This window comes from Paenibacillus tundrae, from assembly GCF_030812775.1.
GTDB lineage: Bacteria > Bacillota > Bacilli > Paenibacillales > Paenibacillaceae > Paenibacillus > Paenibacillus tundrae_A.
The window spans coordinates 576,716-658,974 of sequence record NZ_JAUSTI010000001.1 but is presented as its reverse complement, the minus strand read 5'-3'; the positions used below and the strand labels follow the sequence as shown (position 1 = coordinate 658,974).

Here is an 82,259-nt window from a genome sequence, read left to right as displayed (position 1 = left end):
TCCCTAACCTGCTACAACGCCATTTCAAGCAAGGTATTCCTGCCAAGGTTCTTCTTACAGATATCACCTACTTGACCTATGGAAAAGGAAAGCGTGCATATCTATCTACGATTAAGGACAGCTCCACCAATGAAATTTTGGCTTATCATGTATCGGACCGAATCACCATGGATTTGGCGACGAATACGCTAATTCATTTGCAGAAAAATCGTAGATTCAAGAAAGCGAAAGGCGCGTTTATTCATTCGGATCAAGGTACCCATTATACTCATCTCGATTTTCAAAAGAAAGTGAAACGTATGGGCCTTGGACAATCCATGTCTAGACGAGGAAACTGCTGGGATAATGCTCCGCAGGAGTCGTTCTTTGGTCATTTTAAGGATGAAGTTTCGCTGAAGAACTGCACGACGTTAGATGAGGTTAAGCGAGAAATTAAAGCCTATATGACCTACTACAACCACTACAGATACCAGTGGAACTTAAAAAGGATGACCCCTGTAGAATACAGAGATCACCTTCTTCAAGCCATGTAGGTCTTTTTTAGAAATGTCCTTTACATAGGGTACAGTTTACTTAAGACGGAAGTCTTTTTTAGTTAAATCCTTATTCGTTCTAAAGGTTACTTCGCTGACAATAGGCTGTCAGAGATAAACTTCAGTTGACCCTCCAGCGTTACCGGATCATTGTATGTATCGGAGGTAGGATCAAGTTGGAACACATGATTCGCTTTAACTGCAGGAAGGCTCTTCCATAGGCTGTGCTCATAGACTTTCGAAGCATCATTTGTATCACCAGACCATGAGCTAGTGAAGATAATATCTCCCGCATAATCAGGTAAAACCTCCATGGAAATGGAAGCCCATCCTGTTCCACTGTCGATTGCCTCTGCCTGAGCCTTGGTTGGTGCCTTGAGTCCAAACTCACCATAGATGATTTCACCACCACGGCCGTAATTATGTCCGAAGACATACAAGCCTTTTTCATAAGGATTCAGGATGGAAACCGTACGATCGCCTACAGCATTTTCCACTTTAGGCTTCAAATCGTTAATCTGCTTTTCCCAATTGGTTAACCAAGCTTGCGCTTCGTCTTCTCTATTAGTCAGCTTGCCTAGTTCAAGCAATAGCTCTCTGAAAGGCCGTTTACCATATTCAATCTGTACTACAGGTGCAATGAGTGATAATTGATCGATTCCCTCTGTCCCCGTGTATGCAATGAATAAATCAGGTTTCAGACTAACCAGTTGCTCTGGTGTAGGCACTTCACCCAAATCCGTAACTCCTGCTGCTGTCAGTTGATCCTTGATATACTTATTATTCATGGCGCCGGTTAAAGCCCCAACAATTGGAGCATCCAGGGCAACAAAATAACCAGTTGTAAATGCGGTTAAATCAACAATTCGTTTCGGATCTTTAGGCACCTGAACTTCTCCTGCATCGGATTGAAATGTGACTAATTCTGCTTCTGTAGATGGAGAGCCAGCTGACGCTGTATCCTGAACTGTCTTCGTTTCTGACTCTGCTGTTACGTTAGTACCCTCATCTGTTGAAGCATTAGTGGCTACAGATTGTCCGCAGGCACTTAGTATGAGCAGGATCGCAAGTGCCATCATGAGCCATATAGAAGTTTTCCCTTTACGCAAAATAAACCCACCTCTTATTTGATATTGATAATCATTATCAAATAATATCACGCTATGAAACAACTTACAAGCATATTTCATATGTCTTACAGTAACGAGGAATCCCCATGACTTCAACAGCGAAAGCATATTGAGCGAGGTCATGGTTCGGGCGTAAACAGCCCATTACAACCCATTACGTATATGTATGAATAATTTTATTTTCAACTTCTTACGAAATTGAAACTTGCAAGTCAGTAAGCTAAACAACTATCATCAATAGAGTAGTATATCCTTATAAGAGAAAAAGAGATGATCATTGGCAGCCCCAATGATACGTATTCAAGGAGGACAAGATGGAAGACATTATATTGTGGTTAAAGTATTTGATATTAGGGATCGTACAAGGTGCGACAGAGCCGATTCCGGTTTCCTCTAGTGGACATCTGATCATTGCCCAACGACTTATGGGGTTGAAGCAGAACGGATTGTCCTTTGAGATTCTGACCAACACGGCTTCTCTACTCGCGATTGTTTTTATTTTCCGAGAAGATATTAAAAAACTAATTATCGGTGCATTAGGATATCTGCGAACGCGAAAACAAGAATATAAAGCAGACTTTATGTTTTGCTTGTACATAGTCATCGGTACAGTTCCTGCTGCTGTCGTTGCAGTTCTGTTCAAAGACCAGATCGAAGAAATTTTCTCGTCCGTATACACCGTTGCCATCGCGCTATTAATTACTGGGGTTGCCCTCTGGCTGATTCGAAATCTTCGTGGACGTAAGCAGGACGGCGATCTCTCTACTAAGGATGCGCTGTTGGTCGGTCTTGCTCAGGCTGTTGCACTCATTCCCGGCATTAGCCGTTCGGGTGCTACGGTCATTGCCTCCATTGCAGTTGGTATGAAACAGGAAACTGCTCTGAAATTCTCCTTTATGCTCTATATTCCTATAAGCATCGGCGGACTCATCCTGGGTGTATCAGACATCGCCAACGATCCAAACCGGGGTCAACTCGCCATTCCTTATCTGATTGCATTCATCACTACACTATTCGTCACTTACTTCTCAATGAGATGGTTTATGGGAATTATGGCGAAAGGTAACCTCAAATATTTCTCGTATTACTGTTTTGCAGCCGGGACATTATTGCTTATCTTTTTATAAAAATAAAGACAAAAAAGGAACAACTGGCACATCGCCAAATTGTTCCTTTTTTCGTTTCATACACGAGATACGTTGAAATTCTTAATCTTATTCCCAATCTTCTAATTCATTCATTATTTTCAGTTGCAACTTCCCATTGTCGGGTTATATTCTCCGTCTGATTCCAGTCTTTGTATTAGGTTCCGAGTAACCGTGGCATATATTCATCATAAGCATCTGAGATTAATTGCTCATGCAGAGGGCTGCTTGTTATAATCGCTTTTCTTTTGGCTTTCAGAATAATTTGTTCTACATCGGCGAAGCTGCAGCCTTCTAAACGCTGACACATATAATGCTTCACATCAGCCTGGTGTTCGAACTGTCCCACCAGCTTGTTAATATAGAGTTGCCTGCTCTGAACGTCTGGCATAGCGTAATTCATTTTGGTATCAAACCTGCGCCAGATCGCATGATCCAATTGTGTTTCGAGGTTCGTTGCAGCAATACATATACTGTCTCCTTCGAACTCATCTAAGCATTGCAACAACGTATTCACAACTCTAGCCATTTCTTTTACCTCATCGTTACTTTCTCTTGTGCGCGCAATCGCATCGAACTCATCCAAGAAGAGCACGCAAGGATTCACTCTCGCATATTCGAACAATTTACGCACATTGGTACTCGTTTCCCCGAGATGACTATGAATGATCGCATCCAGACGTACAAGCACTAACGGCAAGTTCAGACGATCTGCTACATACGATGCGGTTAACGTTTTACCTGTGCCTGGCGGCCCAAACATGACTAATTTATTCGGAATGGGAACCTCGTGTTCTGCAAAACGATCCTTCATCCCAAGAATCGTTAGAAACTCTTCAATGATGCGTTCGTTCTCCGCCGAAAATACAATATGTTTGGCTTTACGTGCACATTCCTTGGGTGAATAGAATGCAGCCATATCAATCCCTTTTGCTCGTGGGATACGATTGATGTGATTGGTTTTACTCATTACGCTAACTCTCCTTCAACGCTAATCAAGCGGTATCTATTAAAATTGTTGATGATCTATAAATAAGTATAATCCGTTGCTTGTTTTTTATTCGTAATAATTACTATTAAAAGATATCACACAAACTCCTTTTTGCCAATACTGAAGAGATTTTGGGATAAAAAGCACTCAAGTAGTCTTGTCCTGTTGCAAGCCGAGACATTATTTGCTATTCTAATTGTGCATCGTTGTGTGTAACGCAAAAAAGCCCTCTTAAGTTAGAGAGCAATAAATCAGATTAGCAAGCGGCAACTTGCAGAATCTGGATATGTCTTATACCAACGAATGTAATCCCACTACAAAGCGAGGTTATTAATCATGGCAAAAGACGTATTGTGCGAAGTAAATTCTTGTGTTCACTGGGCTCAAGAGAACAAATGTAATGCAAGCTCTATTTATATCGTAAGCCACAGCTCCAAAAAAGCAGTTGAGTCTGCGGAAACAGACTGCAAAACTTTTGAAGTAAAATAAGTTACTTCATTGTTGAAGTTAAAGGAGCCCTAGCCGGTTCCTTTTTCTTTTTGTATTGTAACAAGAATGATAATTATTATCAAGCCCTTCTTACAAAAAAACGTTATTCCCTTATCGCTCTCGAATGCACACTGGACATTCCTCACACGTAAACTACCAGAGCAGTGCGTATGCCCATGAACGATTAGATCCAAGAGGTGAATAACGATGCCCGCTAAAAATGGCAAACAGTATGTTGAACGTATCAATGCCCAAACAGTACCTGTATGGTACAAAGGAAACCTAGTGATCGGAAACCGTTCAGACCATCTTGCTTTTGCTGGTTTAATGGATACTCAGGCCAAAATGTATGATATGCAGCACGACCCGTTGCTTGCGGCTAAGATGACCTATGCCTCCCCAGTAGATGGCAAGCCAGTAGGCCTTTCCTTTCTTCCACCCAAAAGCGTGGATGATCTAGAGAAACGCCGTATCTCCATGAATCTATGGTCTAACATGCATCATGGCTTCTTAGGTCGCTCTCCTGATTACATGAATACTGCAATTATGTCCTTTTATACCGCTGCAGACCTACTGAATGACTTATCACCACAATATGCTGAGAATTTAAAAAACTACTACGCTTATTGCCGCGACAATGATATTACACTCTCTCATGCATTCATTCAGCCCCATGCCAGCAAAATATCCGGACAAATGGACGCAACCGAAGATGCCATTGCGGCTAAGATCGTAGATCGAACACCTGATGGCTTGATCATTAATGGTGCATTCATGATGGCGACCCAGGGTGCCACTTGTGATGAGATTTTCGTATATCCTTCCCCTTCTCCTGCACCATTCGATGATGAGAATCCCTTTGCCTTCGCCTTTGCCGTCCCTAATGATCTGCCAGGCATCAGTATGATCTGCCGAGATACGTATGCTGCAGATTCACGTTACAATTATCCGCTTAGCTCCAGATATGAAGAGATGGATAACATCGTTATTTTTGACCATGTATTGGTGCCTCATGAACGAGTCTTCTTCGCCGGAGATGAAGAAATGTCCTCACGTTTATTCAGCGGAAGTCATTTCCACATCTACGCAGGACATCAGGTATTGTGTCGCTATATTGCCAAGACCGAATTTATTTTGGGAACGATACAGTTACTTACGGAGACACTGGATCAGGTCTCTGAAACACATGTCATTGAAAAAACCGCTCGTATATTAGCAGGACTTGAAACGTTAAAAGCATTAGCGATTGCGGCAGAAACCAATGCCATACCCTACGGCAGAGGATTCTTACTACCTGCTCCTAAACCTCTGATGGCAGCGAACATCTTGTATCCGAAACTCTATCCTGACATGATAGATACAATGCAGTTGTTAGCCTCCAGCGGCATGATTATGATCCCGCAACAAGAGGAGTTCCAATCCGATGTAGCTGCTCATCTTAATACGTATCTTAGAGGCACCGACTCATCATCTATAGAACGCACCGCACTGTTTCGTCTGATCTGGGAGCTGGGCTCAGGATCTTTCGGTGGAAGACAGACTCAGTTTGAACGGTTCTTCTTTGGCAACTCAATAACTGTATCCAATAGACTGTACAACACCTATTCGAAGGATCAAACTTACCGTGAACTCGTTCGCAACTTCCTCGCAGGCACAGAATGACGACATCTGTAAAGTGAACATCGTTTAAACGAGATGATCGTACACCGTCATAAGCTCAGAAGCGGGTCTGCCATAGTCAACATGCCTGAACGCTGGCTGGTCTCCATACCCGATATGAAACACACCCAGCACTTTCTCTTCAGGGGTTAGACCCATCAGATTCATAAACACTGGATGATGTTGATAATCGTTCATCTTCCACACAGCATGCAAACCTTTTTCTGCTGCCAGTAATGAGAATCGTCTACTCCATGCCTTCGCTGGTAACGATTGATCCTCTCTGGCAGCAGATGGGGCTACGACGACTAGATGTGCTGGGATCGCCTCAGTGTACTGATACGTAGCCCAATCCCCATAACGATCAGCCAAGTGAGGAGGATAGCTCTGTCTAACTGCCTCCAAGTATAACTGGCGTCCTTCCCCGGCGAACAACATAAAGCGCCACGGCTCTGAACTCATTACATATAATGACGGGTCTGCTTCATCCAACAATTGTCCAATGACCGCTTGGGGTACAGGGATTGGACTAAATTCACAGCTTCCAGCTTGACTTCTCACATTACCCATCTCATGTTTCGTATGGCTAGACATGGTATCAATCCTCCTTCATCTCACTTTAGCTTCTCTTTCTCTACATTAACCAAGTTTTCTTCGTCTCTATTTCACTTCTACGTCGATCGGTTTCTTCCTGGATGCGAGCTTTGTCACGTGCACTGAATTGATCTGATTCTACGTTTTCAGTTTGCGGTACACTGTCTCGAATCAAATGAATATAATCCATAGAGCGAGCAAGGGACTGGCGCCCAGGCATAAAACGGACTTTACGCCCTTCCAACAAACAATACACTTCAATCATGCCAGGCAGTTTGCCAAAGGCCTCATAACAAAACACACTTGCCATGTGCTGAAAAGCTTCAACAACATTGGGGTCATATATCACCATATATTTCTGGATTAACAGCGAGTCCCAGCCCTCAGGCTGCCATGCGGCGTGAAAGATCATCGACAATTCCATAGATAAAGAAGGTATCTCTGTTTTCCACTGTTCGAACAAAATTGAAGGATGCTGCAGGTCTTCATTGGTACGAATGATACGAGATAACTCATCAATGACTTTATTTTTCACTTCCCAGTAATGGAGCACTGAGTCAAATCCCGTTGTTTTCTTAGGCCACCACTTCTCCAGCATGTACTGTACAGGCACTTCCTTACGCACATTCGGTTCCATACTGTAAAAGGCATTCACTGCGTGACTGACCGCATACTGGACTCGATGTCTCCATAGGAGTTGGGATGCCTGCGTGATCTCAGGTTCTGGGCGAATGAACCGGTGTGGGCTACGCAGCATCTCCTCTAATTTGTAATCTTCAAGCAGTTGCGTTGAGGTTCCTGACAACCCCAATGGAACGCCTGCTTGAACATGTTGTTTTAACATCTTCTCTAGGACACCTGTAATCCGGCAGCAATGAATTTTTTGCCAAAGTCACGGCAAGTATCCTTCTCCTGCTCCAGCGGACTATATTCAATTTTAAGCATTTCTGGATATACTTCCGCCCCACGCTCCTGCAACTTCTCTGCTGCTAAATCAACCGCTCCGCAGTACTGCTCATAGGAAGTATCACCACTGCCAAATACTGCGGCTCTTTTGCCGGTCAGATCTAATTCATCCAGCTCTTCATAGAAATCAAGAAACTCATCGGGTAGCTCTCCGTCTCCCCAGGTATATACTCCAATTAGAAATCCATCATAATCCAGCACATCCGCTGCATTACAATCCGTTACAGACTTGAGGTCAGCCTCATGACCACTCTGCTTGATTCCTTCCACAATCAATTCAGCAATCTCTTCTGTATTCCCTGTCATACTTGCATAAGCCACTAACAATTTAGCCATCTATTATTCCCTCACTTTATTTAATCATGGATATTAATTCTCGAATGAAGTAACGTTTGAATTATCAAAATCATATGTGATAATGATTATCATTGTCAAATTAATTTTTCCAATGTAATCAATTTTAGTATACGGAGCTAACTCAAAAACAACACTAAAAGGCATATCGGTATGAAACTATACATCGTAGTGTGGAGCAACCTTCCTCACAAGCTTGTTTTCTTATAGGTCTTGCGCCCCCCTAACTGGCGTATATGTCTATTTTTGTTGTACAATAGTATCCAAATGACTTTTGAAGGATGGATAAATGAATATGTACGTAGCTAATCAATGGAAGGATTATGAAGTAATTGATACAGGAGGCGGCGAGAAGCTGGAACGTTGGGGCGATGTCATTTTACGCAGACCCGATCCACAGATTATCTGGCCACTTAAACAAGAAACGAATGAATGGCGTCAGGTGCATGGTCATTACCATCGTAGTTCTTCTGGTGGCGGCAGCTGGGATATGAAAAAGCCGATTCCAGAACGCTGGACAATCGGTTATGAGAATCTTAAGTTTCATATTAAACCAACTAGCTTTAAGCATACCGGTCTGTTTCCTGAACAAGCCGCTAATTGGAGCTGGATGATGGATAAAATTAAGAACGCAGGTCGCCCGATCTCTGTATTAAACCTGTTTGCTTACACAGGCGGTGCAACAGTTGCTGCTGCTTATGCTGGCGCTTCTGTTGTGCACGTAGATGCAGCTAAAGGTATGGTACAATGGGCGAAGGAAAATGTACAGTTATCTGGGCTAGCAGACCGTCCTGTTCGCTTCATTACAGATGATGTATTCAAATTCGTACAACGGGAAGAACGTCGTGGTAACCGTTACGATGCGATTATTATGGATCCTCCTTCCTATGGTCGAGGACCCAATGGAGAGACTTGGAAGCTGGAACAGAACTTGTACCCGTTCCTTAAGTCCTGCATGAACATTTTGTCGGATAATCCGTTATTCTTGCTTATTAACTCATACACAACTGGTATCTCTCCAACGGTGTTGCGTAACATGCTTACGATGACGATGTCCGCACAATATGGAGGCAATATCACCGCAGGTGAAATTGGCTTGCCGATTACACGTAGTGGTCTTGACCTGCCTTGCGGCATCTTGGGCCGCTGGGAGTCCTAGTCATGTCTGATCATTCACACCGTACAGTAGATATACCTATTTTGTTTGAGGACAATCACTTGCTTGGCATTGTTAAACCCGTGAACGTCCCAACACAGGAGGATTCCTCTGGAGATCCGGATCTGCTCACACTGCTTAAACAGGATCTAAAGGAACGCTACAATAAACCGGGTAATGTGTATCTCGGTCTCGTTCATCGACTTGATCGGCCTGTCGGTGGAGCGATGATCTTTGCCAAAACATCCAAAGCGGCTTCTCGTTTGTCTGAGACTGTCCGGGGACGAGATTTCCGTAAAATATATACCGCTGTTGTGTATGGCAAGCCACCAGCTCAGCGTGGTACGCTCAAGCATACTTTGCTGAAGGATGCCCGCACAAATACGGTTACCGTTGTGCCCCCAGGTACACCTGGCGGTAAAGATGCCGTATTAGACTACCAAGTGCTCGGTCAGAATGACCGGTACAGTCTTGTGCGTGTTGAACTGCATACCGGCAGATCCCATCAGATTCGGGTACAGATGCAAGCCATCCATTGCCCTCTGTTCGGAGATCAGAAGTACGGCGCAGGAGTGAATAAACCAGGACAGCAGATCGCCCTCTGGTCTACTATTGCAGGATTTCCCCATCCAGTGACCAAAGAAGAGATTACGCTAAAATCACTTCCTCCGCGTGAATTTCCTTGGGCTGAATGGCCAGTTCAAGTGTATGAGCAGGCTTTTCAGAATTAGTACAATAACCGTGTATCCCGCTTAGACATGGGTACACGGTTTTATTCTTATGTGAAAGGAAACTTCATTCTTATGACACCATTCACACAAAATGTCGTCTCCATCATATCTTCTATTCCCGAAGGCAAAGTCATGACCTATGGACAAATTGCGGCTCATGCAGGAAGCCCACGAGCTGCAAGACAGGTTGTACGTATTCTACATTCCATGAGCCGGAAGGAACGTCTCCCTTGGCACCGAGTCGTGAACGCCAAAGGTGAAATTGCCATTCAAGATGAACATTCACGGCTGATTCAAGAAACCGAGCTGATCGATGAAGGTGTTGAATTCAAGCTCGATGGAACCATTGATCTTGAGCTATTTGGTTACCAGCCTGAGCCTGAATAACAAAACAGAGCCTGGACAGATTAATCTGTCCAGGCTCTGTTTTTTGTACAATTTAATTTTACGTGAACCATGGTGCATTACGCTGTTGCGTTAACTTCGGACGATTCTTGAGGCGTCGGTTCGACAGCCGGTTTCGTTTTGCGAATAAAGAACGCCATCAGCATAGCCACAATCGTCATACCAGTCGCTACCGTGAAGGCATAGTTAACACCATAGATCGTAGCGTCTGCGGTCGCACGCAGCATGGCTGCTTGGTCATCTGGGTTAATCTGCCCTTGAGCAAGTGTATCTGCCAAGTGAGATTTCAGCTTACTACTCATAATAGTGACAAGGATTGCCGTACCGATTGCACCTGCCACAGTACGCAATGTGTTAGACATCGCCGTACCATGTGCGTTGAGACGCTGAGGGAGCTGGTTGAGACCAGCAGTCTGAATTGGCATCATCAGCATGGACATCCCGAACATACGAGCTGTGTAGATAAACATCATATAGCCATATGTTGTATCAATCGCTAAACGGCTAAGTCCCCAGGTTGTAACAGCAGTAATCGCGAGACCCGCGACGGACAACCAACGCGCTCCTACTTTATCGAAGATACGACCAGTAATCGGGGACATAATACCCATCAGGATTGCACCTGGCATCATCAGGAGCCCTGATTCAATTGGTGAGAATCCACGAATATTTTGCAAGAAAATAGGTAAAAGGATCATACCTGCAAACATAGCCATCGTTACAAGCATATTAATAATCGTTGTTAGAGTGTACATGTTGTATTTGAAAATACGGAACTCTAGAAGCGGATGGTCTGTTGTCAATTGACGAATAACGAACAGAACCAGGGAAAGTGCACCTACAATCAGGCAACTAATAACAATCGCACTGCCCCATCCATCTGTACCTGCGTCACTGAAACCATACAACAAGCTACCAAATCCAAGTGTGGATAGGATGACGCCTGGGTAATCCAATTTCGGTTTAGATTGACGTGTTACATTTTTGACAAATGCAATACCGATCCCTGTTGCAATAATAGAAAATGGCAGAATGATGTAAAACAACAATCTCCAGGAATAGTGCTCTACCACGTAACCTGACAATGTAGGCCCGATCGCTGGAGCCAAAATCATCGCAATCCCCATTGTACCCATGGCTTGACCACGTTTCTCAATCGGGAAGATTGTCAGGAAAACAACAGTCATCAGCGGCATTAGGATACCTGCACCTGCTGCTTGAATAACACGACCGACCATGAGAATGGCGAAGGTAGGACTAATCCCACAGACCAGTGTTCCTAATGTAAAAAGCATCATAGCGGTGATAAAAATCTGACGTGTAGAAAATTTGGCAATGAGATATGCCGTAACGGGAATCAGTACACCATTGACGAGCATATATCCAGTTGTAAGCCATTGGGCCTTATTCGCGTTAATCGCGAGGTCTTCCATAATCTTAGGAAGAGCTACGTTCATCAGGGTTTGATTCAAGAAGGCTACAAAAGCACCGATTAACAGAGCGGCAACGATTGGCCCTTTCTTGATGTTGTCCATCGAGGTAGATGGCGCTGTAGCGGTTGTACTCATTGGTTGTTCATCTCTCTTCCTTCTAACTTTTCAATCATTTGAGTATGAATTCTTAGCAGATGGTCAAGATCTTCTTTCGGAATATTGAGAATTGGCGACACTCTTTCCATCCATAGACGATGTGTCTCCTGCTGCGCCTTCTCCCCTTTATCCGTAATCTGCAACATCACGGATCGGCGGTCAGCATGCGAACGAGTACGGATGATGTATTCACCTTTCACGAGACGCTCTATAACCGCACTCATAGAGCTGCTTCCCATGTGGCAAAGTTCTGCCACTTCGTTGACTCCGATTGAAGGTCGCTCTCTCAGAATGGACAGCACCATAAACTGAATAGAGGTCAATTCGATCTGCTTGTTTTCATTCCAGAATGCTCGGAAGAGCATTTGATTAACCTGTCGGAACGAATTAATAATATAGAATACTTCATACGTATCAGTCATTGTTTCACCCGTTTACTTTTGGAATATAATATTTCGCACACGAAATATCAGGGGAACAATTACTTATTATAACAAAAATATTTACATAGTCAACTCTTTACATATGATTTTTAAAATAATATTAGAACATATTATATTTGATATATAAAATATATAAGCAAGCCCGGAAAGAGCTAATCAGTTTGATTGTAGCTTTTCCCTGAACGATGAGATTATGCAGCTATAGTCTTGAAGTGTAAGCTTGTTCTTGTCATCATAATCGCCAAAAACCTCCATTCCACGTGAGGTGGAATAGAGGTTTGATAATTTTGAGGAATAAGATTGTGTTTAAGTTACGATTATACACTTTTAGATAAACAGATTATGGTTCGCCTGATCTGCTTGCCCGAGATAATAACCAACGCCACCAATGACAGCCTGATCCATTAATTCCTCATGCTGAATGCCCATCAGATCCATCGACATCTGACAAGCAACGATCTCTACCCCTTGTGCGATAGCAGACTCCATAAGTTGCTCCAGCGAAGCGACATTATTTTTTTTCATCAGCCCCCGTATCATCTTTGAACCTGCACCAAACATATTCATCTTGGAGAGTCCCAGCTTGAGGCTGTTGCTTGGCAGCATCTTATCAAACATACGGGCCATACCTGTTTTAGCAGGTGCTTGCAACATCTCGTGCTTGCGAATGATATTTAAGCCCCAGAAGGTGAAAAACATCGTTACTTTCCGTCCACTTGCTGCTGCCCCATTGGCAATAATGAATGAGGCAATAGCCTTATCGAGTTCACCGCTGAATACCACCATCGTACTGGCTTTATCAAATTGCTGTGAGTGGCTTGTAACAGGTGAATTATTCTTGGCTAAAACTGCCTCAATCACCCCGCCCTTGTCCCGCTCCAGCTTAAGGACATCAGACCCGGACATTGTAGCCCATGCCTTCACATCCTCATAAAATCCTGGATCGGAAGCTTTCACTCGGAGTGTTTGCCCGTCTGCTAGCTGATCCATTTTTTGTTTCACCTCGATTAACGGCCCAGGGCAACTCAAACCACATACATTCAGTTCATTATCGATGCGAAGTTCATCTAATGAATTTACAGATGATCCTTGCTTTGTTTCGTCATCCATCGGAATTCTCTCTTGCGTTTCCTGTGCTTTATTCATTTCATTACCATTAGTTCCATTATTGTTGTTACTTCCGTGATCCCCGTCGACGCCCCCACTTAAGACGGTTGCAGGTTTGAATTGTACCTGACGATAGGTTTTGTACCCTCCGCTCAAGTTTTTCACCCGATAGCCATGCTGGCGTAGAATTTGTGTGGCGGTATAACCACGAAGGCCTACCTGACAATAAACCCAAATTTCTTTGGAAGTATCCAGCTCATCCAGCCGTTGACGTAGCTCATCCACCGGAATAGATAAGGAACCTGGAATGTTCCCGTTACGGTATTCGAGATCACTACGGACGTCTAGTAATACAGACTTAGTAGGATTACGCTCTGCTAGCTGATCATACGTGAATGAGTCTACTCGACCTTCAATTATATTCTCAGCAGCATATCCGACCATGTTCACGGGGTCTTTCGCAGATGAATATGGCGGTGCATAGCTCAATTCAAGCTCCGTCAGATCTCGCACATTACCTCCGAAGTGAATCGCCACCGCAATATCATCTATTCGTTTGTCCACCCCCTCATAACCTACAGCTTGTGCACCTAGAATTTTACCATCTGGAGTAAAGAGCAATTTTAATGTGACAGCACTGGAGCCTGGATAATAGGACGCATGGGACGCGGGATGTACAATCACACTGCGATAATCCTTCTGCATTCGTTTGAGCGTTTTCTCATTACTTCCGGTAGATGCACCCGTTATCCCAAAAACTTTGATGATCGATGTTCCTTGAGTGCCTTTATACGTTGTTGGGAGACCAGCAATCTGATCTGCAACAATGCGTCCCTGTTTGTTCGCAGGACCCGCAAGGGGGATTGTTGCCTGCGTACCATGAATGTAATCCTTCACTTCAATGGCATCACCCACCGCATAGATATGCGGAGTGCTGCTCTCCATCTTTTCATTCACTAGGATGTGCCCACGCGAACCGAGAGCCACGCCACTATCCTGTAAAAATGAAGTGTCTGGTGTAACGCCGATCGCCAGAACAACCAGATCAGCAGATAATATAGTGCCATCGGACAATTCCACGCCGATACCTTGATCCAGCGTACGGAAGCCTTGAACTCGTTGCGAAAATATGAGATTTACTCCATGCTGCTCCATCTCTTGCGCCATCGTAGCAGCAAGTTCTGGATCAAACGGTGTTAACAGTTGATCATTGCCTTCAATCAAAGTTACATTGAGTCCAGCTTCCTTCAAATTCTCAGCCATCTCTACACCTATAAATCCTCCACCAATAACAATTGAACTTTGGTTGTTATGAGAAGTTAATTGTTCTTTGATTCGATCAATATCCGGAATGTTCCGCACAGTATAGATCAACGGGTTCTCTTTACCCGGCAGATCAGGCACAAGCGGACGGGCACCAGGAGACAAAATTAATTCATCATAACTTTCCTCGTATAGACCACGTTCAGCACTGTCTACTTGCACAGTGCGTTTACTTGAATCAACAGCTATAACCTCACTTTTTGTACGAACATCGATGTTGAATCGTTCCTCCATACCTTTCGGAGTCTGTACGAGTAGTCGTGCGCGTTCTTCAATTGCACCTCCAATGTAATAAGGCAAGCCGCAGTTAGCAAATGAAATATAAGACCCTTTTTCAAACATAATGATCTCGGCATGTTCGTCCAGACGACGGAGGCGTGCGGCAGCAGATGCACCCCCTGCGACACCTCCCACAATTAACACTTTTTTACGTTTATTCATCTTCGCATTCATCCTTTTCAAATAAAATCCTAATTAACTGCTCCACACGTGAATCAGCAAGTACGTAATTCACTTCAAGACCATTTCGCTCGGTAGCAACGATTCCTGCACTGCGAAGCTTTTGCAAATGCTGTGACACCGTCGATTGCGGAAGATCCAAACACTCCTGCATATATGAAACGTTGCATTTCTTTTTGCGCATCAAACCACGAACAATACATAAACGCACCGGGTGAGAAAGTGCCTTAAGAAACTCAGCTGGTTCGTCAAACTGTTTTAATTCATTCCGATCAAAAGCAGGCAACTCCAAAATAACCCCTCCTAAAACGTTATATTGTAATATTACGATATAACGTTTTAGTTGTCAATTTATTTTCTATAGAACCATATCAAATGAATTCATAGTCCTTCTGTTCTAACATTTCATAATCAATTCAATACAAAAAAGCATATTCCCGGCTTATAAAAACCAGGAGTATGCTCATGGATACATTAATTCTGCTGGCAAGTTATCGAATATATACATACCTTAGTATCACTATTTAGTTACATTGCCTTAGTTTAACCTGAACTCGTTAAGGCCGGCTCTTGCACATTGGTTTTGGGTGTTGTCATTTTCCCGAGCAAGTATATCAATAATTGTTGATTGTGCATTGAAATGTTACTAAGCACCGAATTCATGAAGTCATTGCGAATAGCAATGCCTCGCTCTGTTTCCTTCCGTCCTTTATCCGATAGAGAGACCCAGACGATCCGTCTGTCCTGATTATCTCGATCTCTACGTATTAGCCCATTCTTCTCCATGCGATCCAGTAGCATCGTCACTGCCGCAGGCGTTGTTGCCAAAAAAGGAATCAAATCCGATGGCTTCATTCTCTGGTGATCCTCAAGAACCTCCAGTACAGCCAACTGAGCTTCAGTTAGGGAGGGGGCTAATTCTTGATCCATATGCAGTTTATAGTCTTTCGTTAACCTTGACCAGCACTTCGCAAAATCGGAATTATACATGTTACATCGCTCCTCTCTGCATCCGGTTATCACTTCACCTGCTTAAGTTTTCGCCCTTAAAAGCCGCATTCCTGCTGGGTTTTTTCAATTTCCTAGCGATCGACCGTAATCGACGAAGGTTGTTAAACTTCGCATGAAAGCTCTCTTGTAATCCGCCTCATAGCAACAAAAAAAGACTCCTCACATGACAGGATTATCTGCACTGTGAAGAGTCCATTTTAAAATAGAATTAGAAAATTATGATGTTGCCCCAGATGTGTCTTCAGAAAAGTCCGCGAGCAAATCCATAATTTCATCTTGCTTATCTACATGTACAAGTAGCTTACCGATGTGTTTACGCTCTGTGATCGGTACACCTTCCGAAGAAATCGCATGAGTATGTCCTTCCTTCGTCATGACATTGAAACTTCGTTTTTCACGACAGTAGAAGGCTGCTGCAATCCGGCTACCGTTCGGCTTAACCCGCTTGCCTTCCTTAAACTCAAATGTTGCAAGACCTTTGCCTCCGCGGCTCTGTAATGCATAATCGAGCAATAATGAACGTTTGCCATAGCCTAGATCAGACAACACAGCAATTTCCCCTTCATCACCCTCTACCCATAAAGCAGCAACCACTTCGTCTGTATCTTTTAGCTGAATGCCGCGTACACCACCGGATACCCGTCCCATTGGATTCACTTCATCCTCACGGAAACGAATCGCCATCGCTTCTTTGGTAATCAGCATAATTTCTTTGTCACCCGTGCTTAAATGAACCGATAAGACCTCATCATCCTTACCTACTTTGCACGCAGCCACAGCCCCCGAACGTTTCGTTACATACTCTTTCAATTCGGTACGTTTCACTTGGCCTTTACGACTTACAAACACCAGGCTATGATTAGGTTCCTCAAAGGACTTCACTACAAGTACCGTGGATATCCGATCATCTTTGGCAAGTGGAATGACGTTGACAATAGCTGTCCCTGGATCTTTCCATTTGAACTCTGGCACCTGATGAACAGGCAGAAGGAAGTATTGCCCTTTCTTTGTGAATACCAGTAGGTTTTCAAGTGTATTTACTTCAAGGACTTGTGATATATAGTCCCCTTCTTTTACACCGCTACCGTTACGTTCCCCACCCGATCTTGAAAAGGACTGCATGCCTGTGCGTTTAATGTATCCTTCTTTGGATAAAGTCACAAATACATCTTCCGCATTAACCAGCACTTCCAAATTAACTTTAAGCTCTTCGACTTCGCCTTGGATTGCAGAGCGACGATCAATACCGTATTTCTCTCGAATCTCCAACAATTCCTTACGAATTACTCCGATTAGCTTGCGGTCACTTTCCAGAATAGCGCGTAGCTGTGCAATCTTCTTCATCAGATCGCCAAGTTCTTTCTCGAGCGAAGTGATTTCCAGATTAGTCAGACGGTATAATTGCAAGGTGAGTATTGAATCCGCTTGGCGCTCGGAAAATCCAAACATCCACATTAGATTATTCTGAGCATCCTGACGATTTTTCGATGCTTTAATCGCTGCGATCACTTCATCCAAAATATTCAGTGCTTTAACAAGCCCCTCTAGCACATGTGCACGGTCTTCCGCTTTCTCCAGCTCATACTGGGTACGAAACGTCACAACTTCACGCTGGTGGGCAATATAAGCCTCCAGAATCGCTTTTAAGCCCAACTGTTGCGGCGCTTTATTAACAATCGCCACCATATTGAAATTATAGGTGACCTGTAAATCGGTTTTTTTGAGCAAATATGCCAGAATACCCTGTGCATCCGCTTCTTTTTTCAACTCGATTACAATCCGTAGGCCTTCACGCCCACTCTCGTCACGTACCTCAGCAATGCCTTCGACCTTTTTCTCCAGACGGATGTTCTCCATCGCTGTGACTAAGCGAGACTTCACGACTTGATAAGGAATCTCCGTAATGACAATTTGCTGTCTGCCACCACGCATGTTCTCGATATCCGTTTTGGAGCGAATATAGATACGTCCTTTACCCGTGCGGTACGCATCCAAAATGCCGTCACCGCCCATGATCAATCCACCTGTTGGAAAGTCCGGGCCCTTCATGAACATCATAATTTCTTCTAGCTCAATCGAAGGTTTCTCCATCACAGCAATACTTGCGTCAATGACCTCCCGCAGATTATGCGTTGGGATCTCGGTTGCAAAGCCAGAAGAAATCCCGCTTACACCATTAACCAACAAGTTCGGATAACGTGAGGGCAATACAACGGGTTCTTTAGCTGTGTTATCAAAGTTATCCTTGAACAAGACGGTACGTTTCTCAATATCACGTAACATCTCCATCGCAATCGGTGACAAACGTGCTTCTGTATAACGCATCGCTGCAGCCGGATCATCATCCTGCGAGCCCCAGTTACCATGACCGTCCACCAGCATATGGCCCATTTTCCATGGCTGTGCCATCCGCACCATACCATCATAGATGGAGGAGTCACCATGAGGGTGGTAATTACCCATAACGTCCCCAACGGTTTTGGCAGACTTACGATACGGCTTCTCAGGCGTATTGCCCGAGTCATACATGGCATACAAAATACGCCGCTGCACGGGTTTTAACCCATCACGCACATCGGGAATTGCCCGATCCTGAATAATGTATTTGGAGTAGCGACCGAAACGGTCACCTACGACCTCTTCGAGAAAGGCCGGCATAAATTGTTCTGATAGACTCATTCCAAGCACCTTCTATTCTTCGTACTCTGTAAAGTCAACGTTCTCTACAATCCAGCGTTTACGTGGGTCTACTTTGTCACCCATAAGTGTGGATACCCGTCGCTCTGCTTTTGCCGCATCCACAATCTCGACTTTGAGCAATGCACGCGACTCCGGATTCATTGTTGTTTCCCACAATTGATCAGGGTTCATCTCGCCCAATCCTTTGTAACGCTGAAGTTCGACGTTTTTACCTAATTCTTTCATGTAATTAGCCAACTGTTCATCCGTCCAAGCATAACGAACGGTTGACATTTTGCCTGATTTGCTAGTGATTTTGTATAGCGGCGGCTGAGCAATGTACACTTTGCCCTCATCGATCAAAGGTTTCATGTAGCGATAAAAGAACGTAAGCAACAATACCTGAATATGCGCACCGTCTGTATCGGCATCTGTCATAATAATGATTTTGGAATAATTGCTGTCTTCAACCGCGAATTCGGTACCAATACCTGCTCCAATGGCAGCAGTAATTGCACGATACTCTTCATTTTTCAGTATGTCAGCAAGCTTGGCCTTCTCCGGGTTTAGCGGCTTCCCTTTGAGTGGAAGAATGGCTTGAATTTTGGAATCCCGCCCTTGTTTCGCTGAACCGCCCGCCGAATCTCCCTCAACAATGAACAGCTCATTCCGAGAAAAGTCCTTCGACTGTGCAGGAGTTAACTTCCCGTTCAGATTGGAGCTTTCGCTACGTTTTTTGCCTGAACGCATCTCGTCACGTGCTTTACGCGCTGCCTCTCTTGCACGAGAAGCCTGAACTGCTTTGCGAATCAGTGTCTGTGCAACCTGTGGGTTCTCTTCTAAGAACCGTTGCATGTTCTCTGCCACGACAGAATCCACTACACTTCGAGCAGATGCACTTCCGAGTTGGTCTTTCGTTTGACCGACGAACTCAACCTCAGACATTTTGACACTTATAACAGACATCATACCTTCACGAAGGTCGTTACCTTCTAGGTTTTTGTCCTTTTCCTTAATCATGTTCGTCCGTCTTGCATATTCATTCATCACACGGGTGTAGGCCGTCTTGAATCCGGTCTCATGTGTTCCCCCACCTCTGGTAGGTATGGAGTTAACAAATGACGCCAGCGTTTCGGTATACCCTGCGTTGTACTGAATCGCCACTTCAACTTCGATATCATCCTTCTCCGCAACAAAATGAATGACATCATGTAGCACATCTTTATTTTCGTTCAGATATGCGACAAATTGACTTGCTCCACCTTCATACATGTACTCATCTTGATTTCCTGAGCGCTCGTCTTTGAGCACAATCCGCAGACCGGAGTTCAAGAAAGCAATCTCTTGCAAACGCTCCGCGAGTGTATCGTAATTTAACTGAATACCATTTTGAAAGACACGAATATCCGGCTTGAACGTAACCTTCGTTCCGGTACGATTAGTGTTGCCCAGCACTTCAAGACCTGTAATAGGCTCTCCGACATGCTCCACACCTTTTTTATCTTGCCAATATTCGAATCGTTGACGATGAATCTTACCATCGCGGAAAATTTCAACTTCTAGCCACTCAGACAAAGCGTTCGTTACCGAAGCACCAACGCCGTGAAGTCCGCCAGATTTCTTGTATCCTGATCCACCGAATTTTCCGCCTGCGTGCAAAATCGTAAACACGACCTGGGGAGTAGGAATCCCTGTTTTATGTATACCTGTCGGAATTCCCCTTCCGTTATCCTGAACCGTAATGGAACCGTCCTTATGCAGGGTGATATCGATTTTGGAGCAGAATTTGGCGAGATGCTCGTCGACAGCATTGTCAACAATCTCCCATACCAAATGATGCAGACCCGAAGAACTGGTGCTGCCGATGTACATCCCGGGCCGTTTCCGAACCGCTACCAGTCCTTCAAGTACTTGAATGTCGTCCGCGTCGTAGCCTGAAGACCCTTGTCCTCCGCCTGTCGAACCTGCCGACATATCGATTTGCTCGACCATTCATGCTCCCCCTTCTTCACTACCAACTAAAAAAATTGCTAAAATGCAAACAGATGTTTTCTTATCCTTGTCCATTTTAATTCAAGATATCCCGTTTCGTAAAGACAAGGAATGACACAATCAGTGAAGCAACACCCCAAACACTAAGCACAATAAGGGAAAATGACAAATTCATTCCTTCAATTGGTGGTAATCCGCCTGACAAATAATTAGGAAGTTCAAGGTTTACCATGAAGAGGTATTTGGCTGTTTCCCATGAAGCCGCCATGTTCGTAAGGATCGTTCCTGCAATCAGAGCAGCCATCATAATGACAATACTTGCAGCCGTGCTTCGCACAAGAACCGATACCATAAAGGCCAGCATGGCTACGATCACACTAACAAACCAGATTAACCCTGCCTGCATAAGCATATACTGCCATTGATCTACAGCATGCACAGTCGACATATCCACTTCTGTCCCCACAATCTTGAAGCCTGTGAAGACCGGCATCGTAAATCCTTTATATCCAAAAACAGCGCCAGATATGGTATAGCAGATCACATAAGCCGATACGACGATAATTGAGACAAACATGATCAGCGTGATCAGTTTGCTCAGAAGCACTTTCCATCGCCTAACCGGACGAGTTAAGAGCATTTTAATGGTTCCCGTTGTACGTTCTCCTGACACAAGATCCGAAGCAATCGCCATGATTAAGAGAGGAATAAATAAACCAACTGCATTATTCATGAACTCTCTCGTAAAGGTAACCCCACCCGGTTCTTTCGGATTGATGTCATTTTCCAGATAATATTGCATCTGCTGGATATATACTGTTCTATACTTCTTAAATTCCTCAGGAACCCGATCACTGCCAAGCGAGTTCTGATTATCGGTAATCGCCTGTTGCAACTCAAGTCGCCAATCGCCGTTAAACTTGTCTTGATTATTTTGCGAAGATTTCATCTGTGCATACGTAAACATCGGCACCAAAACGGCCAGAACGATAAAAATAATATAAAGGCGTTTTTTCTTCACCATTTTAATCGTTTCGTTGCGAATTAACGGCATAATATTACTCAATGGATTCACCTTCTGTCATTTTTAAGAATAGTTGTTCCAGTGTTGGCTGGATACGCTGCACACCTTCCACTTGAATCCCAGCTTGAACCATTTGCTGCACAAGATCAGGGATCTGCTCTTCAGGCATTTCGGCAACAACAGCGTTAGAACCAAGCCCTGCAACAAGAGTATCATCCATCACATCGCCAGGCCGATCGACCAACGTAATCCCTGCACTTAGCAGCATTTGTTTGCCTTGTTCCAGGGGTGTAAGATGCCATATCGCTAACTTCGAATGGTCTTCAATCAATTCATGAACGCCCCCGACCGTAAGTACACGTCCAGCACTAATTATGGCTACTCGGTCACAGAGAAGCTGTATTTCACTTAACAAGTGACTGCTGACAAAGACAGCCATCCCTTCACTAGCAAGCTGCTTGATAAAAATACGTAATTCCTTGATCCCCTTAGGGTCAAGTCCATTTGTCGGTTCATCCAAAATGAGCAGTCGCGGACGTCCAAGCAGTGCTTGAGCAATTCCGAGGCGCTGACGCATCCCTAGAGAATACGTTCTAACTTTGTCGTGAATACGTTGATCGAGACGAACAATATCAACAACTTCCTGAATACGCTCATAATCCACACCAGGTTGCATACGAGCAAAATGCTCCAGGTTCTCCCACCCGGTCAAATATGTATATACCTCCGGATTCTCAACGATGGAGCCAACGTACTTCAGTGCTCTCTCTGGATCTCGGTTCACATCATAACCACAGACTTTAATTTTGCCTTCGGTTGGTTTGATCAGATCCACAAGCATACGAATTGTCGTTGTTTTGCCGGCTCCATTGGGTCCCAGAAATCCAAAAATCTCACCTGGTTTAACGTCAAACGTAACATCCTTAATAATCCACTTACGTCCAATCTTTTTCTTCAGATGTTGTACGGATAATACGGAATCGTATTGCTGCTCTGCCATTTATTTCGCGCTCCCCTCTGCCGGTGTCTCTGCTTGATATTCCTGTGCAATCCGAACTGCAATTTGTTCATAGCCTTGTCCATTGGGGTGGAAATGATCGGATGATAAATAATCGCCCAGATGATTCTCAAATAGATCAAATGTAGGAACGAGCGTCATGTTGTCTTCATTATCCAGAATAGCGGAAGCAGCATCGTTCCATGCCGAAACAACGGCATTACCAGGCTCCTCCAGTTCCTTCACATCACCAAACGGATTATAGAGACCAAGGTATGCAATCTGAGCTGTAGGATTAATTTCTTTTACTTTCTTCAATATTTCTTGAAGACGTTTAGACGTTTCCGGTAAAGCAGCTGATAACGACTCTGCTGTTGGTGGATTTTCCCCTTGCAGAACTTGTCCTCCCTGAAATAGGTCATTCGCCCCAATTGAAATGAGAATAAAATTGGACTGCTTCAGCACATAACGTACGCCTTGCTCATCGAGTTTCGTCAATAACGCATCTGTTCTCAGTCCATTAACACCAAGGTTATTCAGAACCTGTACATCGTAGCCCTTATCTTTCAGGATGTTTCCTGCCCGTCGTACAAAGCCTAGACCCTGATCATCCCCCGTACCTCTAGCTAGAGAATCACCAATAACAGCCATACGAATCTTGCCATCCTCTACGACAGCGGGTTTATCCTGTTTATCACTTAATGCAGGCGTTTTATCACCTGAATTCAGCGATGTGTCTCCTTCCGGATAAATAACGTCTTTTATCGCGTACCCAAATCCAAATATCAGCAACAAGGTGGCTAATATTGATAATGTACCTACAATTCTCCAGATCCATGGTGCTGAATCCAGAACTTTTTTCTGTTTTTTCATCCCTCACATCTCCACTCATCACACCGCTACGGTGTTTATAATTTATAAATGACTTTACACTAAAGATGATGTTTTCATAATTAACATAAATGTTCTGTGGTTAATTTGCAAACTTTGTCATGGTAACTGTAAAATGCATTTTCATTATGTCATTTTACGGCAAAAAGGTTATACCATCCACAGATGTTTATCTGTGCTGGCATAACCTTTTTGGAAACTTTATTTTAGCATATCTCGATCTTCAATACACTTATAGTGATATCTTATTTACCAACGAACTCTTGTGCCCAGTATCCGTTGTAATAGCCAACACCGATCTGAGTGAAGTTTTTGTTCAGAATGTTTGCGCGGTGACCCTCACTGTTCATCCATGCTGTAACAACTTCCTGCGGTGTTTTTTGACCTTGAGCAATATTCTCACCAGCGTAGCTGTAAGTTACGCCAAACTGTTTCATCATGTCAAATGGAGAACCGTACGTTGGTGATTGGTGAGCAAAGTAGTTATTGTCACTCATATCTTTCGCTTTTGCCACAGCGACTTTGTCCAGAAGTGCATCAGAAGTCAGTGCGTTTAGACCTGCTTTGGCACGTTCAGCATTCACCAATTTGACAACTTGAGAAGCAAAGTCAGACTTAGTGCTGTCGGTGTTCGTGTTGTTTGTATTACCTGTATTGCCTGTGTTTCCTGTATTCGAAGGATCTTTAGCTGGCGTAGTCGCAGGCTTGTCTTCTTTAACTGGTTGTGCTGGTTGTGCTGGTTTAGCAGGGGTAGTAGGTGTAGTTGGCTCAGCTACAGGCTGTTTAACCACTTGACCATTCGTTACAGTGAATCCATTGTCTTTCAACCATTTCTCCAAGAAAGACTGCAGGCTACCTGCATCTGTAATTTTGTATGTTTGCTTATATGTGGATGGGTTAACAGCAGATGCGGAGGCAGGGAGCATAACCCCTACAGCCAATACAGCTGTCAAACTTCCAACGACAACAGTTTTGATCAAATTCTTCTTCAAATCATTCATCTCCTCAAAAATTAAATTATGACAACTTTGTAATCAATACTCTAGCAGTATATCAATTAAGAGGAATGTTGTGAACCTTTAAAATATGGAAAAGTAACTTTTTTGTCATTTTTATTACTGTTTCAAAGATGAATCTACGGTTTAAATTGCTATGCTGACGGCAAAAAACGATATGATCACTATGTATATAAAATAAATCATTACTGATTTGAATAAGTTGAACTAGTATATAATTGTATTATTCGCGCACATAAGCATCTAAAAAAAAGAAATGGCATCCAGACCGAATAAACTTGTCCGAATGCCATGATTTTGTCTTGTTTCGCAACAGACGAATTCCAGTAGGATTCCTCTGAAGGACAAGACCATTCTTTCTATAGAAGGACTTTACTGAAACGATATCCTTTTTTATGGAAGCCAATGTGCTCGTAGAATGAATACGTTGGTGAAGTTGCTTCGCGATTACCTCCGGTAACAAACAGCTGTTTGCCGCCTTGCTGTTTGCCCCAAGCCTCTGCACGAGCCATCAAGCGACGACCAATTCCGCCTCCACGATGTTCTTCTCCCACAATCAAAGAAGTAATCTGTGCTGCTGGTTCTGGATAGGCATGACTTTGCACACATTGCAAGCCGATCACACCAATAATTTGTTCATCCACTTCGGCAACAAGCATGCAAGCATTCGCATTGTTCTCCAACCCTTCGATACGCTCTTTCATAACATTCGTTGTTGTCGGATAGCTGACCTCTCGCATCAGTCCCGTTACCGCTTCTGCATCTCGCAGTTCACACTCTCGGATCATCAGTACAGGGGCCTGGGCATTATTGGACATGATTTACCTCCACTTTCAGCATATTTGCGGCTTGAACCGCTGTTTTTCGAGCTTCTTCCACATTTAAGTCTGCACTTAACGCTACAGCCATTCGGCGTCCAACCTTGGTCTCGGGCTTACCAAAAATACGAACCTGAGTACGCGGAAGTGCCAATGCTTCTTCGATACCGCCTATAGTAAAGTCAGATGTTTCATCAGTCGCTTTCAGCGTAGCTGAAGCACCCGGTGTGAGCAAATGTACACCCGTTACCGGAAAACCAAGGATAGCACGGACATGTAATGCAAACTCAGAACAATCCTGAGTAATCATTGTAACCATGCCTGTATCATGTGGACGAGGAGATACCTCACTAAACACAACACCATCCGTCGTCAGAAACAATTCAACCCCGAACAGTCCATATCCACCAAGCTCATCGGTAACAGACTTCGCAATATGACAAGCTTGCTCCCATTGCTCTGGCGTCATCGCATGAGGTTGCCAAGATTCGACATAATCCCCATCCTTCTGAATATGACCGATCGGAGGACAAAATACAGTCCCTGATACAGATCTTACAGTTAACAGCGTAATTTCACTCTCAAATTTCACAAAGCTCTCCACGATGACACGTACGGATTTGCCTCTAGCTCCCGAAAGAGCGATGTTCCAGCAATCCTCCACGTCATTCGGCGTACGGCATACACTCTGCCCCTTGCCCGAAGAACTCATCAGTGGTTTGATTACACAAGGTGTACCCAATTCACGAACAGCTTCTTGAAGTTGTTCCAGATTGTCCGCAAATAGATAAGCTGCCGTTGGAAGTTTCAATTGTTCGGCTGCCAGACGACGAATACCTTCGCGATCCATCGTTAAACGAGCAGCACGAGCCGTAGGTACGACACAAAATCCCTCTTCCTCCAGCTCAAGAAGAGCTCCTGTAGCAATAGCTTCGATCTCCGGTACAATAAAATGCGGTTGTTCCTTACGAATCAATTGTTTCAGAGCCTCGGCATCTAACATGTCGATGCAGTAAGACCGGTGAGCAACCTGCATTGCAGGTGCATTATCGTAACGATCAACAGCGATCGTTTCGACTCCCAGTCGCGTGGCCTCAATAACGACCTCTTTTCCCAATTCTCCGCTGCCTAATAGCAGCATTTTTTTGGCTTGAGCCGAAAAAGGAGCACCCCACATGTTCTTTCCAATCCTCCCAAAGAGAAATCTTCTATATCTGTCTCTCTATTTTCGGGGTTTTGGTTAAAGATTGCAAGAGTACTCCCTATTTTTCTTGTGAATTTTACAAGATTTTTTCTGTTTTTTCGATCAAATTTTACATTTATTGCTTAGCGTTTTGGCACTCTTTCCAATCTTCCCAGAAATAAGGATATAAATTATAACGTTAAAGTTTGTTATCTATGAGTTATAACATCTCAGAGATATCGGTCGCCTTTCATAGGAGAGGAGAAACCAAATGATGAACTTATGAACGGGATAAATTCCGATTCCTATCACGGAAGAGCTCATTATGGGAAGAAACATAAGCCATCTTAGCCGCCTCTGGATTCAAGTATTGTTTGGCACGATTCACGGCAACAATTGCATCGTTAAAAGCTCCAGCAATGAGCCGCACTTTACTATCGTTTGTGGCACAGTCCCCTGCTGCAAATATACCCGGTAGGTTGGTTTCAGCGTGTTGATTCATCATAACCATTCCGTCACTCATCGTTAGTCCACAACTGGCAAGATCACTAAGATTACTTGTATAGCCATGGCTAATCACTACTTCATCCACATCCAATACGATATGATCTCGATTCACCGTATGCGTAATCCCAACCTGATTAATGCGGTCACCATTGGTTTGAAGCTGTGTAATCTGATACGGAGTTCTCACATCCGCTATCTCATGCATCTCGCTGACATTCCGTTCCATTGCTCGAAATTCAGATTGACGATGGACGACAACGACACGTTGAGCAACTCTAGCAAGTTCAATAGCCCAGTCTACAGCACTGTTGCCACCACCTGAAACAAGCACATGTTTCCCTGCAAAGTATTCTGGTTTTTGAACCGTATAGTGAAGGTTTATATGCTCATTATCATTCGATTCATGTAGCTCCAGCCTCTGAATTTCAGCGACGCCACGACCTACTGCGATGATCATTGTTCGAGAATAATGGACCTCACCCTCAGTGGTATAGATCGCCAATACTCCGTTTTTCATACGAGAGAAGCGTTCCATCTGACGATTAAATACCACCGTTGGGTTAAATGTGTTCGCCTGCTCTACAAGCCACTCAATCAACTTCGAGCATTTCATAGGTGGCAACCCGCCTACATCCCAGATCGTCTTCTCGGCATAGGTGTGCAGAAAACCGCCAAGTTGATCTTTACCTTCAATAATTTTGACCTTCATCTCTCGCATGCCCGCATAAAAGGCCGCGTACATCCCGGCAGGGCCGCCTCCAATGATGGTTACATCATAAATATCTTCTTCACCCATTGTGAACACATCCTGATTAATTAGTTATGAAATGCGAGACTCAAATAACAGAGTTCTTTATCTAAATTCATTTTTTTCCTCAAATGCAGCAACGATATCGTCAATAACATAGCTATCTGCAAGCGGAGCCATACCCAGATTGAACCATTCCTTGCCACCTACCATGTACACATGATCTTCCTTGACGGCTTTTAGATTTTTCCACAATGATGTCGATAACATCTGTTCGAATTTCTTTTTAATTTCCGGATTAGTCTCGTCATCAAGCTGAACGATCAGATGATCTGCATCGTACTCAGGCAGCACTTCTAGGGATACGGACATTGCCTTTTCGGACTGTGGGAAATTAGGAACTGGCTTCATTCCGAGTCGTTTGTGAACAAAGTTGCCCCGGTCGATGTTCTCTCCATGCATTACAATTTCCTTTTCCATTACCCGAATGTACAGTACCGTTTCATCACCAATCAGTTTGTTCAATGTGTCAGCAGCGATCTTCTCCTTCTCCACTAAATCTTGTATGACCTGCTCGGCTTGCTCTTCCTTGTTTACAATTTTGGCAATGTCCCGCAGCTCATCACGCCAATCATCACGACCTTGCAACAACACAGTTGGTGCAATTAGCGTCAGCTGGTCGTAGTCCTTTTGCGACCACCAGGCTGGAGCAATAATCAAGTCTGGGCTCGCTTCCATAATGGCTTCAAAATTTGGTGTCTTGCCGATGCCCATCTTCATCGTATTCGAGAAAGGCTCTGACAGATAAGAAGGAAAATCGTCATGATAATTTTGTACAGCAACAGGCACAATACCAAGGGCATACAAAAATTCTGGATATACTACGGATAGACCAACCACCCTTTGTGGTGTTTCTGGAATTTCAATTTCGCCCATCTCACTATTCACTGTTTTTACGTTACTTTCTTGTGACGTTGCTCCACTCTCCACACGATCCTGTCCGGAGCCTGTGCTTACTTCCTGCCCCTTCGCACCACACGCGGTAATTACGAGCAGAATCAATATCATGCTTATTAATGCTAGCCATTTAAATCTCATTTCTGTATGTACCCCCTATATGTCAATAAGTAATGACAACGTCTAATTAATAATAATTATCATTATCATTGTGATATAGGAGTAGTATAATCAAATTCAGTCTAGCATGATATTGACGATTCAGACTTTTTACTATGGACGATCATGCCACAGCTTTAATAGTTCATACAGCATAAGTTCATGGGTGAACGCCGTATAATCCAGCAGAACGCTAGACATTAATACGTCCATCTTACCATTTCGTACCGCAGCAATATTATTCCACTCGTCCGAAGCTCGCAGGCATGTCCAAGTCTGTTTAGAAGTCTCATCTTCTCCTATGATCAACAATAATCTTGCAAAATGGAGCGTGGATACTTCCTGTAGGGTGACAGAATCCTTGTTCCATAGATTCTCTGCGCCTGCAGGAGCATTCATTTCCATATCTTCATAGAAGACAGAAGCAATGCTAGCAGAACCAAGCACCTGCAAATACTCGCCGTACACTTTGAGCACAAGCAATTCGTCCTCACGAATGCTCACTGCAAGCTCTTCCCTCACTTGAGCTGCATGCTCTTCATACCTCTTAAGCCATACCTCGGCAATATCCGATCTATCCAAAAAACGAGCAACAACTCTCAAATGCTCTTTCCAGTCATTGTTTTCCCAAAGGACGGTGCAAACGGGAGCAACGGACTGAAGCTTACTTTGTAAAGACTCGGACAGATCTGTGGATACTGTCACAATATAATCTGGCTGAAGTGATTGAAGCTGTTCTACCCAAGTGTTCTCCCCTAATGCGAGTGGAATCACCTTGTCCGTCTGATATTTCCGCCGATAATAATACGTCCATGGATGATTTGCTGGAGCCGCACATGGGATGATCTGCAGTGCAAGCAGGATCCCGATACTGAACGGATGAACGGCAGCAATTTTTTGTTTGCTATTTCGTAGGAACGCCGCTGGTGGAATACCCGATATTTGTTTGAATTTGCGGCGGAAATACGATTCATCCTGATAACCTACATATGATGCAACATCCTTGAGTCGATAATTGTGATCGTTCCTCATCAACATCTGAGCTTGCTTGATTCGGTAAGAGGTCAAATAGTCCATTGCACTACAACCATATCTTTTCTTAAAAACACGCATAAAGTGCCTTGAACTCATTCGCGCAACAGCTGCCAACTCTTGAATGCTTATTTTATTCGTATAATTTTGCTCCAAGTAGACCTTCACCTGTTCAATAGGTAATGCCTGTTCATTCTCTGTTGCAAGAACACCATCAGAAAATATCGTGTACATTAGCTCCTGAAAACGAATCTGACCGTAATACCGTTGCAAGCCGTCTTTGTCCAAGATGAACTGATAGATCATCTGACAGAGTTCACCAACAACAACGGGTGAAAGGGATGTGAGCTCACCGTTTACCTCATAACGGAGAAGCTGCTTCATTCGATCCAAAGCGACCACTCTTTCTTGCTCTCGTGTAAACATTACATCAAAGCTCATATGATACACACCATACTCGTCTAACGAATGTACATTCGCCTCTACTAATTGCCCAGGAAAGCCGATATACAGTCCACCTGAATGCAGCTCCACAAAATTCCCATCTATCCTTAGCCAGCCCTGTCCACTAACCACAAATATAAGCATATACGTTTCAATAAAATGCTTTTTCAAGAACCATTCGCTCGTATTCTCATTCGTATGATCTATATAAGTGAGTTTAAAATGCATATGATCCAGCGGATCAAACCGAGCTGATGGTATGCTCACGTAGGTATCGTGCAAAAGTGTTCCCCCCAGCCCTAAATGTAGATTTCCCTAAGCTGCTTCAATATAACATATGAAAGCTTGCATGATCTAAGATAATACACGTCTTAAGATGACCATCGTGTATGGATTTATTGAATTGACAATACGGGAAGTACGAGATAAAAAACACTCCAGTAACCTTTATACCTGCCTCCAGCGAATAGGTTGCTCTTATCCGAGAAGATCAAGTTTAAAAGAATACCAGAGTGTTATAGGTTAAAGTAATATAACGCTTAGAAAATGTTTAAGTTTGCTCTACAAAAATTTGTACTGAGCCTCAATAAGCCCATTATACACACCTTGCTGTTTAATTAACTGCTCATGGTTTCCTTCTTCTTTAATTTCACCATGATCCAGTACAATAATATTATCCGCATTCCGAATCGTCGAGAGACGGTGAGCGACCATAAAGGATGTTCTACCTTGCAACAGAACCTTCAACGCCTCCTGGATTTTCAGTTCAGTTTCCGTGTCAATACTTGCTGTTGCTTCATCCAGAATCAAGATACGTGGATTTGCCAGCAATGCACGAGCGAAGGATAATAGTTGGCGTTGACCCATGGATAAGACATTTCCGCGCTCTTCAACCTCAGTATCATAACCACCTGGAAGCTTCATAATGAATTCATGAGCGTTTACTGCTTTTGCAGCTTCCTCCACTTCTTCATTTGTTGCATCCAGCCGCCCGAATCGAATATTATCACGGATCGTACCTGAGAAGATAAATGTATCCTGCAACACGATACTGATCTGACTGCGCAAGCTCTCTACAGTTACATCCCGAACATCCCGACCATCAATCGTTAAACGCCCGTCAGTTATATCATAGAAGCGGCTGATTAGGTTAATGATTGTACTCTTACCAGAGCCTGTGTGACCCACCAGTGCAATCGATTGACCTGCATCTGCCTTAAAGCTGATTCCCTTCAGCGCCTGTCTGCCTTTCTCATACTCGAATACAACATTGTCAAATACGATATCTCCTTTGATTGAAGGAAGTGGCTTCGCACCTGGTTTGTCTGCAATACTTGGCTTTTCATCCATGAATTCGAAGATCCGTTCAGAAGAAGCCATCGCAACCAGCAATTGATTGTACATTTGACCTAGACGATTGATTGGATCCCAGAAGTTACCGACGTAGTTGGCAAAGGCAACAAGCAAGCCGACAGTCAACTGATTATCTTGAATCAGGTATGCACCAAACCAGAACAGAATTAATGTACCGAAACCACCCGTAATTTCAATGAGTGGTCCGAAGCCCTGGTTCATCGCCGATGCTCTATCCCAAGACTTCTTGCTAGACAGGTTCATGTTGTCAAAGTATTTCATGTTCTCTTTTTCCTGCGTATACGCTTGAGTCACTCGAATCCCTTGAATGGATTCATTCAAGTGGGAGTTAATACGGGAGTTCTTCATACGCACGTCTTGCCATGCACGGCGAATCAACACACGAAGTTTGGTCGAGATAATAAACATAATCGGAACCGTGATAATGACAGCAAGCCCCAACTTCCAGTTGATTAGCAACAAAATGACGATGATACCAAGCAACTGTACACAGTCAATCATGACGTTAACTGCACCATTTGTGAACAAGTCCTGCAAGGAGTTAATGTCATTCGTAACACGTACAAGCACTGAGCCTGCTGGTCTTTTGTCAAAAAAGTTAAAGGACAATTTCTGGATATGCTTGAACAGGTCTGATCGAAGATCGTAAATGACTCGCTGTCCAATAATATTGGTCAACTTGATCCGATACGTATTCGCACCCCACTGAATTAAATACAGCGCAAGTACCGAGCCAGCGATCAAATAAAGTAATGTCATACTAGGCAATCCCGTCTGAGGTGCTATTGCACGGTCAATCGCCAAACTGATTAGGAACGGTACAGACAATTTCGTAATTGTTCCCAATATCATCATGAAGATGACAAGTGGCAAGAGCTGCCTTGCATAAGGTTTCATATATGCAAACAATCGACCAAACTCTTTCCAGTTAAACGGTTTTTCTATAATTTCATCATCTTGATATACGAATCGTTCATTTAATTTCTGATTCGAGGTTCCCTTAACCTCGCGCCTATCTGCTACCGTATCAGCACTCATGAATTCACCTGCTCCCCAGCCTCCCGCTTACCGCGGGCAATGTAATCTGCATATTGAATTTTATAAACATCCTGATATGGTCCAGGTACTTCAATAAGGTCTTGGTGTTTACCGCGCTGCACGACACGTCCTTCATCGAGCACCAGAATCTCATCCGCATGTCGGAGTGAAGATATCCGGTGGGCAATAATAAATGTCGTTCTACCACGCATGACCTCTTGGAAGCCCGATTGAATCTCATGCTCGGTTTCCATATCTACTGCACTGGTTGCATCATCAAGCACTAGAATTTTCGGGTTTTTCAACAAAGCTCTTGCGATGGCAATCCGCTGTTTCTGACCACCTGAAAGACCCATTCCGCGCTCTCCGACAACCGTGTCATAACCCTCAGGGAATTCCATAATGAAATCATGTGCTTTGGCTAACTTCGCTGCCCGGATGATTTCATCCATCGTTACATTTTTCAAACCATAGGAAATATTGTTACGAATGCTTGAGGAGAACAGGAACGTTTCCTGAAACACTGAAGCAATCTGACTACGTAAACTACGAATACCGATGTCTTTAATATTTTTGCCATCAAGCTTAATCGTTCCTGAGTTCACGTTGTATGCACGCATCAGGAGCTGAATAATCGTTGATTTTCCTGACCCTGTTCCGCCAAGGAAACCGATGACCGTTCCAGGAGGTGCATCAAAATTAATATCTGTCACGGCTGGCATTTTGTTGCCATATGCGAAGGTTACTGACTCGAAGGTTACATGTCCCTTAACATGATCTGCCTCCATAATAAGTGGATCTTCTGTTTCTTGAACATCTACTGGCGTATTCAATAGCTCTAGTACGCGTTCACCCGAAGCTTTGGATTGAGTATAGTTGTTGATATGGAAACCGAGGTTCCACATTGGTCCAATTATGTACCAGATCAAACTGAAAAAGGCAACGAGTTCACCAAGTGTTAGCGTTTGCTGAATAACCATTCTGCCACCGATGACCAAGAGCAAGACCACACTTACAGAAGCAAGTATTTCCATGATCGGAAAATAACGACTCCATAAGGTTGCTGCATGAATCTGATTCGTTTTGTAACGTTCATTGCGTGTAGAGAACTTCTCCACTTCATAAGGCTCACGAGCAAAAGATTTAACCGTACGCACGCCTGTGATATTCTCCTGTACGGCTGTCGTGAGTGAACTCAGCGCGAGTCGCATTTCTTGGAACGCAGGGTGAATTCGGGATTCGAATCTTAGCGCAACGAAGGCAAGTAGAGGAATACAAATGAGTGTATACAACGTAAGCTGCCAACTCATTGTCATCATCATAATTGCGCCGAATACGACCATTAATACCATGTTGAGAATCTGTGCGAAGCCAAACCCGATAAAGTTCCGGATCGCTTCCAAATCTCCCGTGAGGCGGGACATCAGATCTCCCGTTTTGGCCGTGTCGTAATAACGGAAGGATAAAAATTGAAGCTTTTCGTAACAAGCATTGCGAAGCCGGTATGCCAAAAAGTTACCCAGTCGACCTCCAAAGAAACCGTGTAAAAATTGCATGCCTGCTTTTAAAATAACAACACCTAACACCGTCAAAGCAAGTATGGGAACGTCTTCAAAATTTCGCGGTATAATTACGTTATCAATCAAAATCCTGAGCAGGTTCGGATATACTAGTCCGAGTGCAGTCGCTAAGGCGAGGAACAAGATTGATACAAATAAATACGATCGCTTTTCCCAAAAAAAGGTTTGCAGTTGCCTGAGAACATCCATGTTTCTCCTCCTCTTGTCTAGTTCAAAATAGTATGAACATTTATGAAGTTTATCACCGTACCCCCTTCGCGGCAAAGCGAATAACAGACCATATTCAGGCTACTTTCTCCTTAATGCGGCATTAACAGGGGTAAACAACCAACTATCAATCAAATGTTTGAATATTCTCTTCATTTCAGGTTGTTCGTACAAAAAAAAGGCTCCCTTGTTGACCTCTCGATCGGGAGCCTTTTTGAACATGAATTCATAGGTACACACTTCGTGTAGACTTATTCGTGTACGAATTGCTGTACTTTTAGAGAAAGAGCATTCCATTCGTCCGCGAGTATGCCGCTTGTCAGCGTTTCGTTCAGCGCACTTACTGCTTCTTGAAGTCTCTCCTCCAACTGTCTGGCCTGGTGCTGTAATGACTGCTGTAGCTGCATATCATAGAATGCAATAAGCTTTTGCTGCGCAGGAGGTAACGCATCAGCGACCATTTGTTTAATAACAGGCTCTAGCACTTCCTGCAGCCGTTGACGTCCGCCTCCTTCGAAAAATTGCTTCGGATTGCGTAGATAACTCTGATAGCTTTTCCAGCCGGATGGCTCCTCTAATCGAATCTCATCAAGAACCGGTGTTGTCCATTCCTCATCAAAGGATAGGGAGAGATCCATCCCTCCAGATAGACGTTTCAACTCTTCTATACAATCCGTGATCTGCTTCTGCAGCCATGTCTGACCCGTTTGTTCTAATCGTAGTGTGGTTGCCAGCAGTTCTTGTTCAAGCTCAACTGCAATCATGCGCAACAGTTCACGTCCACATGCAGCAAAGGCACTTTTCAATTGACCGCGATCTTCTCGTATTACTGAAGGATGGAATGCCTCGGCCATAAATGTACCCAGTCGATATCCGAGTCGCTGTCTAACATGGAAGAGCAATTCACCTGTTTCTTGTGTTAGCTCCTCCTTCATGGAACGCTCAGCGAGGGTACGAATACGGCCTACGGATTGATCCATGATCGCATTCAGCTCCAAACGACGCTGCTCTAACACCTCTTCACCTTGCACCGCATCCTCTGCTCTCTGCTTCAATCGCTGCACCACACGGGTCAATTCTTCCGCTGCTCCGTGAACGGCGAGATCGGCAAGCTCTCTACCAGCGAAGCGATTGAATTCTTCTTCAAACCGCGTGAAGCCTGATTGCTGAAGCAACTCAGCATTACCGGTGCTCTTACCATCCATCGCAAGCAAGCTGGACACCGGGAATAATCGAGGCGAACGAATTCCATTCGTACGAAGCTGGGTGCTCACATGATCCAGAACTTGTTCCAATTCTTCTTCTGATGAAGAAAGATCACTCGCATTGACAACAAAGAACATCTGATCCATAGCTGAGCTGTCCTTCACCCGGCCTAATTGAGTCAGGAATTGTCGATCTCCTTGTGAGAAAGCATGATTATAATACGTTACAAAAATAAGCGCATCCGCATTCTTCATATAATTAAACGTTACTCCAGTATGTCGGGCATTCACCGAGTCTGCTCCTGGTGTATCTACCAGAACAATGCCTTGCTCCGTAACTGCACAACTATAGTAGAGGTCTATGCTATCAACAAAACAGGACTTCCGTTCATTCGCTACAAAGTTACGATAACCGGCCAGATCAACTAACACATCTTGACCCAATTGATCCGCAGTATCCTCCCAACCAGCCGCAGCCGCCTGCAAAAAGCTATAATGCGGTCTTCCTGCTGGATGTATATCTTGAGGCGATAGCGATTTGACGCGTTTCTGCCAATCGGCTTCAGGCTCGCCTAAGCCAAGCAAACGGAATGAATATGCGAGATCCTCTTGGAAAGCATTCCGAGTCTTCATCCGGACTCGAGCAGTGCCATGCTCCGCTCCACCGGACGGAGCCATGATGCGGTTAATCGCCGCTGTTGTTGGGTGCGGCGAGACCGGTAAGATAGCTTCGCCGAGCAAAGCGTTGGCGAAGGAGGACTTACCCGCGCTGAACGCACCAAACAGCGCGAGTGTAAACTTGCCGCCGGCAAGCGAAGCCGCGCGTGCACGCAGATCCCGTACCGCCGACCCCATGGCGGGGTACGGCTCCACCACCGCAGCGGCGGCCTCCAGCCGTGCCGCCGCTGCATCCAGGCGCCGGCGACGCTCAGCGCCAGCCGCCGGGTGCCCTTGCGCCGCTGCTGCTGTGCGCGGCGGCGTTGCCTGTGGCTGCGCAGCCACAGGCGTGGTGCCCGTGTGCGAGCCGGGAGCTTCGCTCGGCTCATGCACGGGCACTTGCGGGCTCCGCACCTCCGGCAATAGTCCGGAGGGGAGGGAGCCCGCAGGAGGCAGCAGGCTGCGCAGCCCTGCTGCCTCCGCTGCGGCGGCGCGCTGGAGCGCTGTGTAGCGCGTCGCCGCAGCGGATTGCGCCAGCAACGCTGTGCGGCTGGCGTCCAGCGCTTGAAGCGCGGCTTCGCCTTGCGCGCTCAGCGCTTCAAGCATGCGGTCGACCAGCATCATGGCCGACTTGCGGTAGCGAGCCTCAATCTCGCCTCGCAACTCTTTGCTATATTGAAGTATATACTCAGGCGACAACTCTGCACTTGCACTTCGTTTCATCTCAAGCAAAGCTTCATCCACGACAGGAAGCTCTGCATTCAGCGCTTGTTCCCACTCAGCTCCCCAGAGCTGATGAGATTCACCAAGCTGTCTAAGCATCGTCCGGATATGAACCTCCACTTGTCCCTGAACTTGGTCATTCAACAAGTTAACGAGCTCTGCCACTCGACGTTGTTTCTCCTGCTCCGTTTTGCCTCCCGAAAATAGGAGTCCCACCCGGAATCCAGGTTTGCGACTTTCCAGAAATGCACCTGCTGACGTACGGATATCTGCTGGTGTGAGATTGGCATTGGCTAGAAGAGGTTCAAGTTCTGCCCGAAACTTCTCTCGTTCCCGTGAGGGCTTGGAACGAAGCTCAGCTTCTTGTTGCTGAATTGCAGCTAGCTCATGCTCCAATCTCTCCAAGCCTTCCGGTCCACCAATTTCCTCAAGCAAACTTGCTTCTTCCTCTTCTCGTTCTTCCGCTCGCCGCTCTAAATGTTGTTCTGTTACATGACTGGCGGAACTCACCAAACTATGCTGGATCAGACCCTCTTTATGTTCCAACATATGTTCAATAAGCTCAGGAATCTGCTTCCACTGGTTGTAGCGGTGATCCTTGTCTCGAAGTGATGTGAACAATAGCCCATCATATCGAACTTCCCAAGCATTAAAGATCGTTTCAACACCTTCAATATACGTATCAAACGAAAGCTCATGTTCTCGATGTTTATCAATCTGATTCACGATCAAGAACAACGGTTTGCCCCAATCCGACAAACTTTTAGCAAAAGACAAGTTGCTCTCTGATTGCACATGATTATAATCCATCACATAGAACACGACGTCAGCTAAATGAAGTGCTGAATGAGTCGCCAATCCATGACCTCGATCTGTCGAATCCACACCAGGTGTATCTAACAGTACTGCATCATTCTTCAGCAAAGGAATATCATCCCACACTTCAATCGAACGATATGCGCCGCCATTTTTGCAATACGCTTCTAACTGCTCAGGGGAAACCTCCAGTGTACTACCCACGCCTGATGCATTGTCAGCGCTTTCGTGATCCGTCGTATGAATAATCGCTCGCGGCGCACCATTGCGGATTGATACCACGTTAGCACTTGTAGGCACTGGACTTGAAGGCAGTACCCGTTTACCACACAAACTATTAATCAGACTAGACTTACCGGCTGAGAAGTGCCCGCAGAATGCGATTGTCAATTGCTTCATTTCCGCCTTGCGGATCAGATCTGTTATAGCCTGTACCGCCGTATGGTCTGTCGTCTGCTCCATTGCTTCTCGCAGTGGAAGCAGAGGTTTAGCCATTGCTAATGGATAATCTGTTTTCGTCATGACTGGCCTTTCCCCCTGGCTCCTCAATTTGGCATCATTCGTGATAATGCCTTTCTCTTATAGAAGTTGTTCAAAAAGTCCGCTTGGATTATAAAAGAAAAAATCACATACTTACTCAGCATTTTCAGCATTAAAGTTGGATTCTTTTTGAACTCGCATTTATAATAGTCCTATTTTAACATTACCTTGTGCGAATTTGAACGATTTCTATGTATTAACGCACAGACAAAGCATCTAGCTTGCTCTATAGATCCTGCCAACCCAACCTATAAACAAATTCCTTATATATAAAAAAATAAAACCGAATATATCGGTTTTATCGACGGTACTTACGAACATGCTGCACCTTTAGTATGCGGTATTGCTTCGTAATGAGCGTGCCAACACAGGTGCAACATATCCATGGGTATAGGTGTAAATTAAGAAACCGCGTTCTCCATCGTAGGCAACAAGATTTCAAATACTTGTCCATGCTGAAGAATTGTAATATTTCTTCCTTTGTCTCTCATAACTACAACTTCTGGTTTTGTGGACATGCGCTCCAAATAATGCTCAGGCACGTCGCCGGAATGACTTACAGTGATACCTTCTACTTCTTTTTCTTCATTTTCAGCCATTTCCTGCTCCACAACTTGTTCAAAAATATCGGAGAAGGCTTCAAAATTGTCAGTGTAAACGGAAATGCATTTCATCGTTACTCATCCTCTTCTAATCATTAATTTATTTTTCGTTTAGGGGTACTACTACGTTCCTTATCTTTCCTGATTTGGGACGTTTTCATACGCTTTTTCCCTTCCCTGCATATATCCAGCAGAGGGCAGATAGGGCACGCTGGGTTCTGGGCCTTACAATGGTAGCGTCCAAAAAAGATGATCCGGTGATGGGTCAACGTCCACTCATCCCGGGGTACGCGCTTCATCAATTTCTTCTCGACTTCAAGAACAGAATCATCCCATCCAGCCAGTCCTAGCCGTTTGGACACACGTTCTACATGCGTGTCCACCGCAATGGCAGGAACGCCAAACGCATTAGAAACAACAACGTTCGCGGTTTTCCGTCCGACCCCTGGTAGCGTCACAAGCTGATCATGTTCCTGCGGTACATCACCGCCATACTGCTCTATTAAAATACGGCACATGTTCTGAATATGCTTGGCCTTGTTCCGATACAGGCCGATTCGCCGAATATCCTGTTCCAATTCCTCTAAAGGAACCGCCAGATAATCAGCAGGGCTTGTATACTTTCGAAACAAGTCTGCGGTTACCTTGTTTACTGTTTCGTCGGTGCATTGGGCCGACAATAGGACAGCTACCGTCAATTCAAACGCATTGCTGTGATTTAATTCGCAATGTGCATCAGGAAACATCGATTCCATCGTATCGAGTATGTGCCTAACTGTCGCTGCATTCATGAAGAGCTACCTCCCACAGAATCACCACACATGGTGGAGCCTTACTTCCAGACTTATTTCGAGTACTTTACGAGGACACAAAAGCTTGCAAAAAAAACGTCCTGATGCGGGAAAGATCCCGCATCAAGACGGTCATTCTTTGATCCTCGAAAAGAAACGATTACTGTTTTTGGATCTCCATCACGATGTTGTTCAGGAGATACAATACAATATTATCATTATCTCTGAGAGATTGCACGCTTAAAGTGTTGTCGCCCTGGTGAACATATACTCCTGTACCCAGTGCAAAACGATAGTTAGTATCCGTAGTTGTCTCACGCTTCACCAGAATTTGGTTCCCTACGCCATCGTAAGACCAGAACTGTTTGCTCAGGATTGTCATCACTCTGAAACGAGTGGAGTTATCCGTATCCTTCGTCATTTCGACCCGATCACCCACAGTAAGACTTCCCAGTGTCGTTAGAGTAGAACCCGATTTAATTACTTTGACGGGACCGCTAACCGGAACTGTCTCGGATTGACCGTTGAATAGTTTCAGTGTAACTGAAGTTGCATCAACTGAAGTGACCTCAGCGAGTGTACGCTTAACAACCTGGACAGCTTTCGGCGTAATTCCTTCAAACGTAACGTTGATCAAGTTTCCTACTGTCAATTGCGAAGCAGTTAACGTCTGACCGCTTTCTCCAGTCAGCGTCGCTTGATCAAAGTAAAATTGACTTGTCAGCAAATCCGATTTTACACGAATACGACCATTCGTTTCAATACCCGTAATTTCGAATTGAGCAACGGATTTCAACGCTATCTTTTGGATATAATCCTGATTTGCGCCCAATGTGACCGTAACGTTGTCGCCAATTTTTAAATCGGTGAGACTTGCACCAGATTTATTATACATTTCCACTGTAGGAGCGATTGTATAAGGAACGGTAACTGTCTGATTACCAGACAACAAGCTGATTTTTCGGTTGGAAGTATCAATATTGCTAATGGTACCTTCATACTTGTAAACAACCTTAACGGAAAGCGCACGAGTGCCCACATACGTAAGATCCAGCTTGCGTCCTTCGCTTAGTAGAGACTCTAGACCTGCCATGGTTGGCTTCGTCGAATTATAATCCAGCTTTGTTTTTTCATCCAATGTAAATACAAACGGTTTCTTGTTACTATCCAGCACAGTAAGTACTTTGGTTTTAGCGTTATAAGATACTACAGATGCACCATTCATCGGTTCCATTTGGCGGCCAATGACCTGGATACGTGTCACACGATCTTCAGCGTTTAATGTTAACTCTACTTGATCTCCATTTGTTGCATCTGTGATCAGATCATTTAATGAAGCATCCTGAATTCCGTTAATGATAACTTCCGGTTTCTCAACCAGCAGCTTGGCTTCAAGGGAGCCACCTTCACGCTTGAATGTCAACGTAGACTGATTACCACCAATTTCCACCAGTGTACCTCGAACAGACTGCTCCACACCCTGTGACAATTCAATCGTTTGTAAAACGCTATCTCTCACCGTATATTTCACAGCACTTCCCGGCTTAAGCTCAGCTAGCGTCAGAATCCGATCCTGATAACGAATCATAAGATTGTCACTATACGTATACTGCTCTGTTGTTCCTGCAGTAGTAACCAGCTTGATCGTTTTACCAGATGTCACGACTTCAGCGATCACTCCAGTATCACTTTTGTTAACAATGCCCGATTTGACACGGATAACCACTGTCTTCTTGTCAGCGGAGAAAGTCTCACGTTGCACTTCAATAGTACTGTCCGCTGTAATATCCGATAATTTAATTGCTGTTCCGTTCTGATCAATGAATGCTGTTGATTCATCGTATCCAAACGTCTCGTAGTTTTCACCAACGAAGACACCAATTTTATTACCTGACAACGAACGTGCAAACGTTCCTTCTACTGTCTCAACCTGAGGTGTTGCATCGATTACTTCCACATAGGAAGCATTACCTGCTGAACCGACCACCTGTACTTTCGTATACAATTGAACATTCGCTTGTGGTGAACGAGTTTCACTGTCCTTTGTGAAATAAGGCGTATTGCTGTTCACGGCAAAATTCGTCAGCTTACCATCAACGATCATTGTAATTCGACCTTCTTCAAGTCCAGTTACATATCCTGTGTATGTGTTAGGATAAGCTGTATCTGTCAACGATTCACCTCTACTAAAGAACGTAGCAAGTTGTGCACGTGTAACAGAGCCTGTTGGATTAAACTTGTTTCCATCTACACCTTTAGCAAGATCTAGACTAACTGCTAGGTTTATATAACCTTTGCTACCATCAGAGATGCTTGCATTATCGGCAAAACTTGTCGATTGATTATTTTGAGCTTTTGCTTCTGCATCCTTGTTCAACGAACGAATAAGTAACTTCGTGATCCACTCACGAGTAGCAGGCTTCTGTCCCCAAGATGTTTTGGACACATCCACTGCTTCTTCTTCCGTTTTATCAATCAATCCCAGTTCCAACGCCAATGCGACGTAAGGCTTGAAGTAGTTGCCTACTTCCATAGTTGTCGGTAATGCCGCAGCCGAAGTGTCATTCAACTGGTCTTGTTTATTCATAAACCGAATGGCCATGGTTACCGCTTCTTGTTGTGTTACCGCGTCTCCTGGACGAAATAAGCCTTTTTCACCGAGGAGAATTCCTTGGTATGCCAGTTTGTATACATGTTTCTCAGCCCAGTATCCTGCTTTGATATCACTGAACAAACCGGTTGGTGCAGCCGTATTACTTACTGCAGTTGTCTGACTCTGCCCAGCATCTGTTGCTTCAGCTGCCAGGGCAGCTCCGCCAGCACTAAGAGCCATCATGCCTGCAAGTACGGCTGAAACTACTTTTTTAGAGTGTGATGGATTATTATATTTAAAAGTCACCTATGATTCCCCTCTCTCATGTAAAGCGGCTGAAATTCCGCAGAGTACACGGTAAAACAACATTTGAAGATCTCTATTAAGATCTCGTCATTGGATGTTCCAAATCCACATGGCCCATCAAACTCTCGGACTGTTGTCCGTCCACCAATAGATCAAGTGTTTTCACTTCATCAAACTGGAAGAATGTTTTTTTCAATGCGTCGATGGCGAACACTTCTCCACCAGCACCAAGTCTAGCCGTATCCGGCATGTGGATATCGAGCGTAAGAGCACCATCCTTGAATTGAACAGACTTCAGCTCGATCTCCTTGGACCACAGTGGAACGAGTGTGTCATCTGTACTTTGTTGTAAAGCTTCAAAAGCAGACTTATATTTGTCTTCTTCCGCCGCATAGGTCACAGTTGCCGTAGATTCATGCAGTTCTAACTCCTCTGGATCTGTGAAGAATACGTTAATCGTTTTCTTCTCAGTCGCTTGCGAAGTATCCGTTTTTCCTGTGTTCTCCGAGCTTGAGCTTGTACCCCCTGTTGAACTCGAACCTTCTGATTCAGACGTAGTCGTGTCTGGTGTTGGTGTCGAAGACGTTTCATTGGGCTCTACAGTAGTAGGTTCAGTAATTTCCGTCTCACCTTGCACTTCTGTCACAGTATCCTCGGAACCTGCACCTTGCGTCTGAGGTGGAGCGGCTGTCGGTTTATTTCCACATCCCGCAGCGACCGCCATAACTGTTACTAGTAGTGCTGCAATCCATAATTTTTTGTTCATTCTAACTCCGCCTCCTGTACATAAGGAATTCACCCTTATTTGATTCCCAGATACTCCTTGATCCCCGCAACGATACCTTTGGCTACACTATTTTGGAAACTTTCCGTAAACAGTGCTGCTTCGTCACTCTTGTTGCTCAGGAATCCACCTTCTAGCAGAACAGCGGGCATCGTTGTTTCGCGAGTTACGTGGAGACTAGCCATTTTAACACCGCGATCCTTCAACCCTGATGATTGCAATAAATGCTTATGCATTACTTTTGCTAGTGCCTGGCTGGTAGTACGAGAATAAAATGTCTCTACACCATTTGCCGCTGCAGGTCCACTGTTAGCATGGATAGAGATAAAAATATCTGCTTTCAGACTTTCAGCGATTCTCACACGTTCTTTCAACGCTAAAAATGTATCATCGCTGCGCGTCAGCACAACGTCAATGTTCGGTTCTTTCTTTAACAAGGCTTCTACTTTCAATGCCATTGCTAAATTAAAGTCTTTTTCTCGTTTGCCTGTTACGCCGATTGCACCCGGATCTTGGTCACCGTGCCCTGCGTCAACAACAACGACCTTTTTACCATTGTTGCCTACTGGTGGCTGTGGTGTTGCGCCTTCTTTGTTCAAGTCAACGATAACTAAGCCAGTGTCGTTCTGTACTTCATAACCTTTGCTACCTGACAAATCAATAACAAATCTTACGGTTGATGGCGTATTGCTGTATAACGAATAACGAATCTTGGATACGTCTGGGTATCCGTTCACAACAAGTTGTCCATTCTGATTGCTATCAAGAGCTTGTCCTTGACTGAAAGAATCAGCAAATGCCGTATTAGGCAAATCGATAACAATTCGATCCGGTCCTGTCATCGTGAAGACGTTCGGCTTCGTATCTCCGCTCGTTGCAATTAAGAAGCGGTTATCACTGAAGCTGATGCCGTTCACCAGTACAAGACCTTCCTGCGTATCTCCGCTGTTATTGCCGGAGTTCGGGGGAGTAGTCGTTCCGTTTCCGGAACCTGAATTCTGGGTAACTAATGTTACCGTCTTCGTGGTATTGTTCCAACCCACCTTTAGACCCATTTGTTCACCAACAAATCGGAGCGGAACAAGTGTCGTACCATTTTTCACGAGTGGCGGGACATCCAGGTTCACGTTACTGCCGTTCACCGTTGCCGTCTTCTGTCCAACAATCATCTGCATGGCAGTGTTGTCTTTACTTATAGTCACGGTGCTTGTCTTCTGTTGCCAGTCCACACCATATCCCAGGCTTTCGGAAATGACCCGAATTGGAACCATCACACTGCTGTTGATGTTTTCCGCTTTGGCATCCGAAGGCTGCACTATCTCTTTCCCATCTAGGATAATTTTCGTATCTGTTGCTGCATGACTATAGCCCGGGAAAACGAGCCCAAAGACAAATAACAGTACCAAAAAACCGAACTTCTTCATCCTTCACCCCTACCATTCTCATATTTTTTTGCCACACGTTGCGGAATTTCAACTCTGACTGACTACTTGGGCATTACCAGACACCTATTAGACGCCTCCAACACGCAAAAGTTGCGAATATATTCCATCATCACTGAAAAAAAACGTTGTTAAATCAAGCTTTTTCTACATTTTTATGGTTTTAATTTCCCTTTATTCACAATCATGCATCTTAAAACAACGAACTGCCCTAATCATTGGATTTACGATAAATTCAACTTACTTGTTCAAAAATTCCAAGATTCCATCAACGATGGCCTGTGCACATTTGTTCTGATAATCTTCGGTAAACATTATCGCTTCATCCGATTCATTACTTAAAAATCCAAGCTCTAGAAGAACGGCCGGCATTGTTGTTTCCCTCGTCACGTGCAAACTTGCCGTCTTAATGCCACGATCCTTAAGTCCCGTAATAGGTAGTACATATTTATGAAGGATATCCGCCAACTCCTTGCTCTCTGAGCGAGTGTACAGTGTTTCTACCCCATTAGGCACAGGTGTCGTAAATTTATTACCGTGAATGGACACAAAAACATCAGCATGATTCATTTCAGCTATATCAACACGCTGCTGCAAGGACAGTTCCGTATCATCCTTCCGTGTAATGACAGTCTGAATGTCCGTATAGGGCTGGAGTAATGCTTGTACTTTGAGTCCTACAGCCAAATTAAAGTCCTTTTCATATTTGCCTGTCACACTAACTGCTCCAGACTGTCTTCCTCCATGCCCTGGATCAATGATAACAACCTTTGTCCCGTTAGGAACTTGCACAGCAGGAGGCGGAGTGATTGTTGTTTCACCACCACTCGGGGTAAGATCGATCAGTATCTTTTGATTGTCTCCCAGTGACCACTTTGCAGTAGCAACATGACTTAAGTCAAAGACAACTCTTACAGTAGCGGGAGAATTGCTAAAGTTAGCATACCGAACCTGGGTAACTAATGCCGAGTCTGTGACTAGAAAACTGCCACTTCCATCTGGCTTGGAGGCTTGTCCTTGAATGAACTGTTGTGAAAATGTCGTTCCCGGCAAATCTACAATGATGCGATCCGGATTCGTAAGCGTGGACAGCTTCGGAGTGATATTTCCCTTAATTCCCAAGGTAAGCTGATTTTCGCTAAAATTCATGCTATTTAACTCTGAAAGATTGACCGATACAGGTGTTTCTATCGAATCTTCTTCGTTATCTACTTCTACTACAGGAGGAAGGCTTGATAGGCTTACAGTCTTGGTTCCATTGTCCCAACCTACATTTAGACCCATCCCCTCACCAACAAAGCGCAACGGAACTAGAGTCGTTCCTTGTTTGATTAAAGGAGGCGCATCCAAGCTTACTTTGGTTCCATTAACAGTAGCTTCCTCTTGCCCAGCAACCATCTGAATACTTCTTGCTCCTTTTAGCACACTAACCGTCTGCGTTGCTTTCTCCCACTTCACTTCATAGCCCAAATTTTCGGACACCACTCGGATGGGAACCATTACTGTCTTACCCGTATTTTCAGCAGGAGCTCCTGTTTGCTGTTCAATTGTTACACCATCTAGTACGATGGAAGGAGGCGTGTCAGCATGCACCATTGCAGGAAATACGCACAGAAATAAAATAAATACAAATACTGCTGACCATTTTCTCATACATCATCCACCATTCTGTTGGTCTGTTGTGACTCTATTTAACTCTTAGTTATAAACACATGTCTAACGCTATGTAGCTTTCCATAATCTACTAACCAGTTTATCAGATATCCTGTCACATTCCGGTTACAACGTTGTCATAATTGGTCGGAAATATGGCGAAAAAGAATAAACATCGGTAGATGTTATCTATCTGTGAATGTAGAATCTATTCATCGTGTTTATATTGACGTTAGCTCTTTCAATAAGGTAACTTTGATTATACATATTATGGAACTTTAAATAGGACACGAGGACTATGTTATTACAATCTATCCAAATGGAGGTATGGCGTGTTTACTTTATATAAGAAGAACCCCGATGGTAAACTACTGTATGCAGAATACTGGATCGAAGATGATCAGCTGGTTGAACATGTTGGAACTGTTGGTGCATTAGGTACGGCAAGTCGAATTGATTTTCCTGGCGAATATCAAAATGAAGACGAATTCAAACGTAATTTTCTATCACGTTACACTAGTCAATGCTATGAAGAAGCTTCCAAACAAGAGGTTGTCATCTTACTCATCCAATATCCGATGAAGAGCATATCAGGAAGCAAACGTGATCTATGGCTTAAGGAGAAAGCAACGGAGGCATTATCAAGTGAGCTGGGCTGGAGAGGTCTAGGATTCGTAGACGGCTTCGATATGGGCAAGACCAGCAAGCCGGTAACACAATACGCCTTGAACATATACTGCCATGTTGTAGATGAGAAGCTCGGCATTCAAGCCGTCAAGCGTGTACTTAGGGAAACAAGATTGGATCATACTCAGATTAAAATCGCATCGAGAGCAATGAACTGTGGTGCAGCATTTGTGTTACAATATTCGGCCAAGAAAGACTCCGCATTTTACGTATAAGAGCTCAATGAATGATCGTAGCAATCGTTCAACATATGGTGAAATGAAAAAAGCTTCTGAATCACAGAAAGGAACTAGGTTCATACTGTGATTCAGAAGCTTATTACTCTTATTATTTTAGCAATTAACCAAACAATTTTGCCGCATGGCGTTGCTCATATGCTGTGATTTCATCGTCATGTTGAAGTGTCAAACCGATATCATCCAGTCCTTGCAATAGGAACTGACGACGGTGCTCATCCAGGTCAAACTCAATACGTAACCCGTGTGCATCTGTAATCGTTTTGTTCTCCAGATTCACATTCAATTCGTAGCCATCATGAGTTGCAGTTCGTTGGAACAGGTCTTCTACCTGTTCTTCTGACAACTTGATTGGCAAAATTCCGTTCTTGAAGCAGTTATTATAGAAGATATCCGCAAAAGATGGTGCAATCACACAACGGAATCCGTAGTCCATGATTGCCCATGGTGCGTGCTCACGAGAAGATCCACAACCAAAGTTAGCACGAGAGATCAGAACTGATGCCCCTTCATAACGTGATTTGTTCATTTCGAAAGAAGGATTATTGTTACCCTCTTCGTCAAAACGCCATTCGTAGAACAAAAATTGTCCAAAGCCAGTGCGTTCAATCCGTTTCAAAAATTGTTTAGGAATAATTGCGTCTGTATCTACATTGACCCGGTCAACCGGTGCAACGATGCCTTGCAGTGTTTTGAAAGCTTCCATGTGATCCGTTCTCCCTTCTGTTCGTTACAATTAGATAACTGCTTCTGTTTTGAAATTCCAGTCACGTACATCAACAAAGTGACCTTTAACTGCCGCTGCGGCTGCCATTGCCGGAGATACCAGATGCGTACGTCCTCCGCGCCCTTGACGTCCTTCAAAGTTACGGTTAGATGTTGAAGCACAACGTTGACCTGGTTTCAATACGTCTGGATTCATCGCAAGACACATACTGCATCCTGCATCACGCCATTCGAAGCCAGCTTCTGTAAAGATTTTATCAAGTCCTTCTTTTTCAGCCTGGATTTTGACACGTCCTGATCCCGGAACGACAATTGCCGTAACATTACTGGAAACCGTGTGGCCTTTGGCTACTTGTGCAGCCGCGCGCAAATCCTCAATCCGTCCATTAGTACAAGAACCGATGAACACATAATCCACTGGAATTTCGGAAATTGGTGTTCCAGGTGTAAGACCCATATATTCAAGCGCTTTTTCTGCCGCTTTACGTTCATTTTCAGTAGGCAGCTCCGCAGGAACAGGTACTTTGGAAGAAATATCCGTTCCCATACCTGGGCTTGTGCCCCAAGTTACTTGTGGAATCAATGTCTCTACATCGATTTCAACTACGCGATCAAATTCAGCACCTTCATCAGTCACAAGCTCTTTCCAAGCTGCAACAGCTTCGTCGAATTTTGCATCTGCAGGCACATATTCACGTCCACGCAGATATTCAAATGTAGTTTCGTCTGGAGCGATCATACCTGCTCTTGCGCCACCTTCGATGGACATGTTGCAGACCGTCATACGCTCTTCCATGCTCAGTTCACGAATAGATTCGCCTGTGTACTCGATAACGTATCCTGTTGCAAAGTCAGTGCCATATTTAGCGATTACTGCAAGGATCATATCCTTCGCCGTTACACCTGGGTTGCGTTTACCAACAAAACGGACTTCCATCGTTTTGGCTTTGGCTTGTTGTAAACATTGCGTTGCCATAACGTGCTCTACTTCACTTGTTCCAATCCCGAAGGCAAGTGCACCAAACGCACCGTGGGTTGAGGTATGGCTATCACCACAGACAATCGTTTTACCTGGATGAGTCAGACCCAATTCAGGACCCATAACGTGTACAACACCTTGATCAATCGTGTCCAAGTCATATAGCTTAACGCCGAAATCACGGCAGTTCTGCGACAACGTATCAATTTGTTGTTTGGAGATTGGATCAGTAATGTTAAAACGATCTTTCGTTGGAACGTTGTGATCCATTGTTGCAAATGTCAGTTCAGGGCGACGAACTTTACGACCGCTCAAACGCAGACCTTCAAATGCTTGTGGAGAAGTTACTTCGTGTACAAGGTGTAGATCGATATAAAGAATGCTTGGCTTGCCTTCTTCCTGATGAATTACGTGGTTTTCCCAAATTTTCTCAAACATCGTTTTTTTACTCATCATTTTCACCTCATTATAAGTTCGTTCCTTGGAAGAGCCTCTTGTTTCGTTCACATCAGTGAAGCTCTTGAATGACATAAATATATCACTCGTCCCTTCATTGTTCCAAGATATAATATCTATAGATGTAATAGCTTTATCCTATAGGGTGGTTTGGGGCAAATACGTACAAATATTGGTCTATAGATGTTTATCACTTTGGGGAATGAGGTGGTATAAGGGAAAAAATTGTCCTTTAATGTACATTTAGTCCCCAATCCGTCCCCAAATAGGTTCGCTTAGTGGCGACAGAAATAAATAAGAGACACCCCACATCTAAGATATAGGGGTGTCTACATTAAATCATTACTCAGTTAAATATCATCATTTTGTTTCTGTTCTTCATCTATATATTTTTGTAAAACTTCTAAGCATCTGTTTTTCAATTTATTGATTAATTCTTTTTCTCTTTCTTCTGTTGTCATCCACAAATCGCCATATTGTTCAATGAATGCTTTAAAAAGCAAATTAATATCTTGTGTTTCTTCAACTTCTAAAATCTCAGAGATAATTTTTTTATCTTTTATTATACTAAAGAATCTATGATACAGTTTATTCATTCTTTTCGCATAGAAATCATTGATTAGACTAGTTGTATAAGGCCTGCTAGGCATGATTGAGCGACATATCCAAAGTTTCTTCTTACCGTTCTTGTTAGTGTTGTTCTTTGGCTCATTTTCTAATATCACTATCTTAATGTTATCTGTGAATTCTAACTCTTCACCTTGAATCGTGGACATATGGAATTTAATATCATTAATAACCAAAATATCCTCAAGTTCTTTTAATTGATAACTCAATACATCATATTTTTTTTCCTTCTCGTAGTCACTATTCTTTCTGGTGATTTTCTTTTCTAGAGGAGGTAGTTCGAATTTCATAAAGCTAGTTAAATGGTCATTCGAATTCACATGGAAACTTACAGTGAGATTGTAATATTTATCATCCTCAAACAGCTCTAGATCATCTTTAAACAAATCATAAAATTTATCAGCAAGTTTTGGATCAAAAATATCAGTTTCACGAAGGATGTACTCCATTCAAAATCCTCCTGCCATAAAGTTTTTTTCGTTTATTTGAACTTAACAGGTTCTTAAAAAGCTTTATAGTGTCGTTTCTGTTTTCAATTTTTCAATCCATTTTAGCAAATCAATTTTATCTACCCTCCTTGTTGCTCCAATGGAGAAGTTAGGGATACCGCCATTAGAGTTATTTCTCTGAAACAATTCATATACTTTCTTACGTGAAATACTCAGATAATCCGCTATATGTTGAGCGCTCAGTATTTCAGGTAATTCTTGTAGAGCTGTACTTGTATTCACTCCTGAATCATTTCTCTCTGGCGGATTAACTGCTAAGGAAATCATCTCTTTTTTAAAACGTACCTCTGCTTGCTCATCTATGTATTTCTCTATTAATTGCATCAATTGATCAACGAATTGATCTTTATCTTTCATTTTATGTACCTCCCCTTTTCTCTATCACTGTAACTATCTTCTCCTTATTCAATTAATTTATGCAAAAAAAAAGGGCACTACCAGCAAAATGCTAGCAACGCCCTTTTCACCGATTCTTTCGGATTTATAGTTTCATAGTAACCCAAATCGACATTTTTGTAAATTGTTTCAAATAAATCTAGAAACATCTTCCTAGGTCTGATAGACTATTTCTATCTAATACATAGGAGGAATTACCTTGAGAAAAGCAATGCTATTACTATCCGCTCTAATGCTTGCAGCAGCCTTGTCAGCTTGTGGAACGGAAACAGCAAGTACATCATCTACTACAGAAACTAAAGCTGAAGCTCCAGCAACAGAAACAGTAGCAGCATCGACAGAAGAAACACAGAAAGAAGAAGTTAAAGCTGAAGAAGTAGTCGAGAAGGAAGAAGATAACGTTCCACGGGAATATAAAGCCGCATTGAGATCCGCAGAATCATACTCTGAAACTATGCACATGTCCAAGGCAGGCATATATGATCAGTTAACATCTGAGTATGGAGAAGGGTTCCCCGATGAAGCTGCTCAATATGCAATTGATAACATTGTGGCTGACTGGAATGAGAATGCTTTGAAAGCCGCACAAAACTATGCAGAGACTATGAACATGTCAGATTCGGGAATCTATGATCAATTAACATCTGAGTATGGAGAGAAGTTCACCGCAGAAGAAGCGCAATACGCAGTAGACAATCTTAAGTAATATCGGAGGTAGCCTCTAATGAAAATCGGATTACGGAAGTCTAGTCTAAAAAAGCGCCTGTCAGCTCGCACAAGCATTAAGCGTCAAATCGTACACCGATCAGGGCTGAAAATGCCGAGAGGTTATGGATGGCTCCGTAATCCGAAACGAGCTTTATACAACAAGGTGTACAATAAAACAACGTTCAGTCTCACTAGTTTAATTAAAAAGATGTTTAAATAAAAAGATGTTTAAATAAAAATAAAGCCCTATCAGCATCGTAGCTGGTAGGGCTTTTGTATTACCAAGCGATTGGGATTATTTTGGTGTGTCTAGTCTTGCTGTCAACGTTTCTTTATCCCACTTGACCTCAGCTCCTGGGATGTTATTCCCCGCAGCTCTCAAGGGTATCAAGACTGTGCCTCCGATAAGTATAGCCCCCTCAATCTCCTTGCCGTTTACTAAAGCAGTTACTTCGTTCTCCGGTCTAGGCGTTTCCTTAACAGGAGAGTTGAACAAAGTAACCTCGGCCTTCCTGCGCCTCACCAGTCCGTTTGACACTTTACCCCCTGCCTTATTATATTCTGGCATCTTTGCGGCAATTTGAGCCAGTGTACGCGGCGCAACGCAAAGCTTTTTCAGGTTAGATTGACCAGTGTTGTAACAGAAGCTTACCAGCGCATCGAACTGGTTCTGATTCAACTTATTAGTAAGAGGTACATAGACCGGGTTGTTTACGTATGCTTCATACCTAGCCAGATCTGAAATTAACATAGCGTCCGCCTGTGCTTGAGTAATTGTTTGTCCTGGTTTTACATCAGACCCATAATGCCCCCAGCCGATTGTCCAATATTCCTCATGTGCGTATGGCTTGTACGCAGTCAACTTGCAGCCTTCAAAAGATTTAATCAGATCAATGCCCACCTTAGATATTTTAAACATTTGTACCAGCTCCTTTATCGTTATTGCCGCCTTTGCCCTTTAGCACCTCAACCGCCTGTTTGATTACTGGTGGAATTGGCGCGCCCAGTTTGCCGCCGTTTTCGATCAACGACAATAGCTCGTTTGCAATGTAAAAATATGCGACCGTATCCCTGAATAAGTGACCATCTCCCAGGATGCCATCCACCAAATGACCCACGGCGACCATGGCAAAGATGAACACCTTCCGGGCAATCCCGATCATACCAATTTTGCTTTTTAATTCTCCGCTTGCTCCGGCTGCTGCAACGCCTGTCACATAATCAAAAATGATTAATACCAGCAACACACCAAGCAATCCAGACCAACCACCAAAAAAATATGTTGCTGCACTACCCACTACGGCCACCATCCATTTACCTAATGTCTCCAACTCATTTCCCCCTGAACTCAATATGAAAAGCCCCCTGACCACTCCAGAGGGCTTGATACATCTAATAATTAAAATATTGATACGCCGCTACTATGAATAATTACTTCCGTCAGACCATAATTCATTTTGATCGACTCGATAACCATTTTTTGACTGATTTCCTGAAAGGATAATCCAGCTTCAATTCCAGCCATGATAATATCACCAAACAAATCCTTGAAACCTTCAAAACTAGTTTGGATATACTCGTTCCAAACGATTACTTTCCCAAACACCGGACTGATATCCTGTACGTCATAATGATCATATATATACTGTTCCAACTCATTCATAATTAAAACCCCGCTCTTCTCGATGTAGTAAACGATCTCGAATTAGTTCCTCGATTAGTTGCTGTAAAAATAAAATCAGTTGCGTCCCCCTGTCCCGCTACAGTCCAATCATTTTCCACATCAACAGCAACAGAAGAATACGTTACTATACGACTATAATTAGATATTAAAATTTCAGTGGACACTTTTGTTCCAGGAACCCTGGGTATAGCTACAGTAGATGATACGGGAACGCTTATGCTTTCAAATCCGGATGAAACCTTCATCGAAGGCACAGGAGCCGCTTGAACAGCAAACGCAGGATAAATCCCAGCAGGAAAATTCTGAACTGCATTACTCGGCGTTATGCTTGTGGTTGCCCTCTCAGCTAGTGTGCCTGTAACTAATCCTGCATCTGTGCCAATTGACTTACCCGCCCTGACATCACCAGCAACCGCAGTACCATACTCACCCCCTTCACCCTGTAAGATAAAAGCCGTTCCATTGTATACCAGCGAATATACCGAGTTAGCCCGCAATGAATTTGCAGTCATAGCAGTACCGTTTGACTTAAGAACACTCTTCGCCCCGAGTCCATTAATATTGATTGTCACAGCCCCAGTATTCGTGGCGTTAATTTTAATAGTGATTCTTAACCCATCCACATATGCCCCAGGCGCAGGCGATAGAGTGACAGCATAGGCATTTCCGCTATTGGTGGTTGTTCCGTATCCATCTCTATTGTTGATGATGGTCTGGGCTGTTTGAGCTGCCGTCACTCCTTCACTGCCACGATCATATGCCGCTTTAACAGCTTTTGGAGTAGACGCTCTATCTTCCAACTCGCTATCCGTTGCACTTGACAACTGTGTCTTACCTTTTTCGGTTAGTGAAGCATCCGGGATGTCAGCATTTTGGACATCTTCTTGGAGTTGAGTAATATCGTTTTTAATCGTTTCAAATTCTGTATCAACATAGCTTTTCTCTGCCGCTTTTTCTTGCAGCTCCTTCAGCGCTAGGTAACTCCAGTTTAAGTGCCAGTTGAACCATTGAGCCGGTGGTTTCATACCTGGTTGAAATCCCGTCTGTTTCTGAACGGATGAAGGCTCTACGCCTGTTGCATTCCACTCAGGCAGTTTTTGTGTAAATGCCACATAAACAACTCCTTCCTATATCGGTAAATCTGTATTGGTACTCGCTTGATACACTGCGCCCAGATCCCCGCCGATTGTTGCATCATTAACGTCACCAAATCCCGTTGCTGAGTCGTATGATTCTGGCAATCCGCCAAACTCAAACGTGCCCTGAAGCTCAACGCTCTGAACACTCACGCCAGCCGCTACCGTTTTAGCTATGATCTGTACAAACTGGTTCAGCTCAATGCCGGAAGAAGCCAGCCTTTCAAGCGGTAAACGCATGAGCGATATTGCAGCCGGTTCAGGGTCTAGTGGGTCATGGAACTTTTGAGTGATTTTGATATCTGAGTAACTAGCACCCACGGCCAGAGCGATTACCCGGATAATCGTGTTCACGTCCCCTTTGCTCAAATTACGAGCAATTTTGGACTTGATCATGATGCGATACACATCATCGGATGCCGCCCCGCGTTTCTGACCAACGTTGCCGCCGATCAGATCCAAGGTTGTACCCTTCGCCTCGTCAATGTCTCGCCAGTGTTCAATCTGTTCCAGGTCTGACTTCAATTCATTGATTGACTCACTCACGATACGTAGTAATTTGCCAATGTTACTGTCTGGATTTTTCGTGAAGACATCGGTTAATTTACGGATTAAATCAGTTGCTGAAATCATCTGTAATCACCTCAATCCAATCGGATGCAGTCTGCGCAACCTGGAACACTTCAATCGGGATATTGGCCGCCGTGAATGTCGTCCCATCCTGTGAAAGTTCCAAGGTTACATCCTCAACCCCTGCAATCTTATAGATGGTGGATACCAGACGCATCAGGATAACATCATCGTTCATAGATAATCCTGCATATACCGTCCCATCTGAGTCTGTACCACCGATAAACTGCGCCAGTGCAGAAACCACCTGTGCGTCACCATCTGCCGGATATGATGAAGTTTTATAGATGTGAGCCTTGATATGGATCGGTACCACCTCAGCACGAGAAAATGATACAGGTTGATTGTTGCCGCTTAGATCCTTTAAAACTAAAGTTGTATCCCCATAGGACTCTATCCCGGCTGAGCCTACACCAAGAATGGCCGCTGCAATCTCCGAATCCTGCCCACCAAGCACGTAGACCTGATAGGACTTTGGAGGCCGCCCAGCCGAATCCACTTCTTTAGAGCTATTAATAATGACAGCCGCAGCACGAACGCCAGGAACACGCAATACAGCTCCCCTTATGCTGTCTCCTGTTGCCGATCCACCGCCTGCAACTGAAAGACCAAACAGCTCACGAAATTCTGGGTCTGTCTGTTTAGCACGTCCACCTGTTGTAGCTGTTGTATTGGTTACTGCTGTTACATCAGGATTGGGATTGACAACCACGCTAATTAGTCCAGCAGACACGTTGCTGCCTGTACCCGACTCCATAGCCTCAATAGGTACTATCGCTTTACCTTCTGCGTTAAAGACGGCTGGATCAAGCGTCTCAAACTGGATGCCTCCTTCTGTGGAAATTAAGAACCCCTCTGCCTGTGTGTATCCCGGTGTGCCAGTCAATGTAACCGAGCCTCTTGCATACTGATCCAGAATACGTGATACACCTACATACGGCCCCAATCGATCCAAGCTGTTACCGCTTGCTGTGTTTACGTAGCCACTGTAATATACTTGCTCGGCCAATCCATGGAGAATAGACATAAACCAAGCCACAATACGTAGGATGATACCCAAAGGCGATTTCTCGCTAGTGTTCACCTTCTCGCCCCACGCTTCCTTGGCCTTGTCTTCCATTTCTTCGAACAGGTCTACAAACCGCTTCCGTTTAAATCCGTTTTCATCCAACACCGATTTCCACCCCCTCCTGCTCTATGACTTCACCATTGGTGCCAGTAGCTACAAAAGCAACCGTCATAACCCTAGCCCTCCGGTCAATACTGAAGGTGATTTCCTCCACACTCTCAATACGTTCATCATCTAGAAGCGCTCGGTTAAGCTCGTCCCTCATTTCTTCCTCGTCCACCGACTTCCCGGTAAACAGATCAAAATCAATCCCTAACTCCGGGTTTAAAAACCATTCGCCTGTTCTCGTGCCTAACGATATCTCACAGCACTGCGCCAGCTCTTCCGTTTCCTCCACTAGCAGCAGCTCACCGAATTCATCAAATTGAATATCCCCATCGATCAGCCTAAGAGACTGCATCCAAACACCCCCACGATAACAGCGTCATTTCGATCATGTGACCTGGACGTATCCGGTTTTGCAACAGAGCCAGTCAAGGCATTACGTATCTCATTGTCAGCAAACTGCACCATAACAACGTCGCCTGGACGAAGAGAAGGCTTATACTCCTTTTCCACTCCATCCACTTTGTATCTGTGCCCCAATGCTTGCACATTAAGGATCATGGCCGGATCATCTGTAGATGTCCGCAATAAGGGTTGTACATCTGCTGTACATGCAGCCTCGTCAAACTTGACCACCTTACACGGTGTGCCGCAATGTATATTGCTCATGGCTTGCTCGATCAGAGACGTAAGCAGCTTAGCCAATGATGCAGCCGGATCAACTTTACTCAAATGATCGCCTCCATGTCCGTTTTAAAATCCCCAGTACGGGAAAAAGTGTGAGAACCTCCCCGGACATGCAACCTCCCCGTAAACACTCGGCTTTTAAGGTCGATTGCCGAAGCGGTTGTAATCCGATATTGCAATTGGGATGAAAGGTTGTAGCCTTTCGCACCTTGCTGTTCAAAGTAAGCAGGAGAGCCAATTAATCCTGTGTCAGAATTAAGCTTGAACAGGTCATCAGCTCCACGGCGAAGACTGCGAACATACAATTTGCCTTTGTTGATATAGCAGCTCGTCCCGCAATCCTTGCATATCTTGGTTATGATGTCTGTCACCGCGCCTTTGGCGCTGTATCCGTCCTGGTATCGGTAATCTTGGTTTAGATCCATTTGGGCAACAGGCAACCCAATATAGGCTGCCATTTGCTTAATGATTGCACTGCCCAAGGTGTTTTTCGCATAAGCAATCTCTTTGACCACACGCTTGGATAAGTCCACACCATCAAGCACCCGAATCGTCGTAATCTTATCTACACCTGACCAAGCAGTACTCACGTCAGATATGTAACCGTGCAGGATTACGCCAATGTCACCTTTATAGCCTGCATTGACCATCAGCACCTTGCCGCGCTTGATGTTATTTAACGTTGTATCAGAGAGGTTCCAAATCTTAATTTCAGCCTCGTTAGGTAGTGGGTCATTATCAAACGGAATGGAACCTTCAATGTTGTAATTGTCCATTGAAAACTTCATCCCCTCGGTCATGACCTCGACCACACGGCCAAAGTTATTCTTCATCCTCATCACCTTCAGTATCGATTAAATACAAAAAGACGCTCTCTGAGAGCGTCCGCCAGTTCACTTCTGATTCCGTTTCCGATTGATCATATGGAACGATCGGCACTTTCGGGAAACGATTGTCCATGACGTCATAAAAAAGCGTTGTGCCATATACAATCTTTTCCCCAGTAACAAGCGCTTCCCCGTCCTTTTCTAAATCCACCGTGAAGTAATCAAATTGTTCATTGTATTGCACCTCAAACGTGAACAACTCGTCCTCTAAGGAGATATCGAACCGGTAGGGAACAAGTTCCTTTTCAATATCAACGTATTCCATAGCGCCTCCTAAGACCAAGGGCTTCCAGGCTTGAACTTAACCTTGGTTACTGGTTCCTTTGATTTTGTCTTTGTTTTGGTTTTGGTCTTCGTCGTTGTTTTCGTCTTAGTTTTTGTCTTTGATTTCGTTTTGGTTTTGGTCTGTTTAACGCCTGAATTGACTATTTTTATAGCCTGAGCTTTAACAGGTGTAGGTAGCTTCTCAGCAAACGATGAGGTAGCAACACGTACCTCTGTCATTGTGAAGGTGATTGTAAACCCATTGGCTATCTGGTTCGTGTGTCCTGTTGCTAATCCCGATATGATCCCAGTAAAAGCCATGCGGCCAACGTACTTCACAATCTGGCCGGAGTCAGAAGCTTTTTTAAGATACGCTAGTACCTTGGATGCTCCTGACCCAGCCACCACACCTGTAATACCCATCGTCCGCGCTTTGCGCTGAACATGATCCATCATATCAATATCTTTTTCCACAGGCTGTGTGGTGATATCGACATCGAAATTCGGGCTTTCTTGCTCAACTAAGATGTAATGTGAATCGACTTTTGCCATTAGATCCCCTCCATATCAGGGACGGGCAATCCCATACGCCTAAAGGCTTCTTCAATTACTTCCTGCACCTGACGTTTCACCTCAGAAGCAATATCGGATGCAGCAGAAGCAGAGCTCCTATCCCCCTTCACATCAATATTAATATCAAACTTGAATGCAGCCCCTTGTGATGCTCCACCTCCAGTAGCGCGTGCAGGAGCCAGGCTTTTCGCTGGCGCTAAAGCAGGTCGACCACTAACATCTGGAATAATTTCTTCCGTGACATTAGCCGATGCACCAGACACACGATCCTGAGTGTTTTCAATCCCTCGTGCCAGACCCTCACCCGTGAAAAAACCCACTTCCATCATGACTCGGGACGGTGAATGGATACCCAAAATGCCCTTGATCTTGTCCGTAATGCTGTTACCAATGTCCTTCACTTTATCGACTACAGCATTCGCCATACTGCCGATACCGTTTATCATCCCTTCGATGATGTTTTTACCAATATCGAAAAGGTTGATTCCAGATAGGAAACTGGTGATTCGATCCCAAATCGACTTAATGCCATCCCAAATAGCTGTTGCCTTTGTCTTTACCGCTGTGACCAGACCTGTGAACATATTCTTAATGAAATTCCCAATCGCTTGGAAAACTGAAATTGTTCCAGCTTTAAGTGCCTGCCACTTAGACACCAGCCAATCCTTAATTGCTCCCCAGTTCTTGAAAACAACAATAGCCGCAATAATTACGGCAATAATTGCAGCCACAATCCATGTTATCGGGTTAGCCCAAAATGCGGCGTTCATAGCCCACTGAGCCGCAGTCATTGCCCAAGTTGCAGCAGTAGAAATGACCATAACCGCTTTTTGAGCCGTCCACGCAACCATGGTCGCAGTAACGGAAGCCACTACAGCCCATCCTTGAATTACATACCGCACCATTGCAAGAACCATTTGACCCGTCATTACAGCAGCGTTAGCAGCTATCTGCACTTTAGATAACAGGAAAGCTCCTGTCATTCTTGCACCTGTAATCATAGCTTGCACACCGGTTGAAACCAACGCAGGAATCAGCAACGTGGTAATGATTCCTACCACAGCACCAATCGTCCCTTGGTTATCCTCTAACGTCTTCTTGAAATCCTGAAATGTGGATACCGCCTGATCCTTAAATTCCAGAATCTTAGGAATGAAATCATTGAATGTATCGTATGCAAATTGGACTGCGTTGCCTGTCCAATCTAACGCCGCGCCAATGCCATCTCCTATTGCATTCCCTACCGCCTCTATCATCGGTTTGTTATCGGCCATCCACTGCCCGAACTGGTTAAAGTATGGCAATAGCTTTTGTCCAATAGGTATTAGGATTCCGGTCTCAAGCTGCCTACTAAACATGGCAAACGCTTCGCCAGGCTTCTCGAATTTGATTTTGTTTAGCTCGGCCAGTGCGTCACCAGTCGAGCTAAATTGGCTTGTGGCTCTGCCCATCCCTTCAACTACCGTTGCCTCTAAATCCTCAAACTGAGTACCTAGGAGCGATACACCAATCTGATTTTTGAGAACAGGGTCTTCCACATCAGATATCATTTGCAATATCTGTGAGAATGCCGCTTTAGCCTGTGGTCCACCTTTGGCGAAGGTCTGCATCATCGTATCCGCATTTAGACCCAGCATTTCAAAGGCTTCAACGGACGCTTTACTCCCGTCTTTAGATCGGATATTAAATTCCTTTACGGCATCACCAATTTTGTCTAATTGGAATACACCTTCTGCTGAACCAGCAGCAAAAATATCAAACATATCCTCGGCATTCATACCAAGTGACTTGAATTGGTTGGCGTATTCGTTTGCGCTGTCCATGAGTTCGTCCGACTTGTTCAAACCCTTTTGCGTTCCCTGTGTCAGCAAGTCATATGCCTGTTCAGAGGTAATACCGAACTGTTTCATCATCGTATCCACGGATTTAATGGATTCGTTGATTTCATAGCCGAATGCATCTCTTAAAAGCAATGCACTCTGCGTTGTGGACTCCAATTCACTGCCTGTCTGCCCGGTAACTTGTTGAACTGCAGAAATCGCACTGCCTAAATCGTTCCAATCTTCGCCAAAGTTCTGATTGTACAGATTCGTAGCGACTTCCCTTGTTGCTTCCATCTGTTCAGCGGCTAAACCCGTAGCCTGCTGTATATCAGACATCGCACTTTCAAAATTGGACGCTGCCGCAATACCAGCAATCCCAAGTCCGGCCATTGCGGTTATACCCGCAGCTCCTAACCCAATCACGCCTTTGGTCAAGGTAGAAATTTTCTTATTACCTTCATCCAGACCCTTGGTGTTAAGTTTAAAACCTACGGCAAACATGAGGTTGCCAATGATACCTCCTGCCACCTCAAATCACCCCATTAAAAAGCAAAAAGCGCCCAAAAAGGACGCTATTTCTTTTTATTTTGTTTATTCATTTGTTCGATATGGATATCAAGTGCAGCATTGGCTTCAGCCAAATCATCCGGGTCCATGTTATCCAAATCACTATAAGTGATTGACATGTCCGATAAGAGCAGTCGCCACAACGGCCAATTTTTCTTCGCCCGCTCTCGTGCTTCTCTATCAGTAAGTGCCATAGTTTTATTCCTCAGATTCTCTTCCTTCATCAGATTCAATCAAATCGTCATTACCTGTAATAAATGCGTAAGCCTTGCCTACGAGTTCACCCAGCTCCTTGAACCCTGCTGGGTCTTTGAAATCCTCCATCTTGGTCTTAGGTTCAACAACAACGTGAGAAAGCATCTCTTCTGCCAACCGCTCGTCAGAAGCTACACCATGTTTGTTTTTAATACGGTCTGTAATTTTCGTCACTTGACGAACGCCAGGGAACTGAAGCATAAATTTATTTCCTGCTTTTGTGGTAATTTGTTTTTGTGCAAAGTTCGACATTTAAAATCATCCTTTTCTAATGTGGTTTTTATTAGCTGAACAAAATGTCCATGCATGTAATTTCGTATTCTCGATCCTCAGCCTCGTTACCATATGTTCTTGTTGCAGGCTTTTGAACAAAGGCTTCCGTCACTGTAACTGTCTCTTTAGGTGTACCAGAATGAATAACGGTCACAGGAACAAGCTTACCGCTGTTTCCAAGCCCGTCCATATAGGAGACCTGTGGGCTTGTCGGAAGAAGTGTAAGAGTGATAGTCCCGAGTGGATTGTTAACTTTCGTCCTGAGGACATCCCCTTGGGCACCAACCTTGGTTTCGTAATTGTTCTCATCCTTCTCGATCTCAACCATATCTTCTGAGAATGCAGTAAGATATACGCCACCAATGACCACGCTGACATCTTTAGAATCGTAAGTAGTTGCTGTCATAGTCGATTATCCCTCCTTACTTGCGAATCACTCCGCGAATAGTAGATTCATGAATTGCCCCAGCCAAATCAAACCAAAAAGACCCACCGTTATATTTCCGTTGTGCCCGGTCAGCCGGGTCAGTTTGGGCACGGGTCAGGAACGTTGTTCCATACATTGGTTGCCCGTCTTCATCCGCAGCAATGATCCCCTGGTTAAATCCTTGCTGAAGCACAGTACGCGTCTCACTTTCCAGTTGAGCAATACCCGCATCTGTAAAACTCACTTTGCCAGTGTTGGCAAACAGAATTTGAATGGCATACTCGATGTTAAAACGAATGTAATCCTTAGCATGAATGACATCGATCCATTCACCAGACAAGGTTTTACCTTCAGACGTTTGGTTTCGCCCTGCTTTCGTTACGTATGTGATAGCCCCTGCGGTATGAATCTCACGCAGCTCCGTGTCCGTAATATCAAGTGGCGCAATACCTTGCAAGTATTTGAATTTCCATGTCACAGATCCCACCGGTGCAGAACCGACACGGCCGACCAAAGCAGCTTCAGGATAATTTGAAATATCGATATGATAAAAAGCTGTAGTGCGACTGTAATTCTTAGCCAGCAACAGCGCGACATCAGCAAGTGTGGAAGAGCGTGTAAAATACTCTCTAGAATTGTTTTGTTCAATCGCCGCAGCAAAAGCATCAACATCCGCTTGGGTTGTGGTTGTTGTAATCAGGAAATACCAATCTTCTTTCCACAACCGCCCCAGTACATCGTCGATTGTCTCCGGTTCTGTACCCGTCTTCTGTCTTGCAATGGCAATCTCGACAGGAGAATCATCACCCTGATTCAAAAGCGCGAACGCTGCCTTATATTCCTCCGTGGTTTCGGTATAATCCAGTTTGACGCTTGCCAGATCGGTGTATGTCTTATATGGCTTTCCTACAGCAGCAGAACCCAAAATTAACGGTTTACCAAACCCAAGACGCGGTGTAGGTGTTTCGATTTCAATAATGACATTTACGTCTTTTGCCAATGGTCTCAACCCCTCACTTGTACCGACTCAATCGGTGTATAATCTTCTTCAATTACGTTTTTTGCTCGCAATTCAATTTCAAACCCATTTCGACGCTCCCATTCGTTACCTAGCTGCACGTCATTGTTGATGGACTCTCCAACAGTCACGACAACTGTGTTAACATCGTCTTTGAGAACCCGATGTCCGGCAGTTAAGAACCAATCTCGCGCCCGATTAGCCAGCACTACGGCACCAAGTCGATCATGGGCATAGCTTTGAAACGTCACGCTAAGCGTCACGTCTCCTGTATGCACCATTTTGTCATCTTCGAGGGTTACGGCCATGTGACCACGAACGCCACTCTCATCGGAAAAGTCGTAGCTCATAAAAGGAACCGGAGGAACCTTATTCACTCCGTCAATTTCAATGACTAGCACACCAAGAGCGCTAGACAACCCCTCTATCATGCTCTTTCGGATGGCTTCAAACTGGATCATGCGTGCTCACCCTCTTTAGCCGATACTCGTTGACGTTGCTGTACTGGTTCCAATCCGAGTCCGTTTCCACGGTGTACTGTTTTCCTTGATGTTCGACAACATCCCCGGATTCATGCTCATATGTCGTCAGTAACAGCCTGTCGTCTACTGTGTAACGCCCTCCATCAGTTTGGGTAAGTTTATCCCCTAATGCCTGTATCGACCCTCTTAGGTCAATTCTCTGCGTCTCAGGAGGTTGGTAGACTCCCACAGAGTTCCATTTCCCCTCACCTTCACGGATTAGAGTGTATGGACGCTCATACTTGCGCAGAGTGCGTGCTTGGTTAAATCTCATGGCTACCCTCCTTTGCGTCGAACAAGGAATACGATAGAGTCTCTTAAATCCATATCAGCCTGTAAGAGTCGTTTCCCCTTTTTGTATCGAGCATAAATTGCAGATATGCCCGGCTGCTTGATTCGGTCAAAGTTCTTGACCACGCGCTGCTGTCCGACTTCACCAATTTCATGAAGCAGAGAGTCAACCGACTTATTACCAAGTACAATCTCAGTAATGCCAGCTCGGACAAGCTTGGCAATTGCTGCCTGAGCCTTTTTCTTGCCAGTTCCAATGAATGACCGTGCAGGGATGTTCATCTTTGCCGATCCAAATTCATGCACGGCTGCAATCATAGCCAACTCAGCGTTACCTTGAACCCCTATGACTACCTCTTGATCCACTAAAGGACGCACCCGATCCACCAGAACAGATAAATCCATATCCCCGGTGTATGAGACGTTTGCACGCCGCACACTTCGCCGTCTTTTCGCCATATGTCACTTCACAACTGAATAAGAGCTTTGACCGCACCTGGCAAGCCTCGACCCTCATCCTTGTAAGTTACGGATATGTTACCTACCCGCTCGCTCGTTACGCCCTGTTCCCTCATCAACGTTTGAGCAAGCAACACACAAGCCAGCTCATATTTTTGCGGCAGTGTCGAAGCCGGAGCGTCTATCTCATCGCTTGGAAGGATATACCCGGCTAAATATTCCACATCAATTAAACGAGCGCCACAAGGCCATCCAGAGCGTTTGAACAGCATCCCGTGTTCCGACTCGATCTTGAAAGAGTCTGTCGGTTGATCCTTATCATGAATGCTCAGCTCAGAGACTGCATGGATTGGGAAATTTCGAAGCCGGAGGAACTGGGTTCCAGAGCCGTCCAACGTTTGTTGGTATGTCTTGTATTCGAAGCTTCGATTACATTCCCGTTCAATCCATTCAGAAGCCGCAGCTAAGGCGGACAACAGATAAAGATCCTGTGATGTGTCGTCCAACGGAATGGACATCATGCCTTTAGCTCTTTGCAGTGTCGACAGCATCAGAATCACCGCCTGCTGGAACATCTGTCTTGACCTTGTCTTTATCTGAATCATCCGTTTTGGATGGTTTAGGTAAGGATTGACCTTCGTCATCCTCCGCAATGACACCCGCAGCCCTCAAAACATTCGCACGTTTCTGGTCAGCAGGATACAAAGTACCAGGTTCAATCAGATCATTCGTTTGTTTATCGTTAAAAGCAGAGATTACCGTGTAATTCAACGTTTCACTTTTAGCCATTGCCGTTGCCTCCTATAAGGCCTGGTAACCCAGGCCACATATATAAGTTGATTAAGGTGTTGGAACGCCCAACTTAATGAACGGAGAAACTTTATAACCATTTGACATCTCAAATGGTGCGTTTACCCACGGCTTGCCGTCTACGTTCCAGAAGGCTTTAATAATCGTTTTGTTCTGCTTGAACAATGGATGCTCAGAAGCTTGAATGAAGATACCAGATCCATCTTTGATAAGGTAATATCCCATATCTCCGAGTACCAGGTCACCGGTTGCCCCAAGAATCGGCGCGTTCTCTTTAAATCTGATTGGGTACCCAAGGAGTGTTCCAGTCATTTTGTCCGCAATGTTAGGCTGGAAAATCAAGTTCCCTGCCTCATCCTTCATGGTAAGAAGTTGCGGCAAAATGGACTGAGAAGCTGCCCAAATTAATGCGCCTCCTAGTTTTGCCTGAGCAATCATAGCAACGACGTCAGGATAGGTAATCAAGTTGGCTGTTTTGCGTGGAACTGTAATAGCTGCTGGTGAAACCATCGCGCCATTCGGTTTCCCAGTACCGTTACCGTACAAAAATGCATCATCCTCGGCTGCAGCAATTGCACCACGGAACAACTTGGTAATAATCGTGTTAACAGCCGGAGCATTCCGCAACAACTTGTCAGTAACGACGATGTGAGCAGCTACTTCATGAGGCGTCAATGTCAAGTCTCTGAATTTAGCGTTTGTTTCCGGTTTTTCATCACCTTCACCAATCCAGTTGACCTCTACGCCACCGTACATGTTGGAACCAGCTCCTTGATCAAGCGCAGGGAACGTAGTGCTGGAATCTGGTGCGGTTTCATCAGCAGGAATTACCAATGCACGCGGACGAACAACGGCTTCCTCTGGTGTAATTTCAAACAGTTGCGCCGAAAACTTAGGAGGCACAAAAACACCGCCTGAAGCTTTTGTTCCCGCAGCCATCTCGCGGTACTCTTTCAAGCGTGGGTCATACGGATCAGACCGATAGCACGAAATCAATTCCCCCAAGCTGCGGAATTCACTTTCATGTGCTGGATCATCAGGCGTGTGTTTTGCGCCACCACCACCCATGGCAAACTGTTGGGCACGTTCTTCCAACTTAATTTCATCTTCCAAGGAACGAGCTTCCGCTTCCATGGTCGTGAAATTCGTTTCCTCATCATCAGAGAAGCCGCGTTTCTCCGTTTGTGCCAGCACAATCAAGGAACGCATTTCCTCTTTTTTTGCAGCGAGTTTTTTTCTCAATTCAATAAGATTTTTCAAACAATCCATCTCCCTTATAGGTTCAATTTTCTTAATCGCATTTCTAGATCATTAGCAATGGCTCGCTGTTCTTCCTCGTCATCTTTGGTCGTCTCAGTAGTTGGCCGAGATTGAAATGTTTCTTCGGCTGAGCGAATGCCTACAGAGGACTGAGGATAAGCCGGGGTCGTAACCGGGCTGACTTCGAATAGCTCTGCTTCCTTAATGGTTCGAATGGGCATATCGGGATTTGTTTCCTCATCCCACTCCTCCCCTCCGGAAACTGCTCGAAAAATAAAAGACGATCCTCGCACGTCCCCGCGCTCAATCGTCTCCACATACTTTTCCGCCCAACTCGGCGGTGTGATTTCATATCTCAGACCAATGTCATCCTCAGCAACGAGCAGCGTACCAGGTGTTCTCCCCAGAATTTCCCTTGCATCATGCTGCCATGCTGCATAAACATCCGGGTTAATCAAACTGGCCGCAAATGCCCCACGCTTAAAACGCTCTTGGAACATACCGTAAATCGGATGTGATAACTGATCCCATCTAACGGCATAACCGATAATCTTTGTTGGCTCACCCTCAACTTTGCGAACCTCCAACTTACTCTCCTGTAGGATTAGTTCCCGCTGCTCCTTCGTCTTTTTCTCCATTTTCGTTATCACCTCCTTTAGGTGGAATCGGCTCAGGTGGTGGTTTCGCCTGATTTTTGTAATATTCGTCAAGCATATCGAGCGGCAACATGTTAAGCGGTACATAGTACCGATCTCCGCCCTCGATCGGATTATCATTTTCCTTTTCCCGAATGTCATTTTGAGAATAAACACCGATCATGAACATTTCCTTGTAGAATGCTGCCCGTGCAGAAGAGTCCCCACGAAGCAATCCTTCAACAAGGTGTTCAGCGAAGAATCGCTTTTGTTCGTTTAATGAAAATAACTTCCAGTTGATGGTCTGTTCCCATCTGATCAGCCACGGCCTGAGTGAATGAATAACAAAATCCGTGGACTGTTGCTCGATGTTAGAAAAGGAAGCCCGTTCAAGGTCTGCCATCATGTGCGGCGGCACGCGAAATACCCGAGCAATCTCAAGAATCTGGAATTTCCTCGTCTCCAGAAATTGAGCATCGTTCGGTGGAATCGTGTTTTTAGAAAATGTCATGCCCTCTTCAAGCAACATGAGACGGTGAGCCTTCCCTAGTCCTTCGTATTTCTCTCGAAGGGACTTTTGAAGCCTTTCAAAGGCTGCATCTGATAATGTGCCAGGAAGCGTTGCGACAGCACCCACGTTTGTTCCATTCTCGAAGAAATCCGCCCCGAACTGTTCCGTAGCAAGCGCCAGCTCTATTGCTTGCCGCGCCCAATGAATAACAGATACGCCTTTGGTTCCATCGAATCCAAGTCCAGGTATATGGAACATGGCATAAAACGGAATGTTATGCTGTTTTCCATCCTTGGTTGTGACTCTGAAAAAAGGATCTCCTTCGGCTGTCTCCATGTGTTCGACCCTGTGAGGTGGAATAGGCCAAAGAGCCGTTATCTCGCCTGTTGCATCATATTCGATTTCCGCATAGCAATTACCCCAGAGCAAAATATGAGCCATCATGGTTTCACGGAAGGTGAACGCAGTCATTCTTGGGTTAGGTCTGTTCTGCAACAGATCAGCTATTTTATGTTTCGTCCGGACTTTGCCTCTTGGATTCAAGCGCTTGTAAACAGGTAACGGCAATGAAGCAACAGATTCAGCAAGTATCCTGACACAAGTAAGCACGGCTGTTGAACGCATGGCCGATGATTCTGTGACAGCAATCCCCCGGCCTACCGGAATGCCTAAAGCGTTATAAAGCCAGCGTTTCGGATTTTTCAAATCGCTTGATTCGCTGCGCTTCTCCAAAAGCTTTGAAACAAATGGTATCCGCAGTGTGTACACCCCCTTTCGTTAGATCGCTCTGACGCCTCGATCCTCGTAAACAGACCTTTTCGGTTTAGCAGAATTAGAGAGCGTCAACTTGTGAGCATCAATGACAGCATCCACCGGGTCAATCCGCTTTGTTTTAGAAGAAGGGTCTTTGTCAATCTTGATTTCACCGAAGCTATTGCTTACCGTCTTGGCGTTTGCCATACTCCATGTCAGCAACTTGTTTCTCCGGTCATAAATCACGTTCTTAGCCTCTGCTTCCAACCTGAAATCCACCGTAGCGTCATTCAGGCTCTTGGCACTCTGGACAATCTCAACCAGATCTACTCCAAATTCCTCAAGGTCAGACAAAAAAGCATCTGCATTATGTGGATCATACGCAATGCCCAGTAGCTTGAGGTTATGTTTTTTGATCAAGTCCCGGTAATAAGACAAGATGTATTTGTAATCCGTCTTAACACCGCCCATGGTCTCTGTTGGAGTTAACAAACCCTCCATGATCCACATGTCATACGGCGCGAAGTCACTCTTCACATGCTCGTCAACTCGCGCCGATGGAATCCAGCTATGCGAATGGATGTAATACTTGCGTTGCCCGTCGATATCCAACGGGAATTCCAATGCACCACTCGTCAAGTCGCCGCCTGAAGACAAGTCCAAACCTAGGTAACATTCCTTGCCTTCCATATCCTCAATGGTTGTGTCAGACTCACACGCTACCCAGTGTTCCATGTTCATATACTGTGTATCGCTGAATTGAACCCAACGGTTAAGAGACTTAGTCAGGAAGTTGCGAAGCTCTTCGCCTTGTTGTACCTTGGCTTTGATTGCTTCAGCTCGCAAACTCTCTAAGGTTTCAGGCGTCCAGAGAGGATTCGCCTTCGGCCAGTTCGATTCATCCCAAACGTCGTCGTCCTTGTCCAGCTCACAAATGAAAACAAACTGCGTTTCGTCGGCATGAGCGCCAGACAAAATCATTTTGCAATATTTGTACAACTCATAGCATGGACCATTGATGTTAAACCCTGCTGTTGTAATAACGGAAATAAGACACTGCTTCAGCTTCTTGGTACCATCCGCCAACAGCTTGTACATCTGGCTATCTTTGTGCAAATGATATTCATCGACGGAAGCAAAGTATGGACGGAAACCGTCTATGGATTTCGTATCACGCCCGAGCGCTCTGATTTCACCTTTGGAAACCGTACACAGGATCGTGCTTTTATAATCCTTCACGTCAAAAAGACCGGATTCGTATTCATCCCCGGCCAGCTCTGGGTCTGCATCAATAAACTTGATACATTCCTTCAATACAATTCGTGCCTGTGCTTCCTTGGTCGCTGTAACGTACACTTGCGGATAGCTGTACCCGTCAAAGTTTCCGTAAAACAGTGAAGGAACTGCGTTGCCCAATGACTTACCGTTCTGGCGAGCTACCTGGGTGTACGATGTTCGAAAACGTCGATAACCGTCCATCTTCAGCCAGCCATTCCAGCTACCAAAGATAAAGTCCTGGAAGCCCCATAAATCTAGTGGACGTGGTTCCTCACCCTCGGCTAGTGTGAGAGATTCGGCAAACTCTATAATTTCATGTGCCTTATCTGGATCAAATACGTAAGGGAAGTCTTCCGTACCCTGCCGATCCAAATCCCGAAGGTGCCGTTCACACGCTTGGCGCTGAGCCTGTCCTGCTATTATTCGTCCGGACGTAACTTCAAGCGCATAGGCTGTTACCCGGTCTGTCTCTCCAACCGTGTTGTACGGATAAATCTGAGGATTAGCCACTGCGATTTCCCCCGAACTTTCCGAATCGGCTCGGCTTCTCTTCCTTAGCCTTCGGTTTCGGGACGTTCTTCACCTTGGACAATGGATTCAAGAACAAACGGTCTTGCATTTTCAGAAGCATGTCCATTTTCTTGTTAATGGCTGTCTCGATTTTCAGGACACCTTCAATGGAAGCTAACTGAGAGAGGTACTTTTGTGCCCTCAGTCCATACTCGTTCAGATCCTGTTCTGATTCCTCTGCTTTGCGAGCTAATTCCTCAAAATATTCTTCAAATACATGATCTTCGATGGAAATTCGCTCGATTTTTTGATACTGTTTCAGCAGTTTTTCATACTCTGAATACGTCCTACAATACATTCCCAAAAGTCCTATATCAGAGCTGGAAAGTAAATTCACGCCTTCAGCAGCAGCGGCTTTATAATCCTTCATGCACTGTTTCCAATGAGAGAAGGCAATAGTGTCATCCTTTACAAACACTGGTGGTTTAAGCTTTTCCAACTCGGTTTTACCAAGCTTAACCTCGCCTTCTTGTCTGGCCTGGATCTGTGCTTTAGTCAGTCGGTTCGGATTGCCCTCCGCGATGTGGAGACCAACCGGTTTGGCGTTCCTTCCCATCAGGGCATACCTCCTAAACGCCGAAAATATTATAAAACGAGTTTTTACGCGAAATAAGTCCGACGCGGTCTATCAGCCGAAAGGTTTTCAGAGATTCGACCCCCCTACCCTTGTCCTGAGTCTGTGGTTATGGCTGTGGTAACAACGCGTCTTATCATCTCATCACATGCTCTATGGGCAACCTGGACTGGCATGCCTGCCTTGACAGCCTCTTCAAATGCTTTGGGCAAGCTTTGTGTTAGAACCTCTAACCATGGGGCTACATTGATGTTAATCACTATGTCGTGGTGGTTTCGCTCCTTATGTCCATAAGAGATGTAGCTGCCTTGACCATCAAAGTATCCAACTGGATCAACCTTACCGCCACATTCATTGCATACAGTACCGTCTTCATTCGTCCAGCCTGTCTGTACATTCTCACATTCCATACAGACCAACTTCATCTGCTTAGCCATTACCAAAGCCCCCATCCTCTTTAGCTGTCTTGACATCGTGACATTGCTTGCATAGTCCTTGCCAGTTTCTTCGATCCCAGAACAGCGTCTTATCTCCCCTATGTGGTTTGATATGATCGACTACTGTTGCGGCCTGTACATAGCCCTGCTCCCAGTGAGTGACACACAGCGGATGCTTCTTTAGGTATCCTTCTCTGGCTTTACGCCATCGGCTATCATATCCGCGCTCGGCTGCCGTCCCCCTATGCTGGTCATAGCTATGTACTTGGTCTTGGTGTGCTTTGCAGTATCTACCCTCTGTGATTGTCTCCTTGCATCCCTGCTTACCACAGAATCGTTTAAGTGGTATCACGCTCAACTCCTTCCAATGTTACCCACCTTTCCAGAAACAAAAAGGTCGCCTTTATGGGCGGTTAAATTCTGTGTCAATCTTTTCACTTTTTAAATTCAGATGTTATATTAAAGATACTAAATTTTAAGGAGCAACAAGTATGAAATATTTCCTCAGCGATTTCCCTCAGATTATTTCTGGATTATCTACCGTTTTCATGTCCATATTCTTTGTAATAATGGCCCACCTTTTTAATGCCAGAGCAGAAAAAGAGAGAGGAACATTAGATAATCAGATTGAAAAAATTGCTGACTTAATTCATTCTTCTGAAATGGAAGTCGAAACCGTAGAACTATTAGAAACTCAAAAAATCCAATTATCCGAATTAGAAATCTCAAATAATTCTGAACTAATAGATCGTATAGATAAACAAAATCAAGCTATACATAAGCTCCAAAATGAATTAGGAAAGCTTAAATCAGAAATTACACAAAAGAAAAATACATGGAGTCTAGTCGAAGGTTTGATAGAAAATTATCACAAGCAAGCACTACGACAAGCAAGTATCCAATTCTGGTTTAGTGCTGTAGCTGCAATAATAGGTCTCCTATTTATAATCATAAGTTTGTTTCTAAGCGAGTCACTGAATGTATACGAAAAAATTGTCGGTACTTTGCCTGGCGTGACAATTGACTTAATAGCGGCTCTGTTTTTCAAACAAGCTGAGCAAACCCGTCAGAGAGCTACTGAGCTATACGATAGGTTACGCCTTGACAAAGAAAGAGAGGAAGCAATTAAACTAATTGAATCAATTGATGACCCGTTACTCAAATCAATAGTAAAAGCTCAACTCGCATTAAAAATCGGTGGTGTTGATGCATCTCTCAATGATTTATCAAGCATATTAAGAAAAGAATTAACAAAAACCACTTAATTTAATTAGATGTTTTTTAAACTAATCGTTATCTTTCATAAAAACTAAACCTCCTAATCCAAATAAAAACCTACTGATTAACAGTAGGTTTTTAAGCAACTTCAATATTATTACTAATGGTAGAAATAAACTCGTTGGATTTCGCTTCTATTATGAACTCAAACATTCCGGCTTTAGGAAATTCTATTTCTAACTTATAAACAAAATATTTATTCAGATGATTTTGTAAACTTCTATTACGCGAACTGGAAACTGTATATTCAAATTGATTTGCATATTTTAACGGCGGAACAATATTCCCATCAGCTTTTATGCTTTTCCAACGTTCTTTTGTAATAAGTTTTATATCAGGTGCCGGTTGAATATCGAAAGGTGTATTAAGAACAACATGAATCTCAATTGGTGAAGAACAAGAAATTATTCCTGATGTTGATGGAAAAACCGCTAAATACATACGATTTTCACCACTTTGATTGGATTGTAATAAGAGTTGGGATAGTCTTATTGTACTGTCACTAAGTTGCTGTTTGGTTTTTCCTAGTTGCTCATTTTTACTTTCTAGATCTGTTTCCTTGGTCTCCAAGTCAGCATTTTTCTTTTCATGCTCTCTAATTAAGGTATCAACAATTACTGCATATGCTATGATTGTGACAAGTCCTAATAAATGAAGAGGATCCTTGTATTCTCCTCCCAGTATCGCCCCAAGAACGGCAGCCATAATAACAGCTATAACATTTATTATTCTATACATTAAGAAAAGGCCCCTACAAATTTAGTCAGAGTCTTAATATCATTGTTGTTAATAGATACGACTCCAGTTCTTGATAAAGATATGAAATTGGAATCGCTGAGCATTAGTAAATAGGATATTATTAAATTTTCATTTTTAATTTGATTGAGTATAATCTCCCTTTTTACGGATTCATAAACAACTTCCTCTCTATCGTTATCGTATAATTCTATATTTTTTATAAAACCATTAAGTTTTTCTAATACACTAATAATGACCTCGTTAGTCAATTGGTAACTAATAATCTTAATCTCTTCTTGTTCTAAAAATTTCTGTATCACGTCAATGTATTTATCGTTAATGAATTCTAAAAAGACCAAATTGCTTTTGTCATCGTAAAAAGCATTTATATATTGACTTACAGGCATATTCATATGATGACCTGATATTTTTGTCCCGAATAAGTATTCATCTTTAAGATTGAATACCACGTGAGTCAAATGATCATCGATTTCAGCAAAATGAAATATACTTATATCATCATCAGACAAAAATTTAATTAAGTTTTTTGTTTTTCTAAAGTCATTGTTTGTATCCACTGAGAATAAAGTGAATTTCATGTCTTCACATCCCGTCGGACTCATTTTTGATTTTAAGCAATTCGTTCATTAAATATATCTGGAAGATATTTAGATCTCCATTATTTCCAAACTCATCTTCATTAATAACAATTCGATGACCGCCTTCTCTATATAACTTTACGTTTATTAAAGAAGGAGTATCTCTATGCCTATGCTCATAATCAAACGGCATTTCAAAAGCCAAGTGGCACATGTTACCATGATCCTTGTATTCTTCATCAACAAGTGATCTTGAATCTGTATCAGATGGATCGATCGTATAAGACACTTTTTTTGTTTTGTCTCCAACTTTAAAGATTTGGTCAATTTTTGCTGATGTCCAATGATATTGGCCTTGAATATGTCTCAACATTCCATCAGTTATTTTAAAAGATTCTAGTTCTACCCCTATAGATTGAATCATTTCTTTAACGCGTGATTTTGCCTTTTCTTCAGATGTCCAGTCGAACTTAATAATAAGGTTACCATCAGATGTCAATTTCACATTAGATTTGCTGAAATATGAATGTTGAACTTTTTCCGCAGTGACATTCCCCTGTTCAAGCCTCGCTTGATAATAATAACCAAGGCTACTTTCTGTTGTGCAATAACATTCTAAACAATGTACATTATCGTATACAAAAGTTGTTATGTTAGTGAATCCTTCACCACTTATTAACCCATTCTGGTTAGGCGATATTCTTTGTTCCATAGTTTCAGTTAATTTAGGCATCGATAAGATCCCATTCTCATCAAACAGAAACATATCTAACTGATCAGACATTTTATATATAAATAGAGTAGCCATTTACATGCCCCATTTTCATTACAAGATGAGTTATTCATATTGTAAATAAAACATATATTGGCTATATTGTCCATGAAAATTACCATCTTAAACCAGTTTAATCAAGTTCTTTATACCTATTCCTTAAATCCTATTGAGCTTACAAACAAAAACACGTTGCATAGCACCGTTTATCATCCAGAGCATTCCTATATATATATCGCATGGTTATATCTTCGCATTAAAAATATGTAAAAAAAATGGAGTGATCTTACCCCCATTCCTCGCACAGCACCCTTGACGATTCACGTCTAAGGACAGGTCAGTCCCACAGCACGGCCGAGTCCTACTGTGATAAGGGGTAGCAGGGACACCCGGGCAAAAGCCCTATGTCCCTACTTTAATTTGCATTAACCGTCATATGATTGTCATGATACAGTCAATTAACCGTCAATATTTTAAGGTTTATATGATTCCACAGTCTTTCAACGTATTGGCGACACTTCTAATTCCTTCTGCAATGCGCCGATCTACTGTTCTTTCACTCATCATATTCCGGAATCTAATTACAGTGTTCTTCCATTTCCCACCTTTGATGAACCGATGTTCAATAATGCGCCGGGCTTCATCATCTTTGATTGTGCGGATCGCCATGTCAACTACGTTGATTTTCTCATTGTAGGCATCATATTTGCCTTGCTGCTCTGGCGTCAATACCCTCATCGTTTCAAACACGCTTTTACTTGCTTTCCATTGGGGGTAATCTTCGCGGAGCAGTTTAATTGTGGCTTCGGCATCCTTATCAGAGGCGCTTGGAAACATTTCTAATTGTTCTACAGCGTCCATATGATCCCCCTTTTGCACTTTGTCACATATAATCATCAAGAGTCGCTTGGCCTTCTGTGACCACTTCCGAAGCATCTTGAATCAATCCTTTATCTAACCATGCCTTTGGTGCATTCTTCGTATACTGAGGCCAAATCGGTTCCCCAGCTCGAGAGCGTGTAGGGTTCTCGCTCTCTGCTTTTTCCGTCCATGCCCATTGGGTACGGGCTGTTACCATATCGTTACTCATGAGCTGCTTCACCTTCCTGCTCTGCTGGCTTATTCTCATGCAACCATCTGTATATACGTTCAAGAGCCAAGTCCTGGCTATAGGATTTCCCTTTAAGATTCAGAATGTCTGTAACTTCCCTCATGAGTCTGACCAAGCTTTTCCGATATGCATGAACTTGTTGAAGTTCCTTCCGAAGCTGATCGTTCTCAATGTACGAATCTTCCAGCTTGTCCATCAGCATGGCTGGATAGCGTGTTCTAGTCATTGCGAGCTTCCGTTTTACATCATTTATGCTCTTCATCGCTAATCTCTCCCCTTCAATTTCATCGCAGGGCGATTCTGCGGTATCGCCACGGCATTTATAGGTGGTGGTCGGTGTCTTAACATCCCCAAACGCTCTATGCACACTTTGCGTTCGTCTACACGTCTGTTCCTGTATTAACAGTGTGCCTCAACTTCGCTCTATCGAAATGGTTTTGAAGATCCTCGCGACTTCTCACGGTATAATGCCGTGCCGCTTGCGTTTTGATGACTGATCGGATTTCACGTTTGCCCTGGCTCAATTCATGCAGCAATCCAAGCCGGACGACAATCTCATGCAGAACACGCCATTGTTCATTCGCTTCCTTGGCACGACGGCGCGTTCTTCTATTCGCCTGATATTGGCGCATCAACTCTTCTGGGTTCACATCTTCTGAACCTAGAAATTCAAATGCATGGGATAAATCCGTAGCTTCACCATCACAAAATGCTATGCAGGATAACGTACTATCAAATTCAGCCTTAATGTACTTGACCAACTCATGAAACTGGTTAGCTGCATCTTTAGGTGTCATTGCTGTCGTTTCGTCCATTCTCCCTTTCCTCGCTTTCCTTGAGCTGCTTGCATAGCCCATCGTATTTTTCCAAAGCAAGAATTCGGCGTGGATCGTCAGGGGCAAGCCCATCAATAAACGCTGCACCCTTTATCACCCGTTCCCGCAAACGTTCCTGATGATAGCTCACCAGCTCACCGAATATCCGTTCAAAATGATCCAAAATCTCATCCTGTGTTTGAGCTATACACCCCTGACTTTTTAGGCGGGTGAATGTGTGTTCGTCGATGTTTCCGTTTTTAAGCGCATTTTCCAAATGGCTGATTAAAATGATCTGATATCGCATGATGAGTCTAACGTTGTTTTCAATCTCCAAAGGATCTGCTGTCACATTCACCCCACCTTTCTAATCAATACTGCATTCGATCCAGATTCACGAACTTGCTGTAGTTCTTCAAGTACGCCATTTCCGCGATGCCTGTTCCTGTATTCCGACCCTTGGCAACAATGATTTCCACAATATTTTTCTTCTCTGTCTCGGCGTTGTAATAATCATCCCGGTACAAGAAGTCAATTTCATCTGCATCCTGCTCAATCGAACCGGACTCCCGAAGATCAGACATCATTGGACGCTTGTCCTGCCGCTGCTCTACGCCCCTGCTGAGCTGGGACAGCACTTCTACCGGACAATCATTGTCTCGGGCAATCTGTTTCAAATAGCGGCTAATATAGGCTATCTCCTGTTCACGGCTTGAGAAGGTTTTCCCTGAACTGATCAACTGGAGGTAATCAATCTGAATAAAGATTTCCCCATATTCCTTTTTGAGCTGTTTTGTCTTGGCTGCTATCTGCTGGATAGTGATGCCTGGTGTATCGTCAATTACAATGGGCAGCGCGTCCAGAAGCATACGGGCGTCTGTGTAATCCCCCCATTTTTCCGGACTCAACAATCCAGTCCTTAACATGGTTCCATCCAGATTCCCTATGTTTGCAAGCAATCGTTCGCCCAATTTCTTGCCTGGCATCTCTAAACTGAATATCCCGGTGGCTACCCCGTGACTTGCAGCAGCCTTGGAGTTATTAAGCATAAAAGCCGTTTTACCAACTGATGGTCTAGCTGCCACAATGATTAAATCTTGCTTCTGCCTGCCACCTGTAAGCTTGTTTAGGTCATATCCACAAGTAGGCACACCGGTTATCCCTTTGGATTTACTTCGGGTGTCCAGATCATCGTCATGACCGTCCATGACTTCACTGATTCTGATCATGCCCCGATCGGAAGAAGAACGTTCGGACAATTCCTCTGCCCCGGCCTTGATATTTGCCACAACTTCAAGCGGATCGGAAGTTTCTTCAAGCTGTTTTCTTTGCTCGTCCAAGAACAAAATAGTCTGACGCTTCGTGCCAAGTGTCTGCACAATCGAAATGTACTCTTTTGCGTTTCCTGCAGTTGGTACTGCGTTAACCAAATTTCCAAGATAGTCAATGCCGCCAATGTCTTCTGTGACACCTCGTGTCTCCAGATCGGCATAAAGCGTAACCAGGTCAACTGGCTTTTCTGATTCGTGTAGCAAGATGACCGATTCAAAGATAATCCGATGCTGTGATGAAAAGTCTTGGGGGGTAAGCAACGCTACAGCAAGTGACGTGTTGTCTCCTGATCGATCCAGAAGCAAGCTCCCTATTACCGCCTGTTCAGCCTGTAGGTTGTAAAGGTTAGTCATTCGTCTCACCGTCTTTAAGAAGCGGTACAACACCCCTTTCCCAAGAGTCAATAAGCGCGAAACATTGCTGGGTTTCTATCCGAAGGATATCGTTTGCCGTTGATGTGTTAGCTCGGATATCCGCTATCGTCGGTGGCCACTTTGATGTCTTAATGTGTTGCTTCAAACTCCGTTGTGCAGATTCAAATGTCACGTCTGAAAGCATCTGTTCCCAAAGCGTTGCCATTTCGTCAGTCAGTTCTACCGTGGGGTAAGCTGTAACCACTACCGCCAAAATGCTCAGTACCTGTTGATTGTCCATTGCGTATGCCCTCCATCCGTTTTTGTAAAAGAGATTTATTTCGACTTGCCCGGGTGTTACTTTGATCATTCGCTACCGGAACAACTGCCGTAATCTTCGGTGCTTCTGTAAAATCGGCATACCGTTCGTTCTTCGGGTTTAAAAAAGTCGAACCATGCATGATGAAATTGCTTTCTGTTCGGTTGATTAAACAGTGTTGTGCATAGTGCTCAGAACATTGGATTAATAGTTTAGGATCAACCTTCGCTTTTATCGCCCTGTCCCACATGTTTTCAGCACCCTTTTTCGAAACCTTTCTCGGGTATGAGTTCCAGAACAATTCAAAGTCCGAAATGACCATATCTTTAATGTCTTTATCTTTTAATGTCTTTAAATTGTCTTTAGGAGGCTTGGAAGCCGCGTCCTGTATGGATTCAAGGGGTTTTGCAGTTATTGTTTCAATAACTGCTGGTTCTTGTTTTAATAACTCGTTTTCGTTTTCGGTTATCGTTACAATAACTCCGTCAACCTCTTGCAGTTCTTGTTTTGATAACTCTTCCGCACTCTGCTCAGTTATTGATTTGATAACTTTTTCTTTGTTTCTTTTAGCCTGAGCAAGGTTGATTCCGATCAACTCTTTGAACCTTTCGTCGTCCCACCCTCTAACCGGAGAAACTTGCCAATATGCAAAATCCTCGTTAAACGAAAATTCATTGTCTCCACGCTGCCAAGCAATCACGTTACAATTCTCAAGATATTTAAGTTCGTTAGTGATGTTCGTTTTACCAACTCCACATAGGGAAAAGTCTTTCAGCATCGGAACCATTGCCGTTGCCTGATTGCACCCATAAGATAAGCGCCAAAGAAACAGCAAAATATCCTTCTGGCGCTTAGTAAAATCCCGACGAATGACCTCATCCCAAATCTGGTTGGCAATCCCTACAAATCCGTTCTTCTTGCGAGAGTCGGTCACCCGTCTCACCTACTCTTCCTTGAATCTTGCGTACCGAAGGCAGCCTCCAACAATCCGCGCAGCGCTTCGCCTTTAGGCTGTTTATTATCACAAATTCGCCGAAGTAACTGAGCGACAAACTCATATAATTCTTCACGATCCAAATATTCCAAATGGGTCAGCATAGAAGCTTGAAACCCACTGCTCCAAATGTCATAAGTCCACCATTGGAAGCCTACATGATGATATTTCCCATCGAATTCAGCATCCGTCTTGTAAGGTCGAGAAAGAGAGCGAATGACTTCGCTGCCGACAGTATTCACTTCAACATTCACACCATTAGATTCCAAGACTCTCACCCTCCCAATCGTATTGGGCTGAAATGATTTCAAATCTATTAACTGATACAGGCTGGCTATACCAAACATGCGTTGCTTCTGATCCTTCCGGCCATGCGGTAATAAAAGCCGTGTCCGTGTCTTCCTTATATCCAGGAGCTACCTTAATATTGCTTCCAGCTACTTGTGGCAGACCTCGGATAGCTTCGCAAACTAAACCTAATAGATAAGTCCAAACTTCTTTTTTATATTTCAGTCGTGCGCCGTTTAACTCATGATGAAACCCGCTAAGAACAGGGAAAACACCCCGATCCTGAATACGAGTTCGCAGAGCACTTACCTTGTCAGCACGGTTCAATTTTTCTATTTTTGCTGGGATGATCATTGTTGTTTTCTCCTCTCAATTTTGAGGGCACCACTTGCGCATATCGAAAACATGGTGTTATAATCGGCGCGAAGGGATGCCCCTTTGGTTTTGATTGCCTTAACGTCTCCGGCAAGAGTTTAGATTAAGGCAACCATGATTGATTATCTAAGATGACTAACAGAAGCTGTGTACGCCGATGTAATGGCTGACATGGCTTCTTTTTCGCGCACATCAACAATACTTAGCACTTTAGTAATATCTTTGTTCATCTGATCTTTCGTGTAATTCTCATCAGAACTTACAAGATAGATGATGTCCAACAACTCTTTCTTCAGCTCCCAGTAAGCCATCAGTTCCGTATGCTGTTCCTGTGTCATACCGCCTTACCTCCCACACATATATTTTTAGGGTTGTCCAAGAACGGCTTGAGTAAAATCGCTTCATACTCATGCAGTTCCTGAAACACTTCTCTAATTCCATTTGAGATTTCGTCCCTTGAGTACATCGCGTCAGTGTCCACAATTTCACTTAATTCTGACAGTCTGTATTTTAATTGAGTTATCAGCGTGATATGGTGGAAGTCCGTTCGTCTAACCGCCTGTCTGGCTGAATGAACATCTGTGGCATCTCCTGCGTATACGTGGTTGTAGCCTGTACCGTAATAAGTGCACAGCTTGACAAACTCATCAATTGCTGCTGAACTGGCATCCTTCTCAAGCTTGCGGATTCTACTTGCGGAAATACCAGTTTTATTAGCCGCTTCCTCAACCGTGTATCCGAAGTTTTCTCTGGCTTCCTTCAACGTCAATTTTTGAGCAATAGAGATTCCGTCAGCTCCGATCATTGAAGCACCTCGCCTTCCTCGCCAAGTGGCGGGTCAATCATTTTGCGATAATCCTCGTTCGCCAGCCCAAGCAGTTCCTGCAGCTTGTCTAATTTAAGCGCACGATCAATCCAACCAGCTGCACTTACAGGATTAGTACCGAGATACGTTTGCTCAATTCCATTCCGCCGTGCCTCTTTACTTTCTTTGCTGATTCCATAACAAGCATCAGACAAATCATCAAAATCTAGCGTACGTAGAAAGAGGATAAATGCAATTTCCTGTTGGGATAAAATCATTGTTTGTTAGCTCCTTTAGATTGTTTTTGAATATTACGAACTATGATTGCATGCTGTAACGGATTACCAAACCATAGGCGTGCTAATTCAGGAAGCGTCATACTCGCTCCGCCTTGTTCGAGTAGCCCACAGTAAGAATCTGATTGTCATCTTCAAGTACCTTTACGTTTTTAATGACACGTCCTTCACGGATACGATCAGTCAACCAAATCAAAGCGGCTTCAAAATCATCAGAATGAACGTCTACGGCCATTACCTCATCCTCGAATTCGATATCTTCAATGTAGTTATGAGCATCTGCAATAGCTTCTGGCGACATTTCCCCAGTATTGAACCATGCTGCATACGTCTCATTTGCAATGCACAATGAAATCTGTGATTTGGTGATTTCCTTGCCGTAGGACTCGCATACGCTGAACAAAAGACTGGTTTCTCCCAAATCAATTTGCATTGCATCTCCACCCTCATCCGCCGTTCTTTCCACAAAATCGGTTTTAATAGGCTGGCTTACAATGCTCATGAATGGATCTGCATCCTC

Annotated in this window: 89 protein-coding genes (1 of these 89 cut by a window edge); 10 read left to right on the top strand and 79 right to left on the bottom strand. The window is 44.0% G+C overall.

Annotated features, from left to right (window positions below; translation table 11 throughout):
• A partial coding sequence (locus tag J2T19_RS03315; RefSeq protein ID WP_307213094.1) for an IS3 family transposase occupies nucleotides 1-533 on the top strand: 533 nt, incomplete at its 5' end.
• A gap of 86 nt (nucleotides 534-619) precedes the next feature.
• Here J2T19_RS03315 and J2T19_RS03310 read toward each other — a convergent pair.
• Nucleotides 620-1,642, bottom strand: a complete 1,023-nt coding sequence (locus J2T19_RS03310; RefSeq protein ID WP_307213093.1) for an ABC transporter substrate-binding protein — start codon at nucleotides 1,640-1,642, stop codon at nucleotides 620-622.
• Between the two features lie 335 nt (nucleotides 1,643-1,977).
• Between J2T19_RS03310 and J2T19_RS03305 the strand changes: the two genes are divergently transcribed.
• On the top strand, nucleotides 1,978-2,790 hold the full coding sequence (locus J2T19_RS03305) for an undecaprenyl-diphosphate phosphatase (RefSeq protein ID WP_307213090.1): 813 nt from the start codon (nucleotides 1,978-1,980) through the stop codon (nucleotides 2,788-2,790).
• 175 nt (nucleotides 2,791-2,965) lie between these two features.
• Here the strand turns inward: J2T19_RS03305 and J2T19_RS03300 are convergent, their stop codons facing one another.
• On the bottom strand, nucleotides 2,966-3,778 hold the full coding sequence (locus J2T19_RS03300) for an AAA family ATPase (RefSeq protein ID WP_307213088.1): 813 nt from the start codon (nucleotides 3,776-3,778) through the stop codon (nucleotides 2,966-2,968).
• Between the two features lie 357 nt (nucleotides 3,779-4,135).
• Between J2T19_RS03300 and J2T19_RS03295 the strand changes: the two genes are divergently transcribed.
• Together J2T19_RS03295 and J2T19_RS03290 are read left to right on the top strand one after the other, a co-directional pair.
• Nucleotides 4,136-4,288: a DUF1540 domain-containing protein gene (locus tag J2T19_RS03295; protein ID WP_082560211.1), complete on the top strand. Its 153-nt coding sequence runs from the start codon at nucleotides 4,136-4,138 to the stop codon at nucleotides 4,286-4,288.
• Nucleotides 4,289-4,495: 207 nt separating this feature from the next.
• Nucleotides 4,496-5,950 (top strand): 4-hydroxyphenylacetate 3-hydroxylase family protein, encoded by a 1,455-nt coding sequence (locus tag J2T19_RS03290; RefSeq protein ID WP_307213085.1) that lies wholly within the window; start codon nucleotides 4,496-4,498, stop codon nucleotides 5,948-5,950.
• Nucleotides 5,951-5,974: 24 nt separating this feature from the next.
• On the opposite strand, the gene J2T19_RS03285 is transcribed toward J2T19_RS03290, so the two are convergent.
• The 3 genes from J2T19_RS03285 to J2T19_RS03275 are packed head-to-tail and all read right to left on the bottom strand — an operon-like array spanning nucleotide 5,975 to nucleotide 7,843.
• Nucleotides 5,975-6,541, bottom strand: coding sequence for a nitroreductase family protein (locus J2T19_RS03285; protein WP_307213083.1), 567 nt, complete (start codon nucleotides 6,539-6,541; stop codon nucleotides 5,975-5,977).
• 40 nt (nucleotides 6,542-6,581) lie between these two features.
• Nucleotides 6,582-7,385, bottom strand: a complete 804-nt coding sequence (locus tag J2T19_RS03280; RefSeq protein WP_307213081.1) for a hypothetical protein — start codon at nucleotides 7,383-7,385, stop codon at nucleotides 6,582-6,584.
• Nucleotides 7,386-7,390: 5 nt separating this feature from the next.
• Nucleotides 7,391-7,843 (bottom strand): flavodoxin, encoded by a 453-nt coding sequence (locus J2T19_RS03275; RefSeq protein WP_056689646.1) that lies wholly within the window; start codon nucleotides 7,841-7,843, stop codon nucleotides 7,391-7,393.
• Nucleotides 7,844-8,156: 313 nt separating this feature from the next.
• On the opposite strand from J2T19_RS03275, the gene J2T19_RS03270 reads away from it, so the two are divergent.
• The 3 genes from J2T19_RS03270 to J2T19_RS03260 all read left to right on the top strand — a co-directional run bounded on the left by J2T19_RS03270 (nucleotide 8,157) and on the right by J2T19_RS03260 (nucleotide 10,135).
• A complete protein-coding gene (locus J2T19_RS03270) occupies nucleotides 8,157-9,020 on the top strand; it encodes a class I SAM-dependent methyltransferase (RefSeq protein WP_145047516.1) in 864 nt (287 codons plus the stop codon).
• Nucleotides 9,021-9,022: 2 nt separating this feature from the next.
• Nucleotides 9,023-9,748, top strand: a complete 726-nt coding sequence (locus tag J2T19_RS03265) for an RluA family pseudouridine synthase (RefSeq protein WP_307213078.1) — start codon at nucleotides 9,023-9,025, stop codon at nucleotides 9,746-9,748.
• A gap of 72 nt (nucleotides 9,749-9,820) precedes the next feature.
• Nucleotides 9,821-10,135: an MGMT family protein gene (locus tag J2T19_RS03260; protein WP_307213076.1), complete on the top strand. Its 315-nt coding sequence runs from the start codon at nucleotides 9,821-9,823 to the stop codon at nucleotides 10,133-10,135.
• 77 nt (nucleotides 10,136-10,212) lie between these two features.
• Here J2T19_RS03260 and J2T19_RS03255 read toward each other — a convergent pair whose 3' ends face one another.
• The 25 genes from J2T19_RS03255 to J2T19_RS03135 all read right to left on the bottom strand — a co-directional run bounded on the left by J2T19_RS03255 (nucleotide 10,213) and on the right by J2T19_RS03135 (nucleotide 46,843).
• Nucleotides 10,213-11,721: a DHA2 family efflux MFS transporter permease subunit gene (locus tag J2T19_RS03255; RefSeq protein WP_307213074.1), complete on the bottom strand. Its 1,509-nt coding sequence runs from the start codon at nucleotides 11,719-11,721 to the stop codon at nucleotides 10,213-10,215.
• Nucleotides 11,718-12,164, bottom strand: a complete 447-nt coding sequence (locus J2T19_RS03250; protein WP_307213072.1) for a MarR family winged helix-turn-helix transcriptional regulator — start codon at nucleotides 12,162-12,164, stop codon at nucleotides 11,718-11,720. Before J2T19_RS03250 ends, J2T19_RS03255 begins: the two co-directional genes overlap by 4 nt.
• A gap of 348 nt (nucleotides 12,165-12,512) precedes the next feature.
• Complete coding sequence (locus J2T19_RS03245) at nucleotides 12,513-15,056, bottom strand: FAD-dependent oxidoreductase (RefSeq protein ID WP_307213070.1); 2,544 nt, start codon at nucleotides 15,054-15,056, stop codon at nucleotides 12,513-12,515.
• Entirely contained in the window at nucleotides 15,049-15,366 is a 318-nt protein-coding gene (locus J2T19_RS03240) for an ArsR/SmtB family transcription factor (protein WP_307213068.1), read from the bottom strand. The genes J2T19_RS03245 and J2T19_RS03240 overlap by 8 nt, the downstream gene beginning before the upstream one ends.
• A gap of 251 nt (nucleotides 15,367-15,617) precedes the next feature.
• Nucleotides 15,618-16,064, bottom strand: coding sequence for a MarR family winged helix-turn-helix transcriptional regulator (locus tag J2T19_RS03235; protein ID WP_307213066.1), 447 nt, complete (start codon nucleotides 16,062-16,064; stop codon nucleotides 15,618-15,620).
• A gap of 237 nt (nucleotides 16,065-16,301) precedes the next feature.
• A complete protein-coding gene (gyrA, locus tag J2T19_RS03230) occupies nucleotides 16,302-18,764 on the bottom strand; it encodes a DNA gyrase subunit A (RefSeq protein ID WP_307213064.1) in 2,463 nt (820 codons plus the stop codon).
• A 12-nt stretch (nucleotides 18,765-18,776) separates the two neighbouring features.
• The gene (gene parE, locus J2T19_RS03225; RefSeq protein ID WP_145047408.1) at nucleotides 18,777-20,756 is read right to left on the bottom strand and encodes a DNA topoisomerase IV subunit B; all 1,980 of its coding nucleotides are present in this window, start codon (nucleotides 20,754-20,756) and stop codon (nucleotides 18,777-18,779) included.
• Between the two features lie 76 nt (nucleotides 20,757-20,832).
• Nucleotides 20,833-21,822 carry an ABC transporter permease gene (locus J2T19_RS03220; protein ID WP_307213062.1) on the bottom strand — a complete coding sequence of 330 codons (990 nt, stop codon included), beginning with the start codon at nucleotides 21,820-21,822 and terminating at the stop codon, nucleotides 20,833-20,835.
• Complete coding sequence (locus J2T19_RS03215; RefSeq protein WP_307213060.1) at nucleotides 21,815-22,780, bottom strand: ABC transporter ATP-binding protein; 966 nt, start codon at nucleotides 22,778-22,780, stop codon at nucleotides 21,815-21,817. The genes J2T19_RS03220 and J2T19_RS03215 overlap by 8 nt, the downstream gene beginning before the upstream one ends.
• Nucleotides 22,781-23,650, bottom strand: coding sequence for a GDSL-type esterase/lipase family protein (locus J2T19_RS03210; RefSeq protein ID WP_307213058.1), 870 nt, complete (start codon nucleotides 23,648-23,650; stop codon nucleotides 22,781-22,783). It lies immediately after the preceding gene.
• Nucleotides 23,651-23,913: 263 nt separating this feature from the next.
• Nucleotides 23,914-24,660 carry a CAP domain-containing protein gene (locus J2T19_RS03205; protein ID WP_307213056.1) on the bottom strand — a complete coding sequence of 249 codons (747 nt, stop codon included), beginning with the start codon at nucleotides 24,658-24,660 and terminating at the stop codon, nucleotides 23,914-23,916.
• 383 nt (nucleotides 24,661-25,043) lie between these two features.
• Complete coding sequence (locus tag J2T19_RS03200) at nucleotides 25,044-25,502, bottom strand: GNAT family N-acetyltransferase (protein ID WP_307213053.1); 459 nt, start codon at nucleotides 25,500-25,502, stop codon at nucleotides 25,044-25,046.
• Nucleotides 25,492-26,679, bottom strand: a complete 1,188-nt coding sequence (purT, locus tag J2T19_RS03195; protein WP_307213051.1) for a formate-dependent phosphoribosylglycinamide formyltransferase — start codon at nucleotides 26,677-26,679, stop codon at nucleotides 25,492-25,494. Before purT ends, J2T19_RS03200 begins: the two co-directional genes overlap by 11 nt.
• A gap of 286 nt (nucleotides 26,680-26,965) precedes the next feature.
• On the bottom strand, nucleotides 26,966-27,988 hold the full coding sequence (locus tag J2T19_RS03190) for an NAD(P)/FAD-dependent oxidoreductase (RefSeq protein ID WP_307213049.1): 1,023 nt from the start codon (nucleotides 27,986-27,988) through the stop codon (nucleotides 26,966-26,968).
• A gap of 57 nt (nucleotides 27,989-28,045) precedes the next feature.
• Nucleotides 28,046-29,038: an ABC transporter substrate-binding protein gene (locus J2T19_RS03185; RefSeq protein ID WP_307213048.1), complete on the bottom strand. Its 993-nt coding sequence runs from the start codon at nucleotides 29,036-29,038 to the stop codon at nucleotides 28,046-28,048.
• A 132-nt stretch (nucleotides 29,039-29,170) separates the two neighbouring features.
• Nucleotides 29,171-30,799 carry a helix-turn-helix domain-containing protein gene (locus J2T19_RS03180; protein WP_307213046.1) on the bottom strand — a complete coding sequence of 543 codons (1,629 nt, stop codon included), beginning with the start codon at nucleotides 30,797-30,799 and terminating at the stop codon, nucleotides 29,171-29,173.
• Between the two features lie 294 nt (nucleotides 30,800-31,093).
• The gene (locus J2T19_RS03175; RefSeq protein WP_307213044.1) at nucleotides 31,094-32,944 is read right to left on the bottom strand and encodes an ABC transporter ATP-binding protein; all 1,851 of its coding nucleotides are present in this window, start codon (nucleotides 32,942-32,944) and stop codon (nucleotides 31,094-31,096) included.
• Complete coding sequence (locus J2T19_RS03170; RefSeq protein ID WP_307213042.1) at nucleotides 32,941-34,713, bottom strand: ABC transporter ATP-binding protein; 1,773 nt, start codon at nucleotides 34,711-34,713, stop codon at nucleotides 32,941-32,943. Before J2T19_RS03170 ends, J2T19_RS03175 begins: the two co-directional genes overlap by 4 nt.
• A 269-nt stretch (nucleotides 34,714-34,982) precedes the next feature.
• Nucleotides 34,983-38,654: a dynamin family protein gene (locus J2T19_RS03165; protein ID WP_307213041.1), complete on the bottom strand. Its 3,672-nt coding sequence runs from the start codon at nucleotides 38,652-38,654 to the stop codon at nucleotides 34,983-34,985.
• Nucleotides 38,655-39,073: 419 nt separating this feature from the next.
• Nucleotides 39,074-39,346, bottom strand: a complete 273-nt coding sequence (locus J2T19_RS03160; RefSeq protein WP_056696846.1) for a hypothetical protein — start codon at nucleotides 39,344-39,346, stop codon at nucleotides 39,074-39,076.
• 23 nt (nucleotides 39,347-39,369) lie between these two features.
• Nucleotides 39,370-40,065: an endonuclease III gene (gene nth, locus J2T19_RS03155; RefSeq protein ID WP_307213039.1), complete on the bottom strand. Its 696-nt coding sequence runs from the start codon at nucleotides 40,063-40,065 to the stop codon at nucleotides 39,370-39,372.
• Between the two features lie 160 nt (nucleotides 40,066-40,225).
• Nucleotides 40,226-42,964: an S-layer homology domain-containing protein gene (locus J2T19_RS03150; protein ID WP_307213037.1), complete on the bottom strand. Its 2,739-nt coding sequence runs from the start codon at nucleotides 42,962-42,964 to the stop codon at nucleotides 40,226-40,228.
• A 76-nt stretch (nucleotides 42,965-43,040) separates the two neighbouring features.
• A complete protein-coding gene (locus tag J2T19_RS03145; protein ID WP_307213034.1) occupies nucleotides 43,041-43,730 on the bottom strand; it encodes a GerMN domain-containing protein in 690 nt (229 codons plus the stop codon).
• Between the two features lie 35 nt (nucleotides 43,731-43,765).
• Complete coding sequence (locus J2T19_RS03140) at nucleotides 43,766-45,172, bottom strand: N-acetylmuramoyl-L-alanine amidase family protein (protein ID WP_307213031.1); 1,407 nt, start codon at nucleotides 45,170-45,172, stop codon at nucleotides 43,766-43,768.
• Between the two features lie 258 nt (nucleotides 45,173-45,430).
• Nucleotides 45,431-46,843 carry an N-acetylmuramoyl-L-alanine amidase family protein gene (locus J2T19_RS03135; RefSeq protein WP_307213029.1) on the bottom strand — a complete coding sequence of 471 codons (1,413 nt, stop codon included), beginning with the start codon at nucleotides 46,841-46,843 and terminating at the stop codon, nucleotides 45,431-45,433.
• Nucleotides 46,844-47,175: 332 nt separating this feature from the next.
• Here J2T19_RS03135 and J2T19_RS03130 point away from each other — a divergent pair, with 332 nt between their 5' ends.
• Entirely contained in the window at nucleotides 47,176-47,745 is a 570-nt protein-coding gene (locus J2T19_RS03130) for a hypothetical protein (protein ID WP_307213027.1), read from the top strand.
• Nucleotides 47,746-47,869: 124 nt separating this feature from the next.
• On the opposite strand, the gene leuD is transcribed toward J2T19_RS03130, so the two are convergent.
• The 4 genes from leuD to J2T19_RS03110 all read right to left on the bottom strand — a co-directional run bounded on the left by leuD (nucleotide 47,870) and on the right by J2T19_RS03110 (nucleotide 51,420).
• Nucleotides 47,870-48,472 (bottom strand): 3-isopropylmalate dehydratase small subunit, encoded by a 603-nt coding sequence (gene leuD, locus J2T19_RS03125; protein WP_145047426.1) that lies wholly within the window; start codon nucleotides 48,470-48,472, stop codon nucleotides 47,870-47,872.
• A gap of 30 nt (nucleotides 48,473-48,502) precedes the next feature.
• The gene (gene leuC, locus J2T19_RS03120) at nucleotides 48,503-49,924 is read right to left on the bottom strand and encodes a 3-isopropylmalate dehydratase large subunit (protein ID WP_307213024.1); all 1,422 of its coding nucleotides are present in this window, start codon (nucleotides 49,922-49,924) and stop codon (nucleotides 48,503-48,505) included.
• 353 nt (nucleotides 49,925-50,277) lie between these two features.
• Nucleotides 50,278-51,003 (bottom strand): hypothetical protein, encoded by a 726-nt coding sequence (locus J2T19_RS03115; RefSeq protein WP_307213022.1) that lies wholly within the window; start codon nucleotides 51,001-51,003, stop codon nucleotides 50,278-50,280.
• 63 nt (nucleotides 51,004-51,066) lie between these two features.
• On the bottom strand, nucleotides 51,067-51,420 hold the full coding sequence (locus J2T19_RS03110; protein ID WP_307213020.1) for a helix-turn-helix domain-containing protein: 354 nt from the start codon (nucleotides 51,418-51,420) through the stop codon (nucleotides 51,067-51,069).
• 238 nt (nucleotides 51,421-51,658) lie between these two features.
• Here J2T19_RS03110 and J2T19_RS03105 point away from each other — a divergent pair, with 238 nt between their 5' ends.
• Nucleotides 51,659-52,165, top strand: coding sequence for an Ltp family lipoprotein (locus J2T19_RS03105; protein WP_370874779.1), 507 nt, complete (start codon nucleotides 51,659-51,661; stop codon nucleotides 52,163-52,165).
• A gap of 297 nt (nucleotides 52,166-52,462) precedes the next feature.
• On the opposite strand, the gene J2T19_RS03095 is transcribed toward J2T19_RS03105, so the two are convergent.
• The 28 genes from J2T19_RS03095 to J2T19_RS02960 all read right to left on the bottom strand — a co-directional run bounded on the left by J2T19_RS03095 (nucleotide 52,463) and on the right by J2T19_RS02960 (nucleotide 72,013).
• Nucleotides 52,463-53,086: a lysozyme gene (locus J2T19_RS03095; protein ID WP_307213016.1), complete on the bottom strand. Its 624-nt coding sequence runs from the start codon at nucleotides 53,084-53,086 to the stop codon at nucleotides 52,463-52,465.
• Entirely contained in the window at nucleotides 53,079-53,477 is a 399-nt protein-coding gene (locus J2T19_RS03090) for a phage holin family protein (protein ID WP_307213153.1), read from the bottom strand. Before J2T19_RS03090 ends, J2T19_RS03095 begins: the two co-directional genes overlap by 8 nt.
• 89 nt (nucleotides 53,478-53,566) lie before the next feature.
• Nucleotides 53,567-53,830 carry a hypothetical protein gene (locus J2T19_RS03085; protein WP_307213014.1) on the bottom strand — a complete coding sequence of 88 codons (264 nt, stop codon included), beginning with the start codon at nucleotides 53,828-53,830 and terminating at the stop codon, nucleotides 53,567-53,569.
• 2 nt (nucleotides 53,831-53,832) lie between these two features.
• Nucleotides 53,833-54,963, bottom strand: coding sequence for a tail fiber protein (locus tag J2T19_RS03080; RefSeq protein ID WP_307213012.1), 1,131 nt, complete (start codon nucleotides 54,961-54,963; stop codon nucleotides 53,833-53,835).
• Nucleotides 54,964-54,978: 15 nt separating this feature from the next.
• Nucleotides 54,979-55,620, bottom strand: a complete 642-nt coding sequence (locus J2T19_RS03075) for a hypothetical protein (protein ID WP_307213010.1) — start codon at nucleotides 55,618-55,620, stop codon at nucleotides 54,979-54,981.
• Nucleotides 55,604-56,791 carry a baseplate J/gp47 family protein gene (locus tag J2T19_RS03070; protein ID WP_307213009.1) on the bottom strand — a complete coding sequence of 396 codons (1,188 nt, stop codon included), beginning with the start codon at nucleotides 56,789-56,791 and terminating at the stop codon, nucleotides 55,604-55,606. Before J2T19_RS03070 ends, J2T19_RS03075 begins: the two co-directional genes overlap by 17 nt.
• The gene (locus J2T19_RS03065) at nucleotides 56,781-57,146 is read right to left on the bottom strand and encodes a contractile injection system sheath initiator (RefSeq protein ID WP_307213007.1); all 366 of its coding nucleotides are present in this window, start codon (nucleotides 57,144-57,146) and stop codon (nucleotides 56,781-56,783) included. The genes J2T19_RS03070 and J2T19_RS03065 overlap by 11 nt, the downstream gene beginning before the upstream one ends.
• Complete coding sequence (locus J2T19_RS03060; protein ID WP_307213004.1) at nucleotides 57,128-57,523, bottom strand: Gp138 family membrane-puncturing spike protein; 396 nt, start codon at nucleotides 57,521-57,523, stop codon at nucleotides 57,128-57,130. Before J2T19_RS03060 ends, J2T19_RS03065 begins: the two co-directional genes overlap by 19 nt.
• Complete coding sequence (locus J2T19_RS03055) at nucleotides 57,520-58,311, bottom strand: phage protein (RefSeq protein ID WP_307213002.1); 792 nt, start codon at nucleotides 58,309-58,311, stop codon at nucleotides 57,520-57,522. The genes J2T19_RS03060 and J2T19_RS03055 overlap by 4 nt, the downstream gene beginning before the upstream one ends.
• On the bottom strand, nucleotides 58,301-58,630 hold the full coding sequence (locus tag J2T19_RS03050) for a phage baseplate plug family protein (RefSeq protein WP_307213000.1): 330 nt from the start codon (nucleotides 58,628-58,630) through the stop codon (nucleotides 58,301-58,303). The genes J2T19_RS03055 and J2T19_RS03050 overlap by 11 nt, the downstream gene beginning before the upstream one ends.
• A gap of 8 nt (nucleotides 58,631-58,638) precedes the next feature.
• Nucleotides 58,639-59,181, bottom strand: coding sequence for a phage baseplate protein (locus J2T19_RS03045; RefSeq protein ID WP_307212998.1), 543 nt, complete (start codon nucleotides 59,179-59,181; stop codon nucleotides 58,639-58,641).
• Nucleotides 59,181-61,553 carry a phage tail tape measure protein gene (locus J2T19_RS03040; protein WP_307212996.1) on the bottom strand — a complete coding sequence of 791 codons (2,373 nt, stop codon included), beginning with the start codon at nucleotides 61,551-61,553 and terminating at the stop codon, nucleotides 59,181-59,183. The genes J2T19_RS03045 and J2T19_RS03040 overlap by 1 nt, the downstream gene beginning before the upstream one ends.
• Nucleotides 61,554-61,597: 44 nt before the next feature.
• A complete protein-coding gene (locus tag J2T19_RS03035; RefSeq protein WP_307212994.1) occupies nucleotides 61,598-61,786 on the bottom strand; it encodes a hypothetical protein in 189 nt (62 codons plus the stop codon).
• Between the two features lie 4 nt (nucleotides 61,787-61,790).
• On the bottom strand, nucleotides 61,791-62,099 hold the full coding sequence (locus tag J2T19_RS03030; protein ID WP_307212992.1) for a hypothetical protein: 309 nt from the start codon (nucleotides 62,097-62,099) through the stop codon (nucleotides 61,791-61,793).
• A 31-nt stretch (nucleotides 62,100-62,130) separates the two neighbouring features.
• Entirely contained in the window at nucleotides 62,131-62,526 is a 396-nt protein-coding gene (locus J2T19_RS03025) for a phage structural protein (RefSeq protein ID WP_307212990.1), read from the bottom strand.
• A gap of 16 nt (nucleotides 62,527-62,542) precedes the next feature.
• Nucleotides 62,543-63,547, bottom strand: a complete 1,005-nt coding sequence (locus tag J2T19_RS03020) for a DUF3383 family protein (protein WP_307212988.1) — start codon at nucleotides 63,545-63,547, stop codon at nucleotides 62,543-62,545.
• A 5-nt stretch (nucleotides 63,548-63,552) separates the two neighbouring features.
• The gene (locus J2T19_RS03015; RefSeq protein WP_307212986.1) at nucleotides 63,553-64,026 is read right to left on the bottom strand and encodes a phage neck terminator protein; all 474 of its coding nucleotides are present in this window, start codon (nucleotides 64,024-64,026) and stop codon (nucleotides 63,553-63,555) included.
• Nucleotides 64,013-64,360 carry a hypothetical protein gene (locus J2T19_RS03010; protein WP_307212984.1) on the bottom strand — a complete coding sequence of 116 codons (348 nt, stop codon included), beginning with the start codon at nucleotides 64,358-64,360 and terminating at the stop codon, nucleotides 64,013-64,015. Before J2T19_RS03010 ends, J2T19_RS03015 begins: the two co-directional genes overlap by 14 nt.
• A 2-nt stretch (nucleotides 64,361-64,362) precedes the next feature.
• On the bottom strand, nucleotides 64,363-64,836 hold the full coding sequence (locus tag J2T19_RS03005) for a phage virion morphogenesis protein (RefSeq protein ID WP_307212982.1): 474 nt from the start codon (nucleotides 64,834-64,836) through the stop codon (nucleotides 64,363-64,365).
• A gap of 8 nt (nucleotides 64,837-64,844) precedes the next feature.
• Entirely contained in the window at nucleotides 64,845-65,387 is a 543-nt protein-coding gene (locus J2T19_RS03000; RefSeq protein WP_307212980.1) for a head-tail connector protein, read from the bottom strand.
• Entirely contained in the window at nucleotides 65,362-65,625 is a 264-nt protein-coding gene (locus J2T19_RS02995; RefSeq protein WP_307212978.1) for a hypothetical protein, read from the bottom strand. The genes J2T19_RS03000 and J2T19_RS02995 overlap by 26 nt, the downstream gene beginning before the upstream one ends.
• Nucleotides 65,626-65,676: 51 nt before the next feature.
• Nucleotides 65,677-66,888 carry a phage major capsid protein gene (locus tag J2T19_RS02990; RefSeq protein ID WP_307212976.1) on the bottom strand — a complete coding sequence of 404 codons (1,212 nt, stop codon included), beginning with the start codon at nucleotides 66,886-66,888 and terminating at the stop codon, nucleotides 65,677-65,679.
• Nucleotides 66,889-66,920: 32 nt separating this feature from the next.
• On the bottom strand, nucleotides 66,921-67,544 hold the full coding sequence (locus J2T19_RS02985; RefSeq protein ID WP_307212975.1) for an HK97 family phage prohead protease: 624 nt from the start codon (nucleotides 67,542-67,544) through the stop codon (nucleotides 66,921-66,923).
• Nucleotides 67,495-68,757, bottom strand: coding sequence for a phage portal protein (locus J2T19_RS02980; RefSeq protein WP_307212974.1), 1,263 nt, complete (start codon nucleotides 68,755-68,757; stop codon nucleotides 67,495-67,497). Before J2T19_RS02980 ends, J2T19_RS02985 begins: the two co-directional genes overlap by 50 nt.
• Before the next feature lie 72 nt (nucleotides 68,758-68,829).
• Nucleotides 68,830-70,593 carry a terminase large subunit gene (locus tag J2T19_RS02975; RefSeq protein ID WP_307212973.1) on the bottom strand — a complete coding sequence of 588 codons (1,764 nt, stop codon included), beginning with the start codon at nucleotides 70,591-70,593 and terminating at the stop codon, nucleotides 68,830-68,832.
• On the bottom strand, nucleotides 70,586-71,209 hold the full coding sequence (locus J2T19_RS02970) for a terminase (RefSeq protein WP_307212972.1): 624 nt from the start codon (nucleotides 71,207-71,209) through the stop codon (nucleotides 70,586-70,588). Before J2T19_RS02970 ends, J2T19_RS02975 begins: the two co-directional genes overlap by 8 nt.
• 104 nt (nucleotides 71,210-71,313) lie before the next feature.
• Nucleotides 71,314-71,664 carry a hypothetical protein gene (locus tag J2T19_RS02965; protein ID WP_307212971.1) on the bottom strand — a complete coding sequence of 117 codons (351 nt, stop codon included), beginning with the start codon at nucleotides 71,662-71,664 and terminating at the stop codon, nucleotides 71,314-71,316.
• A complete protein-coding gene (locus tag J2T19_RS02960; protein ID WP_307213152.1) occupies nucleotides 71,657-72,013 on the bottom strand; it encodes an HNH endonuclease in 357 nt (118 codons plus the stop codon). The genes J2T19_RS02965 and J2T19_RS02960 overlap by 8 nt, the downstream gene beginning before the upstream one ends.
• Before the next feature lie 142 nt (nucleotides 72,014-72,155).
• Here J2T19_RS02960 and J2T19_RS02955 point away from each other — a divergent pair, with 142 nt between their 5' ends.
• Nucleotides 72,156-72,929: a TRADD-N-associated membrane domain-containing protein gene (locus tag J2T19_RS02955; protein ID WP_307212970.1), complete on the top strand. Its 774-nt coding sequence runs from the start codon at nucleotides 72,156-72,158 to the stop codon at nucleotides 72,927-72,929.
• Between the two features lie 91 nt (nucleotides 72,930-73,020).
• Here the strand turns inward: J2T19_RS02955 and J2T19_RS02950 are convergent, their stop codons facing one another.
• From J2T19_RS02950 to J2T19_RS02875, 17 genes are all read right to left on the bottom strand, one after another.
• Entirely contained in the window at nucleotides 73,021-73,680 is a 660-nt protein-coding gene (locus J2T19_RS02950) for a hypothetical protein (RefSeq protein WP_307212969.1), read from the bottom strand.
• Complete coding sequence (locus J2T19_RS02945; RefSeq protein WP_307212968.1) at nucleotides 73,680-74,279, bottom strand: hypothetical protein; 600 nt, start codon at nucleotides 74,277-74,279, stop codon at nucleotides 73,680-73,682. Before J2T19_RS02945 ends, J2T19_RS02950 begins: the two co-directional genes overlap by 1 nt.
• A gap of 4 nt (nucleotides 74,280-74,283) precedes the next feature.
• On the bottom strand, nucleotides 74,284-75,063 hold the full coding sequence (locus J2T19_RS02940) for a hypothetical protein (RefSeq protein ID WP_307212967.1): 780 nt from the start codon (nucleotides 75,061-75,063) through the stop codon (nucleotides 74,284-74,286).
• 468 nt (nucleotides 75,064-75,531) lie between these two features.
• Nucleotides 75,532-75,951, bottom strand: a complete 420-nt coding sequence (locus J2T19_RS02935; RefSeq protein ID WP_307212965.1) for a hypothetical protein — start codon at nucleotides 75,949-75,951, stop codon at nucleotides 75,532-75,534.
• Nucleotides 75,935-76,141 carry a hypothetical protein gene (locus tag J2T19_RS02930; protein ID WP_307212963.1) on the bottom strand — a complete coding sequence of 69 codons (207 nt, stop codon included), beginning with the start codon at nucleotides 76,139-76,141 and terminating at the stop codon, nucleotides 75,935-75,937. Before J2T19_RS02930 ends, J2T19_RS02935 begins: the two co-directional genes overlap by 17 nt.
• On the bottom strand, nucleotides 76,134-76,424 hold the full coding sequence (locus J2T19_RS02925) for a hypothetical protein (RefSeq protein WP_307212961.1): 291 nt from the start codon (nucleotides 76,422-76,424) through the stop codon (nucleotides 76,134-76,136). The genes J2T19_RS02930 and J2T19_RS02925 overlap by 8 nt, the downstream gene beginning before the upstream one ends.
• Before the next feature lie 118 nt (nucleotides 76,425-76,542).
• Nucleotides 76,543-76,977: a hypothetical protein gene (locus tag J2T19_RS02920; protein WP_307212959.1), complete on the bottom strand. Its 435-nt coding sequence runs from the start codon at nucleotides 76,975-76,977 to the stop codon at nucleotides 76,543-76,545.
• Nucleotides 76,949-77,329, bottom strand: coding sequence for a hypothetical protein (locus tag J2T19_RS02915; protein ID WP_307212957.1), 381 nt, complete (start codon nucleotides 77,327-77,329; stop codon nucleotides 76,949-76,951). The genes J2T19_RS02920 and J2T19_RS02915 overlap by 29 nt, the downstream gene beginning before the upstream one ends.
• A 19-nt stretch (nucleotides 77,330-77,348) precedes the next feature.
• Nucleotides 77,349-78,662: a replicative DNA helicase gene (gene dnaB, locus J2T19_RS02910; protein WP_307213151.1), complete on the bottom strand. Its 1,314-nt coding sequence runs from the start codon at nucleotides 78,660-78,662 to the stop codon at nucleotides 77,349-77,351.
• Nucleotides 78,655-78,963 (bottom strand): replicative helicase loader/inhibitor, encoded by a 309-nt coding sequence (locus J2T19_RS28130; RefSeq protein ID WP_370874777.1) that lies wholly within the window; start codon nucleotides 78,961-78,963, stop codon nucleotides 78,655-78,657. The genes dnaB and J2T19_RS28130 overlap by 8 nt, the downstream gene beginning before the upstream one ends.
• A complete protein-coding gene (locus tag J2T19_RS02905; RefSeq protein WP_307212955.1) occupies nucleotides 78,893-79,915 on the bottom strand; it encodes a replication protein in 1,023 nt (340 codons plus the stop codon). The genes J2T19_RS28130 and J2T19_RS02905 overlap by 71 nt, the downstream gene beginning before the upstream one ends.
• A gap of 5 nt (nucleotides 79,916-79,920) precedes the next feature.
• Nucleotides 79,921-80,244, bottom strand: coding sequence for a hypothetical protein (locus J2T19_RS02900; protein WP_307212953.1), 324 nt, complete (start codon nucleotides 80,242-80,244; stop codon nucleotides 79,921-79,923).
• A complete protein-coding gene (locus tag J2T19_RS02895; RefSeq protein WP_307212952.1) occupies nucleotides 80,234-80,617 on the bottom strand; it encodes a hypothetical protein in 384 nt (127 codons plus the stop codon). Before J2T19_RS02895 ends, J2T19_RS02900 begins: the two co-directional genes overlap by 11 nt.
• Before the next feature lie 143 nt (nucleotides 80,618-80,760).
• Nucleotides 80,761-80,976 carry a hypothetical protein gene (locus J2T19_RS02890; RefSeq protein WP_307212950.1) on the bottom strand — a complete coding sequence of 72 codons (216 nt, stop codon included), beginning with the start codon at nucleotides 80,974-80,976 and terminating at the stop codon, nucleotides 80,761-80,763.
• Nucleotides 80,973-81,443 (bottom strand): helix-turn-helix domain-containing protein, encoded by a 471-nt coding sequence (locus tag J2T19_RS02885; RefSeq protein WP_307212948.1) that lies wholly within the window; start codon nucleotides 81,441-81,443, stop codon nucleotides 80,973-80,975. Before J2T19_RS02885 ends, J2T19_RS02890 begins: the two co-directional genes overlap by 4 nt.
• The gene (locus J2T19_RS02880) at nucleotides 81,440-81,721 is read right to left on the bottom strand and encodes a hypothetical protein (protein WP_307212946.1); all 282 of its coding nucleotides are present in this window, start codon (nucleotides 81,719-81,721) and stop codon (nucleotides 81,440-81,442) included. The genes J2T19_RS02885 and J2T19_RS02880 overlap by 4 nt, the downstream gene beginning before the upstream one ends.
• A gap of 97 nt (nucleotides 81,722-81,818) precedes the next feature.
• Nucleotides 81,819-82,259, bottom strand: partial view of a hypothetical protein gene (locus tag J2T19_RS02875; RefSeq protein WP_307212944.1) — the 3' portion only. Its footprint extends 105 nt past the window's final position; only the last 441 of its 546 coding nucleotides appear in the window; the start codon falls outside the window, past its right edge; it ends in the stop codon at nucleotides 81,819-81,821.

What these genes read in the sequence shown, in the direction of transcription:
- J2T19_RS03305 (WP_307213090.1), top strand. Translation starts at nt 1,978, where the DNA reads ATGGAAGACATTATATTGTGGTTAAAGTATTTGATATTAGGGATCGTA.
- J2T19_RS03300 (WP_307213088.1), bottom strand. Translation starts at nt 3,778, where the DNA reads ATGAGTAAAACCAATCACATCAATCGTATCCCACGAGCAAAAGGGATT.
- J2T19_RS03295 (WP_082560211.1), top strand. Translation starts at nt 4,136, where the DNA reads ATGGCAAAAGACGTATTGTGCGAAGTAAATTCTTGTGTTCACTGGGCT.
- J2T19_RS03290 (WP_307213085.1), top strand. Translation starts at nt 4,496, where the DNA reads ATGCCCGCTAAAAATGGCAAACAGTATGTTGAACGTATCAATGCCCAA.
- J2T19_RS03285 (WP_307213083.1), bottom strand. Translation starts at nt 6,541, where the DNA reads ATGTCTAGCCATACGAAACATGAGATGGGTAATGTGAGAAGTCAAGCT.
- J2T19_RS03280 (WP_307213081.1), bottom strand. Translation starts at nt 7,385, where the DNA reads ATGTTAAAACAACATGTTCAAGCAGGCGTTCCATTGGGGTTGTCAGGA.
- J2T19_RS03275 (WP_056689646.1), bottom strand. Translation starts at nt 7,843, where the DNA reads ATGGCTAAATTGTTAGTGGCTTATGCAAGTATGACAGGGAATACAGAA.
- J2T19_RS03270 (WP_145047516.1), top strand. Translation starts at nt 8,157, where the DNA reads ATGTACGTAGCTAATCAATGGAAGGATTATGAAGTAATTGATACAGGA.
- J2T19_RS03265 (WP_307213078.1), top strand. Translation starts at nt 9,023, where the DNA reads ATGTCTGATCATTCACACCGTACAGTAGATATACCTATTTTGTTTGAG.
- J2T19_RS03260 (WP_307213076.1), top strand. Translation starts at nt 9,821, where the DNA reads ATGACACCATTCACACAAAATGTCGTCTCCATCATATCTTCTATTCCC.
- J2T19_RS03255 (WP_307213074.1), bottom strand. Translation starts at nt 11,721, where the DNA reads ATGAGTACAACCGCTACAGCGCCATCTACCTCGATGGACAACATCAAG.
- J2T19_RS03250 (WP_307213072.1), bottom strand. Translation starts at nt 12,164, where the DNA reads ATGACTGATACGTATGAAGTATTCTATATTATTAATTCGTTCCGACAG.
- J2T19_RS03245 (WP_307213070.1), bottom strand. Translation starts at nt 15,056, where the DNA reads ATGAATAAACGTAAAAAAGTGTTAATTGTGGGAGGTGTCGCAGGGGGT.
- J2T19_RS03235 (WP_307213066.1), bottom strand. Translation starts at nt 16,064, where the DNA reads ATGTATAATTCCGATTTTGCGAAGTGCTGGTCAAGGTTAACGAAAGAC.
- gyrA (WP_307213064.1), bottom strand. Translation starts at nt 18,764, where the DNA reads ATGAGTCTATCAGAACAATTTATGCCGGCCTTTCTCGAAGAGGTCGTA.
- parE (WP_145047408.1), bottom strand. Translation starts at nt 20,756, where the DNA reads ATGGTCGAGCAAATCGATATGTCGGCAGGTTCGACAGGCGGAGGACAA.
- J2T19_RS03215 (WP_307213060.1), bottom strand. Translation starts at nt 22,780, where the DNA reads ATGGCAGAGCAGCAATACGATTCCGTATTATCCGTACAACATCTGAAG.
- J2T19_RS03210 (WP_307213058.1), bottom strand. Translation starts at nt 23,650, where the DNA reads ATGAAAAAACAGAAAAAAGTTCTGGATTCAGCACCATGGATCTGGAGA.
- J2T19_RS03200 (WP_307213053.1), bottom strand. Translation starts at nt 25,502, where the DNA reads ATGTCCAATAATGCCCAGGCCCCTGTACTGATGATCCGAGAGTGTGAA.
- purT (WP_307213051.1), bottom strand. Translation starts at nt 26,679, where the DNA reads ATGTGGGGTGCTCCTTTTTCGGCTCAAGCCAAAAAAATGCTGCTATTA.
- J2T19_RS03190 (WP_307213049.1), bottom strand. Translation starts at nt 27,988, where the DNA reads ATGGGTGAAGAAGATATTTATGATGTAACCATCATTGGAGGCGGCCCT.
- J2T19_RS03185 (WP_307213048.1), bottom strand. Translation starts at nt 29,038, where the DNA reads ATGAGATTTAAATGGCTAGCATTAATAAGCATGATATTGATTCTGCTC.
- J2T19_RS03175 (WP_307213044.1), bottom strand. Translation starts at nt 32,944, where the DNA reads ATGAGTGCTGATACGGTAGCAGATAGGCGCGAGGTTAAGGGAACCTCG.
- J2T19_RS03170 (WP_307213042.1), bottom strand. Translation starts at nt 34,713, where the DNA reads ATGGATGTTCTCAGGCAACTGCAAACCTTTTTTTGGGAAAAGCGATCG.
- J2T19_RS03165 (WP_307213041.1), bottom strand. Translation starts at nt 38,654, where the DNA reads ATGACGAAAACAGATTATCCATTAGCAATGGCTAAACCTCTGCTTCCA.
- J2T19_RS03160 (WP_056696846.1), bottom strand. Translation starts at nt 39,346, where the DNA reads ATGAAATGCATTTCCGTTTACACTGACAATTTTGAAGCCTTCTCCGAT.
- nth (WP_307213039.1), bottom strand. Translation starts at nt 40,065, where the DNA reads ATGAATGCAGCGACAGTTAGGCACATACTCGATACGATGGAATCGATG.
- J2T19_RS03145 (WP_307213034.1), bottom strand. Translation starts at nt 43,730, where the DNA reads ATGAACAAAAAATTATGGATTGCAGCACTACTAGTAACAGTTATGGCG.
- J2T19_RS03140 (WP_307213031.1), bottom strand. Translation starts at nt 45,172, where the DNA reads ATGAAGAAGTTCGGTTTTTTGGTACTGTTATTTGTCTTTGGGCTCGTT.
- J2T19_RS03135 (WP_307213029.1), bottom strand. Translation starts at nt 46,843, where the DNA reads ATGAGAAAATGGTCAGCAGTATTTGTATTTATTTTATTTCTGTGCGTA.
- leuD (WP_145047426.1), bottom strand. Translation starts at nt 48,472, where the DNA reads ATGGAAGCTTTCAAAACACTGCAAGGCATCGTTGCACCGGTTGACCGG.
- leuC (WP_307213024.1), bottom strand. Translation starts at nt 49,924, where the DNA reads ATGAGTAAAAAAACGATGTTTGAGAAAATTTGGGAAAACCACGTAATT.
- J2T19_RS03115 (WP_307213022.1), bottom strand. Translation starts at nt 51,003, where the DNA reads ATGGAGTACATCCTTCGTGAAACTGATATTTTTGATCCAAAACTTGCT.
- J2T19_RS03110 (WP_307213020.1), bottom strand. Translation starts at nt 51,420, where the DNA reads ATGAAAGATAAAGATCAATTCGTTGATCAATTGATGCAATTAATAGAG.
- J2T19_RS03095 (WP_307213016.1), bottom strand. Translation starts at nt 53,086, where the DNA reads ATGTTTAAAATATCTAAGGTGGGCATTGATCTGATTAAATCTTTTGAA.
- J2T19_RS03090 (WP_307213153.1), bottom strand. Translation starts at nt 53,477, where the DNA reads ATGGTGGCCGTAGTGGGTAGTGCAGCAACATATTTTTTTGGTGGTTGG.
- J2T19_RS03085 (WP_307213014.1), bottom strand. Translation starts at nt 53,830, where the DNA reads ATGAATGAGTTGGAACAGTATATATATGATCATTATGACGTACAGGAT.
- J2T19_RS03075 (WP_307213010.1), bottom strand. Translation starts at nt 55,620, where the DNA reads ATGATTTCAGCAACTGATTTAATCCGTAAATTAACCGATGTCTTCACG.
- J2T19_RS03065 (WP_307213007.1), bottom strand. Translation starts at nt 57,146, where the DNA reads ATGCAGTCTCTTAGGCTGATCGATGGGGATATTCAATTTGATGAATTC.
- J2T19_RS03055 (WP_307213002.1), bottom strand. Translation starts at nt 58,311, where the DNA reads ATGAAGAATAACTTTGGCCGTGTGGTCGAGGTCATGACCGAGGGGATG.
- J2T19_RS03050 (WP_307213000.1), bottom strand. Translation starts at nt 58,630, where the DNA reads ATGGAATACGTTGATATTGAAAAGGAACTTGTTCCCTACCGGTTCGAT.
- J2T19_RS03045 (WP_307212998.1), bottom strand. Translation starts at nt 59,181, where the DNA reads ATGGCAAAAGTCGATTCACATTACATCTTAGTTGAGCAAGAAAGCCCG.
- J2T19_RS03035 (WP_307212994.1), bottom strand. Translation starts at nt 61,786, where the DNA reads ATGGCACTTACTGATAGAGAAGCACGAGAGCGGGCGAAGAAAAATTGG.
- J2T19_RS03030 (WP_307212992.1), bottom strand. Translation starts at nt 62,099, where the DNA reads ATGTCGAACTTTGCACAAAAACAAATTACCACAAAAGCAGGAAATAAA.
- J2T19_RS03025 (WP_307212990.1), bottom strand. Translation starts at nt 62,526, where the DNA reads ATGACAGCAACTACTTACGATTCTAAAGATGTCAGCGTGGTCATTGGT.
- J2T19_RS03015 (WP_307212986.1), bottom strand. Translation starts at nt 64,026, where the DNA reads ATGATCCAGTTTGAAGCCATCCGAAAGAGCATGATAGAGGGGTTGTCT.
- J2T19_RS03010 (WP_307212984.1), bottom strand. Translation starts at nt 64,360, where the DNA reads ATGAGATTTAACCAAGCACGCACTCTGCGCAAGTATGAGCGTCCATAC.
- J2T19_RS03005 (WP_307212982.1), bottom strand. Translation starts at nt 64,836, where the DNA reads ATGGCGAAAAGACGGCGAAGTGTGCGGCGTGCAAACGTCTCATACACC.
- J2T19_RS03000 (WP_307212980.1), bottom strand. Translation starts at nt 65,387, where the DNA reads ATGCTGTCGACACTGCAAAGAGCTAAAGGCATGATGTCCATTCCGTTG.
- J2T19_RS02995 (WP_307212978.1), bottom strand. Translation starts at nt 65,625, where the DNA reads ATGGCTAAAAGTGAAACGTTGAATTACACGGTAATCTCTGCTTTTAAC.
- J2T19_RS02985 (WP_307212975.1), bottom strand. Translation starts at nt 67,544, where the DNA reads ATGGAGAAAAAGACGAAGGAGCAGCGGGAACTAATCCTACAGGAGAGT.
- J2T19_RS02970 (WP_307212972.1), bottom strand. Translation starts at nt 71,209, where the DNA reads ATGGGAAGGAACGCCAAACCGGTTGGTCTCCACATCGCGGAGGGCAAT.
- J2T19_RS02965 (WP_307212971.1), bottom strand. Translation starts at nt 71,664, where the DNA reads ATGGCTAAGCAGATGAAGTTGGTCTGTATGGAATGTGAGAATGTACAG.
- J2T19_RS02955 (WP_307212970.1), top strand. Translation starts at nt 72,156, where the DNA reads ATGAAATATTTCCTCAGCGATTTCCCTCAGATTATTTCTGGATTATCT.
- J2T19_RS02950 (WP_307212969.1), bottom strand. Translation starts at nt 73,680, where the DNA reads ATGTATAGAATAATAAATGTTATAGCTGTTATTATGGCTGCCGTTCTT.
- J2T19_RS02945 (WP_307212968.1), bottom strand. Translation starts at nt 74,279, where the DNA reads ATGAAATTCACTTTATTCTCAGTGGATACAAACAATGACTTTAGAAAA.
- J2T19_RS02940 (WP_307212967.1), bottom strand. Translation starts at nt 75,063, where the DNA reads ATGTCTGATCAGTTAGATATGTTTCTGTTTGATGAGAATGGGATCTTA.
- J2T19_RS02930 (WP_307212963.1), bottom strand. Translation starts at nt 76,141, where the DNA reads ATGAGTAACGATATGGTAACAGCCCGTACCCAATGGGCATGGACGGAA.
- J2T19_RS02925 (WP_307212961.1), bottom strand. Translation starts at nt 76,424, where the DNA reads ATGAAGAGCATAAATGATGTAAAACGGAAGCTCGCAATGACTAGAACA.
- J2T19_RS02920 (WP_307212959.1), bottom strand. Translation starts at nt 76,977, where the DNA reads ATGGACGAAACGACAGCAATGACACCTAAAGATGCAGCTAACCAGTTT.
- dnaB (WP_307213151.1), bottom strand. Translation starts at nt 78,662, where the DNA reads ATGACTAACCTTTACAACCTACAGGCTGAACAGGCGGTAATAGGGAGC.
- J2T19_RS28130 (WP_370874777.1), bottom strand. Translation starts at nt 78,963, where the DNA reads ATGGACAATCAACAGGTACTGAGCATTTTGGCGGTAGTGGTTACAGCT.
- J2T19_RS02895 (WP_307212952.1), bottom strand. Translation starts at nt 80,617, where the DNA reads ATGATCATCCCAGCAAAAATAGAAAAATTGAACCGTGCTGACAAGGTA.
- J2T19_RS02890 (WP_307212950.1), bottom strand. Translation starts at nt 80,976, where the DNA reads ATGACACAGGAACAGCATACGGAACTGATGGCTTACTGGGAGCTGAAG.
- J2T19_RS02885 (WP_307212948.1), bottom strand. Translation starts at nt 81,443, where the DNA reads ATGATCGGAGCTGACGGAATCTCTATTGCTCAAAAATTGACGTTGAAG.
- J2T19_RS02880 (WP_307212946.1), bottom strand. Translation starts at nt 81,721, where the DNA reads ATGATTTTATCCCAACAGGAAATTGCATTTATCCTCTTTCTACGTACG.